At 68.4% G+C, this 111,740-nt stretch carries 105 protein-coding genes and 1 tRNA gene (2 of these 106 running past the window's edge); 47 read left to right on the top strand and 59 right to left on the bottom strand.

Annotation, left to right across the window (positions count from 1 at the left end; all coding sequences use genetic code 11):
- Together AC2YHA_RS09440 and AC2YHA_RS09435 are read right to left on the bottom strand one after the other, a co-directional pair.
- Positions 1-342 carry the start of a YncE family protein gene (locus AC2YHA_RS09440; RefSeq protein ID WP_487401282.1) on the bottom strand. It extends 477 nt beyond the left edge of the window, so 342 of the gene's 819 nt are visible here — the first part of the coding sequence; its start codon is at positions 340-342; the stop codon falls past the left edge of the window.
- A complete protein-coding gene (locus AC2YHA_RS09435) occupies positions 342-2,945 on the bottom strand; it encodes a TonB-dependent receptor (RefSeq protein WP_487401281.1) in 2,604 nt (867 codons plus the stop codon). Before AC2YHA_RS09435 ends, AC2YHA_RS09440 begins: the two co-directional genes overlap by 1 nt.
- Before the next feature lie 507 nt (positions 2,946-3,452).
- Between AC2YHA_RS09435 and galB the strand changes: the two genes are divergently transcribed.
- Positions 3,453-6,128, top strand: a complete 2,676-nt coding sequence (galB, locus tag AC2YHA_RS09430; protein WP_487401280.1) for a beta-galactosidase GalB — start codon at positions 3,453-3,455, stop codon at positions 6,126-6,128.
- Between the two features lie 119 nt (positions 6,129-6,247).
- Here galB and AC2YHA_RS09425 read toward each other — a convergent pair whose 3' ends face one another.
- Positions 6,248-6,694, bottom strand: coding sequence for a response regulator (locus tag AC2YHA_RS09425; protein WP_487401279.1), 447 nt, complete (start codon positions 6,692-6,694; stop codon positions 6,248-6,250).
- Positions 6,695-6,851: 157 nt separating this feature from the next.
- Between AC2YHA_RS09425 and AC2YHA_RS09420 the strand changes: the two genes are divergently transcribed.
- Positions 6,852-7,331 (top strand): DUF4136 domain-containing protein, encoded by a 480-nt coding sequence (locus AC2YHA_RS09420; RefSeq protein ID WP_487401278.1) that lies wholly within the window; start codon positions 6,852-6,854, stop codon positions 7,329-7,331.
- Here AC2YHA_RS09420 and AC2YHA_RS09415 read toward each other — a convergent pair whose 3' ends face one another.
- Genes AC2YHA_RS09415 through AC2YHA_RS09405 form a run of 3 tightly spaced genes read right to left on the bottom strand, consistent with a single transcriptional unit; the run spans position 7,332 to position 11,533 of the window.
- Complete coding sequence (locus AC2YHA_RS09415; protein WP_487401277.1) at positions 7,332-9,506, bottom strand: CHASE2 domain-containing protein; 2,175 nt, start codon at positions 9,504-9,506, stop codon at positions 7,332-7,334.
- Between the two features lie 3 nt (positions 9,507-9,509).
- Entirely contained in the window at positions 9,510-10,835 is a 1,326-nt protein-coding gene (locus tag AC2YHA_RS09410) for a FecR family protein (RefSeq protein ID WP_487401276.1), read from the bottom strand.
- Positions 10,832-11,533 carry a response regulator transcription factor gene (locus AC2YHA_RS09405; protein WP_487401275.1) on the bottom strand — a complete coding sequence of 234 codons (702 nt, stop codon included), beginning with the start codon at positions 11,531-11,533 and terminating at the stop codon, positions 10,832-10,834. Before AC2YHA_RS09405 ends, AC2YHA_RS09410 begins: the two co-directional genes overlap by 4 nt.
- Before the next feature lie 286 nt (positions 11,534-11,819).
- Here AC2YHA_RS09405 and AC2YHA_RS09400 point away from each other — a divergent pair, with 286 nt between their 5' ends.
- From AC2YHA_RS09400 to AC2YHA_RS09385, 4 genes are all read left to right on the top strand, one after another.
- The gene (locus tag AC2YHA_RS09400) at positions 11,820-12,458 is read left to right on the top strand and encodes a peroxiredoxin (protein ID WP_487401274.1); all 639 of its coding nucleotides are present in this window, start codon (positions 11,820-11,822) and stop codon (positions 12,456-12,458) included.
- Between the two features lie 140 nt (positions 12,459-12,598).
- Entirely contained in the window at positions 12,599-13,537 is a 939-nt protein-coding gene (gene epsC, locus AC2YHA_RS09395) for a serine O-acetyltransferase EpsC (protein WP_487401273.1), read from the top strand.
- Entirely contained in the window at positions 13,534-14,280 is a 747-nt protein-coding gene (locus tag AC2YHA_RS09390; protein WP_487401272.1) for a gamma-glutamyl-gamma-aminobutyrate hydrolase family protein, read from the top strand. The genes epsC and AC2YHA_RS09390 overlap by 4 nt, the downstream gene beginning before the upstream one ends.
- 146 nt (positions 14,281-14,426) lie before the next feature.
- Complete coding sequence (locus tag AC2YHA_RS09385; RefSeq protein WP_487401271.1) at positions 14,427-15,719, top strand: dicarboxylate/amino acid:cation symporter; 1,293 nt, start codon at positions 14,427-14,429, stop codon at positions 15,717-15,719.
- 475 nt (positions 15,720-16,194) lie between these two features.
- On the opposite strand, the gene AC2YHA_RS09380 is transcribed toward AC2YHA_RS09385, so the two are convergent.
- A complete protein-coding gene (locus AC2YHA_RS09380) occupies positions 16,195-16,896 on the bottom strand; it encodes a methyltransferase family protein (protein ID WP_487401270.1) in 702 nt (233 codons plus the stop codon).
- A gap of 89 nt (positions 16,897-16,985) precedes the next feature.
- On the opposite strand from AC2YHA_RS09380, the gene AC2YHA_RS09375 reads away from it, so the two are divergent.
- Positions 16,986-18,437 carry a helicase HerA domain-containing protein gene (locus tag AC2YHA_RS09375; RefSeq protein WP_487401269.1) on the top strand — a complete coding sequence of 484 codons (1,452 nt, stop codon included), beginning with the start codon at positions 16,986-16,988 and terminating at the stop codon, positions 18,435-18,437.
- Positions 18,438-18,440: 3 nt separating this feature from the next.
- Here AC2YHA_RS09375 and AC2YHA_RS09370 read toward each other — a convergent pair whose 3' ends face one another.
- Complete coding sequence (locus AC2YHA_RS09370; protein ID WP_487401268.1) at positions 18,441-18,911, bottom strand: Lrp/AsnC family transcriptional regulator; 471 nt, start codon at positions 18,909-18,911, stop codon at positions 18,441-18,443.
- Between the two features lie 114 nt (positions 18,912-19,025).
- Between AC2YHA_RS09370 and putA the strand changes: the two genes are divergently transcribed.
- Positions 19,026-22,655: a trifunctional transcriptional regulator/proline dehydrogenase/L-glutamate gamma-semialdehyde dehydrogenase gene (gene putA / locus AC2YHA_RS09365; protein ID WP_487401267.1), complete on the top strand. Its 3,630-nt coding sequence runs from the start codon at positions 19,026-19,028 to the stop codon at positions 22,653-22,655.
- A gap of 300 nt (positions 22,656-22,955) precedes the next feature.
- Here the strand turns inward: putA and AC2YHA_RS09360 are convergent, their stop codons facing one another.
- Genes AC2YHA_RS09360 through AC2YHA_RS09350 form a run of 3 tightly spaced genes read right to left on the bottom strand, consistent with a single transcriptional unit; the run spans position 22,956 to position 29,178 of the window.
- Positions 22,956-24,536, bottom strand: a complete 1,581-nt coding sequence (locus AC2YHA_RS09360) for an alpha-N-arabinofuranosidase (protein WP_487401266.1) — start codon at positions 24,534-24,536, stop codon at positions 22,956-22,958.
- 46 nt (positions 24,537-24,582) lie between these two features.
- Positions 24,583-26,127 (bottom strand): tryptophan halogenase family protein, encoded by a 1,545-nt coding sequence (locus AC2YHA_RS09355; RefSeq protein ID WP_487401265.1) that lies wholly within the window; start codon positions 26,125-26,127, stop codon positions 24,583-24,585.
- A 54-nt stretch (positions 26,128-26,181) separates the two neighbouring features.
- Complete coding sequence (locus AC2YHA_RS09350) at positions 26,182-29,178, bottom strand: TonB-dependent receptor (protein ID WP_487401264.1); 2,997 nt, start codon at positions 29,176-29,178, stop codon at positions 26,182-26,184.
- A 212-nt stretch (positions 29,179-29,390) separates the two neighbouring features.
- Between AC2YHA_RS09350 and AC2YHA_RS09345 the strand changes: the two genes are divergently transcribed.
- From AC2YHA_RS09345 to AC2YHA_RS09325, 5 genes are all read left to right on the top strand, one after another.
- Positions 29,391-30,062: a SapC family protein gene (locus AC2YHA_RS09345; RefSeq protein ID WP_233785653.1), complete on the top strand. Its 672-nt coding sequence runs from the start codon at positions 29,391-29,393 to the stop codon at positions 30,060-30,062.
- Between the two features lie 13 nt (positions 30,063-30,075).
- Positions 30,076-31,086 (top strand): cupin-like domain-containing protein, encoded by a 1,011-nt coding sequence (locus AC2YHA_RS09340; RefSeq protein WP_487401263.1) that lies wholly within the window; start codon positions 30,076-30,078, stop codon positions 31,084-31,086.
- Positions 31,087-31,218: 132 nt separating this feature from the next.
- On the top strand, positions 31,219-31,995 hold the full coding sequence (locus AC2YHA_RS09335) for an IclR family transcriptional regulator (RefSeq protein ID WP_233785655.1): 777 nt from the start codon (positions 31,219-31,221) through the stop codon (positions 31,993-31,995).
- 100 nt (positions 31,996-32,095) lie between these two features.
- Positions 32,096-33,373, top strand: coding sequence for an L-fuconate dehydratase (locus AC2YHA_RS09330; protein ID WP_487401262.1), 1,278 nt, complete (start codon positions 32,096-32,098; stop codon positions 33,371-33,373).
- 79 nt (positions 33,374-33,452) lie between these two features.
- A tRNA-Leu gene (locus AC2YHA_RS09325) sits at positions 33,453-33,539 on the top strand.
- A 5-nt stretch (positions 33,540-33,544) separates the two neighbouring features.
- Here the strand turns inward: AC2YHA_RS09325 and AC2YHA_RS09320 are convergent.
- The 6 genes from AC2YHA_RS09320 to AC2YHA_RS09295 form a co-directional block, all read right to left on the bottom strand.
- Entirely contained in the window at positions 33,545-33,916 is a 372-nt protein-coding gene (locus AC2YHA_RS09320) for a Rieske (2Fe-2S) protein (protein ID WP_487401261.1), read from the bottom strand.
- Positions 33,913-35,196, bottom strand: coding sequence for a homogentisate 1,2-dioxygenase (hmgA, locus tag AC2YHA_RS09315; RefSeq protein ID WP_487401728.1), 1,284 nt, complete (start codon positions 35,194-35,196; stop codon positions 33,913-33,915). Before hmgA ends, AC2YHA_RS09320 begins: the two co-directional genes overlap by 4 nt.
- 40 nt (positions 35,197-35,236) lie before the next feature.
- On the bottom strand, positions 35,237-36,283 hold the full coding sequence (gene hppD, locus AC2YHA_RS09310) for a 4-hydroxyphenylpyruvate dioxygenase (protein ID WP_487401260.1): 1,047 nt from the start codon (positions 36,281-36,283) through the stop codon (positions 35,237-35,239).
- A 361-nt stretch (positions 36,284-36,644) separates the two neighbouring features.
- The gene (locus AC2YHA_RS09305) at positions 36,645-37,745 is read right to left on the bottom strand and encodes an RluA family pseudouridine synthase (protein WP_487401259.1); all 1,101 of its coding nucleotides are present in this window, start codon (positions 37,743-37,745) and stop codon (positions 36,645-36,647) included.
- Positions 37,742-38,113, bottom strand: a complete 372-nt coding sequence (gene crcB, locus AC2YHA_RS09300; RefSeq protein WP_233785660.1) for a fluoride efflux transporter CrcB — start codon at positions 38,111-38,113, stop codon at positions 37,742-37,744. Before crcB ends, AC2YHA_RS09305 begins: the two co-directional genes overlap by 4 nt.
- 153 nt (positions 38,114-38,266) lie before the next feature.
- Entirely contained in the window at positions 38,267-39,010 is a 744-nt protein-coding gene (locus tag AC2YHA_RS09295; RefSeq protein WP_487401258.1) for a hypothetical protein, read from the bottom strand.
- 94 nt (positions 39,011-39,104) lie between these two features.
- On the opposite strand from AC2YHA_RS09295, the gene AC2YHA_RS09290 reads away from it, so the two are divergent.
- A complete protein-coding gene (locus tag AC2YHA_RS09290; RefSeq protein ID WP_233785662.1) occupies positions 39,105-39,326 on the top strand; it encodes a hypothetical protein in 222 nt (73 codons plus the stop codon).
- A gap of 151 nt (positions 39,327-39,477) precedes the next feature.
- Here the strand turns inward: AC2YHA_RS09290 and AC2YHA_RS09285 are convergent, their stop codons facing one another.
- Complete coding sequence (locus AC2YHA_RS09285) at positions 39,478-39,996, bottom strand: glycine zipper 2TM domain-containing protein (RefSeq protein ID WP_487401257.1); 519 nt, start codon at positions 39,994-39,996, stop codon at positions 39,478-39,480.
- 81 nt (positions 39,997-40,077) lie between these two features.
- Positions 40,078-40,917 (bottom strand): class I mannose-6-phosphate isomerase, encoded by an 840-nt coding sequence (locus AC2YHA_RS09280; protein WP_487401256.1) that lies wholly within the window; start codon positions 40,915-40,917, stop codon positions 40,078-40,080.
- A gap of 126 nt (positions 40,918-41,043) precedes the next feature.
- Here AC2YHA_RS09280 and AC2YHA_RS09275 point away from each other — a divergent pair, with 126 nt between their 5' ends.
- The 4 genes from AC2YHA_RS09275 to AC2YHA_RS09260 all read left to right on the top strand — a co-directional run bounded on the left by AC2YHA_RS09275 (position 41,044) and on the right by AC2YHA_RS09260 (position 45,140).
- The gene (locus AC2YHA_RS09275) at positions 41,044-41,910 is read left to right on the top strand and encodes an outer membrane protein assembly factor BamD (protein WP_233785665.1); all 867 of its coding nucleotides are present in this window, start codon (positions 41,044-41,046) and stop codon (positions 41,908-41,910) included.
- Between the two features lie 37 nt (positions 41,911-41,947).
- Entirely contained in the window at positions 41,948-43,606 is a 1,659-nt protein-coding gene (recN, locus tag AC2YHA_RS09270; RefSeq protein WP_487401255.1) for a DNA repair protein RecN, read from the top strand.
- Between the two features lie 6 nt (positions 43,607-43,612).
- Complete coding sequence (locus AC2YHA_RS09265) at positions 43,613-44,689, top strand: M23 family metallopeptidase (RefSeq protein WP_487401254.1); 1,077 nt, start codon at positions 43,613-43,615, stop codon at positions 44,687-44,689.
- Positions 44,690-44,813: 124 nt separating this feature from the next.
- Positions 44,814-45,140 (top strand): hypothetical protein, encoded by a 327-nt coding sequence (locus tag AC2YHA_RS09260; RefSeq protein ID WP_487401253.1) that lies wholly within the window; start codon positions 44,814-44,816, stop codon positions 45,138-45,140.
- Positions 45,141-45,200: 60 nt separating this feature from the next.
- Here the strand turns inward: AC2YHA_RS09260 and AC2YHA_RS09255 are convergent, their stop codons facing one another.
- The 3 genes from AC2YHA_RS09255 to tgt form a co-directional block, all read right to left on the bottom strand.
- Positions 45,201-46,238 carry a cell wall hydrolase gene (locus AC2YHA_RS09255; RefSeq protein WP_487401252.1) on the bottom strand — a complete coding sequence of 346 codons (1,038 nt, stop codon included), beginning with the start codon at positions 46,236-46,238 and terminating at the stop codon, positions 45,201-45,203.
- A gap of 212 nt (positions 46,239-46,450) precedes the next feature.
- The gene (locus AC2YHA_RS09250) at positions 46,451-46,657 is read right to left on the bottom strand and encodes a hypothetical protein (RefSeq protein ID WP_233785669.1); all 207 of its coding nucleotides are present in this window, start codon (positions 46,655-46,657) and stop codon (positions 46,451-46,453) included.
- Between the two features lie 2 nt (positions 46,658-46,659).
- Entirely contained in the window at positions 46,660-47,796 is a 1,137-nt protein-coding gene (tgt, locus tag AC2YHA_RS09245; RefSeq protein WP_487401251.1) for a tRNA guanosine(34) transglycosylase Tgt, read from the bottom strand.
- Positions 47,797-47,887: 91 nt separating this feature from the next.
- On the opposite strand from tgt, the gene AC2YHA_RS09240 reads away from it, so the two are divergent.
- Together AC2YHA_RS09240 and AC2YHA_RS09235 are read left to right on the top strand one after the other, a co-directional pair.
- Positions 47,888-48,052, top strand: coding sequence for a hypothetical protein (locus tag AC2YHA_RS09240; RefSeq protein WP_233785671.1), 165 nt, complete (start codon positions 47,888-47,890; stop codon positions 48,050-48,052).
- 9 nt (positions 48,053-48,061) lie between these two features.
- Positions 48,062-48,676, top strand: a complete 615-nt coding sequence (locus AC2YHA_RS09235; protein ID WP_487401250.1) for a cupin domain-containing protein — start codon at positions 48,062-48,064, stop codon at positions 48,674-48,676.
- A gap of 3 nt (positions 48,677-48,679) precedes the next feature.
- Here AC2YHA_RS09235 and AC2YHA_RS09230 read toward each other — a convergent pair whose 3' ends face one another.
- From AC2YHA_RS09230 to AC2YHA_RS09210, 5 genes are all read right to left on the bottom strand, one after another.
- On the bottom strand, positions 48,680-49,336 hold the full coding sequence (locus AC2YHA_RS09230) for an HAD hydrolase-like protein (RefSeq protein WP_487401249.1): 657 nt from the start codon (positions 49,334-49,336) through the stop codon (positions 48,680-48,682).
- On the bottom strand, positions 49,329-50,288 hold the full coding sequence (locus AC2YHA_RS09225) for a cation diffusion facilitator family transporter (protein ID WP_487401248.1): 960 nt from the start codon (positions 50,286-50,288) through the stop codon (positions 49,329-49,331). The genes AC2YHA_RS09230 and AC2YHA_RS09225 overlap by 8 nt, the downstream gene beginning before the upstream one ends.
- Positions 50,289-50,426: 138 nt before the next feature.
- Positions 50,427-50,933: an EF-hand domain-containing protein gene (locus AC2YHA_RS09220; protein WP_487401247.1), complete on the bottom strand. Its 507-nt coding sequence runs from the start codon at positions 50,931-50,933 to the stop codon at positions 50,427-50,429.
- Between the two features lie 13 nt (positions 50,934-50,946).
- Positions 50,947-51,972, bottom strand: a complete 1,026-nt coding sequence (queA, locus tag AC2YHA_RS09215) for a tRNA preQ1(34) S-adenosylmethionine ribosyltransferase-isomerase QueA (protein WP_487401246.1) — start codon at positions 51,970-51,972, stop codon at positions 50,947-50,949.
- A gap of 26 nt (positions 51,973-51,998) precedes the next feature.
- On the bottom strand, positions 51,999-52,685 hold the full coding sequence (locus AC2YHA_RS09210; protein ID WP_487401245.1) for a peptidylprolyl isomerase: 687 nt from the start codon (positions 52,683-52,685) through the stop codon (positions 51,999-52,001).
- Between the two features lie 145 nt (positions 52,686-52,830).
- On the opposite strand from AC2YHA_RS09210, the gene der reads away from it, so the two are divergent.
- The 3 genes from der (at position 52,831) to AC2YHA_RS09195 (ending at position 54,918) form a co-directional block, all read left to right on the top strand.
- Positions 52,831-54,198, top strand: a complete 1,368-nt coding sequence (gene der, locus AC2YHA_RS09205; RefSeq protein WP_487401244.1) for a ribosome biogenesis GTPase Der — start codon at positions 52,831-52,833, stop codon at positions 54,196-54,198.
- Entirely contained in the window at positions 54,195-54,401 is a 207-nt protein-coding gene (locus AC2YHA_RS09200) for a sulfurtransferase TusA family protein (protein ID WP_233785679.1), read from the top strand. The genes der and AC2YHA_RS09200 overlap by 4 nt, the downstream gene beginning before the upstream one ends.
- 76 nt (positions 54,402-54,477) lie before the next feature.
- On the top strand, positions 54,478-54,918 hold the full coding sequence (locus AC2YHA_RS09195; RefSeq protein ID WP_487401243.1) for an Hpt domain-containing protein: 441 nt from the start codon (positions 54,478-54,480) through the stop codon (positions 54,916-54,918).
- 1,017 nt (positions 54,919-55,935) lie between these two features.
- Here AC2YHA_RS09195 and bfr read toward each other — a convergent pair.
- The 5 genes from bfr to purL form a co-directional block, all read right to left on the bottom strand.
- Positions 55,936-56,415: a bacterioferritin gene (bfr, locus tag AC2YHA_RS09190; protein ID WP_487401242.1), complete on the bottom strand. Its 480-nt coding sequence runs from the start codon at positions 56,413-56,415 to the stop codon at positions 55,936-55,938.
- A 102-nt stretch (positions 56,416-56,517) separates the two neighbouring features.
- On the bottom strand, positions 56,518-56,688 hold the full coding sequence (locus AC2YHA_RS09185; RefSeq protein WP_233785682.1) for a (2Fe-2S)-binding protein: 171 nt from the start codon (positions 56,686-56,688) through the stop codon (positions 56,518-56,520).
- 93 nt (positions 56,689-56,781) lie between these two features.
- The gene (locus AC2YHA_RS09180) at positions 56,782-57,228 is read right to left on the bottom strand and encodes a hypothetical protein (RefSeq protein ID WP_487401241.1); all 447 of its coding nucleotides are present in this window, start codon (positions 57,226-57,228) and stop codon (positions 56,782-56,784) included.
- Between the two features lie 21 nt (positions 57,229-57,249).
- Positions 57,250-57,657: a hypothetical protein gene (locus tag AC2YHA_RS09175; protein ID WP_487401240.1), complete on the bottom strand. Its 408-nt coding sequence runs from the start codon at positions 57,655-57,657 to the stop codon at positions 57,250-57,252.
- Complete coding sequence (gene purL / locus AC2YHA_RS09170) at positions 57,654-59,873, bottom strand: phosphoribosylformylglycinamidine synthase subunit PurL (protein ID WP_487401239.1); 2,220 nt, start codon at positions 59,871-59,873, stop codon at positions 57,654-57,656. The genes AC2YHA_RS09175 and purL overlap by 4 nt, the downstream gene beginning before the upstream one ends.
- A gap of 93 nt (positions 59,874-59,966) precedes the next feature.
- Between purL and AC2YHA_RS09165 the strand changes: the two genes are divergently transcribed.
- Complete coding sequence (locus AC2YHA_RS09165) at positions 59,967-60,362, top strand: PAS domain-containing protein (protein WP_487401238.1); 396 nt, start codon at positions 59,967-59,969, stop codon at positions 60,360-60,362.
- A 6-nt stretch (positions 60,363-60,368) separates the two neighbouring features.
- Here AC2YHA_RS09165 and AC2YHA_RS09160 read toward each other — a convergent pair whose 3' ends face one another.
- The 5 genes from AC2YHA_RS09160 to aroQ form a co-directional block, all read right to left on the bottom strand.
- Positions 60,369-60,845 carry a rhodanese-like domain-containing protein gene (locus AC2YHA_RS09160; RefSeq protein WP_487401237.1) on the bottom strand — a complete coding sequence of 159 codons (477 nt, stop codon included), beginning with the start codon at positions 60,843-60,845 and terminating at the stop codon, positions 60,369-60,371.
- Between the two features lie 65 nt (positions 60,846-60,910).
- Positions 60,911-61,246: an arsenate reductase (glutaredoxin) gene (arsC, locus tag AC2YHA_RS09155; protein ID WP_487401236.1), complete on the bottom strand. Its 336-nt coding sequence runs from the start codon at positions 61,244-61,246 to the stop codon at positions 60,911-60,913.
- Positions 61,243-62,595 carry an acetyl-CoA carboxylase biotin carboxylase subunit gene (gene accC, locus AC2YHA_RS09150; RefSeq protein WP_487401235.1) on the bottom strand — a complete coding sequence of 451 codons (1,353 nt, stop codon included), beginning with the start codon at positions 62,593-62,595 and terminating at the stop codon, positions 61,243-61,245. Before accC ends, arsC begins: the two co-directional genes overlap by 4 nt.
- Positions 62,596-62,605: 10 nt before the next feature.
- Positions 62,606-63,091, bottom strand: coding sequence for an acetyl-CoA carboxylase biotin carboxyl carrier protein (gene accB / locus AC2YHA_RS09145; RefSeq protein ID WP_233785691.1), 486 nt, complete (start codon positions 63,089-63,091; stop codon positions 62,606-62,608).
- A gap of 48 nt (positions 63,092-63,139) precedes the next feature.
- Positions 63,140-63,574, bottom strand: a complete 435-nt coding sequence (gene aroQ / locus AC2YHA_RS09140; RefSeq protein WP_233786522.1) for a type II 3-dehydroquinate dehydratase — start codon at positions 63,572-63,574, stop codon at positions 63,140-63,142.
- Between the two features lie 136 nt (positions 63,575-63,710).
- Between aroQ and thiS the strand changes: the two genes are divergently transcribed.
- The 3 genes from thiS (at position 63,711) to AC2YHA_RS09125 (ending at position 65,807) form a co-directional block, all read left to right on the top strand.
- On the top strand, positions 63,711-64,715 hold the full coding sequence (gene thiS / locus AC2YHA_RS09135) for a sulfur carrier protein ThiS (RefSeq protein WP_487401234.1): 1,005 nt from the start codon (positions 63,711-63,713) through the stop codon (positions 64,713-64,715).
- A 13-nt stretch (positions 64,716-64,728) separates the two neighbouring features.
- On the top strand, positions 64,729-65,523 hold the full coding sequence (locus AC2YHA_RS09130) for an alpha/beta hydrolase (RefSeq protein WP_487401233.1): 795 nt from the start codon (positions 64,729-64,731) through the stop codon (positions 65,521-65,523).
- A gap of 80 nt (positions 65,524-65,603) precedes the next feature.
- Entirely contained in the window at positions 65,604-65,807 is a 204-nt protein-coding gene (locus AC2YHA_RS09125; protein WP_233785693.1) for a CsbD family protein, read from the top strand.
- 215 nt (positions 65,808-66,022) lie between these two features.
- Here the strand turns inward: AC2YHA_RS09125 and AC2YHA_RS09120 are convergent, their stop codons facing one another.
- From AC2YHA_RS09120 to AC2YHA_RS09110, 3 genes are all read right to left on the bottom strand, one after another.
- Entirely contained in the window at positions 66,023-69,145 is a 3,123-nt protein-coding gene (locus tag AC2YHA_RS09120; protein WP_487401232.1) for a TonB-dependent receptor domain-containing protein, read from the bottom strand.
- 268 nt (positions 69,146-69,413) lie between these two features.
- The gene (locus AC2YHA_RS09115; RefSeq protein WP_487401231.1) at positions 69,414-70,589 is read right to left on the bottom strand and encodes an acetyl-CoA C-acetyltransferase; all 1,176 of its coding nucleotides are present in this window, start codon (positions 70,587-70,589) and stop codon (positions 69,414-69,416) included.
- A gap of 127 nt (positions 70,590-70,716) precedes the next feature.
- Positions 70,717-71,781, bottom strand: coding sequence for an alpha/beta hydrolase (locus AC2YHA_RS09110; RefSeq protein ID WP_487401230.1), 1,065 nt, complete (start codon positions 71,779-71,781; stop codon positions 70,717-70,719).
- Positions 71,782-71,798: 17 nt separating this feature from the next.
- Here AC2YHA_RS09110 and phaR point away from each other — a divergent pair, with 17 nt between their 5' ends.
- A complete protein-coding gene (gene phaR / locus AC2YHA_RS09105; protein ID WP_487401229.1) occupies positions 71,799-72,353 on the top strand; it encodes a polyhydroxyalkanoate synthesis repressor PhaR in 555 nt (184 codons plus the stop codon).
- Between the two features lie 58 nt (positions 72,354-72,411).
- Here phaR and AC2YHA_RS09100 read toward each other — a convergent pair whose 3' ends face one another.
- From AC2YHA_RS09100 to AC2YHA_RS09090, 3 genes are read right to left on the bottom strand one after another with little or no spacing between them, the layout of a single operon-like run.
- Positions 72,412-73,137, bottom strand: a complete 726-nt coding sequence (locus AC2YHA_RS09100) for a class I SAM-dependent methyltransferase (protein ID WP_487401228.1) — start codon at positions 73,135-73,137, stop codon at positions 72,412-72,414.
- Positions 73,134-73,811 (bottom strand): dienelactone hydrolase family protein, encoded by a 678-nt coding sequence (locus AC2YHA_RS09095; protein ID WP_487401227.1) that lies wholly within the window; start codon positions 73,809-73,811, stop codon positions 73,134-73,136. The genes AC2YHA_RS09100 and AC2YHA_RS09095 overlap by 4 nt, the downstream gene beginning before the upstream one ends.
- A 25-nt stretch (positions 73,812-73,836) precedes the next feature.
- Positions 73,837-74,262 carry a MarR family winged helix-turn-helix transcriptional regulator gene (locus AC2YHA_RS09090; protein WP_487401226.1) on the bottom strand — a complete coding sequence of 142 codons (426 nt, stop codon included), beginning with the start codon at positions 74,260-74,262 and terminating at the stop codon, positions 73,837-73,839.
- Between the two features lie 204 nt (positions 74,263-74,466).
- Here AC2YHA_RS09090 and AC2YHA_RS09085 point away from each other — a divergent pair, with 204 nt between their 5' ends.
- The 5 genes from AC2YHA_RS09085 (at position 74,467) to AC2YHA_RS09065 (ending at position 79,494) form a co-directional block, all read left to right on the top strand.
- Entirely contained in the window at positions 74,467-75,015 is a 549-nt protein-coding gene (locus tag AC2YHA_RS09085; protein WP_487401727.1) for a F0F1 ATP synthase subunit delta, read from the top strand.
- A gap of 9 nt (positions 75,016-75,024) precedes the next feature.
- Positions 75,025-76,554: a F0F1 ATP synthase subunit alpha gene (gene atpA / locus AC2YHA_RS09080; RefSeq protein ID WP_233785702.1), complete on the top strand. Its 1,530-nt coding sequence runs from the start codon at positions 75,025-75,027 to the stop codon at positions 76,552-76,554.
- A 98-nt stretch (positions 76,555-76,652) separates the two neighbouring features.
- Positions 76,653-77,537 carry a F0F1 ATP synthase subunit gamma gene (locus tag AC2YHA_RS09075; protein WP_233785703.1) on the top strand — a complete coding sequence of 295 codons (885 nt, stop codon included), beginning with the start codon at positions 76,653-76,655 and terminating at the stop codon, positions 77,535-77,537.
- Between the two features lie 102 nt (positions 77,538-77,639).
- Entirely contained in the window at positions 77,640-79,109 is a 1,470-nt protein-coding gene (gene atpD, locus AC2YHA_RS09070; RefSeq protein WP_233785704.1) for a F0F1 ATP synthase subunit beta, read from the top strand.
- A gap of 130 nt (positions 79,110-79,239) precedes the next feature.
- Positions 79,240-79,494 carry an ATP synthase F1 subunit epsilon gene (locus AC2YHA_RS09065; RefSeq protein ID WP_233785705.1) on the top strand — a complete coding sequence of 85 codons (255 nt, stop codon included), beginning with the start codon at positions 79,240-79,242 and terminating at the stop codon, positions 79,492-79,494.
- Here the strand turns inward: AC2YHA_RS09065 and AC2YHA_RS09060 are convergent.
- Together AC2YHA_RS09060 and AC2YHA_RS09055 are read right to left on the bottom strand one after the other, a co-directional pair.
- A complete protein-coding gene (locus AC2YHA_RS09060) occupies positions 79,463-81,691 on the bottom strand; it encodes a hypothetical protein (protein ID WP_487401225.1) in 2,229 nt (742 codons plus the stop codon). The genes AC2YHA_RS09065 and AC2YHA_RS09060 overlap by 32 nt on opposite strands.
- Before the next feature lie 54 nt (positions 81,692-81,745).
- Positions 81,746-82,186, bottom strand: coding sequence for a DUF6265 family protein (locus AC2YHA_RS09055; protein WP_233785707.1), 441 nt, complete (start codon positions 82,184-82,186; stop codon positions 81,746-81,748).
- Between the two features lie 123 nt (positions 82,187-82,309).
- Between AC2YHA_RS09055 and AC2YHA_RS09050 the strand changes: the two genes are divergently transcribed.
- The 3 genes from AC2YHA_RS09050 (at position 82,310) to AC2YHA_RS09040 (ending at position 86,674) form a co-directional block, all read left to right on the top strand.
- On the top strand, positions 82,310-83,860 hold the full coding sequence (locus tag AC2YHA_RS09050) for a TadA family conjugal transfer-associated ATPase (protein ID WP_233785708.1): 1,551 nt from the start codon (positions 82,310-82,312) through the stop codon (positions 83,858-83,860).
- Between the two features lie 190 nt (positions 83,861-84,050).
- On the top strand, positions 84,051-85,226 hold the full coding sequence (locus AC2YHA_RS09045; protein ID WP_487401224.1) for an aspartyl protease family protein: 1,176 nt from the start codon (positions 84,051-84,053) through the stop codon (positions 85,224-85,226).
- Positions 85,226-86,674: a hypothetical protein gene (locus tag AC2YHA_RS09040; RefSeq protein ID WP_487401223.1), complete on the top strand. Its 1,449-nt coding sequence runs from the start codon at positions 85,226-85,228 to the stop codon at positions 86,672-86,674. Before AC2YHA_RS09045 ends, AC2YHA_RS09040 begins: the two co-directional genes overlap by 1 nt.
- On the opposite strand, the gene AC2YHA_RS09035 is transcribed toward AC2YHA_RS09040, so the two are convergent.
- Complete coding sequence (locus tag AC2YHA_RS09035) at positions 86,664-86,849, bottom strand: hypothetical protein (RefSeq protein ID WP_487401222.1); 186 nt, start codon at positions 86,847-86,849, stop codon at positions 86,664-86,666. The genes AC2YHA_RS09040 and AC2YHA_RS09035 overlap by 11 nt on opposite strands.
- Positions 86,850-86,903: 54 nt before the next feature.
- On the opposite strand from AC2YHA_RS09035, the gene AC2YHA_RS09030 reads away from it, so the two are divergent.
- Positions 86,904-87,719: a class I SAM-dependent methyltransferase gene (locus tag AC2YHA_RS09030; protein WP_233785712.1), complete on the top strand. Its 816-nt coding sequence runs from the start codon at positions 86,904-86,906 to the stop codon at positions 87,717-87,719.
- Positions 87,720-87,864: 145 nt separating this feature from the next.
- Here AC2YHA_RS09030 and AC2YHA_RS09025 read toward each other — a convergent pair whose 3' ends face one another.
- Together AC2YHA_RS09025 and AC2YHA_RS09020 are read right to left on the bottom strand one after the other, a co-directional pair.
- Positions 87,865-89,241, bottom strand: coding sequence for a DEAD/DEAH box helicase (locus AC2YHA_RS09025; protein WP_487401221.1), 1,377 nt, complete (start codon positions 89,239-89,241; stop codon positions 87,865-87,867).
- Between the two features lie 197 nt (positions 89,242-89,438).
- Positions 89,439-90,032 (bottom strand): hypothetical protein, encoded by a 594-nt coding sequence (locus AC2YHA_RS09020; protein WP_487401220.1) that lies wholly within the window; start codon positions 90,030-90,032, stop codon positions 89,439-89,441.
- 83 nt (positions 90,033-90,115) lie between these two features.
- Here AC2YHA_RS09020 and ada point away from each other — a divergent pair, with 83 nt between their 5' ends.
- Both ada and AC2YHA_RS09010 read left to right on the top strand, forming a co-directional pair.
- The gene (gene ada / locus AC2YHA_RS09015; protein WP_487401219.1) at positions 90,116-91,147 is read left to right on the top strand and encodes a bifunctional DNA-binding transcriptional regulator/O6-methylguanine-DNA methyltransferase Ada; all 1,032 of its coding nucleotides are present in this window, start codon (positions 90,116-90,118) and stop codon (positions 91,145-91,147) included.
- Positions 91,147-91,614 carry a DUF1203 domain-containing protein gene (locus AC2YHA_RS09010; RefSeq protein ID WP_487401218.1) on the top strand — a complete coding sequence of 156 codons (468 nt, stop codon included), beginning with the start codon at positions 91,147-91,149 and terminating at the stop codon, positions 91,612-91,614. The genes ada and AC2YHA_RS09010 overlap by 1 nt, the downstream gene beginning before the upstream one ends.
- A 4-nt stretch (positions 91,615-91,618) precedes the next feature.
- Here the strand turns inward: AC2YHA_RS09010 and AC2YHA_RS09005 are convergent, their stop codons facing one another.
- Both AC2YHA_RS09005 and AC2YHA_RS09000 read right to left on the bottom strand, forming a co-directional pair.
- Positions 91,619-93,121: a S1C family serine protease gene (locus AC2YHA_RS09005; RefSeq protein WP_487401217.1), complete on the bottom strand. Its 1,503-nt coding sequence runs from the start codon at positions 93,119-93,121 to the stop codon at positions 91,619-91,621.
- Positions 93,122-93,184: 63 nt separating this feature from the next.
- Complete coding sequence (locus tag AC2YHA_RS09000) at positions 93,185-95,350, bottom strand: primosomal protein N' (RefSeq protein ID WP_487401216.1); 2,166 nt, start codon at positions 95,348-95,350, stop codon at positions 93,185-93,187.
- A 44-nt stretch (positions 95,351-95,394) separates the two neighbouring features.
- Between AC2YHA_RS09000 and AC2YHA_RS08995 the strand changes: the two genes are divergently transcribed.
- On the top strand, positions 95,395-95,892 hold the full coding sequence (locus tag AC2YHA_RS08995; protein ID WP_487401215.1) for a GNAT family N-acetyltransferase: 498 nt from the start codon (positions 95,395-95,397) through the stop codon (positions 95,890-95,892).
- Here the strand turns inward: AC2YHA_RS08995 and AC2YHA_RS08990 are convergent.
- Positions 95,880-96,536: a DUF2490 domain-containing protein gene (locus tag AC2YHA_RS08990; protein WP_233785719.1), complete on the bottom strand. Its 657-nt coding sequence runs from the start codon at positions 96,534-96,536 to the stop codon at positions 95,880-95,882. The genes AC2YHA_RS08995 and AC2YHA_RS08990 overlap by 13 nt on opposite strands.
- Positions 96,537-96,663: 127 nt before the next feature.
- Here AC2YHA_RS08990 and fsa point away from each other — a divergent pair, with 127 nt between their 5' ends.
- Positions 96,664-97,317: a fructose-6-phosphate aldolase gene (gene fsa / locus AC2YHA_RS08985; protein ID WP_233785720.1), complete on the top strand. Its 654-nt coding sequence runs from the start codon at positions 96,664-96,666 to the stop codon at positions 97,315-97,317.
- A 114-nt stretch (positions 97,318-97,431) separates the two neighbouring features.
- Here fsa and AC2YHA_RS08980 read toward each other — a convergent pair whose 3' ends face one another.
- The gene (locus AC2YHA_RS08980; RefSeq protein ID WP_233785721.1) at positions 97,432-97,587 is read right to left on the bottom strand and encodes a hypothetical protein; all 156 of its coding nucleotides are present in this window, start codon (positions 97,585-97,587) and stop codon (positions 97,432-97,434) included.
- A 25-nt stretch (positions 97,588-97,612) separates the two neighbouring features.
- Positions 97,613-98,893: an isocitrate lyase gene (gene aceA, locus AC2YHA_RS08975; protein WP_487401214.1), complete on the bottom strand. Its 1,281-nt coding sequence runs from the start codon at positions 98,891-98,893 to the stop codon at positions 97,613-97,615.
- A 323-nt stretch (positions 98,894-99,216) separates the two neighbouring features.
- On the opposite strand from aceA, the gene AC2YHA_RS08970 reads away from it, so the two are divergent.
- Positions 99,217-100,605, top strand: coding sequence for a helix-turn-helix domain-containing protein (locus AC2YHA_RS08970; RefSeq protein WP_487401213.1), 1,389 nt, complete (start codon positions 99,217-99,219; stop codon positions 100,603-100,605).
- A gap of 195 nt (positions 100,606-100,800) precedes the next feature.
- Here AC2YHA_RS08970 and AC2YHA_RS08965 read toward each other — a convergent pair whose 3' ends face one another.
- Positions 100,801-103,248 (bottom strand): TonB-dependent receptor plug domain-containing protein, encoded by a 2,448-nt coding sequence (locus tag AC2YHA_RS08965; protein WP_487401212.1) that lies wholly within the window; start codon positions 103,246-103,248, stop codon positions 100,801-100,803.
- A 130-nt stretch (positions 103,249-103,378) separates the two neighbouring features.
- On the opposite strand from AC2YHA_RS08965, the gene AC2YHA_RS08960 reads away from it, so the two are divergent.
- Positions 103,379-103,843, top strand: coding sequence for an Rrf2 family transcriptional regulator (locus AC2YHA_RS08960; RefSeq protein ID WP_487401211.1), 465 nt, complete (start codon positions 103,379-103,381; stop codon positions 103,841-103,843).
- On the top strand, positions 103,833-104,747 hold the full coding sequence (locus AC2YHA_RS08955) for an NAD(P)/FAD-dependent oxidoreductase (RefSeq protein WP_487401210.1): 915 nt from the start codon (positions 103,833-103,835) through the stop codon (positions 104,745-104,747). The genes AC2YHA_RS08960 and AC2YHA_RS08955 overlap by 11 nt, the downstream gene beginning before the upstream one ends.
- 22 nt (positions 104,748-104,769) lie before the next feature.
- On the opposite strand, the gene AC2YHA_RS08950 is transcribed toward AC2YHA_RS08955, so the two are convergent.
- Positions 104,770-105,042 (bottom strand): hypothetical protein, encoded by a 273-nt coding sequence (locus AC2YHA_RS08950; RefSeq protein ID WP_487401209.1) that lies wholly within the window; start codon positions 105,040-105,042, stop codon positions 104,770-104,772.
- Positions 105,043-105,226: 184 nt separating this feature from the next.
- Positions 105,227-105,985 carry an energy transducer TonB gene (locus tag AC2YHA_RS08945; RefSeq protein WP_487401208.1) on the bottom strand — a complete coding sequence of 253 codons (759 nt, stop codon included), beginning with the start codon at positions 105,983-105,985 and terminating at the stop codon, positions 105,227-105,229.
- 172 nt (positions 105,986-106,157) lie between these two features.
- On the opposite strand from AC2YHA_RS08945, the gene AC2YHA_RS08940 reads away from it, so the two are divergent.
- Positions 106,158-107,072, top strand: coding sequence for a TolB family protein (locus AC2YHA_RS08940; protein WP_487401207.1), 915 nt, complete (start codon positions 106,158-106,160; stop codon positions 107,070-107,072).
- Between the two features lie 181 nt (positions 107,073-107,253).
- On the opposite strand, the gene AC2YHA_RS08935 is transcribed toward AC2YHA_RS08940, so the two are convergent.
- Positions 107,254-108,297, bottom strand: a complete 1,044-nt coding sequence (locus AC2YHA_RS08935) for an ornithine cyclodeaminase (RefSeq protein ID WP_487401206.1) — start codon at positions 108,295-108,297, stop codon at positions 107,254-107,256.
- Between the two features lie 125 nt (positions 108,298-108,422).
- Here AC2YHA_RS08935 and AC2YHA_RS08930 point away from each other — a divergent pair, with 125 nt between their 5' ends.
- Both AC2YHA_RS08930 and AC2YHA_RS08925 read left to right on the top strand, forming a co-directional pair.
- Positions 108,423-108,845, top strand: a complete 423-nt coding sequence (locus AC2YHA_RS08930) for an Lrp/AsnC family transcriptional regulator (RefSeq protein ID WP_487401205.1) — start codon at positions 108,423-108,425, stop codon at positions 108,843-108,845.
- Between the two features lie 85 nt (positions 108,846-108,930).
- Positions 108,931-109,443, top strand: a complete 513-nt coding sequence (locus tag AC2YHA_RS08925) for a hypothetical protein (RefSeq protein ID WP_487401204.1) — start codon at positions 108,931-108,933, stop codon at positions 109,441-109,443.
- Between the two features lie 39 nt (positions 109,444-109,482).
- Here AC2YHA_RS08925 and AC2YHA_RS08920 read toward each other — a convergent pair whose 3' ends face one another.
- Positions 109,483-111,147 (bottom strand): amidohydrolase, encoded by a 1,665-nt coding sequence (locus AC2YHA_RS08920; protein ID WP_487401203.1) that lies wholly within the window; start codon positions 111,145-111,147, stop codon positions 109,483-109,485.
- Positions 111,148-111,307: 160 nt separating this feature from the next.
- On the bottom strand, positions 111,308-111,740 hold the 3' portion of the coding sequence (locus tag AC2YHA_RS08915; protein ID WP_487401202.1) for an Lrp/AsnC family transcriptional regulator. 107 nt of this gene lie beyond the right edge of the window; only the last 433 of its 540 coding nucleotides appear in the window; its start codon lies off the right edge, out of view; it ends in the stop codon at positions 111,308-111,310.

The raw sequence follows: 111,740 nt of genomic DNA, 5'->3' as shown, positions 1-111,740 counted from the left end.
GTCGAAGATCTCGACCGCGCTCGCCATCGGTATGCTCGGATGGTTGGAGGCGGCGCAGACGAGCTCCTTCCCGTCGACCACGCAGGAGTTCATATGCGGATAGAGCCGCTTGTCGCCTTCCCATGCGGCGACACGCTTGCCGGTGCGCTTGTCGTACTTGCCGATGCGGTTGTTGCTGATCGCGTAGAAATGGTCGCCGTCCACTGCCACGCCCTGCCGCGCTTCCTCCGCCGTCCAGCGGGCGATCGCCTTGGCCGGAGCGAGCAGGGGGGCGGGCGCCGCCGCATCCTGCGCGGGGGCGGGAGCGGCAATCAAGGCCAACAGGACAAGCAGCCCGCGCATCAGAACTTGGCCGATACACCCGCGTAGAAAGTGCGGCCATAACGCTCGTTCTGGATCACCCAATCCCGATTGCCCGCCTGGTACTGGCGGGTCGGTTCGTCGGTCAGGTTCTGCGCCTCGACGAACAGCCGCACGTCACGGAGCAGCGCGAAGCTCGCTTTGGCGTCGAGCCGGCGCAGGTCGTCGTTATACTGGTCGTTGTACCAGACGTCGCCCGCCGAGAGCAGCGCCTTGCCGGTGTTGTGATAGGCGATCGAGGCTTCCACGGCGCCCTTCTGGTAGAAAAGCTCGGCGCCGTAGAGATATTTCGACTGGCTGGGGAAGGTCGAGCTGCGGCCATCGGGCAGCGTCAGCGTCGAATCGGTGAGCGTGCCGTTGAGCTGGATGCCGAGACCGGAGAGCAGGCCGGGCAGGAAGGTGAACTGCTGCTGATACTGCGCCTCGATGCCGACGATGTCGCCCTTCTCGGCGTTGAACGGCTGCGAGATCTCCAGCGTCGGATAGAATACGCCGTTGAACGTCGTGTCGCGCAGCACCGTGGTCCGGCTGAAGATCGGGTTGCGGATGAATTTGGCGAACACGCCGACGCTGAGGATGCCGCCGGGCGCGAAATACCATTCCGCCGTCGCATCGAGATTGTCGGCGCGATAGGGCTTGAGATCGGGATTGCCGAGCGACACCGAACCCTCGACCGTGTCGATCGACCCGCCCGGCGACAGCGTGCTGTACTCGGGGCGGCCGAGGCTCTTCGAATAGGCGAGGCGGAAGATCGTATCGCGCGACGGCGCGATCTTGACGAGCAGCGAGGGCAGCCAGTCGTCATAGCTGTTGCGGCGCGAGGCCGGGACGATCGTGGCGCCGTCCTCGAGCTGATAGCCGGTGATGTCGAGCCTGGTATGCTCGTAGCGCAACCCCGGCGTGACCGTCACCGCGCCCAGCCTGATATTCGCCATCGCATAGGCCGCGGCGACGTCCTCGGTCAGGCTGAAGTCTGCCAGCGTATTGTTGGCGAGCGTCGCCACGGGATCGATCGGCATCAGCGCATCGCCGAGATGCTGGTCGGTGAAGCCCTGGAGCGCACCGATGTCGAACACCGGGCCGTTGGAATAGCACTGATCGGTGTCCTGGCTGTTGGGGTAGACGCAGATCGCCGGCGCATCGAGGCCATATTGGCCGAGCGTCCAACGGTTCGCCGCCGAGCCCCGCACATAGGTGGGGTTGTTCTGGTCGAAGTCGCGGTCGGTGCCGCGATACTTGGCGCCGAACTTCAGGAAGCTGCCCTCGCCGAGGTCATAGGTCGCATCCAGCTTGCCCTGCCAGATTTTCTCGGTGTTGAGCTGATGCGAGTAGGTGTACTGGCGGAACTGCATCTGGTCCGCGCGGCACTCGGTCCGCGGCCCCGCTGTGTAGATCTTGTCCGAGAAGTCGAAATCGACCGCGCCGGGGTTGCACCGGAACTGCCAGATCGGGAACTGGTCGAGCGTCTCGTTGCGGCTGTAGGCGCCCTCGTAGTCGAACCGCAGCCTGCCGAGATCGGTCGAGCCGCCGACCATGCCGGTCGCCAGCCATTTGGCCTTGTAGTCGAGCCGCAGGTCCTCGCGCCGCTCGGGCCCGCTGCCGGTGATGGTGCCGGTGAGACCGTCGGGATTGAGCGTGAAGGCGGGATTGGTGATGCGGTCGCCGTTGAGGCCGAGCAGTGCGTTGGTCGCGAAGTCGAGCCGGTAGCGCGGCCGGACCTCGTCCTCGATGAACTTGGAATAGATGCCGCGGACGTAGAAGCTCTGGCGGTCGCTGGGACGCCAGTCGAATGATCCGGTCGCGCCGATCCTGCGCCGGTCGAGCGAATATTCGGTGTATTTGATATTGTCGGGAATGCCGCCGCGCGCGGCGCCGGCAACCGGCTTCCAATTATCGGGATAGAAGCCCTCGCTCACGAAGTCGCGGTTGGAATAGCTCGCGCCGAGCACCAGGCCGAACTGCTCGTCCGCGCCGAAGCGGGAGGCGATGCTGAGGTCCGCCTGCACCGGCACCTTCTTGTTGAGCTCCTGATAGCCTGCCTTCGCGCTGCCGGCGACGGTGAAGCGGTCCTTGAAGTCGAAGGCGGTCTGGGTGACCAGGTTGATCGTGCCGCCGATGCCCTGGCCATCCATGTCGGCGGTCTTGACCTTGGCGACCTCGACCCGGTTGAGGAGCTGGCCCGAGACGATGTCGAGCGGCAGCGAGCGGGTGGTGCCGTCGGGATTGCCGATCTCGATGCCGTTCAGCGTATAGTTGTTGAGGTTGGAAGGGACGCCGCGGATCGCGACGTAGCGGCCCTCGCCCTGGTCGTAGGTGACGCCGACGCCGGGGAGATGCTCGACCACCTCGGAGACATTGCGGTCGGGCAGGCGGCCGATCTCGTCGGAGGCAGCGACGTCGAGCACGCCGATCGCATCGCGCTTGGCCTCGATGGCGCGGCGCTGGCTGGCGCGCTGGCCGGTGACGACGATGTCCGTATCGGCCGGCTGTCCGTCATCGGGCGCGGTCTGGGCCTGCGCCGCTGCCGCGATCGACAACGCAGCGATCGAGATGCCGAGCTGTGCGGCGAAACGATTCCGGTTCATGATGGTCCCCACGCGAAGGTGTTCGATCGGCGGGTCGGCCGCACTCTGTCGAGTGGCCTTTGTGAGTCCATTGTGACGCGCCGGTGACGGACCGGATTCCAGTTGCCGACCTTGCCGCTCGGGCAGTCCCCGGATCCGGGTTCATCGCCTTGCCGCGAAGCGTCGGCGAAAGACGACGAGATCGGTGCGGCTGGCCGAGCGTGTCGCGAAGATGGGCGTCGGCGCCTCCGGGCTAGGCGTCGACCACACGGAACACGGCTTCGATATAGCTGGTGGTCGACGCCCATGAACGCCTGCAGCACCGGGGTCGGCAATTGCTTCCCCACTCGATGCCCAGTCCGGCATTGACATCATTTCACCAGCCGATAGCGTTGGTAGCGCTATCATAAACCGGTCGCGTGGCCTGCAGGGTCGCCGCGGTCCATATTACGGAGAGGTCGATCGTTGCGCGCAGCCTCGTTGAATTCCAATTCTAAACGGAACCCACTGCGCCGTGCCGCGATCTGGGTGCGGGCGGCTCTGCTGCTTGCCGCGTTTCCTCTCGCCGCTGCGGCACAACCCGCCCGTTCCGACACCGCGCCGCGCGAGCGCATCTCGATCGACGCCGGCTGGCGCTTCACCAAGGGCGATCCGGCGGATGCGCCCGCGGTCCTGCTCTACGACATCCGCCCCGATCTCAAGGCCAGCGAGGACGGCAAGGCCGCCGACGCGCGGCCACAGGAGGCCGAGCAGCTCGCCGCCGACCGCCCAGTGCTCAAGCGCTGGATCCTGCCGACCGGCAATGCCTTCCTCCGCAACCGTGCGCCCTATGTTCGCCCGACCGGTGAGCCGGTGGAGGGGCTTTCCTATCTCCAAGCCGGCTTCGACGACAGCGGCTGGCGCAAGGTCGACCTGCCGCACGACTGGGCGATCGAGGGGCCGTTCCTGACCGAAGGTCCCTATGGCGGCATGGGCCGGCTGCCGAGCTGGGGCATCGGCTGGTACCGCAGGAAGCTCGACATTCCGGCGAGCGATCGCGGCAAGTCGATCTTCCTCGATGTCGATGGCGCGATGTCCTACGCCGCGGTCTGGCTCAACGGCCACCTCGTCGGCGGCTGGCCCTATGGCTACAACGGCTGGCGCGTCGACCTGACGCCCTATGTCGTGCCCGGCGGCGTCAACCAGCTCGCGATCCGGCTCGACAATCCGCCCGAGTCCGCACGCTGGTATCCCGGCGGCGGCCTCTACCGGAGCGTGTGGCTGACCAGGACGAACCCGGTTCATGTCGGCCAGTGGGGCAGCGTCGTGACGACGCCGGAGGTCTCGAAGCAATCGGCAACCATCGACCTCCAGCTCGCGATCGACAATGATTCCGCCGCGGAAACGCCGGTCGAGGTGGCGACCGCGATCTACGCCCTCGATGCCGCCGGCAGCCGCACCGGCCGCGCCGTCGCCGCGATCGCGCCGCAGCGCGCGCTGGTGCCGGCTCGTAGCAGCGCAACGCTCAAGGGCACGACCACGCTCGCCAATCCCCGCCTCTGGGGTCCGCCGCCCACGCAGCAGCCGAACCGCTATGTCGCCGTCACCACCCTCCGGCAGGGCGGCAAAGTCGTCGATCGCTACGAGACGCGCTTCGGCATCCGCTCGATCCGCCTCGATCCGGACAAGGGCGTGATCGTCAACGGCGAGCGCATCCCGCTGCACGGCGTCAACAACCACCACGACCTCGGCGCGCTCGGCGCCGCCTTCAACGTCCGCGCCGCGGAGCGCCAGCTCGAGATCCTGCGCGACATGGGCACCAATGCGATCCGCATGAGCCACAATCCCCCGGCGCCCGAGTTGCTCGAGCTCGCTGACCGGATGGGTTTCCTGGTGATCGACGAGGTGTTCGATTCCTGGAAGCAGAAGAAGACGCCGCTCGACTTCCACCTGATCTTCCCCGACTGGCACGAGCAGGACCTGCGCGCGATGCTGCGGCGCGACCGCAACCATCCCTCGGTGTTCCTGTGGAGCATCGGCAACGAGGTCGGCGAGCAATATACCGGCGAGGAGGGCGCGGCGGTCGCGCGCGAGCTGGTGGGGATCGTGCGCGAGGAGGACGCGACCCGCCCGACCATGACCGCGATGAACTGGGCGAAGGCGGACATGCCGCTGCCCGCCACGGTCGACGTGATCGCGCTCAATTATCAGGGCGCCGGCATCCGCAGCCTGCCCGGCCAGTTCCCCGCCTTCCGCGCGCGCTTCCCGGGCAAGGTGATCTTCAGCAGCGAGAGCGCCTCCGCGCTCAGCAGCCGCGGGGAGTATCAGTTTCCGGTACCCGGCACGATCAGCGGCCCGGTGCGGCCCGGCGTCGGCGGCGATCCCGCGACCAGGCAGGTCAGCGCCTATGAGCTGTTCGCCTCCGACTTCGGCTCCTCGGCCGATCGTTCCTTCGCGGCGGACGATCAGGCGCCCTATGTCGCGGGCGAGTTCGTGTGGAGCGGGTTCGACTATCTCGGCGAGCCGACGCCCTATTATGCCGCGCGCAGTTCCTATTCGGGGATCATCGATCTCGCCGGCTTCCCCAAGGACCGATTCTACCTTTACCAGGCGCGCTGGCGGCCCGACCTGCCGATGGCGCACATCCTGCCGCACTGGACCTGGCCGGGCCGCGAAGGCCAGGTGACGCCGGTGCACGTCATCTCCTCCGCCGACGAGGCCGAGCTGTTCGTCAACGGCAAGTCGCAAGGCCGCAAGAAGCGCGCGCCGTTCGAGTATCGCTTCCGCTGGGACTATGTGACCTATGAGCCGGGTGAACTGCGCGTCGTCACCTGGAAGAACGGCAAGGAATGGGCGACCGCGCAGATGAAGACCGCCGGCGCCCCGGCGAGGCTCGACGCCAGGGCCGATCGTGCCACCATCCGCGCCGACGGCCGCGACCTGTCCTTCGTCACGGTGCGCATCGCCGACAAGGACGGGCTGACCGCGCCCCGCGCCGGTAACCGGCTGCGCTTCACGATCGAAGGGCCGGGTGAGATCGTCGCCACCGACAACGGCGACCCCACCAGCTTCGAGCCCTTCCAGTCGCACGAACGCAACGCCTTCAACGGCCTCGCGCTGGCGATCGTCCGCGCCAGGCCGGGCGAAGCGGGCCGCATCGTCCTCCATGTCGCCGCCGATGGTCTTGAAGGCGCGACGGTTCCGATCCGCAGCGAGACGCGCTAGACTCTGTTCTGTTTAGATCGAAGCAGTGTCTGTGCTCCTGCGAAGGCAGGAGCCGTGGCCGCAAGCGACACGGCCTGTGATCCAGGGCTCCTGCCTTCGCAGGAGCACATCGTTTCAACTTAAAGCGGACGGACTCTAGCCGACCTCGCCTCCCGCGGCTGCCCGAAGGCGATCAGCGCCTCGATCTCGCCGATCACCAAAGCGGGGTGATAGGGCTTGGGCAGGACCGACACCTGGCGGCGCAGCTCGGGATCGAGGTCGTCCGTCTGCACGTCGCCGGAGGTCAGCAGGATCGGCAGGTCGGGGCGATGCGAGAGCACCCATCCGGCGAGGGCGATGCCGTCGCGCTCCCCCGGCATCCTGACGTCGGAGAACACGCAGTCGATCGGCCGGTCGCCTGCAAGGATCAGCAGCGCCTCGTCGCCGCTCCCCGCCTCCATCACCATGAAGCCGTTCGCACGCAGGGCGGCGGCGGTCGACAGGCGGATACGCGCATCGTCCTCGACCACCAGGATGGTCCCGCCCGAGGGTCGCAAGGTGCGAGGATGGGGAAAGGAAAGGTCCATGGTGCGCTCGTTTCGCACCCGTATCGCGAGCGGCGGTTAGACGTGAGTAAACACTTGTAACGACGCGCGATTGTCTTTTCTGCAACCTGTCAAACCACGCGTCTGTTGAGAATTGCCTACGATCTCGTCTAATGAAGGCGAGGAAATGGGGGCGGGTGTGCGTATAGAAATACTTCCGGTCGTGATCGTCCTCGTCTCGCTCGGTGCATGCGCGCCGGCCATCGACCGCGGCATCGCGCTGGCGCCGGCATCGCTGCCCGACCGGACCTATGTCATGGCGGAGGCGCCGCAACCGACGGACGCATCGCTCCTCGAAGCGCGCCAGGCGGTGGCGAAGGCGCTTGCCGACCAGGGATTCCGCGAAGCACCGGACGCCCGCTACCGACTCGACGTCGGCTATGCGGCCGCACCGGTCGCGCTGCGCTATTCGACCGCCGACGAGCCGGCTGGCCGCCGCGATCCCGGGCTCGCCGGCATCGCCTTCTGCCGGAGGCAGCGATATGTCCTGTCCGTCGCACTCATCGAGCGGCAGAACGGGCGGGTGGCCTATCGCGACAGCGTGTCGGGCCGCCGCTGCGCCGGCGCGGCCGCCAGGCTGGTCGAGCCGCTGGCCCATGCGGCGCTCGGCGGCCGCTGATCATTCGTTCAGGGCAGGCAGCCGCAGGACGAAGCGCGTCCCGGTCGGCGCTACGGGAACGTAGCTGAGCGAACCGCCATGACGCTGCGCGACCGCATGGGCATAGCTGAGACCGAGCCCGGCGCTCGGCTGCGTCCCGCTGCGGCCGACCGGTCCGAACCGCGCGAACAGCCGTGACAGCCGGTCGGGCGGAATGCCGGGGCCGGCGTCCTCGATCGCGATCTCGTACCAGCGTGATCCGGCGTCCGTCACCTCGGCGACGCCGCACCGGACCTCCGCGCCATCGGGGCTGAACTTGACGGCGTTGTCGAGCAGGTTGAGCAGCGCCCGGGTGAGGGCATAGCGCTCGCCCATCATCCAGCAGGGCTCGCCGTCGTCCAGCACCACCCGCACGCCCTTCCGCGACGCGATCGGCCATACCGCATCGGCGGCCTCGGCGAGCGCATCGCGGATGTCCGTCTCCTCCGGCTCGAAGCCGGTGCTGCGCAGCCGCGCGAGCTGGACGAAGTCGTCGGCGAGTCGCAGCGTCCGGCGCGCATGGCCGGCGAGGCGCGCGGACAGCGCCTCCGGCACCGCCTTGCCGCCGTCGCCGTCGAGCAGGGCGATGATTGCGGCCTGCGGCGCCCGCATGTCGTGGCTGAGGAACTCCAGCGCCTCCTCGCGGTCCTGCTGGGCGGCGCGGATCGCGGTGATCTCCGCCAGCAGCAGGATCCAGCCGCGCTGCTCGCCGGCCGCATCGGCGAGCGGCGTGCGGCGCGGCGAGAAGCTGCGCCCGTCCGCCAGCGTCAGCTCGTCGTGCTCGGCTGCGTTTGCGAGCTTCATGATCGTATCGGGCGTCAGCTCGGCCGCCATCAGCGCCTGCGCCCGGCCGTTCGCGAGCAGGACCTGCCCGGCGAGGCTCGTCACGATCAACGGATCGGACACCCCCTCGATCGTGTCGGAAATCAGCCGCTTGAGGTCCCTCAGCCGTGCGATCGACGTGCTCAGCGCGATCGCACTGCTTCCCGTCGGATCGAGTCCTGCCCGCGCGGGCCTCACCGGCGCCTCGTCGTCGCCAGCGAAGAGGCGGAGCTCGTCGGACATGGCGCGGTGGATCGCCATCAGCCGCCGCCATCCCCACAGCGGATAGACGATGAGCAGCGCGAGCAGCGCCGCGGTCGGCGGCAGCCACAGGCCGGCGATCACCAGCAGGGCCACGGGCAGCGCCGCCGTCGCCACGAAGATCGCCGCGGTCGCGACCAGCGCGCGCGACGGCCTCAGCCACAGGAACAGCAGCAGGAGCAGCAGGCTGGGGAAGTCGGCGAACGCCCATTGCCACGCGCTGGACGGGCTGCGGATGAAGCGGTTGGTGAGCAGCGCGTTGAGCAGGTTGGCCTGCACCTCGACGCCGGGGAGCGCCCCCGCCCCGGCGACGACATGGCGGTCGCCGAGCCCGCCCGCCGTCACGCCGACCAGCACGAACCGGCCGCGCAGGAACTCGGGCGGGACGCTGCCTGCCAGCACGTCCTTGAAGGGCACGGTCCGGAACGCACCCGGCGGCGCATAGGGGACGAGCACGCCCGGCTGCCCCCGCGCGGCGGCCCGGCGGAAGGCGGGTGAGGGCGCGCCGTTCCCGAGGCGATAGGCCTGCTCCGCAAGGTGCAGCCAGGTGCGGCCGCCGTCGCTCACCTCCAGCAGGGCGGCCCGCGCGCTGCCGTCGCCGTCATAGGGAAGCGCGACGTGACCGAGCGTGGCGGCGCTGCGCAGCGGTTCGACCGGTGGGGTGGCATCGAACGCCCGCCCGTTCGCGCCGGGTGCCGTGAGCAGGATGGGCAGGACGACGCGTGTCCCGCGCATCGCCGCGGCGAGCGCCGCATCCTCCCGCGGATTGGCCGCTGGCTCGGGAAAGAGCACGTCATAGCCGATCGCCGCCGGCCGGGCGGCGGCGATCCGCTCGATCAGCCGGGCGTGGACGGTGCGCGGCCAGGGCCAGCGGCCGATCTCGGCGATGCTCTCGTCGTCGATCGCGACGATCAGGATACGGTCGGACGGGGGCGCCGCGCGCAATCCCGCCAGCGCGTCATAGAGCGTGTTGTCGATCCGCGAAGTCATGCCGCCGAGCACGAAACCGCAGGTGACCGCCAGCGCCAGCAGCGCGATGGCGATCCATTCGAGCAGCAGCCGCCGTCGGATCAACGGTTAGGGACGCCCGCCGCGTCCCGAGGGCGCGGCAATGGTGAGCTTCTCCGGATCGGTCCAGGATTCGACGCTCTCGCCATTCTCGACCTGCAATAGCCCGACGCGCCAGTAATAGACGTCCGCCGGCAGGTTGCCGAGCGTGATCGTGTCGCTGGAAAGCCCGACCTGGTCGACCATCGGCCGCGCGTCGGGCGATCCGCGCATGAGCTGGAAATGATAGCGCCGCGCCCCGCTCCCCGCGCCGAACCAGCGGAAGCGGTAGCCGTCGTCGCCGGCCTCCACCGCGCCATGGATCGAGGCGAGGCGGCGGGTGAAGCCATAGGATTGCGCCATCCCTTCCAGCCCGCTCGGCGCGATCGCCCAGACGCGCACGAACTGCCGGCCGTTGGGGATGTCGGCGAAGGCGAAGCGGCCGTCGCCGGAAAGCTGTTCCGCCAGATTCTCGACGAAGCCCGCATCGGCCGCGATCACCGCGCGATAGCCGGTCGCCCCGGCGATGGGATTGGCGCGGAACTCCACCGCGTCGCGCGTCTGGATCCGGCCTGGATCGTCGAGATCGGGCGCGGGCAGGAGCGTCTCGGTCCGCACGATACCGCTGCGGTCGACTGTCGCGCCATTGCTCGGCTGCAGCGTCGTTCCTTTGCCGGCACCCCCGGCCCCGGTGATCGACACCACGCCCTCCAGCACCTCGGTCGCCGCGACGTTGCGCTCGGGCGCGTAGGCGACGCGGAACTCGGTGCCGCGCACCGCGGTCATGCTGACCGGGGTCTGGATGCGATAGCGCGCGTCGGGGCCGTCGAGCGGCGCCACCTTGGTCTCGAGCCGTCCCCCTTGCACCTCGATCCGATAATCGATCGTCCCGGTCAGCAGCACACGCCGCAGCTGGCGGACGCGCACCCGGCTCTGCGAGGGCAGCACGATCTTCGAACGGTCGGCGAGGACGAGCGTCACGAAGCTGTTCGCCGCCGTCGCGATCTCCGCGCCTTCGCCGACGAGCGCGCCGATCGCCGGCGTCACCGCCCGCCCGCCCGCGGTGAGGCGCACCGTCCCCCGATAGCTCGCCAGCCGCGCCGGCTCGGGCGCATAGCGCAGCCAGGCCCGCGGCACGGCGATCCTGCGCCCGATCGGCAGCTGGCGCGGATCGCGGATGCGGGCGAGCCCGAGCAGCGACCGCCACGTCCGCGGCGGCACGACGAAGCTGTTGGTCAGGCGGTAGAGCGTGTCCCCCTTGCGCACGACATAGACGATCGTCTCGCCAGCATCGGGAGGAGGCGGGGCAGGAGGCGCAGGCGCGGCGGAGCTCAGCAACGCCGCCGCGACGATCATGCCGTGTCCTCCGCCCCGAACCGCTCCATGCGATAGCCATAGCCGGTAATCGCGACGACCCGATAGCCGTTGTCGGGAGTCAGCTGCAATTTGGTGCGCACGCGCGAGACGTGCATGTCGAGCGTGCGCGTCGGCAGGTCGCCCGAGCTCTGCCAGATCGTCTCGAGCAGGTAGCTGCGCGACAGCGCGCGGTGGACATTCTCGAACAGGGTGAGCGCGAGCTGGAACTCCTTGGCGCTGAGCGCGACCTCCTCCGCACCGATCCGCACCCGCTCGGTAAGCCGGTCGAAGACATATCGGCCGAAGGACACGGTCCGTTGCTGGGCCGCGCCCGGCACCGCCCGGCGCAGCACCGCCTCGACCCGCGCAACGATCACCGCCGCGCTCTCGGGCTTCACCACATAGTCGTCGGCGCCGGCGTGGAGGGCCGCGGTGATGTCGTCCTTGTCGGCGCGGCTGGTCAGCATGATGATCGCGGTCGCGCGTGAAACCGCTTCCCGGATCGAGCGCAATAAAGCGATGCCGGCGGCGTCGGGCAGGTTCCAGTCGAGCACGATGAGATCGAAGGTATTCTGCCGCAGCGCCGCGAGCAGCGCCGCGCCGGTGCGATAGACCGAGCAATTGTGCCCGGCCGCCGCAAGCGGAGCACGGACGAACTCGATCAGGCTTTCGTCATCGTCGACGATTGCGATACGCAAATGCCAGTCCCCCGCCCCCTGACCTAAAACGCAACTGGCCGCGGCAGGGGCCGTCGCCGATCGCTCGCCGAGGCTCTCCCGATGCGCCCGGTCTCATACATGGCGCGAGTGCTAGCAAACAGGGGGTTAGGCAAACAATCATCAGACATGTAAACTGTTGTAACGGAATGGGACGAGCCACCTCCGCCGCGATCGAAAGCTGGATTTGGGCGCGCCAAATTTTTCTTCCGCTGATTTCCTACTCGTCGAATAGGATATTGCACGTCGTCGCCTGAGGAGACGTGCCATGTCGCTGAAACTGCTCGATACCGTTCCGGACTTCACCCAGCAATCGACGGCCGGGCCGCTCAATTTCTACGACTGGGCGGGGGCGGACTGGGTGCTGCTCTTCTCGCATCCCAAGGATTTCACCCCGGTCTGCACCACCGAGCTGGGCGCGGTCGCGAGGCTCAAGCCCGAGTTCGACCGCCGCGGCGTCAAGGTGATCGGCCTCTCGGTCGATCCGGTCGAGAGCCACCAGGCCTGGGCGCGCGACATCGCCGAGACTCAGCAGGCCGAGCTCAACTTCCCGCTGATCGCCGACCAGGACCGCCGCGTCGCCGGGCTGCTCGGCCTGATCCATCCGAACGCGTCGGACACGGCGACGGTGCGCACCGTCTTCGTGATCGATCCCGCCAAGCGCGTGCGCCTGACGCTCACCTATCCCGCCTCCACGGGGCGCAACTTCGCCGAGATCCTGCGTGCGATCGACAGCATCCAGCTTACCGAGCAGCACAAGGTCGCCACCCCCGCCGACTGGCAGCATGGCGAGGACGTCATCATCCTGCCCTCGGTCGGCGACGAGGAGGCGAAGGCGCTGTTCCCGGACGGCTGGACCGCGCACAAGCCTTACCTGCGCACCGTCAAGCAACCGCAGGGGGCCTGAATGGCCGGAATCAACCTATTTAGCCCCTCCCCTTCAGGGGAGGGGTTGGGGGTGGGGGAGTGCGGCAGGCCACGTCGCTTGAGGCCAGGCCCCACCCCAACCCCTCCCCTGAAGGGGAGGGGCTTAACGGGGTACGTCTGATGCCGTCGGATCCCAACATCACGCAGGCGGTCGCCTCACTGCGCACAGCGCGGCTGGAGGCGCGCGGCACGCGGTCGGACCAGCCGAACGTCCGCCGCTTCCCCTCGCAGCGGGCGCTCGCCGGAGTGATCGCAGACCTGTCGGCGGCGCTCTATCCGCGGCGGATCGGCCAGTTCGACGGACCCGACGAGGCCGAGGACGGCTTCGTTGCCGACCGGCTTGCCCGCGCGCTCGCCGCGCTCGAGACCGAGATCGCGCACGAGCTCGACTATTGGCAGGGCGAGAACGCCGCTCCCTTCGACCCCGACCAGCCGCGCACGATCGTCACCCATTTCGCCGCGACGCTCGCCGACATCCGCCGCCTGATCGACAGCGACGTCGACGCCGCCTTCCTCGGCGACCCCGCCGCGCGCAGCGTCGACGAGATCCTGATCTGCTATCCCGGCGCGATCGCCAGCCTCTACCACCGCATCGCGCACGAGCTCTACAACCTCGGCGCCGCGATCGTCGCGCGCGTCATCTCGGAGCTCGCCAACGAGCGTACCGGCATCGACATCCACCCCGGCGCGACGATCGGCGGCAGCTTCTTCATCGACCACGGCACCGGCGTCGTGATCGGCGAGACCGCGATCGTCGGCGAGCGCGTGCGGCTCTACCAGCACGTCACGCTCGGCGCGCGCAGCCCCTTGGGGGCCGCCCGGCTCAGCGTGCGCGAGCGCTATGCCCGCCATCCGATCGTCGAGGACGACGTCGTCATCTACGCCGGCACCACCATCCTCGGCCGCGTCACCATCGGCCGCGGCTCGACGATCGGCGGCAACGTCTGGCTGCTGTCGGACGTGCCGCCCGGATCGGTCGTGGTCCAGCCCGAGGCACGCCAGCTAGAGTCCGCCGCCGGCCTCGCGATGCGCGAGACGCTGGAGAAGGCCGCCTCATGACCGCGCGCCGCCCCGCGATCGGCGTCCTGTGCTGCAACGAGCGCATCGACCGCCCGGTGCAGGTGGTCGCCTCGCGCTTCATCGAGCCGCTGACGCGCATCGCCGGGGCGACCGTGCTGCTGATCCCCGCGCTCGCCGACGCCAACGATTGCGGCGCGGTGGCGGAGCGGCTCGACGGCCTGCTCCTCACCGGCTCGCGCTCGCATCTCGCGCCGTGGCGCTACGGCGCGCCCGACCTTGCCGAGAGCGGCCGCCTCGACGAGCAGCGCGACCAGGTCGCGCTCCAGCTCGCCGGGCACATGATCGAGCGCGGCCAGCCGGTGTTCGGCATCTGCCGCGGCTTCCAGGAGCTCAACGTGCTGTTCGGCGGCAGCCTGTCGAGCGAGGTCTGCTGCGGCCGCCACCATCGCGACCCGCTGGACGGCTACGACGATCAGTTCGCCCATTGCCACGCGATCGACCTCGCCGACGGCGGCCGGCTCGCCCATGCCAGCGGCGAGCGGCGGACGATCGTCAACTCGGTGCACGAGCAGGGCGTCGATCGTCTCGGCGGCGGCCTCACCGTCGAGGCGACCGCGACCGACGACGGCCTGATCGAGGCGATCTCGGCGCGTCCGTGCGGCGGCGAGGTGCTCGCGGTGCAATGGCATCCCGAATGGGACGGCGCCCGCACCGCCACCAGCCGCGCCTTCTTCGAACTGGTCGGTAATGCCCTGCGTGGCGGCGAGGGGAGTGTGCAATGAGTGATGTCGAGCCCCTAAAATCCTCCCCGGCACGGGGAGGGGGACCAGCGAAGCTGGTGGAGGGGGCCCGCCTCCTCTGCATCGCTTGTGGAGAACCCCCTCCACCGCCTTCGGCGGTCCCCCTCCCCGTGCCGGGGAGGATCTGAATGGCGTCGCCCCGCCGCCCCGCTTATCTCCCCTCCTTCGGGGTCCAGGTGCTGATCGGCATGGCCGTCGGCCTCGCGCTCGGCTTCGTCGGCCGCGCGACCGGCTCGGAGGGGCTCGCGAGCACCCTCAAGATCGTCGGCGACATCTTCGTCCAGCTGCTGAAGGCCCTCGTCGCCCCGCTGGTGTTCACCGCGATCGTTTCGTCGATCGCGGCACTGCGCGATCTCGCCAATGCCGCGCGGCTGGTCGCGAGCACCTTCCTGTGGTTCGCCGCGACCGCGCTCGTCGCCGTGCTGATCGGCCTGACGCTGGGCACATTGATCGCGCCCGGCGTCCACACCGGCGTCTCCGCCGCCGCCGCGGCCCGGCCGGAGACCACCGGCAGCTGGCTCGACTTCCTGCGCGGCCTGGTGCCCGGCAACATCCTCGCGATCGAGGGCAGCACGAAACTCGCCGACGGCGCCGCCCGGACCACGCTCGGCTTCAATGTCCTCCAGCTCATCGTCGTCGCCATCGCGGTCGGCATCGCCGCGATCCGCGTGGGGGAGGCGGGGGCGCCCTTCCTCGCCTTCAACGCCTCGGCGCTCGCGATCTTCCGCCGCATCCTCAATTGGGTGATCCGCCTGACCCCGATCGGCACCGCGGCGCTGCTCGGCGGCGCAGTGGTGCGCTACGGCTGGCAGTCGCTGTCGGCGCTCGGCGCCTTCGCGCTCGCGGTCTATGCCGGCCTCGCGCTCGTGCTGCTGGTGGTCTACCCGACGCTGCTGCTGGCGAACGGCCTCAGCCCGCGCCGCTTCTTCGCCGCTGCCTGGCCGGCGATCCAGCTCGGCTTCGTCTCGCGCTCCTCGATCGCGACGCTGCCGGTGACCGAGGAAGTGGTCGAGCGCCGCCTCGGCGTGCCGCGCGCCTATGCCGCCTTCGCGGTGCCGCTCGCCGCGACCACCAAGATGGACGGCTGCGCCGCCATCTATCCGGCGATCGCGGCGCTGTTCGTCGCGCAATATTACGGCATCCCGCTCCATCCTGGGGACTATGTGCTGATCGTGCTGGTCTCCGTCCTCGGCTCGGCGGCGACCGCCGGCCTCACCGGCGCGACGGTGATGCTGACGCTGACCCTCTCGACGCTTGGCCTGCCGCTCGAGGGCGCGGGGCTGCTGCTCGCGATCGACCCGATCCTCGACATGGGCCGGACCGCGGTGAACGTCGCCGGCCAGGCGCTGGTCCCGACGATCGTCGCGCACCGGTTCGGGCGCGGTGAGCGGGGGGACTTCGCCGTTCAGCCGGCCGAGTGACTACTGCGTGGTTCCACGCACGATATTGCAGCGATTTAGCCCCTCCCCTGAAGGGGAGGGGCTTGAGGCATGGCCGCGCGATCGACCGGCTCGTCCCTTGCAATGTAGGATTTCGCCTGCTTGACCTGCGCGGTCCGATTTGCGCGAGCGTCGGTCGCTCTTTGACCCTGTCGATCTCCTCCGTGTCGCGTCGGTGTCGCGTCGGTGTCGCGTCGGTGTCGCGTCGGTGTCGCGTCGGTGTCGCGTCGGTGTTGCGTCGGTGTTGCGTCGGTGTCGCAATCCCGTCGCGTCAGTGTCGCATTAGCGTCGCGTCAGTGTCGCATTAGCGTCGCGCCAGTGTCGCGTTAGCGTCGCGTTGGTGTCGCGCTCCCGTCGCGTTCGCGTCGCGCCCCTCTCGTGTCGGCGCCACGTCCGCCTGCAAACACGCGCCGCGCGTCAATTTAGTCAACCGGTCGACCTTCACCTGCCCTATACCTCACCAGATGCTGGGAATCAGCCGCGACCGCACGCGGCGGGCATAGTCCCGATATCCGGGAAGCTCGGCATGCAGCAGCCGATCCTCCCATGCGGTGCGCAGCACCAGCACCGCCGAGGCGATCGCGGCCGGCACCAATGCCCAGTAGGATCCCAGCGCCAGCGCCATCCCGAAGAACAGTAGCAGCGCCGAGACATAGCCCGGATGGCGCACGAACCGGTACGGCCCGCTGTCGATCACCCGCTGGTGGCGCTCGGACTGGATGCGGACGCCCGGCTCGAAGAACGGGTTCACCGCCTGTGCCCATGCCGTCACCGCGATACCGGCGAGCAGCGCGGCATAGCCCAGGACCACCAGCCACGCCGGCACCGCCGACCAGTGGAATCGCCCGGCGTCGAGCGCTGCGACCGGCAGGATCGCCACCATCGCCGGCAGGATCACCGCCAGCAGCGCCTTGTCCCAGCCCTTCGTCCCCGGCTGGAACCGGCTGCGGGCGCGGTAGATCACCGGATTGACCCGCGCCAGCACCAGCGCCGACGCGCCGAAGCCCAGCACCAGCACGGCGACGAACACCCATCCGGGCCGCCAGCCGATCGACCCCGCCGGCAGGAACAGCAGCAGGAGCAGGGCCAGCGGCAACCCGGCCGCATAGGCGATGGCGGTGCCGCGCGACATGGCGGCGGGTTCCCTGGGGCCTTCCATGACAGTCTCCTCCGGCGGACCGCTCGCCCTATAGCATGTTCGCGGGAATCACTTGCCCTCGACCGGTCACATCGACCAAGTCGCCCGCGATGACGTTTCAGGTGGACATGGGGGCGGACGGTGCCGGCAGGACCGTCTCGATCGATCTCGAGGAGCTGCTCGCCACGCGCCTGCTGGTGCAGGGCAATTCGGGCTCGGGCAAGTCACACCTCCTGCGCCGGCTGCTGGAGGGCAGCGCGGCGCAGGTGCAGCAGGCGGTGATCGACCCGGAGGGCGACTTCGTCACGCTCGCCGACGCCTATGGCCATGTCGCGATCGAGGCGGCCGACTATTCGGTCGGCGAGATCGCCCGCTTCGCGATGCGCTGCCGCGAGCACCGCGCCTCGGTGGTGCTGAGCCTGGAGGGGCTGGAGATGGACGGCCAGATGCGCTGTGCGGCCGCCTTCCTCAACGGCCTGTTCGATGCGCCGCGCGAGCATTGGTACCCGGCGCTGGTCGTGGTCGACGAGGCGCAGATCTTCGCCCCCGCCGCCGGCGCCGAGGTGAGCGAGGAGGCGCGGCGCACCTCGCTGTCGGCGATGGCCAATTTGATGTCCCGTGGCCGCAAGCGCGGGCTCGCCGGCATCATCGCCACCCAGCGCCTCGCCAAGCTGTCGAAGAACGTCGCGGCGGAAGCGAGCAACTTCCTGATGGGCCGCACCTTCCTCGACATCGACATGGCCCGCGCCGCCGACCTGCTCGGTATGGAGCGGCGCCAGGCGGAGACGATCCGCGACCTCGGCCGCGGCACCTTCCTCGGGCTGGGGCCGGCGATCGCCCGGCGGCCGGTGACGATCGCCATCGGGCCGGTGAAGACCTCGGCACGCAGCAGCAGCCCGTCGCTGATCCCGCTGCCGGAGACCTCCGCGGTCGAGATCAAGGATCTGCTGCTGGCCGCGGTCGAGGAGCCGTATCTCATCCCGCCCCCGCCCCCGGTGCGCGCGCCGGCGCCGGTGGTGAGCGTGCTCGACCAGCTGAGCGAGGCGGCGGCCGCGGCTGCCGAGCTCGAGCCGGAGGAGGAGCTTGCGGTCGACCACGAGCCGGTGGTGATCGAGGCGCTGCGCGGCATCATCGAGGACCCGGATTCCCGCGCCAAGCCGGCCGCGGTGCTCTACCAGGACTTCCAGGTCCGCTGCCGCATGGCGGGCGTGCGCCGGCCGCCGCTCGATGCCTCGGGCTTCACCCGCCGGCTGGCGGCGGCGCGGGCCGGCATCTTCACCGGGCTGGACGCGGAGTGGGCGCCGGCACTGGAGGCGGCGCGCGGCGTCCCCGACGACATGCTCGGCGCCTTCCTGCTCATCGCCCACGCCGCCCGCGAGGGCGAGCAGGGCCCGAGCGACGAGGCGATCGCCGCGGCCTACGGCACGGAGTCACTCGGCCGGGCGCGGCGGGTGCTGTCCTACATGGAGAGCCGCGGGATGATCGTGACCCGCGTCGACCTGTCGGGCCGCCGTTCGATCGCCATCCCCCAGCTCGGCTGGACGACGGCGCCGAGCGAATAGGTCTCACATCACGTCGCGGATCGTCTCCATCGCGACGAAGGTCGAGGTGCTGGCGACATGCGGCAGGTTGGAGATGCGCTCGCCCAGCACCTCGCGGTACTTGCGGATGTCGGCGGTGCGGACCTTGAGCAGATAGTCGAAGCTGCTCGCGATCATATGGCATTCCTCGACTTCCTTGATGCGCAGCACCGCGCGGCGGAAGTCCTCCAGCGCCGCCTCGCGCGTGTCGGACAGCTTCACTTCGGTGAAGGCGATATGGTCCAGCCCCAGCCGCGCCGGATCGACGATCGCGCGGAACCCGCGGATATAGCCCTGGTCGATCAGCCGCCTGAGGCGCACCTGGCACGGCGTCTTGGATAGGCCGACGCGGCGCGCGAGCTCGGCCACCGACATCCGCCCGTCCTCGCGCAGCAGGTCGATGATCCGGCGGTCGAATTGGTCGATATCGCTAGATATGGTCTTGGCGGAGGCCATTTGATTGGAGCCTTGGCTTGAATGAAGGTCAATGGACCTTATGATGCCGCAGGATAAGTCGGATCGCCAGATGCATTTGCGATAGGGAAAGCGCATATCCCGACCGAGGCACCCATGGCGCAACCTTCCCAACTCCCGCCCCTTTTCGCCGATTTCGCCCCGCCGATCCGCCAGCAGAGCGCGTTGAGGCAGGCGATCACCGCCGCCTATCGTCGCCCCGAGCCCGACTGCCTCGCCCCGCTGATCGAGCAGGCGACGCTGCCCGGGCCGGTCCGTGCCGCCGCCGCCCGCACCGCCACCGCGCTGATCGAGGCGCTGCGCGCCAAGCGCCGCGGCAACGGCGTCGAGGGCCTGGTGCAGGAATATGCCCTGTCGAGCGAGGAGGGCGTCGCGCTGATGTGCCTCGCCGAGGCGCTGCTGCGCATCCCCGACGACGACACCCGCGACGCGCTGATCCGCGACAAGATCGCCGGCGGCGACTGGAAGGCGCATCTGGGGGAGGGGCGCTCGCTGTTCGTCAACGCCGCCACCTGGGGGCTGGTGGTCACCGGCAAGCTCGCCGGCAGCGTCGATGACCGCGGGCTGGGAGCGGCGCTCACCCGCCTGATCGCCCGCACCGGCGAGCCGGTGATCCGCCGCGCGGTCGCGCTGGCGATGAAGATGATGGGCGAGCAGTTCGTCACCGGCGAGACGATCCAGGAGGCGCTGAAGCGCGCTCGCCCGCTGGAGGCGCGGGGCTACCAATACAGCTACGACATGCTCGGCGAGGCCGCGACCACCGCCGCCGATGCCGATCGCTACTACCGGGATTATGAGGCGGCCATCCACGCGATCGGCGCCGCCTCGGCGGGGCGCGGCGTCTATGGCGGGCCGGGCATCTCGATCAAGCTCTCCGCGCTGCACCCGCGCTATTCGCGGTCCCAGGCCGACCGCGTGGTGGGCGAGCTGTTGCCGCGCGTGAAGGCGCTGGCGATGCTGGCCAAGGGCCACGACATCGGCCTCAACATCGATGCCGAGGAGGCCGACCGGCTCGAGCTCTCGCTCGACCTGCTGGAGAGCCTGGCGTTCGACCCGGACCTCGCCGGCTGGAACGGCCTCGGCTTCGTGGTGCAGGCCTATGGCAAGCGCTGCCCCTTCGTGATCGACTGGATCGTCGACCTCGCCCGCCGTTCGGAGCGGCGGATCATGGTGCGGCTGGTCAAGGGCGCCTATTGGGACGCCGAGATCAAGCGCGCTCAGGTCGACGGCCTCCCGGACTTCCCCGTCTACACCCGCAAGGTCCATACCGACGTCGCTTACATCGCCTGCGCCCGCAAGCTGCTGGCGGCGCGCGAGGTCGTCTTCCCGCAGTTCGCGACGCACAACGCGCAGACGCTCGCCACCATCTACGAGATGGCCGGGCCGGGCTTCGCGACCGGCGACTATGAGTTCCAGTGCCTCCACGGCATGGGCGAGCCGCTCTACGACGAGGTGGTGGGCGAGGACGGGCTCGGCCGGCCGTGCCGCATCTATGCACCCGTCGGCACGCACGAGACCTTGCTCGCCTATCTCGTCCGCCGCCTGCTGGAGAACGGCGCCAATTCCTCCTTCGTCAACCGCATCGCCGACCCCGACGTGTCGATCGCCGAATTGACCGCCGATCCGGTCGAGACGGTGCGGGCGATGGCCGAGCCGGGGCAGAAGCATCCGATGATCGCGCTGCCCCGCGACCTCTATGGCGCGCGGCGCAACTCGGCGGGACTCGACCTCAGCGACGAGACGGTGCTGGCCGCGCTGGGCGAGACGATGCGCGCCGGCGCCCATTCGGACTGGAGCGCGGCCCCGGCGAACGGCGAGGGAACGCCGCGGCCGGTGCTAAACCCCGCCGACCATCGTGATCGGGTCGGCACCGTCATCGAGGTCTCGCCCGAGCAGGCCCAGGCCGCCGTACGTACCGCTCTCGCCGCCGCGCCCGCATGGGTCGCCGTTCCTCCCGCCGAGCGCGCCGCGCGCCTCGAACGCGCCGCCGACCTGATGGAGGAGCGGATGCCGTCGCTGCTCGGCCTGATCATGCGCGAGGCGGGCAAGTCGCTGCCCAACGCCATCGCCGAGGTGCGCGAGGCGATCGACTTCCTGCGCTACTATGCCGAGCAGGCGCGCCTCGTACTGACGGCGGACCGGCCGCCGCTGGGCCCGGTGACCTGCATCAGCCCGTGGAACTTCCCGCTCGCGATCTTCACCGGCCAGATCGCCGCCGCGCTGGTCGCGGGCAATCCGGTGCTCGCCAAGCCCGCCGAGGAGACGCCGCTGATCGCCGCCGCCGGCGTCGCCATCCTCCACGAGGGGGGCATCCCCGCCGACGTGCTCCAGCTGCTCCCCGGCGACGGCGCGATCGGCGCCGCGCTGGTCGCCGCGCCCGAGACGGCGGGGGTGATGTTCACCGGCTCGACCGAAGTAGCGCGGCTGATCCAGGCCGAGCTCGCCAAGCGCGTCTCGCCCGCCGGCGAGCCGATCCCGCTGATCGCCGAGACCGGCGGGCAGAATGCGATGATCGTCGACTCCTCGGCGCTGGCCGAGCAGGTGGTGGCCGACGTGCTCGCCTCCGCCTTCGACAGCGCCGGCCAGCGCTGCTCGGCGCTGCGCATCCTGTGCCTGCAGGAGGAGATCGCCGACCGCACGCTGGCGATGCTCAAGGGCGCGCTCCGCGAGCTGCGCGTCGGGCGGACCGATCGCCTCAACATCGACGTCGGCCCCGTCATCACCGCCGAGGCCAAGGCGAACATCGAGAAGCACATCGAAAAGATGCGCTCGCGCGGCCACAAGGTGGAGCAGCTGCCGCTTTCGGAGGAGGCGGCACACGGCACCTTCGTCCCCCCCACGATCATCGAACTCACCGACATCGGCGAGCTGGAGCGGGAGGTGTTCGGCCCCGTCCTGCACGTCGTCCGTTTCCGCCGCGCCGGGATCGATCGCCTGATCGACCGGATCAACGCCACCGGCTACGGCCTCACCTTCGGCCTCCACACCCGGCTCGACGAGACGATGGCGCACGTGACCCGGCGGGTGAAGGCGGGCAACCTCTACGTCAACCGCAACGTGATCGGCGCGGTGGTGGGCGTGCAGCCGTTCGGCGGGCGCGGGCTCTCGGGCACCGGGCCGAAGGCGGGCGGCCCGCTCTATCTCGGCCGGCTGGTGCGCCGCGCCCCGCTGCCGCCGCAGCTCGCCGTCGCCGCGACCGCCACCGCGGTGCGCGACCTCGCGCTGTCGCTGGAGGCGGCGGGAGACGGCGTGGCCGCCGACCTGGTCCGCAAGCTGCCGGGCGTTCCGCTGTCCGCCGAGCTGGAGCTGCCCGGCCCGGTCGGCGAGCGCAACCTCTACGCGCTCCACCCGCGCGGCCGTATCCTGCTGCTGCCGGAGACACGCACCGGCCTGATCGCCCAGCTCGCCGCGGGCCTTGCGAGCGGCAACGACCTCGTCGTCCAGGCCGATCTGGCGATCCGGCCCGCTCTGCCGCCGACCCTCCTGCCTCGCGTGCGCTGGGTCGAGGATTGGACTCCCGCCGGCCCGTTCGCCGGCGCGCTGATCGAAGGCGACGCGGAGCGGGTCCGCGCCCTGCACCAGGCGATCGCCGCGCTGCCCGGCCCGATCGTGCTGACCCAGGCGGGCACCGCCGGCTACCGTCTCGACTGGCTGGTCGAGGAGGTGTCGACCTCGATCAACACCACTGCGGCGGGCGGCAATGCCAGCCTGATGGCGATGGCCTAGCCGGATCGACATTTGAGGAAGTGACGACATCTGGGCCGTCCTCACCGTCACCCCGGACTTGTTCCGGGGTCCACCGGGAGGCAAGGACCGGGCAAGAGGTTTGAGTGCAGTCCGCTAGGTCCGGTGGACCCCGGAACAAGTCCGGGTGACGGTCGAGAAGGGGGCTACGGAAGACCTGCAACCTCAAATGTCGATCGGCGCTAGCCGATCGACCTGTGCTCCTGCGAAAGCAGGAGCCCTGGATCATGGGTATGTCGTTCGCGGCCAGGGCTCCTGCTTCGCAGGAGCACCGGAAGCGGTTCACCGCTCCAGCGAAAGCATCGCCACCGACCTGGCCGGAAGCCGGACGGTGACGGTGCCGCCCTCGACACGCCCCGCGATCGGCTTCGGCACGACCGTATCCGGCGCCTCGAACGTGTTGACCGAATTGACGTTCGCCGCCGTCAGCACCTGTCCTCCCGCGCGGCGGACCGACAGGCCCGGCACCGCCACGCGGATCTCGGACGCTTCGCTCGGATCGACGTTCACCAGCGCCAGCCACAGCTTCCCGTCGGTCGCACGCGCGGCGACGGCATCGACGCGCGGCAGCTCGACATCACCGCGGCGATAGCTGCCGGCCTCGAAGCTCACGGGCACGAAGGTCGCATCCTGGAACGGCAGGTACATCTTGAAGACATGGTAGGTCGGCGTCAGCACCATCTTCGGCCCGTCGGTCAGGATCATCGCCTGGAGCACGTTCACCATCTGCGCGATGTTGGTCATCCGCACGCGGTCGGCATGGCGGGCGAAGATGTTGACGTTGAGCGCGGCGATGATCGCGTCGCGCAGCGAGTTCTGCTGCGCCAGGAAGCCGGGATTGGTCCCCGGCAGCGGCGCCAGCCACACGCCCCATTCGTCGACGACGAGCGGCACCTTCTTCTCGGGATCATATTTGTCCATGATCGCCGAATGGGTGGCGATCCGCCCGTCCATGGCGAGCGTCGCCTTCACCAGCTTGGCATAATCGTCCTCGCCGAAGCCGGTGCTGGGATAGGACGGCGGCCAGCCGCCGACGGTGTAGGAATGGAACGACAGCCCCTCGATGTTCCAGCTCCAGTCATGGGCCTTCCACGCCTTCATCACCGCTTCGGTGTAGCTGGTGTCGTCGTCGCTGGGGCCGACCGCGATGCGCTGCATCGGCTCGTCCTTGGCCTGGACCGGATTGTAGTTGCGCACGAAGCGGGCGTAGAGCTTCATCTGGTCGGTGTAGAATTCGGGCCGCATCGCCCCGCCGCAGCTCCAGCTTTCGTTGCCGATGCCGAGGTATTTGACCTTGTAGGGCGCCGGATGCCCGTTGGCGACGCGTTCCTGCCCGGCGCTGCTCTGCCGGCCCGCGGTCATATAGGCGACCCAGTCGGCCGCTTCCTTGACTGTTCCCGACCCCACGTTGACCGAGACATAGGCCTCGGCGCCGATCTGGCCGACGAAGTCCATGAACTCGTCGGTGCCGAACGCGTTGGTCTCGACCGCGTCGCCCCAATTGGCGTTGACCGTCTGCTTGCGCCGCGCCGGATCGCCGATGCCGTCGCGCCAATGGTATTCGTCGGCGAAGCATCCGCCCGGCCAGCGCACCACCGGCACCCGGATCGCCTTCAATGCGGCGACCACGTCGCTGCGGATGCCGCGGACGTTGGGGATCGGCGAATCCTTCCCCACCCACACCCCGCCGTAGATGCCGGTGCCGAGATGCTCGGCGAACTGGCCGAAGATGTTGCGGTCGATCCTCGGCCCCGGCCGGTCCGTCTGCACCGTCACCGTTGTGGCGCCGCCCGCCTGCGCAAAGGCCGGAGCGGCGAGCAGGGTGGCCGTCGCGGCGACAAGTTGGGGCAGGGTATGTCTCATGGGTCCTCGCTTGGGATGTGCAGAAGCTGCCGAGTCGGCGCGGCGGTCAGACGGGCTGCAGCCCGTGCTCGACGATCTTGCGGATCAGCGTACGATGAGGCGGTAATCCTTCCCGCAGCCGCTCGGTCTGGATGATATTCTCCCGCATCGTCCGCTCGGCGATCCGGGCTTCGTCGGCCAGCGCCTCCGGCTCGATCTCGGTACGGAAGCCCATGCCATAGAGGACGTACTGATAGCTCGCCGGCGGGAACACCTCCTCGACCCGGTCGAACTCGTCGTGGAACCACGGCGACTGGTAGCGCCACAGCGTCAGCAGGTCCTGGAGTCGCTCGGGAACGGTCTCGGGCAGCCGGTTGTCGCGCCAGAAGGCGCTGTCCTCGCGCTGCGACAGCACATAGTGGAGCTTGAGGAAGTCGATGATCCGCCCCCAGCGGTAATGGGTGGTCGCGTTGAAGCGCGACGCGATCACGTCCATCACCTCGCGACAGACCGGCATCTGCTCGGCGATCAGCTTGGCGGACAGCTCGATCAGCACGATCGCCGACGATTCGAGCGGCTCGAGAAAGCCGGCCGCGAGCCCGACGGCGACGCAGTTGCGCTTCCAGAAGGTCTCGCGATAGCCCGAGCGGATCGGGATCTTGCGCACCGGCAGGTCCTTGCCCGCCGGGCCGAGATAGGCGCGCAGCTCGCGCTCGGCTTCGTCGTCGGAGATGTGGCGGCTGGAATAGACATGGCCGGTGCCGCGCCGGCTCGGCAGGCCGATGTCCCAGATCCATCCCGCCGACTGCGCGGTCGAGATGGTGTGCGAGGCGATCGGGCTGGTCTCACTCTCATGCGGGACCTGCACGGCGAGCGCGGTGTCGCAGAACAGCACGTCGCTGCAGTCCTTGAACCCGACGCCCAGCGTCTCGCCGATCAGCAGCGCCCTGAAGCCGGTGCAGTCGACGAACAGGTCGCCTTCGATCTCGCCCGCCTGCTCGGTGACGATGCTGCGGATATCGCCGTTCTCGGCGAGCGTCACCTGACGGACGTCGGCCAGCACATGGCGCACCCCCAGCGTCTCGCAGCAATGGCGCTGGAGGAAGGGCGCGAACTTGCCGGCGTCGAGATGATAGGCGTAGTTCGCCACCGCGTCATATTCCGGCGTGGCGATCGTCTTCGGCGCCAATCCGTCGTCGCAGAGCCGCCCCTGCGGGCACACCGCGTCGCAGAAGCTGCGCCCGTCCCCCTCCGCCAGCCAGTGCGGCACCAGGTTGAGCTGGTGGAAGCCCTGGGGCAGCATCAGCGGGTGGTAATAGCCGTCGTCCGGCGCGCCGGTGGTCCAGCGCGCGAAGCGGGCGCCCTGCTTGAAGGCGGCGTCGCACTGGCGGAACAGCTCCGTCTCCGACACGCCGATCCGCGCCAGCGTGGTCCTCAGCGTCGGCCAGGTGCCTTCGCCGACGCCGATGATCGGGACGTTCGGCGATTCGACCAGCGTCACGCTGAAGCCGGCGGGCATCCGGCTGCGGTGCTTGGCGGCGATGACGCCGGCGGTCAGCCAGCCGGCGGTGCCGCCGCCCACGATCACGATCTTCCGTACAGGATGGGTCATCTTCGTCCCGCAAAAGTCCGGGGATGCCGCGGGCACCCCCGGGAGGGGAGAGTATCAGAAACGGAACCGAGCGCCTGCGGTAAACCTGCGACCATAGGCAAACACGTCGAGCAGCTGGTTGTCGAAGCGCCCGTGCGTGCTCATCGTCTCGTTGGTGATGTTCAACGCCTCGAAGAAGACGTTGACCTGCTTCGTGAGCTGGTAGCTGGTGCTGAAGTCGATCTGCAGGCTCGAGTTGACGAAGGTCGGCTCCGATCCGAACGAGCCGGTGTTCTGGTTCTGGCCGAACTGCAGGAGATACTCGTCGCGCCAGTTGAGCGCCACGCGGGCCTCGAAGCCGTTTTTGTCGTAGAAGCCGACGAAGTTGGCGGAGTTGGCAAGGCCGGTGACGGCGAAGCCGCTCTGCGAGATGTCTTCGGCGTCATAGGGCTTGTTGGTGTCGACGAAGGTGGCGTTGGCATTGAAGCCGAAGCCGCTGTTGCCGAACACGTGCTGCCAGGCGATCTCGACGCCGCGTACCGTCGCGTCGGGGCCGTTGATCTGCTGCGTCACGGCGAACTGCGCGGGCTGGCCGGTGGTCGGATCGACCACGTCGTTGATCGTCTGGCGCTGCGTGCCGCCGACGATGAAGTTGCTGACGTTCTTGAGGAAGAAATTGACCGACGCGTAGGAGTTGGACTGGTAGTACCATTCCGCCGCGAAGTCGAAATTGTCGGCGAGATAGGGCTTGAGCCCCGGATTGCCTCCGTTGGCAGTGAGTGCGCCGACGCGCTGGCCCGTGCCGACGTTCAGCACCGGTGTCAGCAGGTTGAGGCTGGGCCGGGTGAGCGTCCGCGACGCGTCGAAGCGCAGGTGGAACTTGTCGGTGAGCTCCAGCTTCATGTCGATGCTGGGCAGCAGGTAGGAATAGCTGGTCTTGGTGGTGATCCGCTGCGGGTCGCTCAGCACTACCGTCAGCAATGTCGGGTCGCCGGCGTTCTGGATGATGCTGAGCGGTACCTGGCCAAGGCCGATCGCCGTGAGATGCGTGTTCTCCTGGCGGATGCCGGCGTTGAAGTGGAACGGCATCCCCGCGATTTCGGTGTCGAAGTTGGCGCGGGCGAACAGCGCCCAGCTCTTCTCGGTGATGTCCCGGATGCTGCCGTTGTCGAGCGCCAGGTCGAACGCGCCGGTGAAGTTCGTGCCGACAGTCGGTGCTGTATAGTTGAAGCCGGGGATGTTCTGCGCCTGCGGATTGCCCAGGCCTTCCAGGAACTCCTGATAGGCGCGCGCGTCGAACTTCAGCAGCACCGGCGGCAGCGCGCCTGAGAAGCCGGGGATGAACCCGCGCGTGCTGACCTGGTCGGTGAACAGGCTCGCGGGGATGAGCACGCCGGTCGTGTTGCCTGACGGCGAACCATAGCCGGAATAGGCCTGCCAGTAATTGTTGGCGAAGGTGTTGCGCTGTTGGAACTGGAAATGGTCCTCGACATACTGGCCGCCGATCTTGATACGGAAGCCTTCCTGTTCCCAGCTCGCGGAGAGGCGGCCCTGCTTCAGCTCGTCGGTGTTCTTGCTGGCTTGGCGCACCGTCACGTGCGAGCCCATCACAGTGGGGTCGGCCCAGCGCGACGCGTCGCCATTGGGGCCATAGTCGTGCAGCACGGGAATGGTGTCCTTGCTGCTGCCGTCGATGCGGATGCCGAGCGCGGGGCCGATCGCGAAGCCGTAGCCGACGTCGGCGTTGTCGCTGCTGATCCGCCCGTCCGGATTGAGCCAGCTCTTGGCATAGCTGGCGTCGGCCTCGAACTTGAGGCTTTCCGAGGCGTCCCACTTGAGGTTGAGGCCGGTCTGGTTGGTCTGCAGGACCGACCGGTCGGTGCCGGCGGTGAAGTCGGTCTGCGAGCCGGCCTGGGAGAAGTCGACGGTGGTGCCGTTCTCGTCGAGCTCGACATTGCGTAGCGAACCCTGGTTGAACCAGATGCCGAAGCCGAAATTGTCGGCGCGGATGGTCTGCCGCGAGAAATTGTTGTCGAGCGTGAGCAGCAGGCCGTTGGACGGGCGCCACTGCAGGGCGATGCGCCCGTCGACCCGCTCGTCGCGGGTGTAGATCTGGCTGGCGCCATATTGCTGCTCGAACCAGCCGACGACGGTCTGCCGGTTGTTGGGATCGGCATAGGCGGCGTTGTTGGGATCGCTCGTCGGGCTGCAGCTCGTCGCCGTGGTGCCGGCGAGCTGGCACGGCGCGTAGCGGCCGCCCGGCCAGCCGCTCACGAAGGCGCGGTTGGTCTGGGTGTCGTGCCGGGTGTACATGCCGGAGACCAGCACGCCGAACGTGTCGCCGGCGAAGGTGTCGCTGAACAGCAGCCCCGCGGTGGGGACCACCTTGCCCGCGTCGTCCTGGATCGAGCCCGACGCGGTGGCGACCAGCCGCATGCCCGAATAGTCGAACGGCTTGGGGAACTCGACGTTGACGGTCGCGCCGATCGAGCTGCTCGACAGCGTGACGTCGGGGGTCTTGAGCACGCTCAGCTGGCCGACGAAATCGGCGCCGACGGTGCTGAAGTCGACCGCGCGGCCGCCGGTGGCGGTCGAGATGCGGCGGCCGTCGTAGAGCGTCTCGTTGAAGTCGCCGCCGAAGCCGCGCACCGTGATGCCCTGCGGCTCGCCGCGCGCGCCGGCGCGCTGGATCGAGACGCCCGGCAGGCGCTGCAGCGACGCCGCGACGTTCGAGTCGGGGAACTTGCCGATGTCCTCCGAGGATATGGCGTCGACCACGCCGGCCGAGGTCCGCTTGATGTCCAGGTTGCGCTGGAGCGATCCGCGCAGGCCCGTGACGACGATATCGTCCGCCTGGGCCTCGTCGATTTGTGCCGGAGTGCCGGCACCGTCCTGCGCCTGTGTCTGTGCTACTGGTATGATAACGCTACCGTTCGGCGGCGTGTCGTCGGCCAGCGCTGGAGAGGCCGCGGCGATCGCAAGCAGGCTGGACGCGGTTGCGAAAGATAACCGTGCAGCGCGCACGCGGCGGATGCCGGTGACGGCCGATGTGTCGATATTGCCTTCGGTCATACCCCCTCCTCTAGAGACAGGAGCATTGACGCGGCTGCACTATTTCGCCGGTCCAGGCCCGGCGAACTGCGGATCAATCTAAACGGTGACGGAATCCGCCTTTTGGCAGCATCGCGATCCTCTCCTGTTGTGTTATTCGAATTTTGGCGCACACTAACAACAAAAGTTAGCGCTATCAAGAGTGCTCTTGATCACGGGAGGGGAGGTGCCGAATGGCTATGCTTGAAGTGCTGAATGCGAGCGATCACCGCCAGCTCCGCCTGCGCGACGAGGCGGGGAGGGAGCCGCATTTTGTGCAGATCGTCGCAGCGGAATTTGCCGTCGCGGCCGCCCATTGCCCGATCCTGCTCGCGAAGGATGCCGGATCGGGCCGCTTCTACGCCGGTGCCATGTTCGGCTTCAAACCGGACGAGCTCCCGCTCGCGGAACCTGGAGACGCGTTCCGCCCGCTCGATCTCCAGCGTCAGGCGTTCTTCATTTCCGACGAGGACATCGCGATTGACCGGGAGCATCCCCGGATCAGCGAGACGGACGGCAAGCCGCTGTTCGACGAAGAAGGGCAGCCGAGCGATTCCCTGCGCCGCATCCAGCGGGCGCTGGGCCTGCTGAAATCGGGGGTCGAGGAGACGGAGGCGTTCATCCGCGCGCTCCTCGCGCACAAGCTTGTCGAGCCGATCGACATCTCGCTGCGCTTCGACGACGGCGAGACGCTCTCTCTCCAGGGGCTTTACACGGTCAGCCTCGATGCGCTGCGTGATCTCGACGATTCGGCCGCGCTCGCGCTGTTCCGCAGCGGCCATCTCCAGCTCGCCTATGGCATGATCGCATCGCTGCAGCAGATTCCCGTCCTAGCGCATCGCCGCAACCGACGCCTGTCGGAGTGAGAAGGAAGAGGTGATGGACCAGCATCTTCGGGACATCGACGCCGGGCTCGTCCAGGACCCAGAAGCCTTTAGGCAGCACGTCTGCGAGCGGTGCGAGCCCGTGGTGGTGCGCGGTGCCTGCGCCGATTGGCCCGCACGACACGCGGCGGCGCGCTCGTTCGACGATCTCGCCGATTATCTGCTCCGCTTCGACGGCGGCGTCACCGCCGAGGCGTTTGTCGGAATGCCCGATATCGACGGGCGCTTTCACTATGACGAGAGCCTCGCCGGTTTCAATTTCGCCCGCGAGGAACTCGGCCTCCGCGATGTGCTCGCGCGGATCGCCGAAGGCGGGCAGCGGGGATCGTCCGTCTACATGGGCTCGCTTCCGGCGGACCGACACCTGCCCGGCTTCGCCGAAGAGAACCGCGCGACGATGGTCGCACCATCGGTCCGCCCCCGCATCTGGCTCGGCAGCCGGTCGGAGATCGCCTGCCACTACGACACTTATGACAATCTCGCCTGCGTCGTCGCGGGCAGGCGCAGGTTCACCCTCTATCCCCCGGATGCGATCGCCGACCTCTACGTCGGTCCGATCGACCATACGATGGCCGGCCAGCCGGTCGGCCTTGCCGTGGGCTCCGAGCCGGGCGACCCACGCTATCCCCGCTTCGAACTTGCTCGTGATCGTGCCATCACCGTCGAGCTGGACGCCGGCGACGCGCTGTATCTGCCGAAGCTCTGGTGGCACCGGGTCGAGGCCACCGCGCCATTCAACCTGCTCGTCAACTATTGGTGGGATGGCTTCAGCGCCGGCCCGGACGCGCCCTATACCGCGATGATGCTGGCGATGATCGCGATCGCGGAGCGGCCGGCGGGGGAGCGCGCCGCCTGGCGCGCCTTCTTCGATCACTATGTCTTCCGCCCCCACGGCCATCCGCTGGCGCATCTTCCGGAGGAGAAGCACGGCCTTCTAGGACCGCTGCGGAGCGGCAATTATCGCCGTATCCGTGCGATCGTGATGCAGCTGCTCCGCGGCGACTAAGGCGTTCGGAACGGCGGAATGTCGCCTCTCGGTCGATGATTGCGCGGGCGAAGCGAATTCTTCTATTGAATTCTCCTATCGGCCCGCCGGCCCGCGTCTGACGCATTCCGGCGGGATAAGCGGGGGACGGCAGTGCCAGAGGATAAGGAGGATCGTCGCTACCGTGCGCCTGCGCTCGAGAAGGGGCTCGACATCCTCGAGCTGCTGGCGAACGAGAGCGAGCCGGTCACGCTCACCGGCATCGTTAACCGGCTCGGACGCTCGCACGGCGAGCTGTTCCGCATGGTCCAGGTGCTCGAGTTCCGCGGCTATATCGAGCAGGATCCGGCGTCCGACGGCTATCGCGTCAGCGATCGGCTCTTCTCGCTCGGGATGCAGCAGCCGCGGATGCGCAACCTGATCGAGGTGGCGCTGCCGGTCATGCGCCAGCTCACCCTTTCGCTCGGCCAATCCTGTCACCTCGCGCTGCACAGCCGCGGCGAGATGGTCGTGGTCGCGCGGATGGAATCGAGCGAGCAGCTCGGCTTCTCCGTGCGCGTCGGTTATCGGCGTCCGCTGTCGAAGGCCGCATCGGGCGCGGTGCTCTACGCCTTCCAGCCCGACGACGTTCGCGAGCGGTGGGAAAGGCTGTTCGATCCGCCGCTGACCGAGGAGGAGCTCGCGCAATTCCGCGCCCACGCCAGCGAAATCCGCGAACGCCAGGTCGAGATGGCGCCGAGCCAGTTCGTCGCGGGCGTCACCGACATCTCCGCACCCGTCATGCGCGGCGGCAGCGCCGCGGCGGCGCTCACCGTGCCATTCCTCAAGAAGCTGCAGCAATCACTGACGCCGCGCGAGGCGATCGTTCAGGTTCGCGAAGCCGCCCAGCGTATCTCCGAACAGCTTGTCGAAGGCGACAGCCGGGTCTGATCGGACCCTGACGTGATCCATATTCACGCTTGCCTAGCCAGCTACTCGCAAATATGAAAATTTAAATCATAAGCGAACAGTTCTGGCCGGAGCGCACCTGATGCGGATCACCAAGCTGCGGGTGCTCGACATCCGCTTTCCGACCTCCCAGCAGCTCGACGGATCGGACGCGATGAACGCCGATCCCGACTATTCGGCCGCCTATTGCATCCTCGAAACCGACCGGCCGGGGCTGGCGGGGCATGGCCTCACCTTCACCATCGGCCGCGGCAACGACATCTGCTGCGCAGCGATCCAGGCCCTTGCGCCGCTGGTTGAGGGCCTCGACCTCGACTGGATCCGCGAGGATGCCGGCCGCTTCTGGCGTCATATCACAGGCGACAGCCAGCTGCGCTGGATCGGGCCGGAGAAGGGCGTGATCCATCTCGCCACCGGCGCGGTCGTCAATGCCGTCTGGGACCTGTGGGCCAAGGCCGAGGGCAAGCCGCTCTGGCGGCTGGTGGGGGAGATGTCGCCCGCCGAGCTCGTTCGGCTGATCGACTTCCGCTACATCACCGACTGCATCACTCCGCAAGAGGCGCTGGCGCTGCTCGAGCGGCGCGCTGAGGGCAAGGTGGAGCGTGTCGCGCGCCTGCTTGCCGAGGGATATCCCTGCTACACCACGTCGCCCGGCTGGCTCGGCTATTCGGATGCGAAGCTCGAGCAGCTCTGCCGCGAGGCGATCGACGAGGGCTTTCGCCATATCAAGCTGAAGGTCGGAAGGGACGTGGCCGATGACATCCGCCGCGTCGGCATCGCGCGCGAGGTGCTGGGGCCTGACCGCACCCTGATGATCGACGCCAACCAGGTGTGGGAGGTGGACGCGGCCATCGACCATGTCCGCGCGCTCGCCTTCGCCGAGCCCTGGTTCATCGAGGAGCCGACCAGTCCCGACGACGTCGAGGGGCACCGCCGCATCCGCGAGGCGGTCGCGCCGGTCAAGGTCGCGACCGGCGAGATGTGCCAGAACCGCATCATGTTCAAGCAGTTCATCATGCGCAGCGCGATCGACGTGGTGCAGATCGACGCCTGCCGGCTGGGCGGGGTCAACGAGGTGCTGGCGGTGCTGCTGATGGCGGCGAAGTACGACCTGCCCGTCTGCCCGCACGCAGGCGGGGTGGGGTTGTGCGAATATGTGCAGCATCTGTCGATGATCGATTATCTGAGCTTCGCCGGAACCAGGGAGGGCCGCGTCGCCGAATATGTCGACCATCTTCACGAGCATTTCGTCGACCCGTGTGTGGTGAGGAACGGCGCCTATCTGCCGCCGGAGGCACCGGGCTTCTCGATCGAGATGAAGGCGGACAGCCTGTCCCGCTATGAACATGCAGCGGCTTAGTCGCTGGCGGCTGGAAATCCGTCGATGACCCACCTATAGCCTGCGCCACGTCGATCCTCGGCCATGTGCCGAACGATCTGCGGGTGTGGCGGAATTGGTAGACGCAGCGGACTCAAAATCCGCCGTTGGCAACAACTTGTCGGTTCGAGTCCGACCACCCGTACCAGCATCTCACTCCGTCCCGGCCGTGACGATGAAGCCGTCCTCCACCCTGACCGGCCAAGGCGTGAGGCTCGCGCCGTGGCAGGGGCCGCCGACGCAGCGGCCGGTGGCGATCTCGAACAGCGCCGAGTGCCAGCTGCAGGCGATGAGCTCGCCCGACGGCGCGAGATAGTCGTCGAGCTTTTGTGCGAGCGGCAGGCCCATGTGCGGGCAGCGGTCGACATAGCCGTGGACATCGTCGCCGTGCCGCACGACGAAGCCGTGGAAGCGGCCGGCGCGGAGCTGGATCACGAAGCTGCGCGCCGTGCCCGGGCCGATCAGCTCCAGCGGCCCCAGCCGCACCCCGGCCGGGGTTGCATAGACGCGGTCGTCGGCGCTCACGCTCCGCGCTTCACCTCGGCCTTGCGGAAGCCCGTCCAGCAATCGTCATAGTCGAGCTGGGCGAGCGGGGTCTCGGCGGCGAAGCGGGTGGGGCGGAACACGAAGCGGCTTTCGAACATGAAGGCCATGGTGTTGTCGATCTTGTGGGGCTTGAGCTCCGCCTTGACCGCGCCTTCGTAGCTCGCCTGGTCCGGGCCGTGCCCCGCCATCTGGTTGTGGAGCGAGGCGCCGCCGGGCGCGAAGCCGCCGGCCTTGGCGTCATAGGCGCCGTGGATCAGGCCCATGAACTCGCTCATCACGTTGCGGTGGAACCAGGGCGGGCGGAAGGTGTCCTCCGCCACCATCCAGCGCGGCGGGAAGATCACGAAGTCGCAATTGGCGGTGCCGGGGGTGTCGCTCGGGCTGGTCAGCACGGTGAAGATCGATGGGTCGGGATGGTCGAAGCTCACCGTGTTGATCGTGTTGAAGCGGCGAAGGTCGTAGCGGCAGGGCGCGAGATTGCCGTGCCAGGCGACGACGTCGAACGGCGAATGGTCGAGCGTCGTCGTCCACAGACCCCCCTGGAACTTCTGCACGATCTCATGCGGCTCGTCCGAATCCTCGAACCAGGCGGCCGGCGTCTCGAAATCGCGTGGATTGGCGAGGCCATTCGAGCCGATCGGCCCCAGGTCCGGCAGGCGGAACAGCGCGCCGTAATTCTCGCAGATGTAGCCGCGCGCCGCATCCGCGAGCAGCTCGACGCGGAAGCGCAGCCCGCGCGGGATCAGCGCCACCTGCTGCGGCTCGACCGTCAGCACGCCCATCTCGGTGACCAGCCGCAGCGCGCCTTGCTGCGGCACGATCAGCAGCTCGCCGTCGGCGTCATAGAAGACACGCCCGGCCATCGACCGGTTGCAGGCGTAGAGATGGACCCCGACGCCCGCTCCGGCTGCGACGTCGCCGTTGCCGCAATAGGTGACGAGCCCGTCGACGAAGTCGGTCGGCTCGGCCGGCAGCGGCAGCGGGTCCCAGCGCAGGCGATTGGGGGAAGGGGGCAACTCGTCGAACGGACCCGAACGGATCAGCGATGGCCGCTCGTACGGCCGATAGGCCGGATGGTTGGCGGTCGGGCGCAGCCGATATAGCCAGCTGTGCCGGTTCTCGCTGCGCGGCGCGGTGAAGGCGGTGCCGGAGAGCTGCTCGGTGTAGAGCCCATAGGGCACCTGCTGCGGCGAGTTGCGCCCGACCGGCAGCGCGCCGGGGGCCGCCTCGGTCGCGAAATGGTTGGCGAAGCCGGTCATATAATCGGGCATTGTCGCATCCTCGCCACGGCAGCTTGCATCACGCGTCGACGGTGATCACCCCGCGCCTGATCTGGTCAAGCTCGATCGACTCGTAGAGCGCCTGGAAGTTGCCGTTGCCGAAGCCTTCGTTGCCCTTGCGCTGGATGATCTCGAAGAAGATCGGGCCGAACATGTTCTCGGTGAAGATCTGGAGCAATATGCCCTCGTCGCCGACATTGCCGTCGATCAGGATGCGGTTCTTCCTGAGCCGTTCCAGGTCCTCGCCGTGGCCGGGCACGCGCTTGTCGACCAGCTCGTAATAGGTCTCGATCGTGTCCTGCAGGCGCACGCCGCGCGCGCGCAGCTTCTCGACCGTCCCGTAGATGTCGTCGGTGGTGAGCGCGAGGTGCTGGATGCCCTCGCCGTTATAATCGCGGATGAATTCCTCGATCTGGCTCTTGTCGTCCTGGCTCTCGTTGAGCGGGATGCGGATCGCGTGATCAGGGGCGATCATCGCCTGGCTGAACAGGCCGGTCGCCTTGCCCTTGATGTCGAAATACTTCTGCTCCTCGAAGCCGAAGATCCTGGCGTAGAATTCCGACCACACCCGCATCTGGCCGCGCCGGACGTTGTGGGTCAGGTGGTCGAGCAGGTCGAGCCCGACCGAGTTGCGCTCCGCCGCCTCGCGCCAGCCGGGGACCTCCTCCCAGCCGGCGAAGGGATCGCCGTCGACGAGATAGAGCAGCGATCCGCCGATGCCCTCGATCGCCCTGGCGCCGGGCAGGGCGCTGTCGCTGGTGTCTGCCGCCGTGGCGCCGCGCTCGACCGCGAGTGCCTGAGCACGTGCGGCGTCGGCGACGTTGAAGCCCATGCCGTTGGCCGAAGGGCCGTGCAGCGCGCGGAATGCCGCCGCCTGACCCTCACCCGCATTGAGGATGAAGGCGATGCGGCCCTGACGATAGAGCGTCAGCCCGCGCTCGGGCACGCGCGCCGCGGGAACGAAGCCGAGCTGCTCCAGCTGCGCGCCCATCGCCGCCGGATCGGGCGAGGTGAACTCGGCGAAGGCGAAGCCGTCGAGCCCGAGCGGATTTGCCTGATCGGTCATCAAAACCTCCGGATATAGTATCAAATGAAACCAATACGCCGTGCAGATATGGTGTCAATTGAAACGATATCGAGGTGGGTCCGGTTGCCTTTATCGAAGGCTGAAGCGAAGGAGCTGGATTGGACGGATCGACATTCAGCCTCTGCCCTCTCCCCTCCATGGAGGGGAGAGGGTTGCGCAGACTTGGCAGCTTGCTGCCTAGTCGGAGCTGGGAGAGGGGTGGGCGGCTTCGTAGAAGCCGCGCGCGGCTCCGCCTCGCTCTACCCCTCTCCCAACCTCCGCTAGGCACTAAAGCGCCAAGCTGCGGTATCCCTCTCCCCTATCAAGGGGAGAGGACAGCGAGGCCGAATATCGATCGATCCTAGCGCTTCGCCGCCCCCCGGCTCCGCCGTTCCCCCCGCCGCTCCTTGCGCACCGTCTTGGCGTGCGCCTTGGCCTTTGCCTTCTGCTGCGCCTTGGTCGGCGGCGGCGCCTCCTCGGCGAGCGGGCGGTCGCCCAGGGCGAGGTCGAAGCCCAGCATCGCCATGCTCTCCGCGAAATGCTCGGGCAACTCGGCGCTCACGTCGACCTTGCCGCCGTCGGGATGGTCGATGCGGATGCGGCGGGCGTGGAGGTGCATCTTGCGGCTGATCCCGCCGGTCAGGAACGCCTCCTTGCCGCCGTACTTGCCGTCGCCGACGATCGGATGGCCGATCGCCGCCATGTGGACGCGCAGCTGGTGCGTGCGTCCAGTGAGCGGCTGGAGCTCGACCCAGGCTGCGCGGTTGCCCGCCTGTTCGATGACGCGATAGCGGCTGCGCGACGGCTGCCCTTCATGCTCGCTGACGTGCATCTTCTCGCCGCCGGTGCCGGGCTGTTTGGCGATCGGTAGGTCGATCAGGCCGTCCTCGATCTCCGGCACGCCGACCACCAGCGCCCAGTAGATCTTGCGCGCCGACCGGCCGGAGAAATGCTTGGAGAAGAAGGCGGCGGCGCGGGCGGTGCGGGCGAGCAGCAGCGCGCCCGACGTATCCTTGTCGAGCCGGTGGACGAGCTTCGGCCGGCCCTCCGCGTCGAACTGGAGCGCGTCGAGCAGGCCGTCGACATGGCTTTCGGTGCGCGTGCCGCCCTGCGTCGCGAGGCCCGGCGGCTTGTTGATGACGATCGCCTGTGCGTCCCGATGGATCACCATCTCACGCGCGAACTCGATCTGCTCGTCGCTGAGGGGAGGGCGCTCGCGCTTCGGTCGAGCGGTGGCGACGGCCGGTTCGGCAGGCGGGACGCGGATCGTCTGGCCCTCGGCGAGGCGATCGCCCGGCGTCGCGCGCGCGCCGTCGACGCGGAGCTGCCCGGTGCGCGCCCAGCGCGAGACGAGGTTGAAGCTCGTCTCCGGCAAATGCCGCTTGAACCAGCGATCGAGCCGGATGCCGTCGTCGTCGGCGCCGACGGTGAACTGGCGGACGTTGGTGGACTCTGCGCTCATGCCAGCGCCCGGACGATCTGGAGCCCGCCGAACAGCGCCAGCACCGATCCGATCACCGACACCAGCACATAGCCGATCGCCGCGGTGGCCTGCCCGCGCTCGATCATCGTCACCACGTCGAGGCTGAAGGCGGAGAAGGTGGTGAAGCCGCCGAGGATGCCGACGCCAAGCAGCAGCCGCACGGGCTCGCCCCAGCTCCCGCGCGCGAGGATGCCGGCGAGCAGGCCCATCGCGAGGCCGCCGATCAGGTTCACGGCCAGCGTACCCCAGGGATAGCCAGGCCCGAACAGCGCGAGCGTCAGCCGTCCGACCAGGTGCCGCGCACCGGCCCCGACCGCGCCGCCGAGCATGACGAGAAGCAGGTTCATCTCCGACGCCTAGCCGACCTGCATCCGTCCGTCACCCTTTCGTCATGCCGGGCTTGTTCCGGCATCCACGGAGCCGCAGGCTTTGCTGTCTGTGGTGCGGTGGATCCCGGAACAAGTCCGGGGTGACGATCGTGTTTGTGGCTGGCGTTAGCGTCAAATGCCGTTGTTGGCGATAAGATCGATGTCGGTGCCGCCGCCCTCGCGCGGGGTCATGTAGAGCACATAGGCGCCGCCGTCGCGATTGCGGGTGCCGCCCAGGACGTGCTGCGCGCCGTCCGACTGGTGCTCGGCGGTGAAGCCCGCCTTCACCGCGCGGGTATAGTACCAGTCGAGCATCGCCGGCATCGGCTGTGGCACGGTGAAGCTCACCACGCGCAGCGAGCATTGCGCGTCCTGCACGCCGGCCGCCTCGATCACGCGGGCGTTGGCGTAGAGCGGGATGTCCCGCGGCAGCCGGGTCGCCCAGCCGGCGGCATAGCGCAGCTTGGCGATGCAGCCGGGCAGGCCCTGGCCCTTCTGCCGCGCCGCGAGCGCGCCCAGCGTGAGCGATTCGTCCGCGGCCTTGCACTCGGGGCAACCGCCGGCGATCGGCGGAGGTGCCTTCATGATGTCGCCGGTTGCCGGCGCCGGGCCTGCGGCGACGTCGGTCGACGGCACCGGCGCCGCATAGGGCTGGCTCGGCGGGCGCACCGAATCGGCGTTGGATTTCTGCGCGAGCTGCGGGTCGACCATGATCTGGTCCTGCAGCGCGCCGGTCAGCAGCGGGTCGCTGCCGTTGTTGGAGATGCCTTCGACCAGCTCCTGGTCGAGCGTGTCGACGTTCTGCTCCTGCGGCGCACCGCCCCCGCACGCGGCGAGCGCGATCGGCAGCAGCAGAGCGAGAGACATGCGGATCATCGCGGCTTCCCTGCACCGGACAGGGTTAAGGAAGCGTTGGCGATAGCTGCTGTTCTATATTGATAACACACCTGCACTGCATTAGATTGCCGCCATGCTCAACCTTCTCTCGATCCTGATCGGGCTCGTCGCCCTGATCTTCGCGATCCCCGGGCTGATCCCGTTGCTCGGCATCCTCAACTATGCCGCGATCCCGATTGCGGTGATCGGCGCCGGCGTCGGCGTGCTGTCGAGCCACAACAGCGGCCGCAACTTCAACCTGCTCGTGCTGGTGGTGGCGGTGGTGCGGCTGTGGCTGGGCGGCTTCATCTTCTGACGTGAAAAGGGCCCGGCGGTTGCCCGGAGCCTTTGATGTGTTTCAGCCAAGGCTGAAACGGTCGCGGCACCGGCCCGCTCCCCCACCCGGCCACCCATAAGATACTGCCGCTGGGTGGCCGGGTGGGGGAGCGGGCCGGTGCCGCTACAAGCTAGCGGCAGCGGACGTTGCCGCGATCGACCGCGTTGCCGAGCGCACCGCCCGCCGCGGCGCCGATCAGTGTCCCGAGCAGCGCGTCGCGGCGGTTCGCCATGGTGTTGCCGAGCACGCCGCCGGCGAGGCCGCCGATGATCAGGCCGGTCGTGCCGTCGTCACGGCGGCAGTAATAGCGGCCGTCGTTGCCGTAATAGATGCGGTCGTTGCGGCCCAGCCGGCGCTCGCGATAGTAGCGGCCGTCGCGATAGTAGCGTGACGGATCGTAATAACGCTGGCCGCGCTCGTACCGGTTGTAATCGTAGTTGCGGTAGCGGCGCCAATCGCGGTTCCGGTCGCGCCGGTCGCGATAGCTCCGATCGCGATTATAGTCGCGCGTGGCGCGGCGTATGTCGCGGTTGAACTGCGCCCGATCGCCGTCCTGATAGGCGGGAGCGGATGTCGTCGCGGCGGCCGCGGCGGGAACCGCCGAGAAGCTGATCGCGGCGATCACGGCGGCGAGAATGGAGCTGCGCATGGTGTCCTCCTCTTCAGGCAGACGAAAAAACGAACGCCTGCATCATACAGGGGGTTGCATGTACGGCGAGCTACCGGGCGTTCATTCCCCTGTCATTTCGATCCGCCGCTCACCGGGATAGGCGAATAGCAGATCGGCGCCGTCCTGCGCCACCAGCTCGCACGTCCCCGTCAGCGTCAGGCATTCGCCGGCCTTGAAGCCGACCCCGTCGACCGCGCCTTCGCCGGTGATCGGGATCAGCCAGCCGGTCGTGTCGCCAGGCAGGGTGAAGCGGCGGCGTCCTGCCGGCCAGCGCTCGAGCACGAACTTGGGGCCCTCGACCAGGATGGTGCGGTCGTCCGCCACGCGGCCCGGCATCGGGTGCGGCACATAGGGGCCGGTCCGGGACACCGCGACGCCGTCGTCGAGGTGCAACTCGCGCGGACGGCCATAGTCGTAGAGGCGATAGGTGGTGTCGGAGTTCTGCTGCACCTCGATCAGCGTCAGGCCGGCGCCGATCGCATGGATCGTACCCGAGGCGGAATAGAGGAAGTCGCCCGCCTTCACCGGCTTCCAGTCAACGAGTTGCTCGATCGATCCGTCGAGCGCGGCCGCCCGCAGCGCTTCGGGCGAGACCTTCTCGTGCGTGCCGATCGCGATCGTCGAATCGGGCTCGGCGGCGAGGATCAGCCAGCATTCGTCCTTGCCGCGCGGCAGGCCGCGGGCGTGCGCCTGCTCGTCGTCCGGGTGGACCTGCACCGACAGCTTCTCGCTGGTGAACAGGTACTTGATCAGCAGCTCCGGCGTGGCATCGCCGGGCGTCTGGAACCACACCTCGCCGACCGGCTCGCCGCCCGGCGCCGGATCGGCGAATCCGGGCCACAGGTGATGGCGGCCCCAGGGCTTCTCGACGCGGTGGGTGGCGAGCAGGGTGGCGGTCATTGGTGCGATGTCCCGAGATGTCCGAATGGTTGTTTCGAGCCCATAACACCGTTCGCTGCACGGTCGATCCCTCTCGGCACGAAAAGGATTGGCTGCGTCCCATGCGCTGGGCTACACAGCCGGCCCATGCGTATTTCGAAGTTCCGCGCCGCCGCACTCGCGCTCGTCAGTCTCAGCGTCATCGCCACCGCCGGCTGCGCGCGCCGGGGAGGGGGGCGTGGCGACCTGCCCTATGTCGCCCGCGACGTCGGCACGCTCTATTCGGCGGCGAAGGACCGGCTCGACCGGCACGACTATAAGCTCGCCGCCGCGCTGTTCGACGAGGTCGAACGTCAGCATCCCTATTCGATCTGGGCCCGCCGCGCGCAGCTGATGGGCGCGTTCAGCTATTACCTCGCCCGCGACTATACCCAGGCGATCCAGTCGGCGCAGCGCTTCCTGTCGGTCCACCCCGGCAACCGCGACGCGCCCTATGCCTATTATCTGATCGCGCTCAGCTATTACGAGCAGATCAATGACGTGACGCGCGACCAGAAGATCTCGCAGCAGGCGCTCGACGCGTTGGGCGAGCTCATGCGTCGCTATCCCAACACCCGCTACGCCGCCGATGCGCGGCTCAAGGTCGATCTGGTGCGCGATCACCTCGCCGGCAAGGAGATGGAGATCGGCCGCTTCTACGAAGCGCGCGGTCAGTGGCTGGCGGCGTCGATGCGCTTCCGCGCGGTGATCGACCAGTATCAGGCCACCACCCATGCGCCGGAGGCGCTGATGCGGCTGACCGAGACCTATCTCGCGCTCGGCCTGCACGACGAGGCGCAGAAATCGGCGGCGGTGCTCGGCGCCAACTATCCCGGCACCGACTGGTACGAGCACGCCTACAAGCTGATCCAGGAGCACCCGCCGAGCACCGCGGCGCCGGAAGGAACCGACGTGCAGCAGACCACACCGCAGAGCGAAGAGAACGGCGGTCGGGGCAAGCGCCGCCCGCGCTGACTTCCACCCGGGCCGCGGTCATGGCAGAGCAGGGGCGATGCTGACCGCGCTGGCCATAAGGGACGTCGTGCTGATCGAGGCGCTCGACCTCGATTTCGCGCCGGGGCTCGGCGTGCTCACCGGAGAGACCGGGGCGGGCAAGTCGATCCTGCTCGATGCGCTGGGGCTGGCCCTGGGCGCGCGGGCCGACAGCGGGCTGGTCCGCCACGGCGCGCAGCAGGCGAGCGTTGCCGCCACCTTCGAGTTGCCGCCCGACGGAGCGATCGCCTCGCTGATGGCGCAGAACGGGCTCGAGCTGGAGCCGGGCGAGCCGCTCATCATCCGCCGCATCCTCAAGGCCGACGGCGGCAGCCGCGCCTTCGTCAACGATCAGCCGGCGTCGGCGGGCCTGCTGCGCGAGCTCGGCGGCCACCTCGTCGAGATCCACGGCCAGCACGACGACCGCGGCCTGCTCAACTCGCGCGGCCACCGCGCATTGCTCGACGCATTCGGGCGCTGCGACAGCGGCCCGCTCGCGGTCGCCTACCACGCCTGGCGCGAGGCGGAGGACGCGCTCGCCGTCGCCCGCGCCGAGCAGGACGCGGCGGAGGCCGATCGCGAATGGCTCGAACATGCGGTCGCCGAACTCCAGAGCTTCGCGCCCGAGCCCGGCGAGGAAGCGACGCTGGCCGAGCGTCGCGCGGCGATGCAGCGGGGGGAGAAAGTCGCGGGCGAGCTCGCGGCGATCGCGGCGCTGCTCGACGATTCGGACGGCGCGCTTGCCCGTCTCCGCCAGGCCGGGCGCATCCTCGACCGCATCGGCGAGGCTCATCCCGCGCTTGCCGAGGCGCTCGCCGCGATCGACCGCGCGTTGGCGGAGGGCGATGCTGCCCAGGCTTCGGTCGATGCCGCTGCCGAGGCGCTGGCGTTCGATCCGGCAGCGCTCGAAGCCGACGAGGCGCGGCTGTTCGACCTGCGCGCGCTCGCCCGCAAGCATCGCGTCCAGCCCGACGATCTTGCCGCGCTCGCCGAGGAGCTGGCGGGACGCCTCGCGCGGCTGGAAAACGGGGGGCAGGGGATCGCCGCGCTCGAAGCCGCGCTGGCCGAGAAGGCGAAGGTCTATGAGGAGGCGTCCCAGGCCCTTTCCGCCGCCCGTATCGCCGCTGCCGAGCGCCTCGATGCGGCGGTGATGACCGAGCTCGCCCCGCTGAAGCTCGACGCTGCGCGCTTCCGCACCGCCGTCGAGCCGTTGCCGCGCGAGCAATGGGGCGCACACGGCGCCGACCGCGTCGAGTTCCTGGTCTCGACCAACCCCGGTGCGCCGTTCGGTCCGCTGGTCCGCATCGCCAGCGGCGGCGAGCTGTCGCGCTTCATCCTCGCGCTCAAGGTCGCGCTCGCCGAGGAAGGCGGCGCGCGCACGCTGGTCTTCGACGAGATCGATCGCGGCGTCGGCGGCGCGGTGGCGAGCGCGATCGGCGAGCGGCTCGCGCGTCTCGCCGAAAGCGCGCAGGTGCTGGTGGTGACGCACAGCCCTCAAGTCGCCGCGCGCGGCGACCGCCACCTGCTGATCGCCAAGAGCCATGACGGCACCGTCACCCGCACCGGCGTCACGCCGCTCGATCCGGCGGAGCGCCGCGAGGAGATCGCGCGGATGCTCTCCGGCGCTGAGATCACCGACGAGGCCCGCGCCCAGGCCGAGCGTCTGCTGGCGGCGTAGCGGCGGATGCTGCGCTTCGCCCCGCTCGCGCTGCTGATCGGAGCGGGCGGCGCGGACGTGAGCCAGAGCTTCGATGCGCGCATCGCGGTTGCGCCGCAGCCGGTCGCGATCGGGGATCGGACGATGCTGGTCTACGAGCTGGCGCTGACCAGCTTCGCCGCCGCACCGGTGACGCTCACGCGGGTCGAGGTGCGCGACGGCGAGCGCGTGATCGCCGATCTCGCGGGCGACGCTCTGGCCGCAGCGATCGGCCGGACCGGTTCGGCGCCGAGCGAAGGAGTGACGACGATCACTCCCGGCGCCCGAGCTACGCTCTATTTGAACGTGTCGGCAGCCGTTGCGCCGCGGACGCTGCGGCACCGCCTGACCTTCACGACCGCCGGAGCGGCCAGGACGCTCGATCTGCCGGCGGTCACAGTGGACCGCACGCCGCTTCCGGAACTCGGACCGCCGCTGCGGGGCGGTCCATGGGTCGCCATCTACGATCCGGCAATGGAGCGGGGCCATCGCCGCGTCTTCTATGCCGTCGACGGCACCGCCCGTCTCCCCGGCCGCTTCGCGATCGACTGGTTCAGCCTCGATGACGCCGGCCGCGACGAAGCGCGGCTCCAGGATTGGCGCGGCTATGGCGCCCTGGTGCTCGCGGTGGCCGACGGCACCGTGGTTGCCGTGCGCGACGATGTTCCCGATCCGGCCGCGCTCCGTCCGTTCGCGCGTCCATCGATCGGAGATGCTACGGGCAATTACGTCGCGCTCGACATCGGCGGCGGGCGCATCGCCTTCTACGAGCATCTGAAGCACGGCGCGCCGGTGCGGTCGGGGCAGCGCGTGCGGCGCGGCGACGTGATCGGCGCGCTGGGCTATACCGGCCAGACCACCGGGCCGCATCTGCACTTCCATCTCGCCGACGCGAATGCGCCGCTGGCGGCGGAGGGGCGGCCCTACCGCCTCGCCGATGCGCAATGGATCGGCGGCTATGCCTCGATCGCCGCCTTCGCAGCGGGTGAGCGCTGGCAGCCGCGGACGCCGGCCGCGGTCGCTTTCCCGCCGGCCAATGCGGTGGTGCGCTTCCCGGACAGATGAACGAACCCGATCGCGCTGGCATCGTCTGCGACACATTTCCGGCATTGCCGTCACATCTCGGCGACAGGCGCATCCGATACCCCTGCTCGTCCGATCCGTCGGACGAAAAAGAGGAGTTCGTATCATGAACTGGATCACCAGGATCGTCGCCGGCCTCAGCCTTGCCGCGGCGGTCGCCGTTCCCACCGTCGCCAACGCGCAGGCGTGGCAGAGCATCAACGCCCGCCAGGCCCGGCTCGAGGCGCGGATCAACCAGGGCGTCCGCTCCGGCGCACTGACCCGGCCGGAGGCGGCCCGGCTGCGCAGCGACTTCCGCGCGCTGACCAGGCTCGAGGCGCGCTATCGCGTCAACGGGCTGAGCCTTGGCGAGCGCCGCGACCTCGACCGCCGCTTCGACGCGCTGTCGGCGCGGATCCGCTATCAGAAGCACGACCGCAACCACCGCTGGTAAGCGGACGGCTGCGGCAACGAAGAACCCCGCCGGCGACCGGCGGGGTTTTTCATGCGCGGGTCAGTGCAGCGGCTTTCCCGAATCCTTCCATTTGTCGAGAATCTGCGAGTCGCTGCCGGCCGCGGCATATTGCGGCAGCACGTCGCCGCTCTGCACGGGCGGTGCCGCGGCTGCGGTAGCCGATTTGGCCGGGAGCGAGGTCGGCACGACCGCCGCGATCACCGGCGTCGGGAACGCGACCGGCGCCGCCTCGGTCCTTGGATGCGGAGCCGCCGCCGGCTCATACCCGGAATAGGCCTGGCTGAACGCGGCCGGCGTGCCCCACCAGCCCTTCCAGCGATGGAAGAAATGCGCCCCGAACGCGCCGGTCATCACCAGGCTGCGCTGCCACGCCGGGCGCACCGCATAGGTATGATAATGGGTCGCGAGGCCGACCGGCGCGAAGACGCGGCCTGCGAGCGCCAGTGCCGCTACGCGCCGTGCCCGCTCCCAGGCAGCACGCATCGGCACGCGCGCCATCGCCCCATCGCAGGCGAAGCTGAACTGGCAGCCGCTACGCTCCGATCCCTGATAGACCACGCCGCACACGCTGTTCGGGAACGCCGGATGGCGCACGCGGTTGAGGACGACCTGGGCGACCGCCGCCTGGCCGTCGTCGGGCTCGTTCGCCGCTTCGTAGTAGATGGCGGTGGTAAGGCATTGCAGCGCGCGCGCCTGATCGGCAGGCGTGCCCTTGAGCACGAACGGCGCGGCCGGGCGGATCGAGGCGTCGGCGACCGCGTTCGCCGGCACTGGCAGGTCGGGCAGCGCGGTGGTGCCGGTGACGCCGGCGACCGGCGCGGCGGTCTCGCTCGCCGCCGCCACATCGTCCTCGTTCGCGTAGAGCAGTGCGGCGCCGGGGAAATGATCGTCGGCCTCATAGCCGGCCGGCCGCGCTGCGCTCGGGATCGCGCCCTGATCGCCGCTGGTCAGCCCAGCGTGCGCGGAAAAGCCGGCGCCGGCGAGCGATACCAGCACCGCCGCCAGCGTCCCGCGTGCCCTTTGTCCGGATAGCCATCGCTCGATCACGCGCGCGGCATAGCCGATTGCGCACGCCACGGCGCGGGCCGATTTCGGCCTGTCCCGCCGCGAAACGATTGATGGTTAACGTAATTTCTGAAATCCTCCCCGGCACGGGGAGAGGGACCAAGACGCGTAGCGGCTTGGTGGAGGGGGACCCTCGGCGGCGGAGTCCGGTGCGGTGGGCCCCCTCCACCACCGACCTTCAGTCGGCGGTCCCCCTCCCCGTGCCGGGGAGGAGCTTGATGTCCTCAGTCCCGCCGCTTGCCGCGATTGCGCCCGGCGTAGAGCACCGCGGCCGCGACCGCCGCCGATCCGATGCCGACGCCCAGCCCGATCGCGCCGATCGTCCAGGCATTGCCCTTGTTGTCGCCCGACCGCGCGCGCTCCTTGCGCGCCTTGGCGTCCTTGGCGGCGGCGAGGATCTCGTTCTGCTGTTCGTCGTCGTTGTCGGCCACGCTCACTCTCCCTTTCCTCCGCGATATTGCGCGCGGAAGGCATTGGCAAATGCACCCAGGCGCGTCTCTGCGATCGCCGCGCGCAGGTCCGCCATCAACGCCTGATAGAAGAAGAGGTTGTGCTCGGTCATCAGCATCGCGCCAAGAATTTCGCCGGCACGCACCAGATGGTGGAGATAGGCGCGGCTCCAGCCATGGCAGACGGGGCAGGCGCACTGGGGATCGAGCGGGCCCAGATCCTCGGCGAAGCGGGCGTTGCGGATGTTGATCGGGCCCGATCGGGTAAAGGCCTGGCCGGTGCGCCCGCTGCGGGTCGGCAGCACGCAGTCGAACATGTCGATGCCGCGCTCGACCGCGCCGACGATGTCGTCGGGCTTGCCGACGCCCATCAGGTAGCGGGGCCTGTCGGCGGGAAGCTGGCCGGGCGCATAGTCGAGCACGCCGAACATCGCCTCCTGCCCCTCGCCGACGGCGAGGCCGCCGACCGCATAGCCGTCGAAGCCGATGTCGGTCAGCGCCTCGGCCGAGGCCCTGCGCAGCCCCTCGTCCAGCGCGCCCTGCTGGATGCCGAACACGGCGTTGTTCTCGGCATGATCGCCTCCTGCGTCGAACGCGGCGCGGCTGCGCTTCGCCCAGCGCATCGATCGCTCCATCGCCTTCGCCTGCACGTCGCGCGTCGAAGTGGTGGGGACGAGCTCGTCGAACGCCATCACGATCGAGCTGCCGAGCAGCCGCTGGATCTCGATCGACCGCTCGGGGCTGAGCAGGTGCCTGGTCCCGTCGAGGTGCGACTTGAAGGCGACGCCTTCTTCGCTGCGGGTGGTGAGCTCGGCGAGGCTCATCACCTGATAGCCGCCGGAATCGGTCAAGATCGGCCGGTCCCAGCCCATAAAGTCGTGCAGCCCGCCCAGCTTCGCCACGCGCTCCGCGCCGGGGCGCAGCATCAGGTGGTAGGTGTTGCCGAGGATGATGTCCGCGCCCGACGCGCGCACGTCGGCGGGCTTCATCGCCTTGACCGTGGCGGCGGTGCCGACCGGCATGAAGGCGGGGGTGCGGATCGTACCGCGCCGCATCGCGATCTCGCCGGTGCGGGCGCGGCCGTCGGTGGCGTGGACGGTGAACTGGAAACGTGGAGCCATGATCGCGCCTAGTGCCGCCTGAACCGCGCGCTGTCGAGCGGCGGGGAACCGCGGGGGCGGGCTCGGGCGTTCGGGCGGGGAGGAGAGAGCCATGCCCAACCAACCGCTCAATCCCGGCGACGAGGCTGCGCCGGGCACCCCCGGCACTGGGGAGAATGTCTGCCGCCGCTGCAACGGCACCGGCAAGGTCGACGGACGGGCCTGTCCGATATGCGACGGCACCGGCAAGGTGACGGAAGGGATCGGCGGCGCCTAAGATCGGTCCATGGCGAGCGAACAGGACGACGCGCTGCGCGAGATGGCGCGGCATCGCGGGCTCAGGCTCAAGAAGTCGCGGCGGCGCAAGCGCGGCGGCGACTTCGGGAAATACGGCCTGACCGATCCGGGCGGGAAGCCGGTGTTCGGCTTCAAGGACAAGACGCTCACCGCCACGGCCGACGAGATCGAGGCGTATCTGCGCGGCGCGATGGTCGCCGACTGGAAGGGCTCGACCAAGGGCCTGAAGCGCAAGGCCGCGCCCAAGGCTCCGCCGCCCCCGCCGCCTCCGCCGAAACTCAAGGTCAGGCTCGCCAACCTGTTCGCCAAACTGCCGGCGGCCAGGCGCAGCGAGGCCTTCACCGAGCTGCTGGCGCGCCCGGGCATCCGCGTCGAACGGATCGTCTCGCGCGGGCAGGCGACGCCGGCCGATGCGCCGATGCGCCAGGACCATGACGAATGGGTGCTGCTGCTCCAGGGCGAGGCAGCGATGCGGATCGAGACCTCGGACGAGGTGGAGCTCCGTCCCGGCGACCATCTGCTGATCGAGCGGGGGCAGGAGCATTGGGTGACGCGCACCAGCGAGGAACCGCCGACCGTGTGGCTGGCGGTACACCTCGGCTGAGCGTCAGCGCCGCGCCGCCAGATAGCGCAGGATATCGTCGGGCGTGCGGAATAGGACGTCCGGGCGGGTCGCCGCGAGCGCGTCCTCGCTGGCATAGCCCCACAGCACCGCGCCGGTGCGCATCCCCACCTCGCGCGCGGCATCGACATCGCGAGTCTCGTCGCCGATCGAGATCGCTTCCTCGGGCCTGAGGCCCATCTGCTTGAGCACGCGGCGGAACTTGGGCGCCTTGCCGAACAGCGAGCTGCCCGCCGCCCAGGCGTCGATCCGCGCCGCATTGTCCGGGCCGAGGATCGCGCGGGCGTTGTTGGCGGCGTTGGAGGTGACGAGGCCCATGCGGAAGCCCAGTGCGCCGACGCCGGCGAGCAGGTCCGCGGTGCCGGGGAACAGCGGGATCTGGTCGACGTTGCGCGACACCAGCCGGCGGACATGACGCGAGATCAGCGGCAGCTTCCAACGCGGGATGCCGAGATAGGCGATCACCTCACGCGAGGGGCGGTGCCGCAGCATCTCGATCTCGTCGTCGTCGACCTCGCGGAAGCGGAAGCGGCGTGCGAGGTCGTTGACGACGGTCAGGAACCAGTCGCCGCTGTTGGAGAGGGTCCCGTCGAAATCGAAGATGACCGCCTTGATCGCCACCCCGTGCCCCGCGTCAGCCATGCGCCAGCCGCTCGCTGTGAAGGTGGCAGGGGCTGCCGTCGTCGATCTCGATCTGCACCGTCGCATGGCCGATGCCGAAGTCATGCTCGAGCCGGTGCTGGAGGTCGTGGAGGAAGGCGTCGCCCGGGTGGCCGCCCGGCATCACCAGATGCACGGTCAGCGCGGATTTGGTGGTGCTCATCGGCCAGATGTGGAGATCGTGGATACGTGCCACGCCGGGCAATTCCGCGATCGTCGCGGCGACGCGATCCGAATCGATTCCCGGCGGCACCGCCTGCAGCGCCATGCCGAGCGAATCGCGGAACAGCCCCCAGCTACTCCACAGGATGACCGCCACCACGACCAGGCTCACCACCGGATCGATCCACCATTGGTCGGTGAAGGCGATCAGCACCCCGGCGACGACCACACCGGCCGAGACCAGCGCGTCGACCGCCATGTGGAGGAAGGCGCCCTTGATGTTGAGGTCGCCGTGCCGCCCCCGCGCGAACATCAGCGCGGTCGCGCCGTTGACGAGGATGCCGGCGCCGGCGACCCAGATCAGCGCGCGCGAATCGACCACCGGCGGCGCGCCGAGCCGCCGCGTCGCTTCCCAGGCGATCGCGCCCACCGCCACGAACAACAGGGTCGCATTGACGAGTGCCGCCAGGATCGAGGAGCCGCCGAGGCCGTAGGTGAAGCGCTTCGACGCCGGCCGCTTTGACAGCTCCGCCGCGCCCCAGGCGATCAGCAGCCCCAGCACGTCGGAGAGATTGTGCCCGGCATCGGCGAGCAGCGCGACCGAATCGGCGGCGATGCCGAACGCCGCCTCGACCACGACGAAGGCGAGGTTGAGCGCGGTGCCGATCGCAAAGGCGTGGCCGAAGCTGGCCGGCGCGTGACTGTGGCCATGTCCGTGCGCGTGGCCGTTTCCGTGCGAATGCCCGTGCGAATGGTTGTGGTGCGCGCCCATTTGCCCAGGCTTAGCGGGTAAGCGGCATGAGATACTAGGACCGATCGCCGTTCGGGCGCGCGGCGTGAAAGTGAAGGGAGTCGCGCTTCATTCGTTCACTTTGCTCCACTTTGCCCCCGTGCCGGGGAGGATCTGAGATTACCTCTCCGGCGGTCGCCCGCCGCGCCCGCGGCGCTTGCCGCCTTCGCCGTAGGGCCGATCGCTGCCGAAGGCCGAGCCGCGGATCGTCAGTAGCTCCTTGTGGGTCAGCACATGGTCCTTGTCGACGTCGAACCGCGCGAAGATCGCGCTCATCCGGGTCTGCAATTCGTCGAGCGTGATGCGGTTGTCGCCGTCGCGGTCGACCTCGAACGGGCTCGGCACGGCGTTGCGGTCGCCGAGCCAATGCTCCGCCCAGTCGGCGAAGGCGATGTAGCCGATGTCCTTGGCGCCCTTGGCGACCGTCTCGAAGCTCCGCGCCACGCCCGCGCTCGCCTCCGCCTCGGTGATGCGGCCGTCGCCGTCGGCGTCGAAGCCGGCGAGCATCATCGCCACCGGCTCGACCACGACCGTCGCGGTGGCGGGACGATAGGGTGCAGCCTGGATCGGCACGTCGCCCTGCGGCGTCTGCTGCGCGGCGAGGAGGAGAGCGAGGGCAAGCGGCATCGGGGGAGACCTTTCAGGGCAGGAGCAGGCTGGCGTCACCGTAGCTGTAGAAACGATATCCCCCGGCGATCGCATGGGCATAGGCCGCCTGCATGCGATCCAATCCCATCAGCGCCGACACCAGCATGAACAGCGTCGAGCGCGGCAGGTGGAAGTTGGTGACGAGCCCGTCGATCCCGCGGAAGCGATAGCTGGGCGTGATGAAGATCGCGGTGTCGCCCTCGAACGGGCGCACGATGCCGTCCTGGCCGGCCGCGCTCTCGACCAGGCGCAGACTGGTGGTGCCGACCGCGATCACCCGTCCGCCGGCCGCGCGCGTCGCGTTGAGCCGGTCGGCGGTGGCGGCGTCGATCCGGCCCCATTCGGCGTGCATCTCGTGCGCGTCGGTGTCCTCGACCTTGACCGGCAGGAAGGTGCCGGCGCCGACATGGAGGGTGAGGGTGGCGTGCCCGATCCCCGCCGCCTCCAGCGCCGCCATCAGCTCCGGCGTGAAGTGCAGCGCGGCGGTCGGCGCGGCGACGGCGCCGGGCTCGTTGGCGAACATCGTCTGATAGTCGTCCGCGTCCTTCTCGTCGGCGGGGCGGCGGCTGGCGATATAGGGCGGCAGCGGCATCCGCCCGGCCCGCTCGATCAGCAGCTCGACCGGCTCGTCGCCGAGGAAATCGAGCGCGAAGGTGCCGCGGCCTTGCCGGTCGGAGGCGATCGCCGCGACGCCCTTGCCGAAATCGACGATGTCGCCGTCGCGCAGCCGCTTGGCGTTGCGGATGAACGCACGCCAGCGCCGCGGCCCCTCGCGCTTGTGCAGCGTCGCGCCGATCTGCGCATTGCCGCGCAGCCCCTCGAGCTGCGCGGGAATGACCCGCGTGTCGTTGAACACGAGCAGGTCGCCCGGCCGCAGCGCCGCGGGCAGCTCGCGGACGATGCGATCGTGCAGGCCGGCGTCGTCCACCACCAGCATCCGCGCCGAATCGCGGGGGGTGGCGGGACGAAGGGCGATGCGCTCCGGCGGGAGCTCGAAATCGAAGAGATCGACGTTCATGGCCGACCCCCCTTGGTCACGGGAGGTTACTGCTTCGTTGGCGCGGGCTTGGCACCCGGCAGCGTCGCCGGCTCGAGCGTCGGCGGCGCGGGCGGCGGCGCAGGCGTGTAGGCCGGAGGATTATCGGCAGCGATATAGGCGTGGAGGATGCGCGTCGGGTTCGCCGGCGGCTCGCCGCGCTCGATCTGGTCGACCCACTGCATCCCTTCGATCACCCGGCCGAACACGGTGTATTTCTGGTCGAGCGACAGCCGCGGCACGAACATGATGAAGAACTGGCTGTTGGCGCTGTTCTCCGCCTTGTCCTTCTGCTCCTGCGTCGCGCCTTCGGGCGCGCCCTCGCGCGCGGCGGAGACGGCGCCGCGGACGTGGGGGAGATAGTTGAACTCCTTCGGCAGGTCGGGAAGGTCCGATCCGCCGGTGCCGTCGCCCTTAGGGTCGCCGCCCTGGGCCATGAAGCCCTCGATCACGCGGTGGAAGGCGAGACCGTCGTAGAAATGCCGGCGGGTCAGCGTCTTGATGCGCTCGACCATCTTGGGCGCGACGTCCGGGCGCAGCAGGATTGTCACGCGGCCGCCGTCCGAAAGGTCGAGCAGCCAGAGGTTCTCCTTGTCCGTCGTCTGCGGCGCCGGGGTGCGGCCCGGCACCGGAATGACCTGCGCCGAAGCGGGCAGCGCGGCGAACAAGGCAAGGAACGCAATCAGGAAACGCATGGATGAAACCCCAACCCGGTAGGCGGGCGGTTTACGGCCTGCGCCTGCAATGGGCAACGGTCTGGAAGGGGGAGCCCGATGTCGATGGCCCGCTCGCATCGAGGGGAGCTTCGACAAGCTCGATTCGAACGGGTAGGGAGGCCCGATGCCACTCCCCACCGTCGCCATCATCGGCCGCCCCAACGTCGGCAAGTCGACGCTGTTCAACCGGCTCGTCGGCAAGCGCCTGGCGCTGGTCGACGACCAGCCGGGCGTGACCCGCGACCGCCGAGAGGGCGACGCGACTCTGCTCGGGCTCGATTTCCGCGTCGTCGACACCGCCGGCTTCGAGGATGAGGATGCCGCGACCCTGCCGGGCCGGATGCGCGTGCAGACCGAGGCCGCGGTCGCGGATGCCGATGTCGCGCTGTTCATGGTCGATGCGCGCGCCGGCATCGTTCCGCTGGACGAAGAGATCGCCCGCTGGCTGCGCAGCGCGGATACGCCGGTGGTGCTGGTCGCCAACAAGGCCGAGGGCCGCGCCGGCGAAAGCGGCGTGATCGAGGCGATGGCGCTCGGCTTCGGCGATCCCGTGCAGCTTTCCGCCGAGCATGGCGAGGGCATCGCCGACCTGTTCGAGGCGTTGCTGCCCTATATCGACCGCGAAGCCGGGGACGAGCCGGAGGACGACGAGAGCCCCGATGCGCCGCTCAAGCTGGCGATCGTCGGCCGCCCAAATGCCGGCAAGTCGACGCTGATCAACCGGATGCTCGGGCAGGATCGGCTGATCACCGGGCCGGAAGCCGGCATCACCCGTGATTCGATCGCGATCGACTGGCAATGGCCGGATCCCGCCGGCGGCACGCGTGCCGTCCGCCTGATCGACACCGCCGGGATGCGCAAGAAGGCGCGGGTGCAGGACAAGCTCGAGAAGCTGTCGGTGATGGACGCGCTGCGCGCGGTCGATTTCGCCGAGGTGGTGGTGCTGCTGCTCGACGCGACCAAGGGGCTCGAGGTCCAGGACCTCAAGATCGCCGACCGCGTGCTGCAGGAAGGGCGTGCGCTGGTCATCGCGCTCAACAAATGGGACGTCGCCGAGGACGCCTCCAAGCTGTTCAACGGCGTCAAGGCCGCGCTCGACGAGGGGCTGGCGCAGGTGAAGGGCGTGCCGCTGCTCACCGTCTCCGGCGCGACCGGGAAGGGGATCGATACGCTGCTCAAGGTCGCGTTCGAGACGCGCGAGGCCTGGTCGCGGCGCGTGTCGACCGGCCAACTCAACCGCTGGTTCGAACGCGCGATCGAGGCCAACCCGCCCCCCGCGCCAGGCGGCAAGCGGATCAAGGCGCGCTACGTGACCCAGGTGAAGACGCGCCCCCCCAGCTTCGTGCTGTTCGGCACCCGCGTCGACATGCTGCCCGAAAGCTATCGCCGCTATCTGGTCAATGGCCTGCGCCGCGAGTTCGATTTCGGCGCGGTGCCGGTGCGGCTCACGCTGCGCGCGCCGAAGAACCCCTTCGACCGGGACCGCGAATGATCGAGATCGACGCGCGCGGAATGCGCTGTCCGTGGCCGGCGATCCGGCTCGCCCGGGCGCTGCGCGAGCATGGCACGGCCGAGGTGGCGATCCTCGCCGACGATCCCGCCGCTCCGCGCGAGCTTGCCGCGGTCGCCGCGGCTGCCGGACGGGCGTTGGTGACCGACAGCGAAATGCGCTTCCGCGTCGAGGCAAGCGGCTGAATCAACACCCTGTTTACCGCGCTCGGCTATGACGCTCGGTGGCTCTTTCGGCCGAAGGAGCTTCGGAGGCACAGGAATGACGTTCGCTGACATGGGCGAATCGCTGATCGACTGGACCGTTTTCGCCGCGGCACGCGCCGAGCTCGGCGCCAATTTCGTGCGCATCCTCGGCTATTTCCGCGAGGACGGCGCCAAATCGGTCGCGCAGATCGAGGAGGCGATGCGCGCCGGCAACGCCGCGGCGATGGTGCTCCCCGCCCATACCCTCAAAGGCGAATCGCACCAGTTCGGCGCCGAGGTGCTGGCGACGCTCGCCGAGACGATCGAGGTGATCGCCCGCGGCTGCGTCGAGCGCCACGACGCGCCCCAGCAGGCGCTGGAGCATGTCGTCCGCCTGCGCCCCGTCTTCCAGCAGACGCTCGAGCTGCTCGAACGCGAGACCAACCCGCTGGTCGAACGCCGCCCGACCTTTGGCCGCAAGCCGATCCTGGCCGGGGGCGGGTTCGAGCGGGAATAAGATAGGCTAGGATCAAATCGTCATGCCGGACTTGTTCCGGCATCCACATCTCCACGGAGACTGTAATCGAGGTTCCGGCTGGAACCTAGCGAGTGGACAAATTGACTTGGCATGATTGCGGGTGAGCGTAAGGGTTACGCATGCATGTCCGATCGATTTTGGCTTTCGTCCTATTTCTTTCGGGCTGCGCAACCACCCACGCGATTGAATGCACTGCCCCAGCATTACCAACCGCTGATGAGGTCAACCATTACGTGCGATCGCATTGGCCAGTCGTGAGCAAAAGCTTTGCACGACTTTCACGTAGGCCGGGAGAAAGCGCTGAATTAGTGGGGATATCCGAGGTTTCGTGCGGCTACACGTATACCACGCCGGAATGTTCGTATCAGGTGACCGGACGCTTCGGAAACGAGCCAAACGTTCAGCAGCGCCTGTTTTCTCAATTCGATCGGGACCAGGCCGGCAACTTGGTTGAAGTCATCGTCATGTGGCACGAGCGCCGCCGATGAGTTCTGCTTAGGCAGGTCCGAGTTGGCATGTTGGCCCAACTCATCGTTTCAGCGAAGCCGCGTACTCCGCACGTCGCTTGCAATGTAGGATTTCGCCTGCTTGGCTCGTCCGGTCCGAGCCGCACTAGCGCTGGTCCGCTCTTTGATCCTGTCGATCATTTATGTCGCGTCCGTGCCGCGCCACTGTCGCGTCCGTGCGCCGTCCTTGTCGCGGCGGTGCCGCGTCTATGGCGCGCCCCTGGCGCGTCCGCGTCGCGATCCTATCGCGTCCCTGCAGCGTTCCAGACAAGGCCTGCAAAACACATGACCTGAGTCAATTTAGTCAACATTTCCGGGGGGAGCCCGACACCGGAAGGCCTCATCCGGACGGGCCTCGTCTACCTATGACTTTCGTGACCTTCGACGGATTTCTGCGGGTTTCAGCGCCCGTCTCGAGGCGTCGTGACCGGCGCCCGCCGGCCGTCACTCATTGACGTGGCGCGCTCCGCGAGGAGCGCGCCGTCACAGCCTAATCGCCCTCGCTCTTGGCGTTGAGCTGGATATAGTTCTGCAGCCCCATCCGCTCGATCATCTCGAACTGGGTCTCGAGCGTGTCGACATGCTCCTCCTCGTTGCCGAGGATGCGGGCGAACAGGTCGCGGCTCACGAAGTCGCGCACGCTCTCGCAATATTCGATCGCGCCCTTGAGCTGTGCCACCGCCTCGATCTCGAGCTCGAGGTCGCCGCGCAGCACTTCCTCGACCGTCTCGCCGATGCGCAGCCGGCCGAGCAGCTGGAAGTTGGGCAGGCCTTCGAGGAACAGGATGCGCTCCGCCAGCTCGTCGGCGTGCTTCATCTCGTCGATCGATTCGTGTCGCTCGAACTCGGCGAGCTTCTTGACGCCCCAATTGTCGAGCAGGCGATAGTGCAGCCAATATTGGTTGATCGCGGTCAGCTCGTTCCGGAGCGCCTCGTTGAGAAATTCGATGACCTTGGGGTCGCCCTTCATGCCGCGTCCTTCGTTTCGTGACGGGCGGGATTCTACACCTGTTCGGGCGTGCCGAACACCCAAAAAATGGCGGATTTCTGCGGGTTTCAGCGGCTGCGAATGCTACGCAGCAGCGCGCTCCTGATCGATAATGGCTCGCGCGAACGGCACGCACTGGCCGCATTTCGCCTGGCATCCCAGCGCACGATAGGCCTGACAGGCGCTCACCGCGCCCTCCCGCGCCGCCTGCCTCACCTCACGCTCGCGAATTGCATTGCAGACGCAGACGACCATCGGAACCCCGCAGTGTGGAGCACCCGATCTAGCGATACTGCGAGTGATTCGCAACTCTATTGCATGCGATTTGCAAAAGCGGACGCGAACCGATCAGCGTCGGGCGATGTAGGCGATCGGCACGCCGACCAGGACGATGTGGCAGAAGAGCTGAGTCGCGATGCCCGCGGCGCTCGGCATCGTTCCGAAGCGGAGCGGCACCACCACCAGGTTCATCGCCGCCCAGGTGGCGAGGCCGTAGACGACACCCCACAGCAGCGGCCTGGCTTTGAGCGCCGCGATGCGGTCGGCGGCGAGGACGAACACGGCCGCCATGACCGCCATCAGCGCGAAATGGACGGCGAGGCCCAGCACCGCTCCGCCTGCGCCCCAATCCTTCGCACCCGGGAAGGGGCCCGAGGCGACGTAGCGCAGCATCCTGTCGACCTTGCCGCCGTAGAACAGCGTGAGCCCGATCGCCGCCAGAATGTCGAGCGTTCCTGCAACCGCGGTCGCGGCGGCGATTCGCTTCGCCGCGCCTGTTTCGATCACGTCCCCCATGCTTCCTCCCCCTTGCTGATGTCAGCGCAGCTCCTTGCGGATCACCAGCTTCAATCCTGACCAGATCGGATCGATCGCGCAAACCTTCACGTCGACCAGCCCGGTCGGCAGCGCGACCTCGCGCACCACGTCCTCGGTGATGTCGGTCGGCACCTTCGCCGTCTGCTTGGGCCATGAGACCCATAGCATGCCCGCCGGAGCGAGCAGCTGGCGCAGTGCCGCCACCTTGCGCTGCAGCTCGGCACGCTCGGTCACGAAGATGTGCGCCGCATCGAGTCCCGCCGAGGGCGATACCTGCGGATCGACCCCGATCGCCTCGGGATCGATCTCTGCCAGCACGGTCTCGGGCATACCGTCGAACCACGCCCGCATGCCGGGCTTGTAGCCCAGCTTCTGCGCCAGCGGCGTGGCCGAATAGCCCGCGGTCATGCCACCAGTGTATTCCCCATCAGCGTCGGGAAGAAGCCCTCATGCGCGGCGCGCAGCTCGTCGAGCGCGACGACGTGGTCGCCTTCGTGGCACTCGAAGATCAGGCGATGGGCGATCGTCTTGCCGAGCGGCTCGACCGGCACTCCGGCCCGCACCGAGGCCAGGAGGAAGTCGTTGAGCTTGAGGTCGTCGACCGTGGCGACGTAGAGACCCTGGTCCTCGGCGAAGTAGCTGCCGGCGAGGCCCAGCGGATGCGGCGCATGGACATGGGCGCCGATGCCGCTCGCCAGCGCCATCTCGGCGATCGCAACGGCAAGCCCTCCGTCGGAGACGTCGTGCACCGCGGTGAGCGCGCCGTTGGCGATCCAGTGGCGGACGAAGGCGCCGTTACGGCGCTCGGCATCGAGGTCGACCGGCGGTGGCGGGCCTTCCTCGCGGCCGTGGACCTCGCGCAGCCACAGCGACTGGCCGAGATGGCCCTTGCGCTCGCCGATCAGGACGATGACGTCGCCGGTCTCTTTGAACGCGATCGTCGCGGACTTGGACCAGTCGGGCAGCAGGCCGACGCCGCCGATCGCCGGCGTCGGCAGGATCGCGGTGCCGGTGCCGTCGTCCTTCTTGCTCTCGTTGTAGAGGCTGACGTTGCCCGACACGATCGGGAAGTCGAGCGCGCTGCACGCGGCCGCCATGCCCTCGATGCAGCCGACGAACTGGCCCATGATCTCGGGCCGCTGCGGGTTGCCGAAGTTCATGCAGTCGGTTGCCGCCAGCGGCTTGGCGCCGACCGCGCAGAGGTTGCGCCAGGTCTCGGCGATCGCCTGCTTGCCGCCCTCGACCGGGTCGGCGAAGCAGTAGCGCGGGGTACAGTCGGTCGCGATCGCGAGGCCCTTCTGCGTACCATGGACGCGGACCACCGCGGCATCGCCGCCGGGGCGCTGGACCGTGTCGGCGCCGACCATGTGGTCGTACTGCTCCCAGATCCAGCGGCGCGAGGCGAGGTCGGGCGAGCCCATCAGCTTGAGGAGGTCGCCGGCGATGTCGGTCGTCTCCGGCGCGTCGGCGAGCGGGGCGGGGGCGGGGGTGCGCACCCACGGCCGGTCGTACTTCGGCGCCTCGTCGGCGAGCGGGCCGAGCGGGATATCGGCGACGGTCTCGCCCTGCCACTTCAGCACCATCCGCCCGGTGTCGGTGACGCGTCCGATCACCGCGAAGTCGAGCTCCCACTTGCGGAAGATCGCCTCCGCCTCGGCCTCGCGGCCGGGCTTCAGCACCATCAGCATCCGTTCCTGGCTCTCCGAGAGCATCATCTCGTAGGGCGTCATGCCGGTCTCGCGCTGCGGCACGTCGTCCATGACGAGCTCGATGCCGACACCGCCCTTCGACGCCATCTCGACCGAGGAGGAGGTGAGGCCGGCGGCGCCCATGTCCTGGATCGCGACGATCGCGTCCGAGGCCATCAGCTCGAGGCACGCCTCGATCAGCAGCTTCTCGGTGAAGGGATCGCCGACCTGGACGGTCGGGCGCTTCTCCTCCGAATCCTCGCTGAAGTCGGCGGAGGCCATGGTGGCGCCGTGGATGCCGTCGCGGCCGGTCTTGGAGCCGACGTAGACGATCGGATTGCCGACGCCCGAGGCGGCCGAATAGAAGATCTTGTCGGTGTGGGCGACGCCCACGGTCATCGCGTTGACCAGGATGTTGCCGTCATAGGCGGCATGGAAGTTGGTCTCGCCGCCCACCGTCGGCACGCCGACGCAATTGCCGTAGCCGCCGATGCCGTGGACCACGCCCGCGATCAGGTGGCGCATCTTGGGATGGTCGGGCCGGCCGAAGCGCAGCGCGTTCATGTTGGCGACGGGACGGGCTCCCATGGTGAACACGTCGCGCAGGATGCCGCCGACCCCCGTCGCCGCGCCCTGATAGGGTTCGATGTACGACGGGTGGTTGTGGCTCTCCATCTTGAAGATCGCCGCCTGGCCGTCGCCGATGTCGACCACGCCGGCATTCTCGCCGGGACCCTGGATCACTTGCGGGCCAGTGGTCGGGAGCTTGCCGAGGTGGATGCGGCTCGACTTGTACGAGCAATGCTCGGACCACATCACGCTGAAGATGCCGAGTTCGGTCAGGTTAGGCTCGCGGCCCATGGCGTGCAGGACGCGCTCATATTCCTCCGGGGAGAGGCCGTGCTCGGCGACGATCTCGGGCGTGATTTCAGTCATGCGGGAGGCCCTTAGCGGGCGTCTGCGCGTTCGTCACCTTGTCGTCGTGCGAAGGATGCTGACGGTCAGCCGGTTTTCGGATAGGATGGCGGCGTGTCGCTCCAGCTGATCCTCACCGATCCTTCGACGTTCGTGCCGATCCCGCTGCTGGCCCCGCTCCCGGGAGCGTGGCAATGCGACCTCAAGGACGATTCGCTGACCTGGAGCCGCAGCGTGTTCGACCTGTTCGGCATTCCGCGCGACACGCCGATCGATCGCCGCGACATCGTCGAGATGTATTGCGAGGAATCGCGCGAACTGCTCGAACGGCTGCGCAGCGAGGCGATCGCCAGTCGTGGCAGCTTCACCTTCGAGACCAGGATCCACCGCCTGGACGGGACCATGCGGTGGATGCGCGTCACCGCGGATACCCTGTGCAGCAACGGCCGCGTGACGCATCTCTACGGCCAGAAGCAGGACATCACCCACCTCATCGGCGGGCTCTGTTAAAGCGCCTCATCCCTTGACCCACCGCACCGCCGGATCGTCGAAATCGACCGTCTCGCCGAGCTCGTAAACGTTGGCATAGCCATAGGCGGCGAGATTGATGAAGGTCTGGATGTTGAGCGAGACTGCCGGCGCCTTGAGCCGCACCGGCGAGCGGTCGTTCGCGAAATTGTTGTTGCAGTAGATCAGGATCGGCCGCGTCCGGTCGGGCAGCGCGGCGGCGAGCGCATCGGCGGTGAAATCGGTCAGCGGCAGGTTGACCGCACCGTCGATATGGCCCTGCCGGAAGGCGTCCGCCGACCGCGCGTCGAGGATCACTGCCTTTCCGCTGCGCGCCATCTCCTGGAACCTGGCGAGGGTGATGCGGCGGCGTTCGCGCCTGGGCGCGACGTCCGCGGCGAGCCGCTGGAAGCCCGGATAGTCGATTCGCGGATTGGGCGGCGGCGTGTCGGCGGCAAGCAGCGCGGCGACCAGGAGCAAGGGCATCGTTGTCCCCTCAGCGTGTTCTCCGGGGAGGCTGGACCAGCGGCGATGAAGCCGCGGTTAACGTCCTAGAGGATCGTCCGAACCTTCTCCGGCGGACGGCCGAGCACGACGCCTTTCGCGGTCTCGACCAGCGGCCGCTCGATCAGGATCGGGGCGGCCGCCATCACATCCAGGATCGCGTCGTCGGATGCACCCTTGAGCGTCTTGGCGGCGTTCTCGGCCGTACGCAGCCCTTCGCGCGGCGTCATGCCGGCGCGGGCATAGAGGCGGGCGAGTTCGTCGCGGCTCGGCGGGGTCTTAAGATACTCGACCACGGTCACCTCGGCGCCCGCTTCATGCAGGATCGCCAGCGCCTCGCGCGACTTGGAGCAGCGCGGGTTATGCCAGATCGTCGCCTTCATGCGTCCTGTTTCGCCAGCCACTCTTCGAGCCACTTGATCGTATAGGCGCCCTGCTGGAACTCGGGATCGTCGAGCAGATGCTGGTGGAGCGGGATGGTGGTCTTCATCCCCTCGATCACGAACTCCTCCAGCGCGCGGCGCAGCCGCATCAGGCAGCGTTCGCGGGTGCTGCCGTAGACGATCAGCTTGGCGACCATCGAATCGTAATAGGGCGGCACGCGATAGCCGGTGTAGAGCCCGCTATCGACGCGCACGTGCATTCCGCCCGGCGCGTGAAAGTGCGTCACCGTCCCCGGCGAGGGGGCGAAGGTGCGCGGGTCCTCGGCGTTGATGCGGCATTCGATCGCATGGCCGTGGAACGCGATGTCCTCCTGCCGGCACGACAGGCCCTCGCCCTCGGCGACGCGGATCTGCTCGCGGACCAGGTCGATGCCGGTGACCATCTCGGTGATCGGGTGCTCGACCTGCAGGCGGGTATTCATCTCGATGAAGTAGAACTTCCCGTCTTCCCACAGGAACTCGATCGTGCCGGCGCCGCGATAGCCCATGTCGGCCATCGCCTTGGCGACGATGCCGCCCATCCGCGCGCGCTCCTCGGGCGTGATGATCGGGGAGGGAGCCTCCTCCAGCACCTTCTGGTGGCGGCGCTGGAGCGAGCAGTCGCGCTCGCCGAGGTGAATGGCGTTGCCCTCGCCGTCGCCGAACACCTGGAACTCGATGTGGCGCGGGTTGCCGAGGTATTTCTCCATGTAGACGGTGGCGTCGCCGAACGCCGCCTTGGCCTCGCTGCCGGCCTGCTGCATCAGCGTCTCGAGCTGGTCCTCGGCCTCGACCACCTTCATGCCGCGTCCGCCGCCGCCGGAGGCCGCCTTGATCAGCACCGGATAGCCGATCTTCTTGGCGAGGCGCTTCGCCTCGGCGACGTCCGCGATCGCGCCGTCGGAGCCCGGCACTAGCGGCAGGCCGAGCGCGCCCGCGGTGCGCTTCGCCTCCACCTTGTCGCCCATCGTGCGGATGTGCTCGGGCTTCGGCCCGACGAAGATGATGTTGTGGAGCTCGACGATCTCGGCGAAGCGGGCGTTCTCGCTCAGGAAGCCGTAGCCCGGGTGAATCGCGTCCGCCCCGCTGATCTCTGCCGCCGAGATGATGTTGGGGATGTTGAGGTAGCTCTCGACCGCGGGCGGCGGGCCGATGCAGATCGCCTCGTCCGCCAGCCGCACGTGCATCGCGTCGGCGTCGGCGGTCGAGTGCACCGCGACCGTCTTGATCCCCATCTCGTGGCAGGCGCGATGGATGCGCAGCGCGATCTCGCCACGGTTGGCAATCAGCAGCTTCTTGATTTTAGGCATGGGCGCCGCGTTACTCGACCACGACGAGCGGCTGGTCGAACTCGACCGGCTGACCGTTCTCGATCAGCATCGCCTTCACGGTGCCGGCGGCCGGCGCGACGATCGGGTTCATCACCTTCATCGCCTCGATGATCAGCAGCGTGTCGCCGGCCTTCACTTGCTGGCCGACCGCGACGAACGGCTTCGCCTCCGGATTGGGGGAAAGATAGGCGGTACCCACCATCGGCGATTTGACTGCATTGGCGTGGCTCGCCGCCGGGGCGGCAGCCGCGCCGCTCTCTACAACCGGGGCGCTTGCCGCCGGAAGCGGGGCGGGAGCCGGTGCATAGGCGACGGGGGGCGCAGCGGGGGCGGCGGCACGGGCGACGCGCACCTTGCGCTCACCGTCTTGCACCTCGATCTCGGTGAGCTGGGTCTCGTCGAGCACCTGGGCGAGCTGGCGCACCAGGGCGATATCGACGTGCATCTCGCCGTTGGATGTTACGGTTTCGGTCATTCGCTCCCTCGGGGACTCGGCCCTCGAAAAATGAAAGCGCGCGCTCTGTCAGAGTCGCGCGGCGGCTTCAAGCGCGAGTAGATACGACAGCGCACCGAAACCGGCGATGGTTCCTCGCGCCGCGCGTCCGACATAGCTCAGATGGCGGAAGTCCTCGCGGGTGTGCGGGTTGGAAAGGTGCACCTCGATCACCGGCACGTTCACTGCCTTGATCGCGTCATGGATCGCGACGCTGGTATGGGTGAAGCCGGCGGCATTGAGCAGCACCGCCTTTGCCCCGACCGACTGCGCTTCCTGCAGCCAGTCGACGAGATGGCCTTCATGATTCGACTGGCGCACCTCGACCTCGAGCCCGAGTTCGCGCGCCCGGTCCTCCAGCCTGCCGGCGATGTCGTCGAGCGTGTCCGATCCGTAGATCTCCGGCTCGCGCGTCCCCAACAGGTTCAGGTTCGGCCCGTTGAGGACGTAGACGGTATCGGCCAAGAGCTGTCCCCACATTCAGCAGTGCGCCCCCCATACCCGCTCGTATCGAGCGAAGTCGAGACACGTTGACACATCCGCGCTGCATGTCGGCCCAAGCCCCTCGACTTCGCTCGGGGCGAACGGGTAGGGGAGGGGCATGCATACCGACGGCACCGTCACGATCATCGTCAACGGCGAACACCGCCGCGTCGCCGCGGGGCTTAGCCTCGCCGAACTCGCCGGCGAGCTGGGGCTGGCGCCAGAGAAGGTCGCGGTCGAGCGGAATTTGGAGGTGGTGCCGCGGTCCACGCTGGGACAGGTCTGCGTCGAGGACGGCGACGAGATCGAGATCGTCCACTTCGTCGGCGGCGGCGATCATGCGCCCGCGATCGCCGACGATTCGTGGACCGTCGCCGGCAAGACCTTCCGCTCGCGCCTGATCGTCGGCACGGGCAAGTACAAGGATTTCGCCGAGAACGCCGCCGCGGTCGAGGCGTCGGGCGCGGAGATCGTTACCGTCGCGGTCAGGCGCGTCAACGTCAGCGATCCCAAGGCGCCGATGCTGACCGACTTCATCGATCCCAGGCGCATCACCTACCTTCCCAACACCGCCGGCTGCTTCACTGCCGAGGAGGCGATCCGCACGCTGCGTCTCGCACGCGAGGCGGGAGGATGGGAGCTGGTCAAGCTCGAGGTGCTGGGCGAGGCACGCACGCTCTATCCCGACATGGTCGAGACGATCCGCGCGACCGAGATCCTGGCGAAGGAAGGCTTCAAGCCGATGGTCTACTGCGTCGACGACCCGATCGCCGCCAGGCGGCTGGAGGATGCCGGCGCGGTCGCGATCATGCCGCTGGGCGCACCGATCGGATCGGGGCTCGGCATCCAGAACCGCGTCACCATCCGGCTGATCGTCGAGGGCGCCACGGTGCCGGTGCTGGTCGATGCCGGCGTCGGCACCGCGTCGGATGCGGCGGTGGCGATGGAATTGGGCTGCGACGGCGTGCTGATGAACACCGCGATCGCCGAGGCCAAGGATCCGATCGCGATGGCGCGGGCGATGCGGCTGGCGGTGGAAGGCGGGCGTTTCGCCTATCTCGCCGGGCGGATGGGGAAGCGACGCTACGCCGATCCGTCGAGCCCGCTGGCGGGGCTGATCTGACGGGAGAAGGCATATGCGGGCGACGATCGGACTGGTGATGCTGGCGGCGCTGGCGGGATGCCAGCCGGCGGGCGAGGCCAACAATCAATCGGCCAATGTCGCCGCAACGATCGAGGCCCAGCCGCACAAGGTCACGCTCAAGGCGGCCGACGGCGTCACCGTGCACGGCCGCTACTATGAGGCGGACTCGCCCAAGGCGCTGATCCTGCTGTTCCACCAGGCCGGCTCCAGCAAGGACGAATATGCGACCATCGCGCCGCGGCTGGTGGAGGCGGGCTATTCGGCGCTGGCGATCGACCAGCGTTCGGGCGGCGGGCTCTACGGCCCCAATGAGACCGTCGCGGGTGACGGCGCCGCGATGGAGATGCCGGAGGGCGAGAGCTATCTCGCTGCCCAGAAAGACCTGGAGGCGGCGCTCGCCTGGGGGCAGCAGCAGAAGCTGCCGATCGTGCTGTGGGGGAGCAGCTATTCCTCCTCGCTGATCTTCCGCCTGGCGGCGGCGCATCCGGGGGCGGTCAAGGCGCTGCTCGCCTTCTCGCCGGGTGAATATTTCGACGACAAGATGCTGATCCGAAAGGCCGCCGCCAAGGTGACGGTGCCGGTGTTCGTCACCTCGACCGCCGACAAGGACGAGGTCGAGAACGGCGACCTCGTCTTCAAGGCGCTGCCGAAGAACGACACGTCGGAGCGGATCGTGCCGCGGCGATCGGTGCACGGCTCGTCGATGCTGGTCGAGTCGAAGAATCCGGATGGCGCGGCCGACATCTGGCAGGCTGTGCTCGCCTTCCTCGGCAAGGTCGCGCCCTGAGCGGCTCTGCAAGCTTCCGGAACATGCCGTCCGACGGATCGTTTTTCCTGTCGTGACAAGAGTTTCCGAGGAGAGGCCCGATGGGCGAACTGATCGACAAAGTGAAAGGCAACATCAACGAGATGGCCGGCAAGGCGAAGCAGGCGATGGCCGGCGACGCCGACGATCCGGCCCGCACGCGCCGCGATGACGAGCTCGCCGCCGAAGGCGCCGCGCAGGAGATGAAGGGTAAGGGCCAGCAATTCGCCGGCAAGCTCAAAGGCGCGCTCGGCGACGACATCTGACCGATTCGTCCACGCAGGCGATGGAGGCCGCTTCGGGAGACCGGGGCGGCCTTTTCCCGTTGGGGATGCGACATGGTCTCGAAGACGAGACTGCAGGAGAGCGTGTGCGACTTGATGATCGCCCTGGGCGCCGTGGGCAGCTCCGAGCGCCGACCGGAAAAAATTGGGGCCGCCCGCGAAGGAGACGGCCCCCCTACATTCCGACAATTCGAGCGTCAGAACTTCACTTCGACGCCGGCATAGAAGAAGCGGCCGACGTTGTCGTAGATGCCACTGCCTTCAGTGGTGCCGTCGAGCCCATAGGGCGGAAGCCGGTCCGTGATATTGTCGACGCCCGCATAGATGCGATATCGATCGCTGACCTTCGCTCCGACGCGGATGTCGTGATAGAAGACCCTCGGGTACCAGGGATTCGCATAGGCGTCCGGGTTCTCGGGCGGGCGCCCCTGCCAGCTGAACTGGGTTTCATAGGTTCCGATCGTCTGCGGACCGATGTAACGCATCTTGTATGTCAGATCGAAGCCGCCGAAATCGAGCGTCGACGACAGATTGGCTTCCCACCGCGGATCGCCGAGCTCAAAGAGCTGGCGGTTGATAAAGGACGGCGTGTTGATGTCGGTATAGTTGTCGCGCCTGATGACATAGCTGACGATGCCGCGGAGGCTGAGGCGCACGCCGTCGTCGAGCGGCGTGTTATAGGCCAGATCGAGGTTGATGCCGGACGTCTTCTGCTTCGCGAAGTTGAACGGCCCCGACAGGAAGGCGGCCTCGGTGGGGCCCACCTGATAGCTGACCGTGCTCCCACCGACCATACGATCAAACTGGCCGAAGAAGGTGCCGTCGGGACGACGGAAGACCGCCGCGCAATATTGGTTGTCGATCCCGCTCGGGCTGTCATAGCACTGATTGATGATCGTCTGCGAACCGAGCGAGAAGATCACGTTGTCGATCGTGACGTTGTAATAGTCGACCGACAGGGTGAAGCCCGGGATCCAGCGCGGCTTCAGGACGGCGCCGACGGTGAAGCTCGTGCCGCGCTCCGCATCGAGATTGGGGTTCGAGCCGTTGAGGCCGCGCACGCCCGAGGCGGGCGTATTCGTCCACGGCACGGTGACGCCGCCCACGACCTCAGTCGTCGGCACGCCGGCCGCGGCGCAATTGCGGACGCGGTTCGGATTATTGTTGATCTGCGTCGCGGAGCACGGATCGACCAACCCAGTGAGGTAGGTCTGGCTGGGCGAGGCATAGAGATCGCTCTGCGTCGGTGCACGGACCGACTTGCCGTAGCTCGCGCGGAAACGCAGATCCTGCACCGGAGCCCAGGTGCCGCCGACGCTCCATGTCCAGACGGTGCCGGTCCGGCCGATGTTATAGTCGGACACACGGGCCGAGCCCTCGAACGACAGCTCCTTGAAGAAGGGCATGTCGGCGAGCAGCGGGATGCGGACCTCGCCGAATGCTTCCTTCACCTTGAGCTTCGGCGGCGCGAAGTCGGGAATGGCATTGAGGAAGGTATTCCCTGCCGCGGTGAAGGCGTCATAGGCGGCGAAGGCGGTTTCCTCACGATATTCTCCGCCGAACGCAAAGCCGATCGGTCCGCCGGGCAGGCTGAACAGCTGAGAGAGGTCGCCCCGGACGAACCCCGTAATGTCGAGTAGCTCGGCCCGCTGGCGCCGGCTCGATTTGACCGTGACATAGTCGAGCGCTGCCTGGCTCGGCGCGCCATAGCCGAACAGGTTGAGCGGTACGCAGGCGGGATCGTCGTTGGCCGAGCTCGCATCGGCGTTCACCGCGCAGACGATATTGCCCGCCGTATTGCGCACGGCATTGATCGCGCGGCCGTAGCGTGCCGAGTCGATGTTGCCTTCGGTTTCGTAATAGGTCTTGAGCTTGCCGTAGTTGACGCTCAGCTCATAACCCCAATCTTCGTTGAAGGTGCCGCTTGCGCCGCCGGTGATCTGGAACACCTCGCGCTGGTGATCCTCGCCGCGGCCGCCGAAGTCGATGTTGAAGCGCTGCGCGGTGAAGGTCGTGGCGCCGGGCGCGAGCGACGAGACCAGCAGCGCGCGCGCCTGCGACGTCAGGAACGGATTGTTGATGCTGAACATGTTGTTGAAGAAGGTCGGCTGGCCTTCCTGAACCGAATCGACGCGAATATATTTGCCCTCGAGGAAGGGGACGAACGCCTCCGAAACCTCATAGTGCGACAGGAAATTGATGGCCTTGCGGTCGAGCTTCGGCAGAAGCTGGCCGCTCAGGCGCAGCGTCGAGCCGAGGCCGCCGACGCTGTTGCTCGAACCATAGACGCGCAGATCCTCGATCACATTGTTCCGGGCGAGCGTGCCGTCGGGCATGAACACGAACGTATAGCCCAGCTCCGCGCCGGTATTGCTCCGCTGCCCCGTGCAGTTGAGGGCGCGCCGCGCGGCGTTGGCTGGCGTGTTCGCCGGGCAAGCGGAGGTGTAGAGTCCGCCTTCCGAGATGTTGATGTTGCGCACGCCGCGCAGGAAAATGTTGTCCGGAATGCCGTCGCCGGCGGACGGCTCGCCCACGGTATTGTCATAGGCGTTGAACTGATTGCGGCCGGAAAAGGCGCCGAAATAATCGTCGCGGTCGGTATAGTAGACTGCGTTCTGCACCGCATATTCGGCGGAGAGCGTGACGTTGCCGCGACCCTCGCTGAAATTCTTGCCCGCGGTCAGACTGACGAAATAGGAGCCGCGGTCCCCGCGATCCGAGATGCCGCCCTGGGCGCGTCCGGTAATCCCTTCGAAGTCGCGGCGAAGGACGTAGTTGACCACGCCGGCAACCGCGTCCGAACCGTAGATGGACGAAGCGCTGCCGATGATGACATCGACTCGTTCGAGCAGATCGGCGGGAACATTGTTCACGTCGACCCGATTGATGCCCGGCGTCGAGGTGACATGGCGCCTGCCGTTGACGAGCGTCAGGGTACGCGCCGTGCCCAGGCCAAGCAGGTCCATGGCATTGATGCCCGCGGTGCCGATGAAGCGCGTCGAATTGCTCTGACTGAAAGTCGACCGGAGCGCCGGAAGCTGGTTCAGCGCGTCGCCGACCGACAGATTGCCGGTCGAGAACAGTTCGTCGCGCGTGATCGAGGTGATCGGCGCGATCGAGGTGTCGTTCGGCCGCAGCAGGCGGGAGCCGGTGACGACGATTTCTTCGTTGTTTGCCGCCTGGGACTCGTCCGACTGATCCTCCTGCGGCGCGGTAACCGTCGCCCCCGTCGCGACTTGAGTGGCCTGTGCAGAAACTGCGGATGGAGCAAGCAGCAGCGTACCGGCAAGCGCCGTCGCGCTCAGAAACGAGCTCTTCATGAATATACCCCCTGTTCAAGCCTTACGGCTGTTCAGCCAATTGAAAGGAACGATCGGGGGCTCGCAACAATTTTTCGTTTATGCAGGTCTCACCACCTCAAAAAGGGGTAGTGCTGTTGCATATGGGTAACAGAAACATGATAATGATTACATCTGTCGTTGATGAATTATTGCCAATTATTGCTGGGGTTCGATCGCGAGCTAACGAACGCCTTGCTCTGCATTTCAGTGACGCATTGTTAACTTCATTGCCACGCCGTTCCGTGGTTCAATCCCGCTCCACGCACATCGCGATGCCCATGCCGCCGCCGATGCACAGCGTCGCCAGTCCCTTCTTCGCGTCGCGCTTCTGCATCTCGTAGAGGAGCGTCGTCAGCACGCGCGCGCCGCTCGCACCGATCGGATGGCCGATCGCGATCGCGCCGCCGTTGACGTTGACGCGTTCGGCATCCCAGCCGAGTTCCTTGCCGACCGCCAGTGCCTGGGCGGCAAAGGCTTCATTGGCCTCGATGAGGTCGAGGTCGGCGATCGTCCAGCCGGCTTTCTCCAGCGCCTTCTTCGACGCCGGCACCGGGCCGATGCCCATGACCGACGGGTCGACGCCGGCCGAGGCCCAGCTCTTGATGCGGGCGAGCGGGGTGATGCCGCGCTTCGCGGCCTCATCGGCGCTCATCACCACCAGCGCGGCGGCGCCGTCGTTGAGGCCGCTGGCGTTGGCAGCGGTGACGGTGCCGTCCTTCTTGAAGGCGGGACGCAGGCCCGCAACGCTCTCCAGCGTCGCGCCCGAACGGATATATTCGTCGTTCTCAACGATGGTGTCGCCCTTGCGGCCCTTGACCGTCACCGCGGCGATCTCGTCCTTGAAGCGGCCCGCGTCGCGCGCCTTCTCGGCGAGGTTCTGCGAGCGCACCGCGAATTCATCCTGGTTCTCGCGAGTGATCTGGTACTCGGCCGCCAGATTCTCGGCGGTGATGCCCATGTGGTAGCCGTTGAAGACGTCGGTCAGGCCGTCCTTGATCATCGTGTCGACGAGGCTCAGGTCGCCCATCTTGGTGCCGGGGCGCAGCGTCTGCGCGTGCGGCGAGAGCGACATCGATTCCTGCCCGCCGGCGACGATGACCTTCGCATCACCGTTGGCGATCGACTGGAAGGCGAGCGCGACCGCGCGCAGGCCCGAGCCGCATACCTGGTTGACGCCCCAGGCCGGCACTTCCTTGGGGATGCCCGCGGCCATCGACGCCTGCCGCGCCGGGTTCTGGCCCTGGGCGGCGGTGAGCACCTGGCCCAGGATCACCTCATCCACGTCCGCGCCGGCGACTCCTGCCTGCTCCAGCGCCGCCTCGATCGCGACGCGGCCGAGCTCGTGCGCCGGCGTGGCGGCGAACGCGCCGAGGAAGGCGCCGACCGGCGTGCGCTTGGCGGCGGCGATGACGATGTCGGACATGGAGGGCTCCTGCTTGCGGACGGCATATTCCCGTTCGGATTGAGCTTGTCGAAGCCCTGTTCTTCTTTTCGGAAAGAAAGGGCAGCCCTTCGACAAGCTCAGGGCGAACGGGGAGGGATTCGGGCGCCTATCTAATGTCGGGAAGGGCGTTTAGCCAGCCGGCAAGCGGCTCCCAAAGCAGCGCCTTGGCGCGGCTGCCGACGACCATCCCGACATGGCCCGCACCGAGCTCGCGGCGGTCGGCGAAGCCGGCGCTGGTGGCGGCCGGGACGATCCGGTCGGTGAGCGAGACGAAATCCACCGCCGGGCAGGCGAGGGCAGCCGGGTCGACTGTCCGCCCCTCGATCGTCCAACGGCCTTCGCCGGGATCGTCGGCGGCGAAGAAGCGCTCGAACATCTGCCGCCCTGCTGCGAGCGTGAGCGGGGCGCCGGCGTTGGCCCAATCCTCGAGCCGGATGAATTCGGCCAGCGTCTCGTCATCGGCGGTGGCGAGCGCTTCGTATTTGGCGATGGTGCGAGCGGGATCGAGCCGCCAGAAGCCCGACTGCAGCACCTCCATCGGCACCAGCCCGAGCGTTTCGCAGGCCGGCTCGGCGGCGTGCCACAGGCCGGCGACCTCGGCGCGCGCCGCCTGGCTGAAACGCGAGAAGTGCCAGGGCGCGGCGATCAGCGCGAGCCCGCGCACCGGCAGTACCGACGCGGCGGCGACCGCAATCGTGCCGCCGAGGCAATAGCCGACCAGCACCGGCGGCTCCGCGAGCGAGCGCAGCATCGGCAGCAGCATCGCCTCGACATGGGCGGTGATGTCCTGCGCCCGCTCGGCGGGGACGGGATCTCCCCAGTCGACGAGCAACGTGCGGCGCCCCTGCGCGGCGATCCACCGCAGCAGCGAATTCGCAGGCGCGAGATCGAGCACGTGCGGCGGATTGATCAACGAGGGGACGAACACCACCGGCCGCCCTTCTCCGCCATAGTCGCGCAGACAGGCGCGTCCGGCGCGCGCGACCTCCGGCATAGGCACAGGGCGTGGATCGCGCTCGGCGCTCTGATAGCGGGCGAGACCCGCCAGCGCGGCGGCGCGCCGCTCCGGCGATTCGGCCGTTTCGCTGCGCAGCATGTCGAGGAACAGCGGCAGAGGCCGCGGACCGTGTTGCGGCGCGGAAAGGTTCGGTGGTATGTCCTGTTTCATCACTGCGGAGCAGCACCGTCATGAAAAAGTCTGCGCCGGGCAGCGGCCCGGTCATCATCAAGAAATACGCCAACCGGCGTCTCTACAACACCGAATCCTCGTCCTACATCACGCTCGAGCATCTCGCTGCGATGACCCGCGAAGGGCGCGACTTCAAGGTCGTCGACGCAAAGACCGAAGAGGATATTACGCACAATGTCCTCACCCAGATCATCATGGAGGAGGAAGCGCGGGGCCAGACGATGCTGCCGGTCAATTTCCTGCGCCAGCTGATCGCGCTCTATGGCGATTCGATGCAGGCGATGGTGCCGGGCTATCTCGAAGCGTCGATGGAGAGCTTCCGCCGCAATCACGAGCAGTTCAAGTCGGCGGTCGAGGGCGCCTTCGCCAACTCGCCCTTCGCCGAGATCGCCAAGCGCAACATGGCGATGTTCGAAGCGGCGACCCAGGCGTTCAAGCCGGCTGGAACCGGCCCGGCTTCGATCGCCAAGGCGCCCGAGGCCAGTAAGGACGACGAGATCGCGGCGCTCAAGGCTGAGCTCGCCAAGCTGCAGGACAAGGTCTCGAAGCTCTGAGGCGGGAGCGGTGCGGCGATAAGAGGGGCGATAGGCTTGTCGCGCGTGTGCCCCGTTCTCACTCGCTGTCGGCCTTGGCCCATTCCATGACGTGAAACCACGGCGCGTCGTCATATTGCGCGCGCCTGTCCGCTGGCCCGCCGGTCGCCGGCGGCTCGGCGAAATGGCGAAGCGTCAGGCCCGCGTCGAGCAGTAGCGTCATGTAGGTGGCCATCGGACGATGCCAGTTGCGGATGCGGATGCCGCGCCATTCGACCCAGCCCGACCGTTCGGTGAGATAGCCGCGGATCCGCTCTTCCTCCTCGGGCCGTTCGTCCGTGCCGACGATGGTCGCCGTGGTGAAGGCGTTGATATGGGCGATCAGCAGCGTGCCGCCGGGGCGCAGCACCCGCGCCATTTCCGGGATGGCAGCGCCGATGTCGGGGATGTCGATCAGCGTCAGATAGCTGACGACCAGGTCGAAGCTGGCATCGTCGAACGCGAGCCGCTCGGCGCGGCCGAGGCGGTAGTCGCCCTGGGGATCGCGCCGCCGCGCCTCGGCGAGCAACGCCTCGGCCGGATCGATGCCGATGGGCGCCATGCCTTCCGCGGCGAGCAGCCGGCAGAACCGTCCCTCGCCGCAGCCGACGTCGAGCGCGTTGGCGAAGCTGCGCCCGCGCACGCGCGCCAGCATCGCCGGATCGAGGACGTAACGTCGTCCGAACTCGTGCTCGCTGGCGAGGTCGTCGATCCAGGCCTGCGCCGAATCATCCCAACCGCCCAGATCGTCATCGGCAGGTGTCATCCGCCGTTCGCCAGGAACAGCTCGAGCGTACGTTGCCGGGCGAGGTCGGCGCTCGGCTCGTGATAGTCCTTGCGCCGGTCGGAGTTGAAGCCGTGGCCGGCGTCGTAGAGGTAGATGGTCGCATTGGCCGGGCGGCTGGCGATCAGCCGCTCGACTCCCGCGACCGGGATGCCGTGATCGAACCGGCCGAAATGGGCGATCGTCGGCACCTTGGGCGCCTCGCCCGAGTCCGGCACCAGCCGGCCATAGTAGCTGGATGCCGCGGCGATGCCCTGGAGCCGTGCCGCGGCGAGCCAGGCGACCGAGCCGCCGTAACAATAGCCGATGACGAACACCGGCCCTTTGTCGCGGAGCGCGTCGACGCAGGTCTGGACGTCGCTCAGCGACAGCTCGATCGGGTGCAGCGTGCGCGAGAGCTCGATCGCACGGTCGAGGTCGGCGCCGGTGTAGTCGGCCTCGAAGCCGGGATGCTCGCGGTCGAACAATGCGGGGGCGAGCACCTCGTAGCCCTCGGCGGCATAGTCGTCAGCGACGTCGCGGATATGGTCGGTGATGCCGAAGATCTCCTGCACCAGCACCAGCCCGCCGCGGCGATCGCCCGCGGGGTGGACGTGGTAGGCGCCGATCTCGGCGCCGTCGGCCATCGTCATGCGCTCCATCGTGCCGCTCGCCATCGTGCACTCTCCTTCGCGGCTTGCCTTATCGAAGGATGCGCTCCGCCGCGAGCCGCAGCGTCACGCGTTCCTGGGGCGTCAGTGCAGCGAACACCGCGGCGTCGCTCGCGTCGGCGATCTCGGCGAGCGCGGGCACCAGCTTCGCGCCTGCCCCGGTCAGCGCGACCATCTGGAAGCGGCGGTCGCCGCGTCCCTTGGCGCGTACCACCAGCGCCTTCGCTCGCAGGCGGTCGATCAGCTTGGTGACGGCGCCGCGGGTGAGGCCGATACGCTCCGCCAGCGCGCTCGGCGCCACCGGCCCCGAATCGTAGAGGGCACGCAGCAGGACCCACTCCGCCGCCGTCACCCCTCGGGTGGCGAGAGCGCGGGCGAGGTGTTGCGCGGCATGGTTCGACGCCAGCCGCAGCCAATGGCCGAGATGCGATTCGAGCGGGCTGATCGGTATGGCCATGGGCATTCTTCCTGTGGAGGCGGCCGTGCACTAAGTGAATCAGTTTCCTAGTCAACCATCGTCACTCGCCCGCTTGCATCGCCCGCAACCGCCTGCTAGGCGCCCGCCAACCCAGCGAGGGGCCGCTTCCGGCCTCTCTCCTCGCATGGGTCAACCTATTCTTCCCGAGAGGAAAGCGAGTCCGTGGAGAGTTCCACCGGAAACATCGGCGGCGATATCCAGGCGAGCCTCAGCGGGCGCTACGCCACCGCGCTGTTCGAGCTGGCCCGCGATGGCAAAGCGATCGACAAGGTCGAGGCGAGCCTCGCCACCGTGCGCGAGGCGCTGGCCGAATCGGCCGAGTTCCGCGCGCTCACCACCAGCCCGGTGATCGGCCGTGCCGACGCCGCCAAGGGCGTCGCCGCGGTCGCCAAGAAGCTCAAGCTCGACAAGACCACGACCAGCTTCCTGGGCGTGCTCGCCGAGAACCGCCGCCTCGCGCAGCTTCCGGCGATCATCCGCGCCTTCCGCGGCCTCGCCGCCCGCCACCGCGGCGAGACCACCGCCGAGGTCGTCTCCGCCCACCCGCTCACCGACGATCAGGTCGACGCGCTGAAGCAGCAGCTTCGCCAGCGCGTGGGCCGTGACGTCACCGTCGATCTCTCGGTCGATCCGTCGCTGCTCGGCGGCCTCACCGTCAAGATCGGCAGCCAGATGATCGACAGCTCGATCAAGACCCGTCTGAACTCCCTCGCGCACGCGATGAAAGGCTAAGGCACGAACATGGATATCCGCGCCGCAGAAATCTCGAAGGTCATCAAGGACCAGATCGCCAATTTCGGCACCGACGCCGAGGTCTCGGAGACCGGCCAGGTGCTGTCGGTCGGCGACGGCATCGCGCGCATCCACGGGCTCGACAACGTCCAGGCGGGCGAGATGGTCGAGTTCGCCAACGGCGTGCAGGGCATGGCGCTCAACCTCGAGGCCGACAACGTCGGCGTCGTGATCTTCGGCTCGGACGCCGAGATCCGCGAGGGCGACACCGTCAAGCGCACCGGCACCATCGTCGACGTGCCGGTCGGCAAGGGCCTGCTCGGCCGCGTCGTCGACGCGCTCGGCAACCCGATCGACGGCAAGGGCCCGATCGTCGCCGACAAGCGCAGCCGCGTCGAGGTCAAGGCGCCCGGCATCATCCCGAGGAAGTCGGTGAACGAGCCGATGCAGACCGGCCTCAAGGCGCTCGACGCGCTGGTGCCGGTCGGCCGCGGCCAGCGCGAGCTGATCATCGGCGACCGCCAGACCGGCAAGACCGCGGTCGCGATCGATACCTTCATCAACCAGAAGGGCGTCAACGCCGGCACCGACGAGGGCAAGAAGCTCTACTGCATCTACGTCGCGGTCGGTCAGAAGCGCTCGACCGTCGCGCAGATCGTCCGCCAGCTCGAGGAATCGGGGGCGATGGAATATTCCATCGTCGTCGCCGCGACCGCCTCGGAGCCGGCGCCGCTGCAGTTCCTCGCGCCCTACACCGGCTGCGCGATGGGCGAGTTCTTCCGCGACAACGGCATGCATGCCGTGATCGTCTACGACGACCTCTCCAAGCAGGCGGTCGCCTATCGCCAGATGTCGCTGCTGCTGCGCCGTCCGCCGGGCCGCGAGGCCTATCCGGGCGACGTCTTCTATCTCCACAGCCGCCTGCTCGAGCGCGCGGCGAAGATGAACGACGAGAACGGCAACGGCTCGCTGACCGCGCTGCCGATCATCGAGACCCAGGCGGGCGACGTGTCGGCCTATATCCCGACCAACGTGATCTCGATCACCGACGGCCAGATCTTCCTCGAGACCGACCTGTTCTTCGCGGGCATCCGTCCGGCGATCAACGTCGGCCTGTCGGTGAGCCGCGTCGGTTCGGCCGCGCAGACCAAGGCGATGAAGAAGGTCGCCGGCTCGATCAAGCTCGAGCTCGCCCAGTATCGCGAGATGGCGGCGTTCGCGCAGTTCGGCTCGGACCTCGACGCCTCGACGCAGAAGCTGCTGAACCGCGGCGCGCGCCTGACCGAGCTGCTCAAGCAGCCGCAGTTCAACCCGATGCCGTTCGAGGAGCAGGTCGCCTCGATCTTCGCCGGCACCCAGGGGTATCTGGACGGCATCGCGGTGCAGGACGTGGTCCGCTACGAGGCGGCGATGCTTGCCGACCTGCGCGCCAATCACGCCGAGGTGCTCGCGGGCATCCGCGACACCAAGGACTTGGGCGACGACCTCAAGGCGAAGCTCAAGGACGCGCTCGACGCGTTCGCGAAGACGTTTGCGTAAGCTCTGAACGGGGAAGGGTGTGCCCTTCCCCGTTCGTGTCGAGCGACGTCGAGACACGTTCCTCGACTTCGCTCGGAACGAACGGAAGTTGACAGTCGATGGCCTCTCTCAAGGCGTTGAAAATCCGGATCAACTCGGTCAAGTCGACCCAGAAGATCACCAAGGCGATGAAGATGGTCGCCGCCGCCAAGCTGCGCCGTGCGCAGGAGGCGGCCGAGGCCGGGCGTCCCTATGCCGAGCGGCTGGAGCGCGTCGTCGCCAGCCTCGCCAGCCGGGTGACGGTGAGCGAGTCGAGCCCCAAGCTGCTCGCGGGCACCGGCAAGGACCAGGTCCACCTGCTGGTCGTCGCGACCAGCGACCGCGGCCTCGCCGGCGCGTTCAACACCAACATCGCCCGTCTCGCCCGCCGCCGCGCCGAGGAGCTGATCGCCGAGGGCAAGACGGTCAAGTTCTACACGATCGGCCGCAAGGGCCGCGCGGTGCTCAACCGCCAGCATCGCGACCGCATGGCGCACGGGATCGAGCCGGGCGACCTCGGCAAGCTGAGCTTCGCCGACGCGCGCGGTTATGCGGACGACCTGATCGCCCGCTTCGAGGCCGGCGAGTTCGACGTCGCGCACCTGTTCTACTCGCATTTCAAGTCGGTGCTGACGCAGGAGCCGACCGAGCAGCAGATCATCCCGGTCGCCGTCCCGGCGGATACCCGCGCCAATGCTGACAGCGGCATGGCGGCGGTGACCTATGAGCCAGACGAGGAGTCGATCCTCGCCGACCTGCTGCCGCGCAACGTCGCGATCCAGCTTTACCGCGCGATGCGCGAGAACGCCGCGTCGGAGCAGGGCAGCAAGATGACGGCGATGGACAATGCGACCCGCAACGCCGGCGACCTCATCAACCGGCTCACCATCCAGTACAACCGCACCCGCCAGGCCGCGATCACGACCGAGCTGGTGGAGATCATTTCCGGGGCTGAGGCCCTTTAAGCCCTGCTGTTCCCCGGCGAAGGCCGGGGCCCAGCACCGGGCCGTATGCAGCTGGACCCCGGCCTTCGCCGGGGAACATGAAAGAAGAAGGCAGAAGGTAACATGGCCACCGCCGCAACTCTCGACCGCCCCGTGGGCAGCAACAACGTCGGCCGCATCAGCCAGGTGATCGGCGCCGTCGTCGACGTGAGCTTCGACAATGAACTGCCGGCGATCCTGTCGGCGCTGGAGACCGACAACAACGGCCAGAAGCTGGTCCTGGAGGTCGCGCAGCACCTGGGCGAGAACACCGTCCGCACCATCGCGATGGACTCGACCGAGGGCCTGACCCGCGGTCAGCAGGTCACCGACACCGGCGGCCAGATCCGCGTGCCGGTCGGCCCGGCCACGCTCGGCCGCATCCTCAACGTCGTCGGCGAGCCGATCGACGAGCGTGGCCCGGTCGGCACGGACCTCCGCGCCCCGATCCACGCCAAGGCCCCCGAGTTCGTCGACCAGTCGACCGAAGCCTCGATCCTGGTCACCGGCATCAAGGTCATCGACCTGCTCGCGCCCTACGCCAAGGGTGGCAAGATCGGCCTGTTCGGCGGCGCCGGCGTCGGCAAGACCGTGCTGATCCAGGAGCTGATCAACAACATCGCCAAGGGCCATGGCGGCACCTCGGTGTTCGCGGGCGTCGGCGAGCGCACCCGCGAGGGCAACGACCTCTATCACGAGTTCCTCGATGCGGGCGTCATCGCCAAGGACGCCGACGGCAACGCGATCTCCGAGGGCTCGAAGGTGGCGCTGGTCTATGGCCAGATGAACGAGCCGCCGGGCGCCCGCGCGCGCGTCGCGCTGTCGGGCCTGACGATCGCGGAGTATTTCCGCGACCAGGAGGGCCAGGACGTGCTCTTCTTCGTCGACAACATCTTCCGCTTCACCCAGGCGGGCTCGGAAGTGTCGGCGCTGCTCGGCCGTATCCCGTCGGCGGTGGGCTACCAGCCGACGCTGTCGACCGACATGGGCGCGCTGCAGGAGCGCATCACCTCGACCAACAAGGGCTCGATCACCTCGGTGCAGGCGATCTACGTGCCTGCGGACGACCTCACCGATCCGGCGCCGGCGACCTCGTTCGCCCACCTGGACGCCACCACCGTGCTGTCGCGCGCCATCTCGGAGCTCGGCATCTATCCGGCGGTGGACCCGCTCGACTCGACCAGCCGCGTGCTCGAGCCGCGCGTCGTCGGCCAGGAGCATTACGAGACCGCGCGCGCCGTCCAGTCGATCCTGCAGAAGTACAAGTCGCTGCAGGACATCATCGCCATCCTGGGCATGGACGAGCTGTCGGAAGAGGACAAGCTGACCGTCGCCCGCGCGCGCAAGATCCAGCGCTTCCTCTCGCAGCCGTTCCACGTCGCCGAGGTGTTCACCGGCATCCCGGGCAAGTTCGTGCAGATCGAGGACACCATCAAGTCGTTCAAGGCGGTGGTCGACGGCGAGTACGATCACCTGCCCGAGGCCGCCTTCTACATGGTCGGCGGCATCGAGGAAGCGGTCGAGAAGGCCAAGAAACTGGCCGACGCGGCGTAACCAACAATAGCCCTCTCCCCTTTTGGGGAGAGGGTTGGGAGAGGGGGCGGAGTCTCACCGAGAGCGTCGCTCGCGGCACTGCCCCTCTCCCCGGCCCTCTCCCCAAAGGGGAGAGGGGGAAGGTAAGGAAATGCTCCACTTCGAACTCGTCACGCCCGAGAAGCTGGTCCGCTCCGAGGACGTCTACATGGTCGTCGTGCCCGGCACCGAGGGCGACTTCGGCGTGCTGGAGGGCCATGCCCCGATCATGTCGACCGTCCGCGACGGCGAGATCGCGGTCTACAAGAGCCAGGGTGCCACGCCCGAGACGATCGCGGTCGAAGGCGGCTTCGCCGAGGTGAACGGCATGGGCCTCATCGTCCTCGCCGAGCGCGCTTCGGCCTGACCTCCCAGATCACGTCCACCGGCTCGCCGGCGGGCACCGCATATTCGATCCGGCCGGCTTCGGTGGCGGCCGGATCGAGCGTCTTCCCGAGTGTCACCACCCTGAGCTCGGGCAGCCTGCGCCGCGGCAGGCGTACCACCGACAGCCGGGCCTCCGTTCCCGGCGCTCCCACCGTCGTCATCCGCACCACGCCTTCGCCGAGCCGGTCGCTGCTCGCGAGGAAATGGTCGCAGGTGAGCCGGAACGGCGCGCCCTCGATCGTGTGGACCGTCCGTGACGTGAAGACGAAGGCGGCGCCCGCGCCGTAGATCTCCTGCCCGACCTGTCCGGCCGGCTGGCCGTCGATGTAGAGGTCTTCGACCGGGAAGGAGAGCTTGCGGTCGATGTGGCCGTTGCGAATGCCTTCCTTGGCGACGGCCTCGGGCGGCAGGGCGTCGGGATAATAATACCAGGCCCGCGATAGCGCGTAGCAGCAGTAATCGACCACCAGCCGCCGCGCCGCCGGATCGAGCGCGGTGTTGGCGTTCAAGAGCAGCTGCTCGAACGCCGCGAAGGAATCGAAGCATTCGTACATCGCCATGTACGGACCATCGTGCAGCGCGCTGACGCCGAGGAAGTTGGTGTAATGCCGCGCATTGGCGATGTTCGATTCCCACAATGCCGCATTGTGGAAGAAGCTGGCGAGGAAGGTGTGCGCCTGCTTCATGTAGCGCGCGTCGCCGGTGATCACCGCCAGCCGCGCACAGGCCGCCGCGCCCCAGGCGGTGAGGTTCGCCTGATAGTTGAGCTCGAAGCGCATGTCGCGCGTCGCATCGAGCGCCGCCCGCGCTTCGTCGATGAAGCGGTCCTCGCCGGTGAGCTCATAGCCCTGCAGCATGACATAGGCATAGAGCCCGCCGACGTCGGTCTGCCCCAGACCCTCATCGTCGCGCGCCTCGGTGATCACCGAGAGATCGGTGACGTCGTACTGGATCGGCCAGATATACTTGAAATGCCGCGCAGCGCGGACGGCATAGTCGATCGAGCCGAGGAACAGCTTTCTCGCCTGCCTGTCGCCGTCGAGCGCCAGCCGGCCGAGCTTCTGCATCGGATGATAGAGGTACCAGCTGTCGACCGCATCGGCATTCTTGTCGTCGCCGACGTTGGGCAGATAGCGGCGCAGCGTCTTGAGCTTGGCGTCGTAGAAGCGCGGCATGCCCGCGGCGAGCTCGGCCTGGAGCGGCACCGGCCGCTTCAGCCATGCGGCATAATCGGCGAGCGAGGCGACCGTCACGGCCTGCACCATCGAGTCGGGGTATTCGGTGGCGGTGTAGGGATGGATGTAGCGGTGCCCGTACTGGCGGATCGTCGCCTTGGGGGAATTGGCGAGATCCTTCAGCGTGCGCTCGGCGCGGGCAGCCCAGTCGTGCCAGCGCCGTTCTGGCTTCTCGATCCGCTCATAGGCCTCGCCGAGCATCTGGAGGAAAGCGATGGCGCTGCTATGTTCGCCGGGTTCGGTGCGCTCGCGTAGCACCAGCAGCGCGTCGGACAGCGTCACGGGCTTGTCCGCGGCAAGCACCGGCTCGTCGTTGCCGACGGTCCGCTCGACGGGTGCGAGATAGCCGAGCTCGGGCCAGGCGCCGCCGACCGCGCCGTCGGGCTTGGTGCCGGTCGCCTGGAAATAGCCGTCGAGCGCGGTCAGGTTCTGAAGATAGAGGAAGTCACCGAACCCAGGCTCGTCGAGGCGCCCGAACACCAGGCCGGTGTTGAGTCCGCGCTGCGCCGCCTTGACCTCGCCCCTCGCCCGGGCGGGGTCGCCATCCGCGCCGAATACGACCAGGTCGCGGCCTAATACCGGCGGCGCCAGCGGAGCGGCGGGGGTGAGCATCAGGGTCGAGCGCAGCGCCGGCATCGCGCCCGGCTCGACCCGCACGGTCGCCTCGAACCGGCCCGCGACGGTGTCGGCGCGGCAGGTGAGCGTCTCACCCTCCTCGACCGTCACCTCGCCAAGCGGTCCGGCCGGCGCGCGCATGACGCGGAGCGCCACGCCGCCGCGCTCGCCCTGCACGACCAGCCACAGCGATTCATCCGAACGGCGCAGCTCGACATCGAGCGCGTCGAGCGAGCGGTGCCACAGCCGCTTCGACCCGCGCCGGGTCAGCTCCTCGGCCAAAGCCAGCGAATCCGACGTGAGCACCGCCGCCTTGGCCACCGTCATCCGCGCACCTCCGGGTTCGGCAGGTGCAACGCCGCATCGCTTGACCGGTTGCGTTCAGGGGCGGCGATAATGCCAGCGCATCGCCTTGCTGCCGTCGGCGAGCGAGATCTCCGCGAGCAGATCGGCGCCCTCGCGCCAGTAGCGGATACGCTGCGGATAATCGTGCGCCGGATTGGCGAAGACGACCTCGGTCGCGCTCGCCGACACCAGCGGAAATGGGGAGGGCGCGCGTCCCTTCGGCGACGCCCAGAAGGTGAGCCTGCCCGCCTCGTCGGGCGCGATCCGCGCCAGTTCCCAGATCTGCAAGGTCTCGCCCTTGCCGCTCCGCGACACGCCGATCATCATGCCGGCGCGAGGCGACAGCCAGCTTTCCTCGGTCCAGCCGGCCTCTGTCTCTTCGACCCAGTGGCCGGCCATCCAATCGGGCAGCTTCACCGTGTCGGGTGCGGCTCCGATCAGCATCGCCGTCGCTGCGACGATCATTCCGTATCGCATAGCCCCTCCTGCGATCGCCCGCCGCCATCATAGCAGCGGCGCCGGAACGTGGTTAGGCAATTATCAAGCCTTCCCGCCTAACCCTTCCGCCCGGATACGGGCCTTGCCCGCGTGAGGGGTGGAATGAGCGCTTTCGGTCGACGCAATGGTTTGAGCAGCGGTGCGCCGGGGACGCGCCCCGCTTTTGGTGTGGCACGGCCGATGCAGGGGAGCGGATCGCGCCCGTCGGCCGAGCCGGAAGGCGGAGAGCAGTTCCCACCGATCGCCGGCGCGCCGCTGCCGACGCAGAGCCTCGAAAGCGAGACGCTGGCCGCCGTCACCGCCGCGTCCAGCCCCGGCAGCGAGGCGATGCAACGGCTTGCCGACCGCGTCGCCGCCTCCGCCGAGCAGGGCAGCTCGCGCACCGAGGGCTTCGAGGCGTCGATCCACCGCATCAAGGAACAGGTGCTGCCCCGCCTGCTGGAGCGCGTCGATCCCGAGGCGGCGGCGACGCTGGGCAAGGACGAGCTTGCCGAGGAATTCCGCCCGATCATCGGCGAGGTGCTCGCCGAACTGAAGCTGACGCTCAACCGGCGCGAGCAGTTCGCGTTGGAGAAGGTGCTGGTCGACGAGCTGCTCGGCCTCGGCCCGCTCGAGGAGCTTCTCGCCGATCCGGCGGTCAGCGACATCATGGTCAACGGCCCCGACCAGACCTTCGTCGAGCGCAAGGGCAAGCTCGAGCTCGCCAACATCCAGTTCCGCGACGAGGAGCATCTGTTCCAGATCGCGCAGCGCATCTGCAACTCGGTCGGCCGCCGCGTCGATCAGACCACGCCGCTCGCCGACGCCCGCCTCAAGGACGGCAGCCGCGTCAACGTGATCGTGCCGCCGCTCTCCTTGCGCGGCACCGCCATCTCGATCCGCAAATTCTCCGACAAGCCGATCACGCTCGACATGATGGCGAACTGGGGGTCGATGTCGCAGAAGATGGCGACCTGCCTCAAGATCGCCGGGGCGAGCCGGTTCAACGTCGTCATTTCCGGCGGCACCGGTTCGGGCAAGACGACGATGCTCAATGCCCTGTCGAAGATGATCGATCCGGGCGAGCGTGTGCTGACGATCGAGGACGCCGCCGAGCTCCGCCTGCAGCAGCCGCACTGGCTGCCGCTCGAGACGCGTCCGCCGAACCTGGAAGGGCAGGGCGAGATCACCATCCGCGACCTCGTCAAGAACGCGCTGCGTATGCGCCCGGATCGTATCATCCTGGGCGAGATCCGCGGCAGCGAGTGTTTCGACCTGCTCGCCGCAATGAACACCGGTCACGACGGATCGATGTGCACGCTCCACTCCAACAGCCCACGCGAATGCCTGGGCCGTATGGAGAACATGGTGATGATGGGCGATATCAAGATCCCGAAGGAGGCGATCAGCCGCCAGATCGCCGATTCGGTCGACATGATCGTGCAGGTGAAGCGCCTGCGCGACGGCAGCCGCCGCGTCACCAACATCACCGAGGTGATCGGGATGGAGGGGCCGGTGATCGTCACGCAGGAGCTGTTCAAGTTCGAGTATCTGGACGAGAGCGCGGACGGCAAGATCGTCGGTGAGTACCGCTCGATGGGCCTTCGCCCCTACACGCTCGACAAGGCGCGCCAGTTCGGCTTCGACCAGGCGATGCTGGAGGCATGTCTGTAACCGAAACCGCTCTCCCTTTGGGAGAGGGAGGGGCCCGCTCGGGCGTAGCCCGAGTGGGAGGGTGAGGGCGACCACGCTGGCCGCAGCCGCCCTCACCCTCCCGCGCCTCCGGCGCTCCTTCCCTCTCCCAAAGGGAGAGGGACAGTATGATGGCGACTCGCGTGAAAACGCGCTAACCGCCCGCTTCATCATGCGCGTCGCCGGCCTGTTCCTCTGCCTCCTGCTCGGCGCGGCGCCGGCCGTGGCCGAAGCGCCGGCGGTGGAGCTCGCGTCCAATACCGCGGCGCAATGGGTGAGCTTCGATCTCACCCCCGGCAATCAGATCCGCTTCACCATGACCGTGAACGGCCGTCCGGCGACGGCGGTGCTCGATACCGGCGTCACGCACAGCCTCATCTCGCGCAGGTTCGCCGAGGCGATCGGGCTGCGGCCGGTGCTGGCGGGACAGGCCGACGCGATCGGCGGGACGGTGCCGCTCGGCTGGGCAGCGGTCGAGTCGCTGGCGATCGGCGGCCTGACGCGCACCGGCGGCCGTCTGGCGGTGGCCGATCTCAAGGCGATCGCCACCGGCAGCGCCGAGCCCGTCGAGATGCTGATCGGCAGCGACCTGCTCGGCCGTCAGGCGCTCGACATCGATTATGACGCCCGCCGTTTCCGCCTGCTGCCATCCGGCCGGCTGCCGTTCACCGGGACCAGCGTGCCGCTGTCGATCGCACCGGACTCGGGCGTGTTCCTGAGCGAGCTTTCGATCGGACGGCATCGCTTCAAGCCGATGATCGTCGATACCGGCGACGGATCGTCGGTGACCTTGTCGCGCGAGATGTGGGGCGCGGCGCGGGTGCCGACGCCGCCGCTCACCTCTGCCTATGCCTTCGGCCTCGGCGGCGCGATCGAGACCGATCTCACCGTCCTGCCAGCCGTCCGCCTTGCCGGACTCACGGCAAGGAACGTCGAGGTGAGGATCGAGGGCAAGGACGGCTTCTCCCAGCTCACCGGCACCGCGGGCCGGATCGGTTCGGGCCTGCTCCAGCGCTATCGCGTGCTGATCGACCCCACCGCCAAACGCATGGTGTTCGCACCCGGCAAGACCGTCGATCGCGAACCGCTCAAGTCGACCAGCGGGCTGCTCATCGCGCTCCAGGGCAGGTCGCTGCGCGTGCTCCATGTCATGCGCAACTCGCCGGCGGCTGCGGCGGGTTGGCGCGCGGGCGAGCGCATCTGCGCGGTCGACGGTGTGCCGATCCCTGCCGACTATCTCGCCACGCCGCTCGCGGCCTGGCCGGCAGGTGCGCCGGGGCGTACGGTCCGCCTGGGCCTGTGCGACAACGGCGGCGACCGCACGCTGACGCTCGCGCGCTTCTACTGATGGAGCGCATCCGGCCGTTGCCTGCGCCGGCGGTGGCGGCGCTGCTGCTCGCGGCGGCGGTGGCGCTGCGCGCGGCCGATTTCGGCAATCCTGTGATCCATGTCGACGAGCAATATTATCTGCTGGTCGGCGAGCGGCTGCTCCACGGAGCGTTGCCCTATGTCGACATCTGGGACCGCAAGCCGATCGGGCTGTTCCTGCTCTACGCCGGCGCGGCGGCGCTGCCGGGCGACGATATCCTTGGCTATCAAATCCTCGCCTGCCTCTCGGCGGCCGCCACCGCAGCGCTGGTCTTCGCCAGCGCGCTTCGGGTCGGTGCGAGCCGGACCGGCGCCATTGCGGCCGCAATCGCCTACCTCGTCTGGCTGCCCTTGCTCGGTGGGCGCGGGGGACAGGCGCCGGTATTCTACAACCTGCCCGTCACCGCCGCCGCCTGGCTGACGCTGCGGCTGCCGTCGCTGGAGCGGCGGCCGGATGCGATCGTCTTGAACGGCCTCGCGGCCTGTCTGCTCGCCGGCCTCGCCATCCAGCTCAAGCCGACCGCGGCTTTCGAGGGAGCGTTCTTCGGTCTCGCGCACCTGTGGTGGCTGTGGCGGAGCGGCGCCCGGGCGAAGCTGGTTCCCGCCGTATCGCTGTGGCTGCTGGCCGGCGCGGCGCCGACGTTGGCGGCGGCGTTCGTTTATGCGCGGCTCGGCCATTTCGATGCGTGGTGGTTCGCCAACGTCACCTCGATCCTGCTGCGGCCGCCCTATCCGGCGAGCGAACTCGCGATGCGGCTGCTCGGTATCGCCGCCGAGCTGTCGCCGCTGATCCTGTGCGCCATGATCGCCTGGCGCCGGCGGCGCGCGCGCTGCGCGGCGGAACGGGGATTGGCGTTCCTGTGGCTCGGCACCGCCCTGGTCGGTTTCGCCGCGATCGGCACCTTCTTCGACCATTATGCGCTGCCGCTGATCGCGCCGCTGGCGGTGCCGGCGGCGATCGCCTTCGGCCGTCATCCGCGCGCGCTGATCGGTGCGCTGGGACTGGGGCTGCTGCTGGTGGTGGTCGAGCGTGCGTTCGTCCCCAACGACGACCCCGGTGCGCGCGAGGTCGCCCGCGTCGTCGCTGCGAACGATCGCGGCGGATGTCCCTATGTCTTCATCGGCGACACCATCACCTACAGCCTGGCCGATGCCTGCCTGCCGACCGCCTACGCCTTCCCCAACTTCCTTGCCTACACGACCGAGCAGGGGGCGACCGGCATCGACGAAGCGGCTGAGGTCCGCCGCATCCTCGCCGGGCGGCCGCCGGTGATCGTCACCTCGACCCGCCGGCTCGACATCTGGAATCGGGCCAGCCTCGCCGCGCTCAAGGCGGCGCTCGTGCGCTATCGTCCTGTATTCAGCGTGCCGCGTGCGCAATACCGCACGGTCGTCTACCTCCGCCGCGACCTCGCCTTCAGGAATTGAGCGCGACGCTGGCGAGGATCAGCGCGCCCATCATCGCCGCGAACTGGATCGTCGGCCATGGCACCATCCCGACACGGTCGAGGTCGCGCCGGCGGCCGCGGCGCCATTGCCCGACGCCGCTCGCCACCGCCACCGCGACACAGGCCGCCGCCGCGCTCCACAGTCTCGCTTGCATCGCACCTCCCTGCCGCGATACGAAGGCAACGTCCACCGTTCGAGGAGACTTGAGATGCGCGCGCTCGCAACCATAGCGATCGTCTCCGTTGCGGCTGCGGTGACCAGTGTCGCGATCGGAGCGCCGGCCACGCTCCAGTCTAAGCTCGCCGAGGTCGTTGCGGCACCCACCCGCACGCCCGCCAACGTCGCGCGCGACAAATATCGCCATCCGGTCGAGACGCTCGCCTTCTTCCAGGTGAAGCCGGGCGACACGGTGGTCGAGATCTGGCCTGGCGGCGGTTGGTATACCGAAATCCTGGCGCCCTACGCTGCTGCGCGGGGAAGCTATTGGGCGGCCGGCCCCTGGCCCAAGGGGCTCGACGGCGTGCGCGCGCTGCAGGCGAAGGACGCCGCGCTCTACGGCAAGGTCAACCTCGCCGCCTTCCCGGCCGATGCAGGGCAGCCGAAGGTGCCGGACGGCAGCGCCGACGTCGTCCTCACCTTCCGCAACGTCCACAACTGGCGCGCAGGGTATCAGCGCGGCGGTCAGGATTATGCGGCGGAGGCCTTCCGCCAGATGTATGCGATGCTGAAGCCGGGCGGCACGCTCGGCGTGGTCGACCATCGTTTACCCGAGAGCGCCGACGCCGCCCGCGAGACCAACAGCGGTTATATCAAGGTCTCGACCGTCCGCCGCCTTGCGGAGCAGGCCGGCTTCGTCTTCGACAGCGCGAGCGAGATCAATGCCAACCCCAAGGACACCGCCGACTGGCCCAATGGCGTGTGGACGCTGCCGCCGAGCTATCAGCTCAAGGACGTCGACCGCGCCAAATATGCCGCGATCGGCGAGAGCGACCGGATGACGCTGCGGTTCAAGAAGCCGAGGTGAGCTTTGCTCCCCGAAGTGGGAACTGGTCGAATTGAGGTCGTCATCCCGGCGGAAGCCGGGATCTCATGAGGCTTACGGTACTGCAGCTGCCTGAGATCCCGGCTTTCGCCGGGATGACGGTATTTCAACGAAGGGCGATCACACCTTAGCGCCCGCCGCCCTGTCGGCGCTGTCCGCCGCCGCCGTTACCCGCGGGCCGGGCGTGGAAGCGCTTCTTTGCCGGGAAGTGGCGACGCTCGCCCTGACCCTCGCGCTGCCCGCCTTCACGCTGCCCGCCGTCACGCGGCTGACCGCCTCCGGCGCGCTGCATGTCGCGGCCGCGGCGGCCGTTGTTCTCGTCGCGGCTGATCGTCACCGGCGCACGGCTCTTCACGATCTCCGCCGCCTGCACCTGGAAGTTCTCCGGCAGCGGGGTGACGGTCGGGCGCTGGCGCGTCAGCCGCTCGATGTCGCGCAGATATGGCCGCTCGTCATCGGCGACGAAGCTCACCGCGATGCCGTCACGGCCGGCACGCGCGGTGCGGCCGATGCGGTGGACATATTGCTCCGGCACGTTCGGCAGCTCGAAGTTGAACACGTGGCTCACGCCGGACACGTCGATTCCGCGCGCTGCGATGTCGGTGGCGACCAGGATGCGGACCTTGCCCGAACGGAAGTCGGCGAGCGCGCGTTCGCGCTGCGGCTGCGATTTGTTGCCGTGGATGGCGTGCGCGACGATGCCGTTCGCGCCGAGCAGCTTCACCACGCGATCGGCGCCGTGCTTGGTGCGGGTGAACACCAGCGCGCGATCGATCGGCTCCTTCCTGAGCACGATCGTCAGCAGCGCCTGCTTCTCCGCCTGGTTGATGAAGGTGACGTACTGATCGACCCGCTCGGCGGTGCTGGCGACCGGGGTCACCTTCACCTCGACCGGATCGTGGATGAACTGGCCGGCGAGATCGCGGATTGCCTTGGGCATGGTTGCCGAGAAGAACAGGCTCTGCCGCTTCTTCGGCAGCAGGTTCACCGTGCGCTTCAGCGCGTGGATGAAGCCGAGGTCCATCATCTGATCGGCTTCGTCGAGCACGAAGATCTCGACCGCCGAGAGCGACAGATGTCCCTCGTCGATCAGGTCGAGCATCCGGCCGGGCGTCGCGACGAGGATATCGACGCCGCGCGACAGGTCCTGCCGGTTTTTGTGGAGCGAAGTGCCGCCGAACACGGTGGCGACATTGAGGTTGCTGCCCTTGGCATAGCCGCGCGCGCTCTCGGCGATCTGCGCAGCGAGCTCGCGGGTGGGGGCAAGCACCAGCATCCGGCACTGACGGGGCAGCGGACGCTTGTTGGCGGCGACCAGCCGGTCGATCGAGGGCAGGGTGAAGGCCGCGGTCTTGCCGGTGCCGGTCTGGGCGATGCCGAGCAGGTCGCGGCCGTCGAGCAGCGCCGGAATCGATTGCGCCTGGATCGGCGTCGGCTCGGCATAACCCTTGGCGGCAAGCGCGGCGAGGACGGGCTGCGACAGCCCGAGGTCGGAAAATTGCATTGTGATTTTGGACTCGTAATTGGAGTCGGCGCGCGCTGCCCGACATGGGCGCGCGATACGACGGGGCCAGAGTTTGGCGACCCGCGTGACGTGGGAAGCTTTGGAAACGAAGCCGGGCCGGGGCGGCAATCCGCCCGATCACGCTGCCTTGCTAAGGGCTTCGCAGATGCAGCATATGGTGGTGCGGCGGCCGGAAGTCAATGTTGCCGCCCGAATCGCCACTTTCGTGCGGCCTGCACCGCCACGAGTGCAATCAGCAATCCTCCACCGCCGATCCAAACCCAGTCGCCGATCCGGAATTCGTCGCGCGGCCAGTGCGAGACGATCAAAAAGACGGCAATGGCGAATGCGCCCCCCAGCTGTGACCATCTGAGCTTGGTCAGAACCAGGGCGCGAGCCTCCTCGCGCGATCGCGCTAGGCCAGCCGGCGTGCGATCAGCCAAGGCCCTGGCAGGCGCGCGCCAGATATACCGATACAGCGGCACGAAAAGCGCCACCAGGACAAGGACGCATGCGGTAGTGAAGTCGAGCCCGTAGCCGAGGTCCTCGCTGGTCTTGTCAAAGAAGACGGCGACCGTGATCGCGGCCACCGCCACGGCGGCGAAGCCCCACGTCATTCGATTGGACGCGCGGACGAGCTGCTCGGTGAAGACGTTCCGTTCGGCGCGGGTCACTCGCTTGGGTTGTGCTCGATGGTTCGGTCGATAGAGAAAACCGTCGCCATCCGGCTCGAACTGCTGCCCGAACAGATCACGGATGCGTTGCTCGCGGCCCCCCATTTCACCGAGCATGGTCGTCCGTCGCCTGCCTCGCAAGCTGTTTGACCGCAAAGCACGGGAAGTCTTGCGCGAATACCCTATCTATACCCATGCCCATGACACAGGAAATCGATCCCGACATCGCCTGGGGCGCGTTCGAGCGGCGCGACCGGCGCTTCGACGGCCGCTTCGTCGGCGCGGTCACCACTACCGGCATCTACTGCAAGCCGAGCTGCCCGGCGCGGCGACCGAAGCGCGAGCATGTGCTGTTCTTCGCCGACGGCGAGGAGGCGCAGGCGGCCGGCTTCCGTGCCTGCATGCGCTGCAAGCCCGACGAGGTCGGCCGCGACCGCGTCGCCGTCGCCGAGGCGGTGGCGCTGCTCGAGAAGGCGGAGGAGCCGATCGGGCTCGAGGAACTGGCTGCCGCGGTCGGCTATGCCCCGCATCACTTCCATCGGCTGTTCAAGCGCGCGACCGGCGTCACGCCTGCCGCCTACGCCCGGGGCCTACGCGCCCGCCGCGCCGCCGAGGCGCTGACGGCGGAGGAGACGGTGACCAACGCGATCTACGACGCCGGTTATTCGGCCCCGAGCCGCTTCTACGAGACCGCCAACGCACGGCTGGGCATGACGCCCAGCGCCTGGCGCAACGGCGGGGCGGGTGTCACGATCCGCTGGACGATCGCCGAAACCAGCCTCGGTCCGCTGCTGATCGCCGCCACCGACAAGGGGCTCTGCCGCGTCGCGTTCGAGGAGGATTCGCTGAGGCTCGCCGCACGCTTTCCAAAGGCGGAGGTGGTCCAGGGCGGTGCCGCGCTCGCCGAGCTCGCCGCGCGGGTGGTGAGCGAGGTCGAGAGCCCCGGCCGTCACGCCGACCTGCCGCTCGACGTGCAGGGCACCGCCTTCCAGGAAGCGGTGTGGGAAGCGCTTCGCCGGATCCCGCCGGGCGAATCGCTGAGCTACGCCCAGCTCGCCGCCGCCGTCGGCAAGCCCGGCGCGGTGCGCGCTGCCGGAACGGTGTGCGGCGCCAACAACGTCGCGGTGATCATCCCCTGTCATCGCGTCCAGCGCGGCGACGGCAGCATCGGCGGCTATGCCTATGGCGTCGACCGCAAGCTCGCGCTCAGGAAACGCGAAGGAGCGAAGTGATGGCCTATCGCATCCGCGGGCTCGATCCCGCGCCGTTCCGCCACCTCTATGGCCTGGACGATGCGGCGCTGGCGGCCGAGCAGGTCGTCCGCATGAAGGTGACGGCGAAGCCCGATGCGCCGTGTCGGGTGGAGCTCGTCGACATCGATCCGGGCGAGACGGTGCTGCTGGTCAACTATGAGCATCTGCCGGTCGCGACGCCCTATCGCAGCGCTCATGCCATCTTCGTGCGCGAGGGCGCGGAGGAGGCGGCGGAGTTCGTCGACACGGTGCCTGAGCCGCTGGCGATCCGGCTGCTGTCGGTGCGGGCGTTCGACGCCGACGGCATGATGACCGACGCCGACGTGTTCGAGGGCAGCGAGCTCGACCGGCGGATCGAGGAATTCTTCGCCGATCCGCGCGTCGCCTATCTCCACGCCCACAACGCCGGACGCGGCTGTTTCGCCGCTCGGATCGATCGCGCCTGACCGGTCAGGGCACCGCCTTGCACGAATAGACCAGCCGCTCGTTCCAGCGCGGCGGCAGCGACGATCGGATCGCCGACTGCTGGCTGGCGAGCGCCGCGCGGGCGGCGGGATCGGCCGAGCAGGTCTTGAGCGTCACGCCCTTGCGGAGCTCGCGGGCGCGGCTCATCGCCTCGTCGCCGAGCAGGTAGCGGGTGCTGGTGTAGGTCCGCGTCGCCGGCTGATAGCCGAGCACCGAGACGGTCGCCTCCTCATCGGGCACCAGGATCCGTTCCCAGCCGCCGTGGCCGTCCTCGGCATATTGGGTGCGGCCGTTGATGCAGCCATCACCGCCGTAGCTCAGCGCCACATTCTGCGTGGCGCTCACCGTCACGCGGCTGCGCGCGGGATCGAGCGTGCAGATCATCCTGCCGGTGCCGGGATCGGCGGCTGTCGTCCGAGTCTTGGGCGCGGCGACCTTGACCGACGCCGGATCGAAGCCGGGGCGCAGGAAGAAGACGATCACCGCCACCGCCATCAGCGCGCCGCCAGCGATCGCCGCCTGCCGTGCGCGCGGATCGCGGCGCGTCGCGAGCAATCCGGCGCCACCGAGCCCGAGTGCGCCCAGCACCAGCAGAAGCGTCGCGCCGCCGATGAAATTCTCGCGGATCGTCAGGTTGCGGTCGCGCGCCTGGTCGAGCGCAGCCTCGCGGTCGGCGCGGGTCTGCGCCGCGACGGCGGCCGCGTCGGCCTCGGCCTGCTCGCGCGCGCTGGCAGCGGCGGCGCTGTCGGCGGCGAGCCGGTCCTCGATCGAGAGGCAGGGCACGCCGACCGAGGCGACCGGCTGCTTCGCCTCCCGCAGGAACGCGGTCAGCTCCGAATCGGCGATGGCGAAGCCGAAGTTCGCGTCGCCCTGCTCGCCATTGGTGATCGCCGAATTGACCCCGATCACGCGCCCACAGCGGTCGAGCAGCGGTCCGCCGGAGTTGCCGCGCGCGATGTTGGCGGTGTGGAGCAGCATGTTGACCCCGGCGATCGACCGCGCGCCCGAATAGACGCCCTGCGAGCGTACCGGCGACTGCGGCCTGATGAAGTCGCTCATCGACTGGGCGGTGGCGACATCGACGTTGCCGGGATAGCCGAGCGCGATCAGCGCGTCGCCCTCGTCGGCAGGACCTGCATAGAGCGTCAGCGGCGGCAGGCTCACGCCCGAGAATTCGATGAGCGCCAGGTCGCGCGCGGGATCGACCGCGATCAGCTTGCCCTGATAGCTCTTGTCGCCCGCCGAGGGGACGACGCCGATCAGGACGTTGTCGGGATAGCGCGCCGCCGGCTCGACGACATGGGCGTTGGTGACGATCCGGTTGGGCGCGACCGCGAAGCCGCTGCCGTGGCCGAAGCCGACCACCTCACCCTCGACCACCGCGATGGTGACGACCCGCACCACGCCGCGCCCGGCGGCAGCGATGTCGTCGGCGTGCGCCGGAGTCGCGAAGGCCAGCAGGGCGAACAGGGCGAGCAGGAACCGCACCTGCGCGCGTGTCGCAGGTCGTGGCGGGGCTTGCAAGGCGCCATGACGTCACGACACGGGTTGTTACAGGAAGTTATAGGGATCGACGTCCACCGCCACCCGCACCTTCGCGGGCCAATCCAGTGCGCCCAGCCAGTCGCGGATCACGTCCTGCACGTCGAGCTGCCGTGTCGCATGTACCAGCAGGCGGAAGCGATGGCGGCCGCGCAGCATCGCGAGCGGGGCGGGGGCCGGGCCGAACACGTCCATCCCGTCGACCTCCGGCGCGGCGCGGGCGATGACGCGGGCGGTCTCGTCGGCCGCGGCCTTGTCCTCGCTCGACACCACGATCGCGGCGAAGCGGCCGAACGGCGGTGCGTCGGCGTCGCGTCGTGCTTCGGTCTCGGCAGCGTAGAAGGCTTCGGCATCGCCCGAGACCAGCGCCTCGATCACGCGAGCCTTGGGCGCATGGGTCTGGACCAGCACCGTGCCCGGCTTCTCGCCGCGGCCGGCGCGGCCGGCGACCTGCATGATCTGCTGGAAGGTGCGCTCCGCGGCGCGCAGGTCGCCGCCTTCGAGGCCGAGGTCGGCGTCGATCACCCCGACCAGCGTCAGATTGGGGAAGTGATAGCCCTTGGTGACGAGCTGGGTGCCGACGACGATGTCGATATCGCCCGCTTCCATCCGCCCGACGAACTCCGCCGCCTTGGCCGGCGACCAGATGGTGTCGGAGGTGACGATCGCGAGTCTAGCGTCCGGGAACAGCGCCCTGGCCTCGTCGGCGATGCGCTCGACGCCGGGGCCGCAGGCGACCAGGCTGTCCTCGCTCTCGCATTCCGGGCAGGCGCGCGGTGTCGGGATGACGTGACCGCAATGATGGCAGGCAAGGCGGCGGATCAGCCGGTGCTCGACCATCCAGGCGGTGCAGTTGGGGCATTGGAAGCGATGCCCGCAGGTCCGGCACAAGGTGAGCGGCGCGTAGCCGCGGCGGTTGAGGAACAGCAGCACCTGCTCACCGCGCTCCAGCGTCTCGTCGATCGCGCGGACGAGGCGCGGGGCGATCCAGCGGCCGCGCTCGGGCGGCTCGGCGAGCAGGTCGATCGCCTCGATCGCCGGCAGCTCGGCCTTGCCATAGCGGCCGGGCAGCTTGAGCTCGCGATAGCGGCCGAGCTCGACCTGATGGCGCGTCTCGATCGCCGGGGTGGCGGAGGCGAGCACCACGGGGCAGCCTTCGAAACGTCCACGCATCACCGCGACGTCGCGGGCGTGGTAATGGACGCCGTCCTCCTGCTTGAAGCTGGTCTCGTGCGCCTCGTCGACCACGATCAGGCCGAGCCTGGGGTAGGGCAGGAACAGTGCCGATCGGGCGCCGACCACCACCTTGGCCTGTCCGGCCGCGATCTGGCGCCAGGCGCGGCGGCGCTGCGACTGCCTGAGGCCGGAGTGCCACGCCACCGGCTCGACGCCGAACCGCGCGTGGAAGCGTTTGAGGAACGGCTCGGTCAGCGCGATCTCGGGCAACAGCACGAGCGCCTGCTTGCCCTCGCGCAGCGCCTCGGCGACGCCTTCCAGATAGACCTCGGTCTTGCCCGATCCGGTGACGCCGTCGAGCAGAAACGGCTCGAAATCCTTCGCTGCGACGGATGCCTGGAGGATGCCGGCGGCATAGGCCTGATCCTTGGTGAGCTCAGGAGGGGCATGGTTCGGATCGGGCTCGGGATAGGGGCTGTCGAGGTCGACCGCGATCCCCTCCAGCGCGCCGGCCTTGACCAATCCGCGGATCACGCCCTCGGAGACATCGGCGATCGTCGCGAGCTCGCGGATCAGGCCCTGGCGATCGCCGATCCGTTCCAGCGCCTGCTCGCGTTGCGCGGTCATGCGGTCGGGCGGTTCGCCGGTCGCGCGATACTCGACGATGGTCTTGCCGCCCTCCAGCGCCGAAGTGGAGGACAGCGCCATCCTCAGCACCGCTGCGAGCGGCGCGAGATAATAGTCGGCGGTCCATTCGACGAGCCGGCGGAGGGGCGCCGGGATCGGCGGCGCATCGGCGACCGCGAGCAGGTTGCGCAGCCGGTTGTCGCCGACCTCTTCGGTCGCGAGCCGCTCCGGTTCCCACGCCACGCCGAGCAGCTGGCGCGGCCCCAGCGGCGCGACCACGATCGAGCCCGGCTCGACTTCCATGCCGTGCGGCACGCGATAGTCGAGCGGTCCCAGCGCCGAATTCATGACAATCACGCGTGCCCGTGCCATCACCCCCACCTAGGATGGCCGGCGCCTGAGGGGAACAGGGGACGATGATCGAGACCGAACGGCTGCTGCTGCGCGAGATCGTGCCGGCCGACGCGCCGTTCGTGCTCGAGCTGCACACCGATCCGGATTTCCGCGCCAACATCGGCGATCGCGGCGTCCACGACCTCGCCAGTGCCGAGCGCTATGTCGAAGAAGGACCTCGGGCGAGCTATGCCCGGCACGGTTTCGGCATGTGGGCGGTCGAAGGCAAGGCGGAGGGCGTGCCGCTCGGCATGTGCGGGCTGCTCAAGCGCGACTGGCTCGATCATGTCGATCTCGGCTACGCCTTCCTGCCGGCGGGTCGTGGCCGGGGCTATGCGCTGGAGGCCGCACACGCGACGATGGAATGGGCGGCGGCACAAGGCCTCGCGCCGGTGTTGGCGATCGTCAATCCGGACAATCTCAGGTCGCTCGCACTGCTCGACCACCTTGGTTTCGCACGGCGCGGACGGGTCGAGCCGCCGGGCGAAACGCACTCGGTGCTGCTGCTTCAGAAGGAATAGTTGAACGCGAAGGTCATCGCGTGATCCATGCGGTCGCGCGCACCGCGCCGGCCGAAGCGGAGTTGGTTGAGGTAGCCGAGATCGGCGCGCAACGCCTTCAGCAGCGGAAACGACAGCCCGAACGCATTGCGAATTCGTTCGTAGCCGCGGCGTTGGCCCCATCTGGTCGTGTTCGCGTTGAAATAGCTTTCATGCGTCGCGAACAGCGCCAGGCCGCCGCGCGTGAGCGGACGGGTGAAGCGCAGTTGCGGCCTCACCCGGAATCCCACCTCGTTGCCGCTCGAATTGAAGCGCTGCTCGAACCGAGCGCGCACGGCGAAGCCGCTGCCGAGTGCCACCGTCACCATCTGGCGCAGTCGCTCCTCGTTGGGCAGGGCATGGCCATGGTCCCAATCCTCGACGTGGCGATAGCCGAAGGCGAGGTCGACGCCCTTCGCCACCGGCACGCTCGCGAGCCCGCCGATCTCCGAGTGGGAGAAGCCATCGGCATCGTCGCTGAAGCGGCCGATCGTCTCGAAGGTCAGCGTCGTATCTCCCGTCTGCGTCGTCGCGTTTGCCTGCAGCCACAGCTGCTCGTCGGCCTGCTGCGCATGGGCGGCGGCCGGGGCGGTCAAGGCAAGAAGGGCAAGGCAGATGCGGCGCATCGGGACCTCGGGGTTTGAGCGGCTGTGCGGCAACGGCGTCCGGTCTATAGAGGGGGCGATTCGGGGCAGCGGTAACACGGCTGTCGTCGGACTGTAATATCAGCATTTTGCCCTAGCCGGAGGCTTCATGAAATTCTTCGTCGACACCGCCGACACCGCCGAAATCCGCGATCTCGCCGAGAGCGGGCTGGTCGACGGCGTCACCACCAATCCCTCGCTGATCCACAAGGCGGGCCGTAACTTCCTCGAGGTGGTGAAGGAAATCTGCGCGATCACCGACGGTCCCGTCTCGGCCGAAGTGGTCGCGCTCGACCACGAAGGCATGATGCGCGAGGCCGAGGTGGTGCGGAAGATCGCCGACAACGTCGCGGTCAAGGTGCCGCTCACCATCGACGGACTCAAGACTTGCAAGGCGCTGACCGGTGACGGCACCATGGTGAACGTGACCCTGTGCTTCTCCGCCAACCAGGCGCTGCTCGCGGCCAAGGCGGGGGCGACCTTCGTCTCGCCGTTCGTGGGGCGGCATGACGACGTCGGCTTCGACGGGATGCAGCTCATCGCCGACATCCGCCAGATCTACGACAATTACGACTTCGACACGGAGATCCTGGTCGCGAGCGTGCGCCACCCGATCCACGTCTACGAGGCCGCACGGATCGGCGCCGACGTGATGACCGCCCCGCCCGCCGTGATCCGCCAGCTCGTCAAGCATCCGCTCACCGACAAGGGGATCGAGGGCTTCCTGGCCGACTGGGCGAAGACGGGGCAGACGATCGGCTAAAGCGCTTCGCGGTAATGCCCGCCGGCGGATCGCTCCGCCGACGGGCACCTTTCCTCCCCAGGAAAGCTTGGGAATGGCCGGCGCGAGGCGGGGGCTCCCGCGCTGGCCGGGACCTCAGCCGAGGCGGCCGAGGCGGTGGTAGAGGTTGCTGAACTTGGCCGAACGCGGTTCGTCGGCGATCTTGCGGACATAATCGCCGATCGCTTCCTTCATCAGGCCGAAGTCCTCCGTCGAGAAGACGGCGCGGCTGCGGGTCGGTTCTTGGGTCATCGGTCTTCTCCTTTCTTCATGGGTCTCAGGCGGCCACGGTGAACTGCGCGGCCTCGGTCGATTCGGCGAGCGCGGTGGTCGAGCTCTGGCCGCCGGCGAGCGTGGTCGCGACCAGGTCGAAATAGCCGGTGCCGACCTCGCGCTGGTGCTTGGTGGCGGTGTAGCCGTTCGCCTCGCTCGCGAACTCGGCCTGCTGCAGCTCCGAATAGGCGGCCATGCCGCGGTCCCTGTAGCCGCGCGCCAGCTCGAACATGCCGTGGTTGAGCTGGTGGAAGCCCGCCAGCGTCACGAACTGGAACTTGTAGCCCATCGCACCGAGCTCGCGCTGGAAGCGGGCGATGGTGTCCCGGTCGAGGTTCTTCTCCCAGTTGAAGCTCGGCGAGCAATTGTAGGCGAGCAGCTTTTCCGGATGCTCCCGCCGGATCGCCTCGGCGAAGCGCCTGGCGTCGTCGAGGTTGGGATGCGAGGTCTCCCACCACAGCAGGTCGGCGTGGCTGGCGAAGGCAAGGCCGCGCTTGATGCAATGGTCGACGCCGGTGCCCTCCTTCAGGCGGAAGAAGCCCTCCGGCGTGCGCTCGCCGGTCAGGAACTCGCGGTCGCGCTCGTCGACGTCGGAGGTGATCAGCCGCGCGCTCTCCGCATCGGTGCGGGCGATGACCAGCGTCGGCACGCCCGAGACGTCCGCCGCCAGCCGTGCCGCATCGAGGTTGCGGACGTGCGCCTGGGTCGGGATCAGCACCTTGCCGCCGAGATGCCCGCACTTTTTCTCCGAGGCGAGCTGGTCCTCGTAATGCACGCCTGCGGCGCCGGCGGCGATGTACGCCTTCATGATCTCGAAGCAGTTGAGCGGTCCGCCGAAGCCGGCCTCGGCATCGGCGACGATCGGGGCGAACCAGTCGCGGGTCGCGCCGCCCTCCATATGCTCGATCTGGTCGGCGCGCTGCAGCGTCGCGTTGATGCGGCGCGCCAGCTCCGGCCCGGCGTTGGCGGGATAGAGCGACTGGTCCGGGTACATCTGTCCGGCGGTGTTGGCGTCGGCCGCGACCTGCCAGCCGGACAGATAGATCGCCTTCAGCCCGGCGCGGACCATCTGCATCGCCTGGTTGCCGCTGAGCGCGCCGAGGGCGTTGACGTAATCCTCGCTCTTCAGCAGCTCCCACAGCTTGAGCGCGCCGCGGCGGGCGAGCGTGTGCTCGACCGGCACCGAGCCGCGCAGCTTCGCGACATCGTCCGCCGAATAGGGCCGCACGATGCCGTCGAAGCGGCCGGTGGGGGCGGGGACGAGGTCTTCGAAGGTGGTTGGCATTGTCTGTTCCTTGACAGGTTCGGGTGTTCTGTAAGGAAATCTTGACTAAGTTGACTATGGGCGATGGTGTGGTTTCGAGGTAAGGCTGTGTTTGGACTGGTTGACTGGTTTGAAAATATGTAAGGAATTTACAACTTCAAATCCTCCCCGGTACGGGGAGGGGGACCGCCGCGCGCAGCGCGGGGGTGGAGGGGGCCCGCCTCCTCGGTATCGCTTGTGGCCGGGCCCCCTCCACCATCGCTGCGCGATGGTCCCCCTCCCCGTGCCGGGGAGGAGCTTAAGTTGAAACATATCAAGAACATTCGGTTGTAGGAAAACGGAAAATGGCGCAGCGGAAGCTCCTGGCCGGCCATGCGGTGCGGCGGCTCAGGCGGCAGCATGGGCTGACGCAGGCGGCGATGGCGGAGATGCTGGGCGTGTCGCCGAGCTATCTGACGCTGGTCGAGAAGAACCAGCGGCCGCTCAGCGCGACCCTGCTGCTGCGGCTGGCCGAGGCGTTCGACTTCGATCCGCGCGCGCTGGCGGCGGGCGAGCCGGGCGGCGGGGCGGAGGCGGTCCGGCGGCGGCTGGCCGATCCGATGTTCGCGGACCTCGAGATCGATCGCGCGGAGCTGGAGGAATGGCTCGCCGGCGCGCCGGGCGGGGCGGAGGCGTTCGCGCGCGCCTATGACCGGATCGGGGCCGGCGGCGGCACGGCGGCCGAGGAGGTGCCGGATGCCGGCGTGCTGGTGCGGCGCGAGATCGAGCGGTGGCGCGGCCATTTCGCCGACCTCGACGCCGCCGCCGAGGCGCTGGCCGACGAGCTCCGCCAGGGCGCGGGCGATCTCTATGGTGCCATGGCGGAGCGATTGCGGGTCAAGCACCAGCTGTCGATCCGCATCCTGCCGATCGAGGTGCTGCCCGACGTGCGCGTGCGGCTCGATTTCCATGCGCGGCAGCTCCAGCTGTCGGAGACGCTCGATCCTTCCGCGCGCACCTTCGCGCTGGCGCGGCAGCTCGGGCTTGTCGAGGCACGCGGTGAGATCGACGCGCTCGCGCGGGGCTCGGGCTTCGTCGATCGCACCGCCGAGCGGTTGTTCCGGCGGCACCTCAGCGGCTATTTCGCGGCGGCGGTGATGATGCCCTATGCCCGCTTCCTGCGCGCGTGCGAGGCGACCGGTTACGACCTTGAGCTATTGCGCCGCCGCTTTGGCGCGAGCGTGGAGCAGGTGGCGCATCGGCTGACCACGCTGCAGCGGGTCGGCGCGCGGGGGCTGCCCTTCTTCATGCTGCGCACCGACCGGGCCGGACAGGTATCGAAGCGCTTCGCCGGGGCGAGCGGCTCGCCGCTGGTCGAGGGACCGGGGCTGTGCCCGCTATGGGACCTGTTCGCGGCTTTCGGACGGCCGGACGAACGGATCGTGCAACTCGTCGCGCTGGAGGACGGCAGCCGCTGGTTCACCAGCTCGCGCTGCGTCGGGCCGGCGGGCGGCTGGAGCGGGGCGGTGAAAGCGCGGTTCGCGGTGACGCTGGGGCTGGCGGCGGAGCTTGCCGGCGGACTGGCGGCGGCACGGGGCATCGACCTGGGCGGTGAGGCGGTGCCGATCGGGCTCGGCTGCCGGGCCTGTACGCGCGCCGATTGTCCGCAGCGCTCGGCGCCGCCGGCGGGACGCGCGCTGGTGATCAGCGAGCGGGAGGCGGGGGTGTCGCCGTTCGGGTTCGCGGGGGATTGAGGACTGGAACGAGACGACATTCAAATCCTCCCCCGCCAGGGGGAGGTGGCGCGCGAAGCGTGACGGAGGGGGAGGAAGCACACCGCCAGTGGGTCGCCGTCCTCCCCCTCCGTCAGCTTGCAGCTGACACCTCCCCCTGGCGGGGGAGGATTGAAAAGGTGCGCACTTTCCGCCGAACCGTCGCTCGGAGGAACGTCAAGCCCCGCCGAACCGCTTGGTCAGGACCAGCCCTATGGTCCGGGGATTGGGCGGGTTGTTGTATGGATCATAGCCCACCACCCCGTCGACGATGCGGGGCGGCTGCCGGTCGAACGCATTGGCGATGACGAGCTGCACGCTGCTGTCGGTCAGCCATGGCGCCGCCGACAGGCGGCCGAGGTCGAAGCCGAGGAACAGCGAGGCGGTGACGAACGACCCGATCTTCCTGCGCGGCTGACCGGGGCGATCATCGGTGAAGCCGTCGACATAGTTCACCACCGACCCGACCGAGACGCCGTCGCGGCCCCACACAACGGTGCCGTTCAGCCGCAGATCGGCCGGCTTCGCATAGCCGTCGAGCCGCGAGAGCGGCGTCGAGCCGTCGGCGGTCAGCTTGAGGTTCAGGATATATTGGCCGGTCATCTTGACGGCCGCCGTGCCGCCGAACAGCCGCGAGCGGTAGGCGAGGTCGAGATCGAGGCCGTCGGTGGATTCGGCCGCGAAGTTCTGCGCCCGGATGTCGGCGATCACCTGCACTTGCGACAGCAGCTCCGCGGGCACCTGGCCCGCGCCATCGAACATGGTCAGCTCGCCGCCGTTGATGAACGGGACCTGCGCGAACCTGCGGAAGACGGCGGGATTGTCGATGACCTGCCGCACCTGTTCCGGGCTGGGGTGCGCGATGTTGAAGACCTGGAGATCGCCGACCGAGAGGCTGTCGTCCGGCGACGGCGAGCCGACGCGGCCGGAGATCCTGATATGGTAATAGCCGGCCTTGATCGAGAGATTGGGGATGAAGGTCGGCGTGAAATCGATGCCGGCCGTGAACGTATCGGCGTTCTGCGTCTTGAGATCGGGATTGGCGCCGGCCCGGAACATCACCAGCGCCTGGCCGGCGGGGAGCGCGGGATTCTGGTCCGCCGGGTTCAGGAACGCATAGTCATAGATGCCGAACGACACCTGCTCGGCAACGCCGATCGTGCTGCGGAAGCGCGGCACGAGGAACGACCGCGCATAGGTGCCGCGCAGCGCGACGGAGCGGTCGACCTGCCAGCGCACGCCCAGCTTCGGCGACAGGGCCGTGTCGAAGCCGAGATCCTCGTACCGGGCCGCCGCGGAAAGGGTGAGCGAGCGGATCAGCGGCACCGCCTGGTCCGGGCCCACGAGCGGCACGTTGAGCTCGCCGAACACCGACTTGACCTTGCGTGTGCCGCCGTTGCGATTGAAGAAGATCGTCGCGTCGGTGCGCAGCGTCTCGGCGCGATACTGGACGCCGCCTGCTGCCAGGATCGGCCCGGCCGGCAAGCGCGCCAGCGCGGCCTGGCCGCGCAGCTCCGCGACGAACAGGGTGTTGGTGTATTCGCGGGTGCTCGGCGGCCGACCGGCCCGGCTGGCGCTGCTGTCGGTCTCGTTGCGGTGATAGTCGACCGTCAGGTCGACCGCGGTGCTGCCGCCGCCCTGCCAGCGCACGCCATTGTAGAGCGACACGCCGGTGGTGCGGGTCCTGAAGACCCGGTTGAATGCGGGCTCATCGAGATAGAGCTGCCGCGACGAGCGGTCGCGCTGGAAGCGCGAGGCGTCGATGGAGAAGGTGAGATCGCCCACCTCCTGCTGCGCGCCGGCGTAGAAGCCGGTGAGCCGCTCGTTCGGGAGCTGGGTGATCTGGAGCGTCTCGCCCGACACGTCGACGGGATCGCCGACGAAGGGCGAGCGCTTCTGGTACATCGCCATGCCGTAGACGTTGCCGCCGTTCCACGAATGGCCGGCGAGCGCGCTGGCCTGCACGTCGGTCTTTCCGGTGCGAGTCGCGGCCGCCCCGCGCAGCTGCAGCTCGATCCCCTCGGTTGGCCGGCGGGTGACGATGTTGACGACCCCGGCGACCGCGTCGGCGCCATAGGTCGCGGAGGCGCCGTCGGGGATGATGTCGATGCGCTCGATCAGCATCGACGGGATGACCGACACGGTCGGCGATTCGTTCATGCCGACCGACGGCATCCGCCGGCCGTTGAGCAGCGTCAGCGTCGCGTCGGACGCGAGCCCGCGCAGCGCGAAGCCCGCGAAGCCGTCGAACTGGTTGTACGGCGTCGCGTCGCCGAGCGGGGCGCCGATGCTCGCGCCGGTGGTGGCGAACTCGCTGAGGTCGCCGGTGAAGTTCTGCGGGATCGTCAGCATATATTCCGAAACGGCGCCCGATCCGGAGCGCACGATGTCCGCCTGGTCATGGGTGAACACCGGGCTGGCGACATATTCCTTCGGCAGGCCGCGGATCAGCGAGCCCGTGACGATGATGTCGCCCGGAGTCCTGGCTTTGGGATCGTCCGCGGTATCCGGCGCCGCGTCCTCGCCGGATCGATCCGGCGGAACCGCCTCCTGCGCAATGGCCGGCGATGGCGATGCGCCGATCAACGCAGCGGCGGCGAGGCCCCTGATGACGAGATGCTGCAAGTCGTCCCCCTGTTATAGATATGATACATCATATCGTCATCAGGGCGGTATTGGTGTGCCCGGACGATGTCAATCCCGGCGCCGGATCGTCCGCTTGACTTTTCGCGACTCACGCAACATATGAAGTTTCATGAGACGCGACAGTCGATTGTCGGGCGTGCTCCACGTCCTGCTGCACATGGCCGAGCACGACGGTCCGGTGACCTCGGAGCTGCTGGCTAGGGCGATGAGCACCAACCCGGTCGTGATCCGGCGGATCATGGCGGGTCTGCGCGAGCAGGGCTATGTGCGGTCGGAGAAGGGGCATGGCGGCGGGTGGACGATCGCCTGCGACCTTTCCGCCGTGACCCTGCGCGACGTCTATGATGCGCTCGGTTCACCCGAGCTGCTGGCGATGGGCAATCGGACGGAGGCGCCCGGCTGCCTCGTCGAGCAGGCGGTGAACGCTGCGCTGGAACAGGCCTTCCACGATGCCGAGGCGCTGCTGCTCGCGCGGCTGGGGGAGGTGACGCTTGCCGAACTCAGTGCCGATTTCCACGCGCGGATGATCGCGCGCGGCGGCCCCCATGATCTGGAGAATGCCCATGCCGCTTGACGCCTCGGACCAGCTGGATGCGATCGTGGTGGGAGGCAGCTTCGCGGGCCTCGCCGCCGCCACCTATCTCGCCCGGGCGCGGCGGCGCGTGCGCGTCATCGACGCGGGCAAGCCGCGCAACCGCTTCGCCGAGGAATCGCACGGCTTCCTCGGCCATGACGGCAGCGATCCGCGCGCCATCCTGGCGGCGGCGCGGACGCAGGTGGCCGCCTATCCCACCGTCGAGATCGTCGAGGGCGAGGCGGTGGAGGCCAGGGCGGACGGAGACGGCTTCTCGGTCGGCCTCGCGGGTGGCGAGACGTTGCAGGCGTCGCGGCTCGTGCTCGCCTTCGGACTGACCGATGGCTTGCCGCCGCTGCCGGGGCTGGCGGAGCGCTGGGGCAAGACGGTGCTGCATTGCCCCTATTGCCACGGGTTCGAGTTCGCCGACGAGCGGCTCGGCGTGCTCTACACGATGCCGAATTCGATCCATGGCGCGATGCTGATCGCCGAATGGGGCCCGACGACGCTCTACCTCGACGGGCAGGCGGTGCTCGATGCCGAGAGCGAGGCGGAGCTGGTGCGGCGCGGCGTGGCGATCGAGCGCGATCCGCTCGCGGGATTGGAAGGGGAAGGCGCAGGGCTGTCGCATGTCCGTTTCGCGGACGGGCGGCGGCGGGCGATCGACGCGCTGTTCGTCGCGCCGCGCTCGACCCTCACCAGCCCGCTCGCGGCGCAGCTCGGTTGCGCGATCGACGAGGGGCCGATGGGACCGGTCGTGCGCACCGACGGCGAGAAGAGGACGACGGTGCCGGGCGTCTACGCCGCCGGCGACATCGCCCGCGCGCCGCACAGCGTGAGCTGGGCGGTGGCGGACGGGGTGATGGCGGGCGTGGCGGCGCATCGCTCGCTGGTGTTCGGGTGAGGGGCGGCTGGAGATGCCTCCGTCAATCCGCCTGCTCTCCAACAGTTATAAGTCCGATCACGATAGCCGAGATGATTACGAAAGCCGAGATGATGACGGTGATGATCAAGTACATGGCAATCGCGATCGCATAGGCCGGGCCATAGTGATCCAGTGGATGCGCTAGATAGGGTAACGCATGGGTGAGGAGATTTGATACGGCTACCGACAGCGCGAAGCCTGGTAGTGGCCTGCAATGCAGCTTCCCGATCGCAATAACCGGAGTCGTAGCCGAAGCGATGATGGCAACGCTCATTTGAAACCAATCGATCACTGGCGATGACCTCGAACTGACGGACCCATGCGATTCTGAGTGCCGGATCGAGTCCGGCTATGACGAACATGAAAGGCGTTTACGCTGAATATCGATCCGTCGTAATCTGCATGCCGTCTCAATCTCTGACAACCGGCGCGTTGCTCCCCGCCCATAGTGATACCCGCTACCGCTCCTCCTCCGGCGGTTCGATCTCGACCTGCCAGCTGTGGTTCTCGACGATGGTCGACGGCACCGGCCGGCCGCGGGCGTCGAGGGCGGGGCGGTAGCGGAAGCGTTGCTCGATCAGGCGGCAGGTATGGGCGTCGAGGCGGGCGCTGCCGCTCGTGCGGGTGACCTCGCAATCGGTGACGCGGCCGTCGGTCTCGACGGTGTAGCGCACGCCGACCGTGCCGCCGATGCCGGCGTCGCTGAGGTCGTCGGGATAGTCCGAATCCTTGAGGCGCCCCTTGATGCGGCGCGGCGGCGTCTCGTCCTGCCAGCCGCCGCCGTCGCCGTCCCCCGAGCCGCCGCTGCCCGTGCCGTTGCCGATCCCGCCGGCGCCGGTGCCGGGGCCCGGAACCGGGGCAGCGCCGGTGGTCGCCTCGCTGCCGGTGAAGGGCTTGGGGGCGGCCACGACGGGCGGAGGCAGGGGAATGGGGATCACCGGCGGAGGCGCCGTGACCTCGGTCGCCTTGGAGCGCAGGTTCGGCGGCGAAGCCTCGCCCTCGGGGCGCGTGTTGCGGACCGGATCGGGGATGACCTTCGCCGGCGGAGGCGGTGGCGGTTCGGGGGTGACGCCGAACAGCTTGAGGTCGTCGCTCGGCCGCTGGGTGAAATGCACGGCGAGCCCGACCACCAGCGCATAGCCGAGCAGCGCCTGCACCGCGATCGCCGCGATCGCCGGACCGATGCGGTCCCGGGGACTGGATCGATACGCCGTCACGCCTGCTCACATGGGGAACCGTCGGGGATTCCCCAAGAGCATCAAGCGGATGAACGGAAGCTGGCCGACGGCGAGCACAAGTCTGATTTGGCCTCTAGCCTGGAGCTTCGCATAGCCAAGTGCGGAACTGTGATGTCATCTCCCTTCTGAAATCGATGATGTGGAGACAGGCGTGGAGCAGGGGCGATTCCATGACAGCGGGGCAGCCGGGATCGTGTTGCGCCTGCTCGGGTGCTTGCCGGCGCTCGTTCTCGTCGGCGCGGCGCCGGTCGAGCGGTTGCGCACCCTGGGCGAGGCGGAGCGGTTCGCGCCGGGGATCGCCTCGACGCGCTTTTCCGAGGTGCGGCTGACGATCAGCCCCGACGGAGGCACGGCGCTGTGGTTCAGCCGCGATCGGCCGGGCGGCGCGGGCGGGTACGACATCTGGATGTCGCGCCGCTCCGCCGCCGGCTGGGGCCCGGCGCGGCCGGTTCCGTTCAACAGCGCCGGCCGCGATTTCGACCCGGCCTTCTCCGCCGACGGGCGCTTCGTCTATTTCTGCTCGGACCGGGCGGGCGGCGCCGGCGGCGACGACGTCTATCGCGTGGCGGTGACCGGCGGCGGGTTCGGCGTGCCGGTCAACCTCGGGCCGGAGGTGAACAGCACGGGCAACGAGTTCGCGCCGATGCTCTCGCCGGACGGACACACGTTGCTGTTCTCGAGCGACCGGCCGGGCGGGGCCGGCGGGCACGACCTCTATACCGCGCATCGGCGGGGCGACGGCTTTGCCGCGGCCCGGCCGCTTGCCGGCGCGATCAACACCGCGGCCAACGAGTTCGACGCGACCTTCCTCGCCGACGGAGCGACGATCGTCTTCGCCCGGGCGATGGATTTCCGGAAGGACCGCGTCGACCTGTTCCATGCCGCGCCGTCACGCGGTCGCTACGATGCCGGGACCCAGCTGTCCGGCAGCGTCAACAACGATCGCGATACCTATGGGCCGATGCTCGACTGGTCCGATCGCGGGCGGCTGACCTTTTCGGGGCAGAGGGACGACGGCGGGATGGACCTGTATCGCATCCGCTACCGTCTGAGTATCGCGCGATAGCCATCGACATTCAGATTCATAGGAAGTGCGGCGCTCTTCAATCCTCCCCCGCCAGGGGGAGGTGGCGCCGGAGGCGACGGAGGGGGAGGGTGGCGACAAACTATCGAATTGCTTCCTCCCCCTCCGTCACGCTTCGCGTGCCACCTCCCCCTGGCGGGGGAGGATTGAATGTCGATCCGCTCTACGCCGCCTGGGAGCGGACATCCTGCCGATAGCTCTGGAGCAGGCCGAACAGGTCCTGCGGATTGTCGGGCGCGGCGATCAGGTCGATGTCGGGGACGTCCGCCAGCTCGGCAGCGCGGTCGTCGAGGTAGCGGAGCGCGGCGAAATCCTCCAGCGCGAAGCCGACCGAGTCGAACAGCGTCACCTGCGCGTCGCCGGTGCGGCCGGGGGCGAGGCCGGCGATCACCTGCCAGATTTCGGTGGCGGGGAAGTCCGCCGGCATCTGCTGGAGCTCGCCCTCGATGCGGGTCTGCTCCTCCAGCTCGACAAATACCTCAGCGCGCAGCAGGATCTCGCGCTGGAGCTCGGTCTTACCGGGGCAGTCGCCGCCGATCGCATTGAGGTGCACGCCTGCGCCGACCATGTTGGCCGAGAGAATGGTGGCGTTGCGCTTGTCGGCGGTCGCGGTGGTGATGATGTCGGCGCCGAGCACCGCGTCCTGCGCGGTGTCGGCCGCGGTCACCGTGAAGCCCTGCGCCGTCATGTTGCGCATGAACTTGGCGGTGGCAGCGGGATCGACGTCGTAGGCGCGCAGGCGGTCGATGCCGAGCAGCGCGCGGAACGCCAGCGCCTGGAACTCGGACTGGGCGCCGAGGCCGATCATCGCCATGACGCGGCTGTCGGGCCGCGCCAGCCGGCGGGCGACCAGCGCCGAGGTGGCGGCGGTACGCAGCGCCGTCAGCAGCGTCATCTCGGCGACCAGCCGCGGATAGCCGGTGGCGACGTCGGAGAGGACACCGAAGGCGGCGACGGTCAGCAGCCCGGCGCGGCCGTTCCTGGGATGGCCGTTGACATATTTGAAGGCGAAGCGCTCGTCGTCGGCGATCGGCATCAGCTCGATCACGCCGACGTCGGAATGGCTGGCGTGGCGCGGCACCTTGTCGAAGCTCGCCCAGCGCGCGAAGTCATGCTCGATATAGCCGGCGAGGCCGGTCAGGAACGGCTCGATGCCGATGTCGTGGACGATCCGGGCCAGAGTTTCGACGCCGATGAACCTGGTCATGTCCGTTTCTCCCCGAGCTGATGGATCGGAGATTAGGCCGGCGGAATGCCCGATTGTAATGCGCGAGCTGTGCATCGTGGGCGCCAGGATTTGACATCCTGCGCGATCGTGGCAGGCAGAATGCCATGCAGCCGCTGGATCAGCTCGACCGCAGGATCATCGCCGCGCTGCGCGGCGACGCACGGGCGCCGATCGCCAAGATCGCCGGCGTGCTCCAGGTGTCGCGCGCGACGGTGCAGGCGCGGCTCGACCGGCTGCTCGCGTCGGGCATAATCCTGGGCTTCACCGTGCGGGTTCAGGAGACGGGCGACGAGGGGCTGCGCGCGATCATGATGATCGAGGTGGCGGGCCGCTCGACCTCGGCGATCATCCGCCGCCTGCGCAGCTTCCCCGAGCTACGCGCGCTGCACACCACCAACGGCGCGTGGGACCTGGTCGCCGAAATCCACGCCGAGGACCTGCGCTCGTTCGACCGCATCCTGCGCGAGATCCGGTCGATCGACGGCATCCTCAACAGCGAGACGAGTATTTTGTTGAGCAGTGCGTAGGCACCACTACTTCGCTTGTGCCCCTGAGCGATGACTGCTTACGACCCCACTTGCGGACATTGCTCGGCGCAGACATGCTCCGCTTATGAAGCGGTCTCATCTGCTGGCGCTGGCGCTTCCGTTCATACTCGTCGGCTGTTCATACTCATATGATGTTGTGGCAGTCGTGATCGACGGACATCTTACCTTCATCGTTGATCCCAAGTCTGCACAGGGGGTTTCGTGCCTCAACGCGATCGACGTAATCGCACGCGATGAGGTACGTGCTAAGCCGTCGCCCGGCGACGATATCGTTCGCCTACAATACGGTACGTTCTGGCACCAACGCTTGACCTACGACTGCGTGGATCCGTTTCCCGTTCGCTATGGTCAACCTTTCAAAGGAAAGCCGGCCCCGCTTGGGCAGGAGCCGGACAACGTCGCAGCAAAGCCGCTCCGTATTGGGGTCGTTTACGAAGTCACCACTGTCACGGGGGCGACCGGATATGGCAGCGGTGCATTCAAGATTCTGCCAAATCGGAGAGTAGTGAATGTTCCGCTGTCGTCGCTCATCGATGCCACTGGTCAGTTGGAGCCGGTCTCAACGAACGACCGCTAATCACCCATTGCAGACATTCGGGCTCCCGAGCCCACCACACTACGCCGTATACCGCTCCCGCCCACCCACGATCGTCCGCAGCACCTTGATGTCGCGCAGCTTCTCCGGATCGGTCATGAACGGATCGGCATCGAGGCACGTAAGGTCCGCATAATAGCCCGGCGCGATCACGCCGACGCGGTCTTCCTGGAAGCCGGCGAAGGCGTTGTTGATCGTATAGGCGATCAGCGCCTGCTCGACGCTGACCTTCTGGTCGGGGAGCCAGCCCTGCGGGTTGGCGCCGTCGATCGTCTCGCGCGTCACCGCGGCGTAGATGCCCTCGATCGGGTCGAGCGGCCCCACCGGCCAGTCGGAGCCGAACGTCACCCGCGCCCCGCTCGCGATCAGCGAGTGGAAGGCATAGGTGCCGGCCAGCCGCTCCTGTCCGATCCGCTTCACTGCCCAGCGGCCGTCGTCGATCGCGTGATAGGGCTGGACCGAGGCGATCACCTGCTGGCGCGCGAAGCGGGGGATGGTGGTCGGGCTGACGTGCTGGGCATGCTCGATGCGGAAACGGCGGTCGCGCGCGCCGTTCATCCGTACCGTCTCGGCATAGACGTCGAGCACGTCGTCGTTGGCGAGGTCGCCGATCGCGTGGGTGGCGACGTGGAGGCCGGCCTTGTCGGCGGCGGGGATGAAGCGGCGCAGGTCTTCGAGGCTGATGACGCGGACGCCGCGCTGGCCGGGCGCGTCGGCGTAATCGTCCCGGAACAGCGCGGTGCGCGAGCCGAGCGAGCCGTCGGCGAGCGCCTTGACCCCGCCCCAGCGCACCCAGTCGTCGCCGCGGCCTTCCTCGGCGACGATCGCCACCATCTTCTCCCAGTCGGCGATCGGCACGAAGCAGTAGAAGCGCAGGTCCAGCGGCCCCTTCGCCCGCGCGGCGCGGATGGCGTGGAAGCTGCCCCAGTTGATGTCGGGGACATGGACCTGCGCGAAGCCCTTGCTCAGCGCATGGGCGATGCCGCCGCGCACCGATTCGATCGACTCCTCGGTGGTCTGGGGCGGGATGACGCGCTCGACCAGCGGCTTGGCATTGTCCTTGATGATGCCGGTCGGCTCGCCGTTGGCGTCGCGGACGATCACGCCGCCCGCCGGATCGGGGGTGTCGCGGGTGATGCCGGCGAGCTTCAGCGCGACGCTGTTGAGCAGGTACATGTGGAGGTCGGTACGCGGCACCGCGACCGGCGTGTCCGGCGTCACCGCGTCGATCCAGGCGCGGGTCGGCAGCTCGCCGCCGAGCCGCTGCTCGTCCCAGCTGCCGCCGAGCAGCCACTTGCCGGGCCGCGCGCGGGCCGCCGCGCCGATCCGCGCCGCGAAATCCTCGCGCGACTTGGCGCCGAGCAGGTCGGGCTGGCGGAGGATGTCGGAGCCGATCAGGAAATGGGTGTGGTTGTCGGTGAAGGCCGGCATCAGGAAGGCGCCGCCGAGGTCGACCACGCGCGTCCGGCGGGTGGTGCGGGCCTTGACCGCGTCGGCGCCGACCACGGCGATGCGCTCGCCGACGATGCCGACGGCGCCGCGGCTGGGAGGACCACCGCGGCCGGTCCACAGCGTCGCGTTGACCAGCGCGAGGTCGAGGCCGTTGTCGGCCGCATGGGCGAACAGCGGTCCCGCCAAGGCGAGCGCGGCCGCGCCGCCGCCGATGAAGTGGCGCCGATCGATCATGATGTCCTCTTGTTTGGTGATTCTGCAAATCCTCCCCGGCACGGGGAGGGGGACCAGCGAAGCTGGTGGAGGGGGTTCGCCACGAGCGGCGTAGTATGAGGAGAGCCCCCTCCACCGCCTTCGACGGTCCCCCTCCCCGTGCCGGGGAGGATCGGGAGCCCTACAGCGGGATCGGATATCCCGCGAAGGGCTTTACCTCTTCCATCACGACGTGGGTGACCATCTTCTCGACCTTGTTGGCGGGGTCGAGCAGGCGGTGGGCGAAGGGCTGCCAGTCCTGCAGGCTGGGGAGCATGAAGCGCACGAGATAGTCGAACGGGCCGTTGACGCGGAGCGCCTCGACCACCTCGGGCATCTCCCTCAGCAGGCGGTCGAATTGCTTGAGATCGACCGGGTTGTGCGAGGCGAGCGCGATCTCCGCGACCATGAACACCACCGGGTCGACCTTGGTGATCGCGACCGCGGCGTGATAGCCGCGGATGATCCCGGCCTTCTCCATCTGCTGCACGCGCAGCACGCAGGCGCTCGGCGACAGGGCGACGCGTTCGGACAGCGTACGATAGGTGATCGTATCGTCCCGCTGCAGCTCCTCC

This window comes from Sphingomonas sp. SRI_018, assembly GCF_057586275.1.
Note: the sequence above shows the minus strand (reverse complement) of the source record. Positions and strands in the feature narration are given on the sequence as shown.

Bases quoted from the DNA above. Each gene is read 5' to 3' on its own strand.
- AC2YHA_RS09345 (WP_233785653.1), top strand. From the start codon at position 29,391: ATGGCTATGCTTGAAGTGCTGAATGCGAGCGATCACCGCCAGCTCCGC.
- purL (WP_487401239.1), bottom strand. From the start codon at position 59,873: ATGACTGAAATCACGCCCGAGATCGTCGCCGAGCACGGCCTCTCCCCG.
- atpD (WP_233785704.1), top strand. From the start codon at position 77,640: ATGGCCACCGCCGCAACTCTCGACCGCCCCGTGGGCAGCAACAACGTC.
- AC2YHA_RS09375 (WP_487401269.1), top strand. From the start codon at position 16,986: ATGACGTTTCAGGTGGACATGGGGGCGGACGGTGCCGGCAGGACCGTC.
- AC2YHA_RS09225 (WP_487401248.1), bottom strand. From the start codon at position 50,288: ATGGGCGCGCACCACAACCATTCGCACGGGCATTCGCACGGAAACGGC.
- AC2YHA_RS08920 (WP_487401203.1), bottom strand. From the start codon at position 111,147: ATGATCGATCGGCGCCACTTCATCGGCGGCGGCGCGGCCGCGCTCGCC.
- AC2YHA_RS09265 (WP_487401254.1), top strand. From the start codon at position 43,613: ATGCTGCGCTTCGCCCCGCTCGCGCTGCTGATCGGAGCGGGCGGCGCG.
- der (WP_487401244.1), top strand. From the start codon at position 52,831: ATGCCACTCCCCACCGTCGCCATCATCGGCCGCCCCAACGTCGGCAAG.
- bfr (WP_487401242.1), bottom strand. From the start codon at position 56,415: ATGAAGGGCGACCCCAAGGTCATCGAATTTCTCAACGAGGCGCTCCGG.
- AC2YHA_RS09285 (WP_487401257.1), bottom strand. From the start codon at position 39,996: ATGCGCAGCTCCATTCTCGCCGCCGTGATCGCCGCGATCAGCTTCTCG.
- AC2YHA_RS09340 (WP_487401263.1), top strand. From the start codon at position 30,076: ATGGACCAGCATCTTCGGGACATCGACGCCGGGCTCGTCCAGGACCCA.
- AC2YHA_RS08935 (WP_487401206.1), bottom strand. From the start codon at position 108,297: ATGACCAGGTTCATCGGCGTCGAAACTCTGGCCCGGATCGTCCACGAC.
- recN (WP_487401255.1), top strand. From the start codon at position 41,948: ATGCTGACCGCGCTGGCCATAAGGGACGTCGTGCTGATCGAGGCGCTC.
- AC2YHA_RS09025 (WP_487401221.1), bottom strand. From the start codon at position 89,241: ATGCAATTTTCCGACCTCGGGCTGTCGCAGCCCGTCCTCGCCGCGCTT.
- AC2YHA_RS09195 (WP_487401243.1), top strand. From the start codon at position 54,478: ATGACGTTCGCTGACATGGGCGAATCGCTGATCGACTGGACCGTTTTC.
- AC2YHA_RS08955 (WP_487401210.1), top strand. From the start codon at position 103,833: ATGCCGCTTGACGCCTCGGACCAGCTGGATGCGATCGTGGTGGGAGGC.
- accC (WP_487401235.1), bottom strand. From the start codon at position 62,595: ATGCCTAAAATCAAGAAGCTGCTGATTGCCAACCGTGGCGAGATCGCG.
- AC2YHA_RS09185 (WP_233785682.1), bottom strand. From the start codon at position 56,688: ATGGTCGTCTGCGTCTGCAATGCAATTCGCGAGCGTGAGGTGAGGCAG.
- AC2YHA_RS09050 (WP_233785708.1), top strand. From the start codon at position 82,310: ATGAGCGCTTTCGGTCGACGCAATGGTTTGAGCAGCGGTGCGCCGGGG.
- AC2YHA_RS09240 (WP_233785671.1), top strand. From the start codon at position 47,888: ATGCCCAACCAACCGCTCAATCCCGGCGACGAGGCTGCGCCGGGCACC.
- AC2YHA_RS09180 (WP_487401241.1), bottom strand. From the start codon at position 57,228: ATGGGGGACGTGATCGAAACAGGCGCGGCGAAGCGAATCGCCGCCGCG.
- epsC (WP_487401273.1), top strand. From the start codon at position 12,599: ATGCCGTCGGATCCCAACATCACGCAGGCGGTCGCCTCACTGCGCACA.
- AC2YHA_RS09120 (WP_487401232.1), bottom strand. From the start codon at position 69,145: ATGAAGAGCTCGTTTCTGAGCGCGACGGCGCTTGCCGGTACGCTGCTG.
- hppD (WP_487401260.1), bottom strand. From the start codon at position 36,283: ATGACCGATCAGGCAAATCCGCTCGGGCTCGACGGCTTCGCCTTCGCC.
- AC2YHA_RS09130 (WP_487401233.1), top strand. From the start codon at position 64,729: ATGCGGGCGACGATCGGACTGGTGATGCTGGCGGCGCTGGCGGGATGC.
- AC2YHA_RS08950 (WP_487401209.1), bottom strand. From the start codon at position 105,042: ATGAGCGTTGCCATCATCGCTTCGGCTACGACTCCGGTTATTGCGATC.
- accB (WP_233785691.1), bottom strand. From the start codon at position 63,091: ATGACCGAAACCGTAACATCCAACGGCGAGATGCACGTCGATATCGCC.
- AC2YHA_RS09060 (WP_487401225.1), bottom strand. From the start codon at position 81,691: ATGACGGTGGCCAAGGCGGCGGTGCTCACGTCGGATTCGCTGGCTTTG.
- AC2YHA_RS09160 (WP_487401237.1), bottom strand. From the start codon at position 60,845: ATGCCCTTGCTCCTGGTCGCCGCGCTGCTTGCCGCCGACACGCCGCCG.
- crcB (WP_233785660.1), bottom strand. From the start codon at position 38,113: ATGAACCTGCTTCTCGTCATGCTCGGCGGCGCGGTCGGGGCCGGTGCG.
- AC2YHA_RS09100 (WP_487401228.1), bottom strand. From the start codon at position 73,137: ATGACACCTGCCGATGACGATCTGGGCGGTTGGGATGATTCGGCGCAG.
- AC2YHA_RS08980 (WP_233785721.1), bottom strand. From the start codon at position 97,587: ATGACCCAAGAACCGACCCGCAGCCGCGCCGTCTTCTCGACGGAGGAC.
- AC2YHA_RS08995 (WP_487401215.1), top strand. From the start codon at position 95,395: ATGATCGAGACCGAACGGCTGCTGCTGCGCGAGATCGTGCCGGCCGAC.
- AC2YHA_RS09400 (WP_487401274.1), top strand. From the start codon at position 11,820: ATGTCGCTGAAACTGCTCGATACCGTTCCGGACTTCACCCAGCAATCG.
- arsC (WP_487401236.1), bottom strand. From the start codon at position 61,246: ATGAAGGCGACGATCTGGCATAACCCGCGCTGCTCCAAGTCGCGCGAG.
- AC2YHA_RS09425 (WP_487401279.1), bottom strand. From the start codon at position 6,694: ATGGACCTTTCCTTTCCCCATCCTCGCACCTTGCGACCCTCGGGCGGG.
- atpA (WP_233785702.1), top strand. From the start codon at position 75,025: ATGGATATCCGCGCCGCAGAAATCTCGAAGGTCATCAAGGACCAGATC.
- tgt (WP_487401251.1), bottom strand. From the start codon at position 47,796: ATGGCTCCACGTTTCCAGTTCACCGTCCACGCCACCGACGGCCGCGCC.
- ada (WP_487401219.1), top strand. From the start codon at position 90,116: ATGACACAGGAAATCGATCCCGACATCGCCTGGGGCGCGTTCGAGCGG.
- AC2YHA_RS09220 (WP_487401247.1), bottom strand. From the start codon at position 50,933: ATGCCGCTTGCCCTCGCTCTCCTCCTCGCCGCGCAGCAGACGCCGCAG.
- AC2YHA_RS09045 (WP_487401224.1), top strand. From the start codon at position 84,051: ATGCGCGTCGCCGGCCTGTTCCTCTGCCTCCTGCTCGGCGCGGCGCCG.
- AC2YHA_RS09370 (WP_487401268.1), bottom strand. From the start codon at position 18,911: ATGGCCTCCGCCAAGACCATATCTAGCGATATCGACCAATTCGACCGC.
- AC2YHA_RS09295 (WP_487401258.1), bottom strand. From the start codon at position 39,010: ATGATCCGCATGTCTCTCGCTCTGCTGCTGCCGATCGCGCTCGCCGCG.
- AC2YHA_RS09090 (WP_487401226.1), bottom strand. From the start codon at position 74,262: ATGGCCATACCGATCAGCCCGCTCGAATCGCATCTCGGCCATTGGCTG.
- AC2YHA_RS09125 (WP_233785693.1), top strand. From the start codon at position 65,604: ATGGGCGAACTGATCGACAAAGTGAAAGGCAACATCAACGAGATGGCC.
- queA (WP_487401246.1), bottom strand. From the start codon at position 51,972: ATGAACGTCGATCTCTTCGATTTCGAGCTCCCGCCGGAGCGCATCGCC.
- AC2YHA_RS09260 (WP_487401253.1), top strand. From the start codon at position 44,814: ATGAACTGGATCACCAGGATCGTCGCCGGCCTCAGCCTTGCCGCGGCG.
- AC2YHA_RS09435 (WP_487401281.1), bottom strand. From the start codon at position 2,945: ATGAACCGGAATCGTTTCGCCGCACAGCTCGGCATCTCGATCGCTGCG.
- AC2YHA_RS09230 (WP_487401249.1), bottom strand. From the start codon at position 49,336: ATGGCTGACGCGGGGCACGGGGTGGCGATCAAGGCGGTCATCTTCGAT.
- hmgA (WP_487401728.1), bottom strand. From the start codon at position 35,196: ATGACCGGCTTCGCCAACCATTTCGCGACCGAGGCGGCCCCCGGCGCG.
- AC2YHA_RS09175 (WP_487401240.1), bottom strand. From the start codon at position 57,657: ATGACCGCGGGCTATTCGGCCACGCCGCTGGCGCAGAAGCTGGGCTAC.
- AC2YHA_RS09385 (WP_487401271.1), top strand. From the start codon at position 14,427: ATGGCGTCGCCCCGCCGCCCCGCTTATCTCCCCTCCTTCGGGGTCCAG.
- AC2YHA_RS09055 (WP_233785707.1), bottom strand. From the start codon at position 82,186: ATGCGATACGGAATGATCGTCGCAGCGACGGCGATGCTGATCGGAGCC.
- AC2YHA_RS08930 (WP_487401205.1), top strand. From the start codon at position 108,423: ATGCAGCCGCTGGATCAGCTCGACCGCAGGATCATCGCCGCGCTGCGC.
- AC2YHA_RS09075 (WP_233785703.1), top strand. From the start codon at position 76,653: ATGGCCTCTCTCAAGGCGTTGAAAATCCGGATCAACTCGGTCAAGTCG.
- AC2YHA_RS08925 (WP_487401204.1), top strand. From the start codon at position 108,931: ATGAAGCGGTCTCATCTGCTGGCGCTGGCGCTTCCGTTCATACTCGTC.
- AC2YHA_RS08970 (WP_487401213.1), top strand. From the start codon at position 99,217: ATGGCGCAGCGGAAGCTCCTGGCCGGCCATGCGGTGCGGCGGCTCAGG.
- AC2YHA_RS08960 (WP_487401211.1), top strand. From the start codon at position 103,379: ATGAGACGCGACAGTCGATTGTCGGGCGTGCTCCACGTCCTGCTGCAC.
- AC2YHA_RS09095 (WP_487401227.1), bottom strand. From the start codon at position 73,811: ATGGCGAGCGGCACGATGGAGCGCATGACGATGGCCGACGGCGCCGAG.
- AC2YHA_RS09020 (WP_487401220.1), bottom strand. From the start codon at position 90,032: ATGCTCGGTGAAATGGGGGGCCGCGAGCAACGCATCCGTGATCTGTTC.
- AC2YHA_RS09275 (WP_233785665.1), top strand. From the start codon at position 41,044: ATGCGTATTTCGAAGTTCCGCGCCGCCGCACTCGCGCTCGTCAGTCTC.
- AC2YHA_RS09290 (WP_233785662.1), top strand. From the start codon at position 39,105: ATGCTCAACCTTCTCTCGATCCTGATCGGGCTCGTCGCCCTGATCTTC.
- phaR (WP_487401229.1), top strand. From the start codon at position 71,799: ATGAAAAAGTCTGCGCCGGGCAGCGGCCCGGTCATCATCAAGAAATAC.
- putA (WP_487401267.1), top strand. From the start codon at position 19,026: ATGGCGCAACCTTCCCAACTCCCGCCCCTTTTCGCCGATTTCGCCCCG.
- AC2YHA_RS09115 (WP_487401231.1), bottom strand. From the start codon at position 70,589: ATGTCCGACATCGTCATCGCCGCCGCCAAGCGCACGCCGGTCGGCGCC.
- AC2YHA_RS09030 (WP_233785712.1), top strand. From the start codon at position 86,904: ATGCGCGCGCTCGCAACCATAGCGATCGTCTCCGTTGCGGCTGCGGTG.
- AC2YHA_RS09010 (WP_487401218.1), top strand. From the start codon at position 91,147: ATGGCCTATCGCATCCGCGGGCTCGATCCCGCGCCGTTCCGCCACCTC.
- AC2YHA_RS08990 (WP_233785719.1), bottom strand. From the start codon at position 96,536: ATGCGCCGCATCTGCCTTGCCCTTCTTGCCTTGACCGCCCCGGCCGCC.
- AC2YHA_RS09040 (WP_487401223.1), top strand. From the start codon at position 85,226: ATGGAGCGCATCCGGCCGTTGCCTGCGCCGGCGGTGGCGGCGCTGCTG.
- AC2YHA_RS09000 (WP_487401216.1), bottom strand. From the start codon at position 95,350: ATGGCACGGGCACGCGTGATTGTCATGAATTCGGCGCTGGGACCGCTC.
- AC2YHA_RS09380 (WP_487401270.1), bottom strand. From the start codon at position 16,896: ATGGAAGGCCCCAGGGAACCCGCCGCCATGTCGCGCGGCACCGCCATC.
- AC2YHA_RS09410 (WP_487401276.1), bottom strand. From the start codon at position 10,835: ATGATCGTCGCGGCGGCGTTGCTGAGCTCCGCCGCGCCTGCGCCTCCT.
- thiS (WP_487401234.1), top strand. From the start codon at position 63,711: ATGCATACCGACGGCACCGTCACGATCATCGTCAACGGCGAACACCGC.
- fsa (WP_233785720.1), top strand. From the start codon at position 96,664: ATGAAATTCTTCGTCGACACCGCCGACACCGCCGAAATCCGCGATCTC.
- AC2YHA_RS09065 (WP_233785705.1), top strand. From the start codon at position 79,240: ATGCTCCACTTCGAACTCGTCACGCCCGAGAAGCTGGTCCGCTCCGAG.
- AC2YHA_RS09390 (WP_487401272.1), top strand. From the start codon at position 13,534: ATGACCGCGCGCCGCCCCGCGATCGGCGTCCTGTGCTGCAACGAGCGC.
- AC2YHA_RS09360 (WP_487401266.1), bottom strand. From the start codon at position 24,536: ATGAGACATACCCTGCCCCAACTTGTCGCCGCGACGGCCACCCTGCTC.
- AC2YHA_RS09330 (WP_487401262.1), top strand. From the start codon at position 32,096: ATGCGGATCACCAAGCTGCGGGTGCTCGACATCCGCTTTCCGACCTCC.
- AC2YHA_RS09200 (WP_233785679.1), top strand. From the start codon at position 54,195: ATGATCGAGATCGACGCGCGCGGAATGCGCTGTCCGTGGCCGGCGATC.
- AC2YHA_RS09210 (WP_487401245.1), bottom strand. From the start codon at position 52,685: ATGCGTTTCCTGATTGCGTTCCTTGCCTTGTTCGCCGCGCTGCCCGCT.
- AC2YHA_RS09280 (WP_487401256.1), bottom strand. From the start codon at position 40,917: ATGACCGCCACCCTGCTCGCCACCCACCGCGTCGAGAAGCCCTGGGGC.
- AC2YHA_RS09350 (WP_487401264.1), bottom strand. From the start codon at position 29,178: ATGACCGAAGGCAATATCGACACATCGGCCGTCACCGGCATCCGCCGC.
- AC2YHA_RS09035 (WP_487401222.1), bottom strand. From the start codon at position 86,849: ATGCAAGCGAGACTGTGGAGCGCGGCGGCGGCCTGTGTCGCGGTGGCG.
- aceA (WP_487401214.1), bottom strand. From the start codon at position 98,893: ATGCCAACCACCTTCGAAGACCTCGTCCCCGCCCCCACCGGCCGCTTC.
- AC2YHA_RS09355 (WP_487401265.1), bottom strand. From the start codon at position 26,127: ATGACCCATCCTGTACGGAAGATCGTGATCGTGGGCGGCGGCACCGCC.
- AC2YHA_RS09305 (WP_487401259.1), bottom strand. From the start codon at position 37,745: ATGAGCGCAGAGTCCACCAACGTCCGCCAGTTCACCGTCGGCGCCGAC.
- AC2YHA_RS09235 (WP_487401250.1), top strand. From the start codon at position 48,062: ATGGCGAGCGAACAGGACGACGCGCTGCGCGAGATGGCGCGGCATCGC.